This is a genomic window from Erwinia sp. JUb26 (assembly GCF_003751505.1).
Taxonomy (GTDB): domain Bacteria; phylum Pseudomonadota; class Gammaproteobacteria; order Enterobacterales; family Enterobacteriaceae; genus Erwinia.
This window is the reverse complement of sequence record NZ_RJVB01000001.1, coordinates 668582-783343: the sequence shown is the minus strand read 5'-3', so window position 1 is coordinate 783343 and position 114762 is coordinate 668582. Positions and strand designations below refer to the sequence as shown.

The 114762-nt window shown below is 57.2% G+C and carries 112 protein-coding genes and 1 riboswitch (1 of these 113 running past the window's edge); of the genes, 47 read left to right on the top strand and 65 right to left on the bottom strand.

Annotated elements, in window-relative coordinates:
• The first annotated feature begins 10 nt into the window (after positions 1-10).
• The gene (locus EC836_RS03720; RefSeq protein ID WP_123330216.1) at positions 11-1015 is read left to right on the top strand and encodes a Gfo/Idh/MocA family oxidoreductase; all 1005 of its coding nucleotides are present in this window, start codon (positions 11-13) and stop codon (positions 1013-1015) included.
• A gap of 176 nt (positions 1016-1191) precedes the next feature.
• Here the strand turns inward: EC836_RS03720 and EC836_RS03715 are convergent, their stop codons facing one another.
• The gene (locus EC836_RS03715) at positions 1192-2226 is read right to left on the bottom strand and encodes a Gfo/Idh/MocA family protein (protein WP_123330214.1); all 1035 of its coding nucleotides are present in this window, start codon (positions 2224-2226) and stop codon (positions 1192-1194) included.
• 208 nt (positions 2227-2434) lie between these two features.
• A complete protein-coding gene (locus tag EC836_RS03710; RefSeq protein ID WP_123330212.1) occupies positions 2435-3349 on the bottom strand; it encodes a bestrophin family protein in 915 nt (304 codons plus the stop codon).
• Between the two features lie 127 nt (positions 3350-3476).
• On the opposite strand from EC836_RS03710, the gene EC836_RS03705 reads away from it, so the two are divergent.
• Positions 3477-4814: an LLM class flavin-dependent oxidoreductase gene (locus tag EC836_RS03705; protein WP_123330210.1), complete on the top strand. Its 1338-nt coding sequence runs from the start codon at positions 3477-3479 to the stop codon at positions 4812-4814.
• Here EC836_RS03705 and EC836_RS03700 read toward each other — a convergent pair.
• Positions 4802-5737 carry a LysR family transcriptional regulator gene (locus tag EC836_RS03700; RefSeq protein WP_123330771.1) on the bottom strand — a complete coding sequence of 312 codons (936 nt, stop codon included), beginning with the start codon at positions 5735-5737 and terminating at the stop codon, positions 4802-4804. The genes EC836_RS03705 and EC836_RS03700 overlap by 13 nt on opposite strands.
• Positions 5738-5819: 82 nt before the next feature.
• On the opposite strand from EC836_RS03700, the gene EC836_RS03695 reads away from it, so the two are divergent.
• The 3 genes from EC836_RS03695 (at position 5820) to EC836_RS03685 (ending at position 10394) form a co-directional block, all read left to right on the top strand.
• Entirely contained in the window at positions 5820-6299 is a 480-nt protein-coding gene (locus EC836_RS03695) for a GNAT family N-acetyltransferase (RefSeq protein ID WP_123330208.1), read from the top strand.
• A 480-nt stretch (positions 6300-6779) separates the two neighbouring features.
• Positions 6780-9179, top strand: coding sequence for a TonB-dependent receptor domain-containing protein (locus EC836_RS03690; RefSeq protein WP_123330206.1), 2400 nt, complete (start codon positions 6780-6782; stop codon positions 9177-9179).
• 315 nt (positions 9180-9494) lie between these two features.
• Positions 9495-10394, top strand: a complete 900-nt coding sequence (locus EC836_RS03685) for a tetratricopeptide repeat protein (protein WP_123330203.1) — start codon at positions 9495-9497, stop codon at positions 10392-10394.
• A gap of 105 nt (positions 10395-10499) precedes the next feature.
• Here the strand turns inward: EC836_RS03685 and EC836_RS03680 are convergent, their stop codons facing one another.
• Positions 10500-10796, bottom strand: coding sequence for a SelT/SelW/SelH family protein (locus tag EC836_RS03680; RefSeq protein WP_105595663.1), 297 nt, complete (start codon positions 10794-10796; stop codon positions 10500-10502).
• 163 nt (positions 10797-10959) lie between these two features.
• On the opposite strand from EC836_RS03680, the gene EC836_RS03675 reads away from it, so the two are divergent.
• On the top strand, positions 10960-11529 hold the full coding sequence (locus EC836_RS03675; protein ID WP_123330201.1) for a hypothetical protein: 570 nt from the start codon (positions 10960-10962) through the stop codon (positions 11527-11529).
• 36 nt (positions 11530-11565) lie between these two features.
• Here EC836_RS03675 and EC836_RS03670 read toward each other — a convergent pair whose 3' ends face one another.
• From EC836_RS03670 to map, 5 genes are all read right to left on the bottom strand, one after another.
• On the bottom strand, positions 11566-12099 hold the full coding sequence (locus tag EC836_RS03670; RefSeq protein ID WP_123330199.1) for a hypothetical protein: 534 nt from the start codon (positions 12097-12099) through the stop codon (positions 11566-11568).
• A gap of 169 nt (positions 12100-12268) precedes the next feature.
• Entirely contained in the window at positions 12269-12751 is a 483-nt protein-coding gene (locus EC836_RS03660) for a type VI secretion system tube protein TssD (protein ID WP_123330195.1), read from the bottom strand.
• Positions 12752-12976: 225 nt separating this feature from the next.
• Positions 12977-13669 carry a hypothetical protein gene (locus EC836_RS03655; protein ID WP_199735000.1) on the bottom strand — a complete coding sequence of 231 codons (693 nt, stop codon included), beginning with the start codon at positions 13667-13669 and terminating at the stop codon, positions 12977-12979.
• A gap of 295 nt (positions 13670-13964) precedes the next feature.
• A complete protein-coding gene (locus tag EC836_RS03650) occupies positions 13965-14360 on the bottom strand; it encodes a cupin domain-containing protein (protein ID WP_370346519.1) in 396 nt (131 codons plus the stop codon).
• Positions 14361-14491: 131 nt separating this feature from the next.
• A complete protein-coding gene (map, locus tag EC836_RS03645; protein ID WP_123330191.1) occupies positions 14492-15280 on the bottom strand; it encodes a type I methionyl aminopeptidase in 789 nt (262 codons plus the stop codon).
• Positions 15281-15485: 205 nt separating this feature from the next.
• Between map and EC836_RS03640 the strand changes: the two genes are divergently transcribed.
• Complete coding sequence (locus EC836_RS03640) at positions 15486-16070, top strand: flavin reductase family protein (RefSeq protein WP_123330189.1); 585 nt, start codon at positions 15486-15488, stop codon at positions 16068-16070.
• 98 nt (positions 16071-16168) lie between these two features.
• Here the strand turns inward: EC836_RS03640 and EC836_RS03635 are convergent, their stop codons facing one another.
• Positions 16169-16939 carry a YdcF family protein gene (locus tag EC836_RS03635; protein WP_123330187.1) on the bottom strand — a complete coding sequence of 257 codons (771 nt, stop codon included), beginning with the start codon at positions 16937-16939 and terminating at the stop codon, positions 16169-16171.
• Between the two features lie 229 nt (positions 16940-17168).
• On the opposite strand from EC836_RS03635, the gene EC836_RS03630 reads away from it, so the two are divergent.
• Positions 17169-17861 (top strand): hypothetical protein, encoded by a 693-nt coding sequence (locus EC836_RS03630; RefSeq protein ID WP_123330185.1) that lies wholly within the window; start codon positions 17169-17171, stop codon positions 17859-17861.
• Between the two features lie 246 nt (positions 17862-18107).
• Here the strand turns inward: EC836_RS03630 and EC836_RS03620 are convergent, their stop codons facing one another.
• Complete coding sequence (locus tag EC836_RS03620; RefSeq protein WP_123330182.1) at positions 18108-19088, bottom strand: LacI family DNA-binding transcriptional regulator; 981 nt, start codon at positions 19086-19088, stop codon at positions 18108-18110.
• Between the two features lie 380 nt (positions 19089-19468).
• Here EC836_RS03620 and oxlT point away from each other — a divergent pair, with 380 nt between their 5' ends.
• Positions 19469-20731 (top strand): oxalate/formate MFS antiporter, encoded by a 1263-nt coding sequence (gene oxlT, locus EC836_RS03615; protein ID WP_123330180.1) that lies wholly within the window; start codon positions 19469-19471, stop codon positions 20729-20731.
• A gap of 38 nt (positions 20732-20769) precedes the next feature.
• On the top strand, positions 20770-21468 hold the full coding sequence (locus EC836_RS03610; protein WP_123330178.1) for a GntR family transcriptional regulator: 699 nt from the start codon (positions 20770-20772) through the stop codon (positions 21466-21468).
• A gap of 29 nt (positions 21469-21497) precedes the next feature.
• Here EC836_RS03610 and EC836_RS03605 read toward each other — a convergent pair whose 3' ends face one another.
• The 11 genes from EC836_RS03605 to EC836_RS03550 all read right to left on the bottom strand — a co-directional run bounded on the left by EC836_RS03605 (position 21498) and on the right by EC836_RS03550 (position 33024).
• Complete coding sequence (locus EC836_RS03605) at positions 21498-22655, bottom strand: Gfo/Idh/MocA family protein (RefSeq protein WP_123330176.1); 1158 nt, start codon at positions 22653-22655, stop codon at positions 21498-21500.
• On the bottom strand, positions 22648-23721 hold the full coding sequence (locus EC836_RS03600) for a sugar phosphate isomerase/epimerase (RefSeq protein WP_123330174.1): 1074 nt from the start codon (positions 23719-23721) through the stop codon (positions 22648-22650). Before EC836_RS03600 ends, EC836_RS03605 begins: the two co-directional genes overlap by 8 nt.
• 26 nt (positions 23722-23747) lie before the next feature.
• Positions 23748-24989: an MFS transporter gene (locus EC836_RS03595; RefSeq protein WP_123330172.1), complete on the bottom strand. Its 1242-nt coding sequence runs from the start codon at positions 24987-24989 to the stop codon at positions 23748-23750.
• Between the two features lie 231 nt (positions 24990-25220).
• Positions 25221-25700 (bottom strand): type VI secretion system tube protein TssD, encoded by a 480-nt coding sequence (locus EC836_RS03590; RefSeq protein WP_123330170.1) that lies wholly within the window; start codon positions 25698-25700, stop codon positions 25221-25223.
• Between the two features lie 237 nt (positions 25701-25937).
• Positions 25938-26633 (bottom strand): hypothetical protein, encoded by a 696-nt coding sequence (locus tag EC836_RS03580; RefSeq protein WP_123330166.1) that lies wholly within the window; start codon positions 26631-26633, stop codon positions 25938-25940.
• A gap of 174 nt (positions 26634-26807) precedes the next feature.
• Positions 26808-27770: a GlxA family transcriptional regulator gene (locus EC836_RS03575; protein WP_123330164.1), complete on the bottom strand. Its 963-nt coding sequence runs from the start codon at positions 27768-27770 to the stop codon at positions 26808-26810.
• A 42-nt stretch (positions 27771-27812) separates the two neighbouring features.
• Complete coding sequence (locus tag EC836_RS03570) at positions 27813-28589, bottom strand: MBL fold metallo-hydrolase (protein ID WP_123330162.1); 777 nt, start codon at positions 28587-28589, stop codon at positions 27813-27815.
• A gap of 158 nt (positions 28590-28747) precedes the next feature.
• Positions 28748-29056: a hypothetical protein gene (locus EC836_RS03565; RefSeq protein WP_123330160.1), complete on the bottom strand. Its 309-nt coding sequence runs from the start codon at positions 29054-29056 to the stop codon at positions 28748-28750.
• A 110-nt stretch (positions 29057-29166) separates the two neighbouring features.
• Positions 29167-30078: a myo-inosose-2 dehydratase gene (gene iolE, locus EC836_RS03560; RefSeq protein WP_123330767.1), complete on the bottom strand. Its 912-nt coding sequence runs from the start codon at positions 30076-30078 to the stop codon at positions 29167-29169.
• A 29-nt stretch (positions 30079-30107) separates the two neighbouring features.
• Complete coding sequence (gene iolD / locus EC836_RS03555) at positions 30108-31952, bottom strand: 3D-(3,5/4)-trihydroxycyclohexane-1,2-dione acylhydrolase (decyclizing) (RefSeq protein ID WP_123330158.1); 1845 nt, start codon at positions 31950-31952, stop codon at positions 30108-30110.
• A 133-nt stretch (positions 31953-32085) separates the two neighbouring features.
• The gene (locus tag EC836_RS03550; RefSeq protein ID WP_123330765.1) at positions 32086-33024 is read right to left on the bottom strand and encodes a MurR/RpiR family transcriptional regulator; all 939 of its coding nucleotides are present in this window, start codon (positions 33022-33024) and stop codon (positions 32086-32088) included.
• 376 nt (positions 33025-33400) lie between these two features.
• On the opposite strand from EC836_RS03550, the gene EC836_RS03545 reads away from it, so the two are divergent.
• The 6 genes from EC836_RS03545 (at position 33401) to EC836_RS24565 (ending at position 40207) form a co-directional block, all read left to right on the top strand.
• A complete protein-coding gene (locus tag EC836_RS03545) occupies positions 33401-34834 on the top strand; it encodes an NAD-dependent succinate-semialdehyde dehydrogenase (RefSeq protein WP_123330156.1) in 1434 nt (477 codons plus the stop codon).
• Between the two features lie 10 nt (positions 34835-34844).
• The gene (locus EC836_RS03540) at positions 34845-35657 is read left to right on the top strand and encodes an HpcH/HpaI aldolase/citrate lyase family protein (RefSeq protein ID WP_123330154.1); all 813 of its coding nucleotides are present in this window, start codon (positions 34845-34847) and stop codon (positions 35655-35657) included.
• 1 nt (position 35658) lies between these two features.
• On the top strand, positions 35659-36639 hold the full coding sequence (locus tag EC836_RS03535; RefSeq protein ID WP_123330152.1) for a hydroxyacid dehydrogenase: 981 nt from the start codon (positions 35659-35661) through the stop codon (positions 36637-36639).
• 44 nt (positions 36640-36683) lie between these two features.
• Entirely contained in the window at positions 36684-37679 is a 996-nt protein-coding gene (gene iolG, locus EC836_RS03530) for an inositol 2-dehydrogenase (RefSeq protein WP_123330150.1), read from the top strand.
• A gap of 22 nt (positions 37680-37701) precedes the next feature.
• Positions 37702-38820, top strand: coding sequence for a Gfo/Idh/MocA family protein (locus EC836_RS03525; RefSeq protein WP_123330148.1), 1119 nt, complete (start codon positions 37702-37704; stop codon positions 38818-38820).
• A gap of 1156 nt (positions 38821-39976) precedes the next feature.
• Positions 39977-40207, top strand: a complete 231-nt coding sequence (locus tag EC836_RS24565; protein ID WP_148050353.1) for a hypothetical protein — start codon at positions 39977-39979, stop codon at positions 40205-40207.
• A 69-nt stretch (positions 40208-40276) separates the two neighbouring features.
• Here the strand turns inward: EC836_RS24565 and EC836_RS03520 are convergent, their stop codons facing one another.
• Positions 40277-40486 (bottom strand): hypothetical protein, encoded by a 210-nt coding sequence (locus EC836_RS03520; RefSeq protein WP_123330147.1) that lies wholly within the window; start codon positions 40484-40486, stop codon positions 40277-40279.
• 266 nt (positions 40487-40752) lie between these two features.
• On the opposite strand from EC836_RS03520, the gene EC836_RS03515 reads away from it, so the two are divergent.
• From EC836_RS03515 to EC836_RS03505, 3 genes are all read left to right on the top strand, one after another.
• Complete coding sequence (locus tag EC836_RS03515) at positions 40753-41946, top strand: GTP-binding protein (protein ID WP_123330145.1); 1194 nt, start codon at positions 40753-40755, stop codon at positions 41944-41946.
• Positions 41947-42017: 71 nt separating this feature from the next.
• Positions 42018-42395 (top strand): TraR/DksA C4-type zinc finger protein, encoded by a 378-nt coding sequence (locus tag EC836_RS03510; protein ID WP_123330763.1) that lies wholly within the window; start codon positions 42018-42020, stop codon positions 42393-42395.
• Between the two features lie 236 nt (positions 42396-42631).
• Positions 42632-42844 carry a glycine zipper 2TM domain-containing protein gene (locus EC836_RS03505; protein ID WP_105595629.1) on the top strand — a complete coding sequence of 71 codons (213 nt, stop codon included), beginning with the start codon at positions 42632-42634 and terminating at the stop codon, positions 42842-42844.
• Between the two features lie 97 nt (positions 42845-42941).
• Here EC836_RS03505 and EC836_RS03500 read toward each other — a convergent pair whose 3' ends face one another.
• The 12 genes from EC836_RS03500 to EC836_RS03445 form a co-directional block, all read right to left on the bottom strand.
• Positions 42942-44441, bottom strand: a complete 1500-nt coding sequence (locus EC836_RS03500; protein ID WP_123330143.1) for a helix-hairpin-helix domain-containing protein — start codon at positions 44439-44441, stop codon at positions 42942-42944.
• A 30-nt stretch (positions 44442-44471) separates the two neighbouring features.
• A complete protein-coding gene (locus EC836_RS03495; RefSeq protein WP_370346500.1) occupies positions 44472-46214 on the bottom strand; it encodes a PP2C family serine/threonine-protein phosphatase in 1743 nt (580 codons plus the stop codon).
• Complete coding sequence (locus tag EC836_RS03490; protein WP_123330141.1) at positions 46211-47257, bottom strand: TerY-C metal binding domain-containing protein; 1047 nt, start codon at positions 47255-47257, stop codon at positions 46211-46213. The genes EC836_RS03495 and EC836_RS03490 overlap by 4 nt, the downstream gene beginning before the upstream one ends.
• Before the next feature lie 93 nt (positions 47258-47350).
• Complete coding sequence (locus EC836_RS03485) at positions 47351-47989, bottom strand: VWA domain-containing protein (RefSeq protein WP_123330139.1); 639 nt, start codon at positions 47987-47989, stop codon at positions 47351-47353.
• On the bottom strand, positions 47986-48630 hold the full coding sequence (locus tag EC836_RS03480; protein WP_123330137.1) for a TerD family protein: 645 nt from the start codon (positions 48628-48630) through the stop codon (positions 47986-47988). The genes EC836_RS03485 and EC836_RS03480 overlap by 4 nt, the downstream gene beginning before the upstream one ends.
• A gap of 9 nt (positions 48631-48639) precedes the next feature.
• The gene (locus EC836_RS03475) at positions 48640-49278 is read right to left on the bottom strand and encodes a VWA domain-containing protein (RefSeq protein ID WP_123330135.1); all 639 of its coding nucleotides are present in this window, start codon (positions 49276-49278) and stop codon (positions 48640-48642) included.
• A gap of 262 nt (positions 49279-49540) precedes the next feature.
• Positions 49541-50014: a tellurium resistance protein TerW gene (locus tag EC836_RS03470; RefSeq protein ID WP_123330133.1), complete on the bottom strand. Its 474-nt coding sequence runs from the start codon at positions 50012-50014 to the stop codon at positions 49541-49543.
• 93 nt (positions 50015-50107) lie between these two features.
• Positions 50108-51064, bottom strand: coding sequence for an HpcH/HpaI aldolase/citrate lyase family protein (locus tag EC836_RS03465; RefSeq protein ID WP_123330131.1), 957 nt, complete (start codon positions 51062-51064; stop codon positions 50108-50110).
• Positions 51064-52137 carry a cysteine protease StiP family protein gene (locus EC836_RS03460; RefSeq protein ID WP_123330129.1) on the bottom strand — a complete coding sequence of 358 codons (1074 nt, stop codon included), beginning with the start codon at positions 52135-52137 and terminating at the stop codon, positions 51064-51066. Before EC836_RS03460 ends, EC836_RS03465 begins: the two co-directional genes overlap by 1 nt.
• On the bottom strand, positions 52130-52912 hold the full coding sequence (locus tag EC836_RS03455; protein ID WP_123330127.1) for a hypothetical protein: 783 nt from the start codon (positions 52910-52912) through the stop codon (positions 52130-52132). Before EC836_RS03455 ends, EC836_RS03460 begins: the two co-directional genes overlap by 8 nt.
• Positions 52905-54044, bottom strand: a complete 1140-nt coding sequence (locus EC836_RS03450; RefSeq protein ID WP_123330126.1) for a phosphoribosyltransferase domain-containing protein — start codon at positions 54042-54044, stop codon at positions 52905-52907. The genes EC836_RS03455 and EC836_RS03450 overlap by 8 nt, the downstream gene beginning before the upstream one ends.
• Positions 54045-54054: 10 nt before the next feature.
• Positions 54055-55110: an ATP-grasp domain-containing protein gene (locus tag EC836_RS03445; protein WP_123330124.1), complete on the bottom strand. Its 1056-nt coding sequence runs from the start codon at positions 55108-55110 to the stop codon at positions 54055-54057.
• A gap of 327 nt (positions 55111-55437) precedes the next feature.
• Between EC836_RS03445 and EC836_RS03440 the strand changes: the two genes are divergently transcribed.
• The 7 genes from EC836_RS03440 (at position 55438) to EC836_RS03410 (ending at position 61441) form a co-directional block, all read left to right on the top strand.
• Complete coding sequence (locus tag EC836_RS03440; protein ID WP_123330122.1) at positions 55438-56019, top strand: TerD family protein; 582 nt, start codon at positions 55438-55440, stop codon at positions 56017-56019.
• Positions 56019-57197 carry a TerD family protein gene (locus EC836_RS03435; protein ID WP_123330120.1) on the top strand — a complete coding sequence of 393 codons (1179 nt, stop codon included), beginning with the start codon at positions 56019-56021 and terminating at the stop codon, positions 57195-57197. Before EC836_RS03440 ends, EC836_RS03435 begins: the two co-directional genes overlap by 1 nt.
• A gap of 22 nt (positions 57198-57219) precedes the next feature.
• Entirely contained in the window at positions 57220-57675 is a 456-nt protein-coding gene (locus EC836_RS03430) for a tellurite resistance TerB family protein (RefSeq protein WP_123330118.1), read from the top strand.
• 23 nt (positions 57676-57698) lie between these two features.
• On the top strand, positions 57699-58736 hold the full coding sequence (locus tag EC836_RS03425) for a TerC/Alx family metal homeostasis membrane protein (protein ID WP_123330116.1): 1038 nt from the start codon (positions 57699-57701) through the stop codon (positions 58734-58736).
• A gap of 58 nt (positions 58737-58794) precedes the next feature.
• Positions 58795-59373 carry a tellurium resistance membrane protein TerD gene (gene terD / locus EC836_RS03420; RefSeq protein ID WP_123330114.1) on the top strand — a complete coding sequence of 193 codons (579 nt, stop codon included), beginning with the start codon at positions 58795-58797 and terminating at the stop codon, positions 59371-59373.
• 72 nt (positions 59374-59445) lie between these two features.
• Positions 59446-60021 (top strand): TerD family protein, encoded by a 576-nt coding sequence (locus tag EC836_RS03415; protein ID WP_123330113.1) that lies wholly within the window; start codon positions 59446-59448, stop codon positions 60019-60021.
• Positions 60022-60109: 88 nt separating this feature from the next.
• Complete coding sequence (locus EC836_RS03410) at positions 60110-61441, top strand: VWA domain-containing protein (protein WP_123330111.1); 1332 nt, start codon at positions 60110-60112, stop codon at positions 61439-61441.
• 35 nt (positions 61442-61476) lie between these two features.
• On the opposite strand, the gene EC836_RS03405 is transcribed toward EC836_RS03410, so the two are convergent.
• Entirely contained in the window at positions 61477-62493 is a 1017-nt protein-coding gene (locus EC836_RS03405) for a lipoate--protein ligase A (RefSeq protein WP_123330759.1), read from the bottom strand.
• A 268-nt stretch (positions 62494-62761) separates the two neighbouring features.
• Positions 62762-62861: riboswitch (guanidine-I (ykkC/yxkD leader) on the top strand.
• 57 nt (positions 62862-62918) lie between these two features.
• Between EC836_RS03405 and EC836_RS03400 the strand changes: the two genes are divergently transcribed.
• The 10 genes from EC836_RS03400 to EC836_RS03360 all read left to right on the top strand — a co-directional run bounded on the left by EC836_RS03400 (position 62919) and on the right by EC836_RS03360 (position 71900).
• Positions 62919-63977 carry a putative urea ABC transporter substrate-binding protein gene (locus tag EC836_RS03400; protein WP_123330110.1) on the top strand — a complete coding sequence of 353 codons (1059 nt, stop codon included), beginning with the start codon at positions 62919-62921 and terminating at the stop codon, positions 63975-63977.
• A 24-nt stretch (positions 63978-64001) separates the two neighbouring features.
• Complete coding sequence (locus tag EC836_RS03395) at positions 64002-64817, top strand: ABC transporter permease (RefSeq protein ID WP_123330108.1); 816 nt, start codon at positions 64002-64004, stop codon at positions 64815-64817.
• Complete coding sequence (locus tag EC836_RS03390; protein ID WP_123330106.1) at positions 64814-65602, top strand: ABC transporter ATP-binding protein; 789 nt, start codon at positions 64814-64816, stop codon at positions 65600-65602. The genes EC836_RS03395 and EC836_RS03390 overlap by 4 nt, the downstream gene beginning before the upstream one ends.
• Positions 65599-66342, top strand: coding sequence for an urea amidolyase associated protein UAAP1 (locus EC836_RS03385; protein WP_123330104.1), 744 nt, complete (start codon positions 65599-65601; stop codon positions 66340-66342). The genes EC836_RS03390 and EC836_RS03385 overlap by 4 nt, the downstream gene beginning before the upstream one ends.
• Positions 66339-66974: an urea amidolyase associated protein UAAP2 gene (locus tag EC836_RS03380; RefSeq protein WP_123330102.1), complete on the top strand. Its 636-nt coding sequence runs from the start codon at positions 66339-66341 to the stop codon at positions 66972-66974. The genes EC836_RS03385 and EC836_RS03380 overlap by 4 nt, the downstream gene beginning before the upstream one ends.
• On the top strand, positions 66965-67129 hold the full coding sequence (locus EC836_RS24710; protein ID WP_158612768.1) for a hypothetical protein: 165 nt from the start codon (positions 66965-66967) through the stop codon (positions 67127-67129). Before EC836_RS03380 ends, EC836_RS24710 begins: the two co-directional genes overlap by 10 nt.
• A gap of 77 nt (positions 67130-67206) precedes the next feature.
• Entirely contained in the window at positions 67207-70806 is a 3600-nt protein-coding gene (uca, locus tag EC836_RS03375; protein WP_123330100.1) for an urea carboxylase, read from the top strand.
• 162 nt (positions 70807-70968) lie between these two features.
• Entirely contained in the window at positions 70969-71199 is a 231-nt protein-coding gene (locus EC836_RS03370) for a DUF1272 domain-containing protein (protein ID WP_123330098.1), read from the top strand.
• 71 nt (positions 71200-71270) lie between these two features.
• On the top strand, positions 71271-71588 hold the full coding sequence (locus tag EC836_RS03365; RefSeq protein WP_123330097.1) for a type II toxin-antitoxin system RelE/ParE family toxin: 318 nt from the start codon (positions 71271-71273) through the stop codon (positions 71586-71588).
• A 3-nt stretch (positions 71589-71591) separates the two neighbouring features.
• Positions 71592-71900, top strand: coding sequence for an addiction module antidote protein (locus EC836_RS03360; protein ID WP_123330094.1), 309 nt, complete (start codon positions 71592-71594; stop codon positions 71898-71900).
• A 100-nt stretch (positions 71901-72000) separates the two neighbouring features.
• On the opposite strand, the gene EC836_RS03355 is transcribed toward EC836_RS03360, so the two are convergent.
• The 6 genes from EC836_RS03355 to EC836_RS03330 form a co-directional block, all read right to left on the bottom strand.
• On the bottom strand, positions 72001-72360 hold the full coding sequence (locus EC836_RS03355) for an MmcQ/YjbR family DNA-binding protein (RefSeq protein WP_123330758.1): 360 nt from the start codon (positions 72358-72360) through the stop codon (positions 72001-72003).
• Between the two features lie 2 nt (positions 72361-72362).
• Positions 72363-72869 (bottom strand): thioredoxin family protein, encoded by a 507-nt coding sequence (locus EC836_RS03350; RefSeq protein ID WP_158612767.1) that lies wholly within the window; start codon positions 72867-72869, stop codon positions 72363-72365.
• Positions 72870-72971: 102 nt separating this feature from the next.
• A complete protein-coding gene (locus tag EC836_RS03345) occupies positions 72972-73892 on the bottom strand; it encodes a ketopantoate reductase family protein (RefSeq protein ID WP_123330090.1) in 921 nt (306 codons plus the stop codon).
• Between the two features lie 138 nt (positions 73893-74030).
• A complete protein-coding gene (locus tag EC836_RS03340) occupies positions 74031-75500 on the bottom strand; it encodes an aspartate aminotransferase family protein (RefSeq protein ID WP_123330088.1) in 1470 nt (489 codons plus the stop codon).
• 14 nt (positions 75501-75514) lie between these two features.
• Positions 75515-76900 carry a diaminobutyrate--2-oxoglutarate transaminase gene (locus EC836_RS03335; protein WP_123330086.1) on the bottom strand — a complete coding sequence of 462 codons (1386 nt, stop codon included), beginning with the start codon at positions 76898-76900 and terminating at the stop codon, positions 75515-75517.
• Positions 76901-77259: 359 nt separating this feature from the next.
• Complete coding sequence (locus tag EC836_RS03330) at positions 77260-77859, bottom strand: helix-turn-helix transcriptional regulator (RefSeq protein ID WP_123330084.1); 600 nt, start codon at positions 77857-77859, stop codon at positions 77260-77262.
• Positions 77860-78157: 298 nt separating this feature from the next.
• Between EC836_RS03330 and EC836_RS03325 the strand changes: the two genes are divergently transcribed.
• From EC836_RS03325 to EC836_RS03310, 4 genes are all read left to right on the top strand, one after another.
• Entirely contained in the window at positions 78158-78808 is a 651-nt protein-coding gene (locus tag EC836_RS03325) for an amino acid ABC transporter permease (RefSeq protein WP_123330082.1), read from the top strand.
• 1 nt (position 78809) lies between these two features.
• Positions 78810-79577: an amino acid ABC transporter ATP-binding protein gene (locus EC836_RS03320; protein WP_123330080.1), complete on the top strand. Its 768-nt coding sequence runs from the start codon at positions 78810-78812 to the stop codon at positions 79575-79577.
• Between the two features lie 26 nt (positions 79578-79603).
• On the top strand, positions 79604-80398 hold the full coding sequence (locus EC836_RS03315) for an ABC transporter substrate-binding protein (protein ID WP_233599096.1): 795 nt from the start codon (positions 79604-79606) through the stop codon (positions 80396-80398).
• Between the two features lie 86 nt (positions 80399-80484).
• Positions 80485-81615 (top strand): tetratricopeptide repeat protein, encoded by a 1131-nt coding sequence (locus tag EC836_RS03310; protein ID WP_123330078.1) that lies wholly within the window; start codon positions 80485-80487, stop codon positions 81613-81615.
• 153 nt (positions 81616-81768) lie between these two features.
• Here EC836_RS03310 and EC836_RS03305 read toward each other — a convergent pair whose 3' ends face one another.
• From EC836_RS03305 to EC836_RS03285, 5 genes are all read right to left on the bottom strand, one after another.
• Positions 81769-82224 (bottom strand): acyltransferase, encoded by a 456-nt coding sequence (locus EC836_RS03305; RefSeq protein WP_123330754.1) that lies wholly within the window; start codon positions 82222-82224, stop codon positions 81769-81771.
• A gap of 74 nt (positions 82225-82298) precedes the next feature.
• On the bottom strand, positions 82299-84284 hold the full coding sequence (fhuB, locus tag EC836_RS03300) for a Fe(3+)-hydroxamate ABC transporter permease FhuB (RefSeq protein WP_123330076.1): 1986 nt from the start codon (positions 84282-84284) through the stop codon (positions 82299-82301).
• Positions 84278-85201: a Fe(3+)-hydroxamate ABC transporter substrate-binding protein FhuD gene (gene fhuD, locus EC836_RS03295; RefSeq protein ID WP_123330074.1), complete on the bottom strand. Its 924-nt coding sequence runs from the start codon at positions 85199-85201 to the stop codon at positions 84278-84280. The genes fhuB and fhuD overlap by 7 nt, the downstream gene beginning before the upstream one ends.
• Entirely contained in the window at positions 85191-87380 is a 2190-nt protein-coding gene (fhuE, locus tag EC836_RS03290; protein WP_123330071.1) for a ferric-rhodotorulic acid/ferric-coprogen receptor FhuE, read from the bottom strand. The genes fhuD and fhuE overlap by 11 nt, the downstream gene beginning before the upstream one ends.
• 155 nt (positions 87381-87535) lie before the next feature.
• Positions 87536-88723 (bottom strand): MFS transporter, encoded by a 1188-nt coding sequence (locus EC836_RS03285; protein WP_123330069.1) that lies wholly within the window; start codon positions 88721-88723, stop codon positions 87536-87538.
• Between the two features lie 102 nt (positions 88724-88825).
• Here EC836_RS03285 and EC836_RS03280 point away from each other — a divergent pair, with 102 nt between their 5' ends.
• Positions 88826-89749, top strand: a complete 924-nt coding sequence (locus EC836_RS03280; RefSeq protein ID WP_123330068.1) for a LysR family transcriptional regulator — start codon at positions 88826-88828, stop codon at positions 89747-89749.
• 42 nt (positions 89750-89791) lie between these two features.
• Here the strand turns inward: EC836_RS03280 and EC836_RS03275 are convergent, their stop codons facing one another.
• From EC836_RS03275 to EC836_RS03235, 9 genes are all read right to left on the bottom strand, one after another.
• The gene (locus tag EC836_RS03275) at positions 89792-89935 is read right to left on the bottom strand and encodes a hypothetical protein (protein ID WP_255416832.1); all 144 of its coding nucleotides are present in this window, start codon (positions 89933-89935) and stop codon (positions 89792-89794) included.
• 115 nt (positions 89936-90050) lie between these two features.
• Complete coding sequence (locus tag EC836_RS03270) at positions 90051-92459, bottom strand: membrane-bound PQQ-dependent dehydrogenase, glucose/quinate/shikimate family (RefSeq protein WP_123330064.1); 2409 nt, start codon at positions 92457-92459, stop codon at positions 90051-90053.
• Between the two features lie 535 nt (positions 92460-92994).
• Positions 92995-94053, bottom strand: a complete 1059-nt coding sequence (locus EC836_RS03265; protein ID WP_123330062.1) for a LacI family DNA-binding transcriptional regulator — start codon at positions 94051-94053, stop codon at positions 92995-92997.
• Between the two features lie 86 nt (positions 94054-94139).
• Positions 94140-94907 carry an Rpn family recombination-promoting nuclease/putative transposase gene (locus EC836_RS03260; protein WP_123330060.1) on the bottom strand — a complete coding sequence of 256 codons (768 nt, stop codon included), beginning with the start codon at positions 94905-94907 and terminating at the stop codon, positions 94140-94142.
• Positions 94908-95039: 132 nt separating this feature from the next.
• Positions 95040-96014 (bottom strand): tyrosine-type recombinase/integrase, encoded by a 975-nt coding sequence (locus EC836_RS03255; RefSeq protein WP_233599129.1) that lies wholly within the window; start codon positions 96012-96014, stop codon positions 95040-95042.
• A gap of 59 nt (positions 96015-96073) precedes the next feature.
• Complete coding sequence (locus tag EC836_RS03250; RefSeq protein WP_199734999.1) at positions 96074-96670, bottom strand: cytochrome b; 597 nt, start codon at positions 96668-96670, stop codon at positions 96074-96076.
• A gap of 439 nt (positions 96671-97109) precedes the next feature.
• Entirely contained in the window at positions 97110-97946 is an 837-nt protein-coding gene (locus EC836_RS03245) for a helix-turn-helix transcriptional regulator (protein WP_123330056.1), read from the bottom strand.
• A gap of 88 nt (positions 97947-98034) precedes the next feature.
• The gene (locus EC836_RS03240) at positions 98035-98907 is read right to left on the bottom strand and encodes an MBL fold metallo-hydrolase (RefSeq protein WP_123330054.1); all 873 of its coding nucleotides are present in this window, start codon (positions 98905-98907) and stop codon (positions 98035-98037) included.
• Between the two features lie 96 nt (positions 98908-99003).
• Positions 99004-99900, bottom strand: a complete 897-nt coding sequence (locus EC836_RS03235) for a LysR family transcriptional regulator (RefSeq protein WP_123330051.1) — start codon at positions 99898-99900, stop codon at positions 99004-99006.
• 109 nt (positions 99901-100009) lie between these two features.
• Here EC836_RS03235 and EC836_RS03230 point away from each other — a divergent pair, with 109 nt between their 5' ends.
• On the top strand, positions 100010-101428 hold the full coding sequence (locus EC836_RS03230; RefSeq protein WP_123330049.1) for an aldehyde dehydrogenase family protein: 1419 nt from the start codon (positions 100010-100012) through the stop codon (positions 101426-101428).
• Positions 101429-101498: 70 nt separating this feature from the next.
• Here the strand turns inward: EC836_RS03230 and EC836_RS03225 are convergent, their stop codons facing one another.
• The 5 genes from EC836_RS03225 to EC836_RS03205 form a co-directional block, all read right to left on the bottom strand.
• Positions 101499-102689, bottom strand: coding sequence for a cytochrome c biogenesis protein DipZ (locus EC836_RS03225; protein ID WP_123330047.1), 1191 nt, complete (start codon positions 102687-102689; stop codon positions 101499-101501).
• A 148-nt stretch (positions 102690-102837) separates the two neighbouring features.
• Positions 102838-104148: an ATP-binding protein gene (locus EC836_RS03220; protein ID WP_123330045.1), complete on the bottom strand. Its 1311-nt coding sequence runs from the start codon at positions 104146-104148 to the stop codon at positions 102838-102840.
• Positions 104145-104885 carry a response regulator gene (locus EC836_RS03215; RefSeq protein WP_123330043.1) on the bottom strand — a complete coding sequence of 247 codons (741 nt, stop codon included), beginning with the start codon at positions 104883-104885 and terminating at the stop codon, positions 104145-104147. Before EC836_RS03215 ends, EC836_RS03220 begins: the two co-directional genes overlap by 4 nt.
• A 14-nt stretch (positions 104886-104899) precedes the next feature.
• Positions 104900-105892, bottom strand: a complete 993-nt coding sequence (locus tag EC836_RS03210) for an alpha/beta fold hydrolase (RefSeq protein ID WP_123330041.1) — start codon at positions 105890-105892, stop codon at positions 104900-104902.
• 277 nt (positions 105893-106169) lie between these two features.
• Entirely contained in the window at positions 106170-106526 is a 357-nt protein-coding gene (locus EC836_RS03205; RefSeq protein WP_123330039.1) for a cupin domain-containing protein, read from the bottom strand.
• 540 nt (positions 106527-107066) lie between these two features.
• Between EC836_RS03205 and EC836_RS03200 the strand changes: the two genes are divergently transcribed.
• Genes EC836_RS03200 through EC836_RS03180 form a run of 5 tightly spaced genes read left to right on the top strand, consistent with a single transcriptional unit; the run spans position 107067 to position 112295 of the window.
• Positions 107067-108212, top strand: coding sequence for a Gfo/Idh/MocA family protein (locus tag EC836_RS03200; protein ID WP_123330037.1), 1146 nt, complete (start codon positions 107067-107069; stop codon positions 108210-108212).
• Positions 108212-109102 carry a carbohydrate ABC transporter permease gene (locus EC836_RS03195; protein ID WP_123330035.1) on the top strand — a complete coding sequence of 297 codons (891 nt, stop codon included), beginning with the start codon at positions 108212-108214 and terminating at the stop codon, positions 109100-109102. Before EC836_RS03200 ends, EC836_RS03195 begins: the two co-directional genes overlap by 1 nt.
• On the top strand, positions 109099-109941 hold the full coding sequence (locus tag EC836_RS03190; RefSeq protein ID WP_233599092.1) for a carbohydrate ABC transporter permease: 843 nt from the start codon (positions 109099-109101) through the stop codon (positions 109939-109941). Before EC836_RS03195 ends, EC836_RS03190 begins: the two co-directional genes overlap by 4 nt.
• A gap of 24 nt (positions 109942-109965) precedes the next feature.
• The gene (locus tag EC836_RS03185) at positions 109966-111165 is read left to right on the top strand and encodes an ABC transporter substrate-binding protein (RefSeq protein WP_123330033.1); all 1200 of its coding nucleotides are present in this window, start codon (positions 109966-109968) and stop codon (positions 111163-111165) included.
• Between the two features lie 44 nt (positions 111166-111209).
• The gene (locus tag EC836_RS03180; protein ID WP_123330031.1) at positions 111210-112295 is read left to right on the top strand and encodes an ABC transporter ATP-binding protein; all 1086 of its coding nucleotides are present in this window, start codon (positions 111210-111212) and stop codon (positions 112293-112295) included.
• 1 nt (position 112296) lies between these two features.
• Here EC836_RS03180 and EC836_RS03175 read toward each other — a convergent pair whose 3' ends face one another.
• From EC836_RS03175 to EC836_RS03160, 4 genes are all read right to left on the bottom strand, one after another.
• The gene (locus EC836_RS03175) at positions 112297-113190 is read right to left on the bottom strand and encodes a dihydrodipicolinate synthase family protein (RefSeq protein WP_123330029.1); all 894 of its coding nucleotides are present in this window, start codon (positions 113188-113190) and stop codon (positions 112297-112299) included.
• Positions 113191-113309: 119 nt separating this feature from the next.
• Positions 113310-113954 (bottom strand): NrsF family protein, encoded by a 645-nt coding sequence (locus EC836_RS03170; protein WP_123330027.1) that lies wholly within the window; start codon positions 113952-113954, stop codon positions 113310-113312.
• Positions 113941-114498: a sigma-70 family RNA polymerase sigma factor gene (locus EC836_RS03165; RefSeq protein ID WP_123330025.1), complete on the bottom strand. Its 558-nt coding sequence runs from the start codon at positions 114496-114498 to the stop codon at positions 113941-113943. Before EC836_RS03165 ends, EC836_RS03170 begins: the two co-directional genes overlap by 14 nt.
• 11 nt (positions 114499-114509) lie before the next feature.
• Positions 114510-114762, bottom strand: the final stretch of a protein-coding gene (locus EC836_RS03160; RefSeq protein ID WP_123330024.1) for a protein-disulfide reductase DsbD. Its footprint extends 980 nt past the window's final position; 253 of the gene's 1233 nt are visible here — the last part of the coding sequence; its start codon lies off the right edge, out of view — the gene reads right to left on this strand; its stop codon occupies positions 114510-114512.

Genomic DNA, 114762 nt, shown 5'->3' with positions numbered 1-114762 from the left:
GCGTTGCGAAATGGTACAGAAACGTAAGTTTGCCCTGCTGGGCACCGGATTTATCGGCCAGGTACATGCTAAAAATCTGGCGGCCCATCCCGATATCGAGCTGGTGATGGTGGCCGATCAGGATCGCAGCCGCGCCGATGAGATTGCCAGCCGCTACGGTGCCCGCGTGGGCAGCGTGACGGAGGCGATTAACAGTGACGCTATCGATACCATTCTTATCGCGACGTCTACGCCATCTCACGCGGAGTTTCTGGCCGCGTCGGCGGCGGCGGGCAAAGCGGTGTACTGCGAAAAACCTATCGACCTGTCGCTGGAGAAAGCGCGTCGGGTGGTGGAGGAGGTGGCCCGGCATCCGGTGCCGGTGACCGTGGGCTTTAACCGCCGCTTCGATCCGAGCCACAATCAGCTGAAGCAGCATCTTCAGCAGGGGCTGATCGGCAAAGCGGAACTGATCCAGATGGTCTGCCGTGCGTCGGAGCTGCCGCCGCTGAGCTATCTGCAAACCTCTGGCGGCCAGATGCGCGATCAGGCCATTCACTTCTTCGATCTGCTGCGCTGGCTGACGGAGGACGAAGTGGAGACGATCGGGGCCATGGGCTCGGCGCTGGCGATGCCGGAAATCGCCAGCTTCGGCGACGTCGACACCTCGGTGCTGATGATGAAAATGGGCAGCGGTGCGCTGGCGCAGCTGGATAACACCCGCCGTACCGGCTACGGCTACGACGAGCGCATTACCGTGCTGGGTTCAAAAGGAATGTCCGACTCCGCCGCGCAGAGCCCGCAAGGGGCTACGCTGTACAGCACCGGCGGCATTAGCCGCCCACCGCTGTATGCCGACTGGTTCAACCGCGTGAAGGAAACGTATTATCTGCATCTGGATGCGTTTGTTCGTTCGCTGAACGGCGAAGCGGTTTCGGTGCCGGGTCTGCACGACGGGCTACAGGCACAGGCGATCGCCGAAGCGGCGGTGAAATCACTGGAAACCGGCACCTTCTGCAAGGTTGAGCAGTTGTAAAAAATAACATCAGCCGGTCGAACAAAGAGCCACTCCCTTGTAATATGCCAATGACGATCGCGGCAAAGGGCATGACATCAAAAAATACCTTTGCGCAGTGAATCGGCCATTACCGGCATTGAAAAAGCCGCCAGATACGAAGGCGGCTTTTATTCGATGTCTGTCAGATGCTCAAACTACTTCTCTTCGTTAAATACCTGACCGATCTGCCGACGCACTTCATCCATCGCCGCCAGCGTCTCAATCGAGGCTGAAAGCGGGCGAACCGGCGACTCGGTTTTACCCTGTCCAACGCACCATGCAAAGTGTACCGCTTCGTGGAACAGCTGATCGTAGCGGTTGCGTGGCTCATCAAAGTGCAGAACTTTTCCGCCCTGGCTTGATGTCAGGGTAAACGGTCCCGGCGCATAGAACGATGCGCCGCCGATTTCCAGCGTGGCATCGCGACCGGCGATCACCGCCGCGCACGGCGTGTTGCTGAACAGCGTGGTGTTCAGCACCGAATGCATGCCGTTGCGGTGAGTCAGCAGCATCGAAGCCTGACCGTTGACGCCGCCCGGGACCTGCTGCCCGGTCGCGTGGATGGAAACCGGCGCACCGGCCACCTTCACGCTGAAGCCGATCAGATAGCTGCCGAGATCCATCATCGGGCCGCCCGCCAGGTCGGCGTTGAAAATACGGTGATCGGGAGTGAAAAACTCGCCGTGGTCGGCCAGCAGGGTGTGCAGATCGCCCAGCGCACCGTCCTCCAGCAGCTGCGAGATGATGTCGTATTTCGGCAGGAAGTCGCACCACATCGCTTCCATACACAGCAGGCCTTTGGCTTTGGCCAACTCGGCCAGGCCGCGCGCCTGCTGGGCATTCAGCGCCAGCGGTTTCTCCATCAATACGTGCTTACCGGCGTTCAGCGCCTGCAGTCCGTCGGGATAGTGATGGTTGTGTGGCGTGGCGATGTACACCGCATCAATGTCCGTTGAGGCCAGCAGCTCGGCGGCACTGCCAAAAGCCTGAGGAATGCCCATTTTGCTGGCGAAGGCGCTGGCGCGATCCGGTGAGCGGGAGGCAATCGCCACCAGCTGCTGCGAGGTAAACTCCTTCAGCGCGCGGGCAAAACGCTCGGCAATCCAGCCCGGGCCGATAATACCCCAGCGCAGCGAGGGAACAGCGTGTGGGTCGAGCGTACGGGCCTTGGGTAATGAGGACGGAAACATGGCAGCTCCTGATTATTATGTGTAGGGCAACAAGCGGATGGGTTCGCCACGGGCGGCGATATTTCACTATAGACAGCGGAATTACGGGGTGAAACCGCTTTGATGATGGAAAACCATCAATCTGCTCACTGCGCCAGCAAATACGAATCTTTGAACAAAAACAGCGCATTGCGCGCCGTTTTTGCGGGTGAAAATCGTTTGCCGGGATTCAAATCAGATTAAAGCGGTCGTCCGGCTTCAGCGACGGCGGCAGTCGATCATTATTCATATCGCACAGGGTGCGTTCGATAGTGTTACAGATGGCGTTCAGCGGCAGATCGTTAGCATCGACGCCGAACGGATCTTCCAGCTCTTCCGCCAGCGACTCCAGTGACAGGAAGGTGTAGGAGATAAACATCGACACCACCGGTGTCATATAGTGCAGGTCGGTGACCAGCGCAAACGGCAGCAGGGTACAGAACAGATACACCGTGCGCTGCAGGATCAGGCTGTAGGCGAACGGTATCGGCGTGTTGCTGATACGCTCGCAGCCGCCGAGCACCTGCGACAGCGTATTCAGATTATGGTCGATGCCGTTATACAGCAGGTCGGATATCGCGCCGCGATCGCGCTGCTGCGCCAGCCACTCGCCCAGAGAGAGCAGCAGGCGGTTAGCGCGAAAAGGGCTGCCGAGTATCTCATCCTGCCGGTCGGCGGGGAGCAGTCGGCGGATATCGTCGCTGCTGTCGGTACCACGCAGCTGATGCTTCAGCGCCCAGCTAAAGGCCAGCAGTAGCGCGGTGAACTCGGCCACCGCCGCCGGATCGCGACGCAGTGCGCCTTTCGCCTGGCGCAGCAGCGAACGGCTGGTAATCAGCAGCGTTCCCCACAGCGTGCGCGCCTCAACGAATCGCGCATAGCTGGCGCTGTTGCGAAAACCGAGGAAGATGGCAATCGCCACGCCGAGCAGGCTGAACGGCGCGGTGGTCAGATGCACGCCCAGCGTTTCGTACCACTGCAGGCTAATCACCGCAATAATCGACATCAGCAGATTGAGGGCAAGGCGAAACAGAATTTTGGACAGCACCGCGCCTCGCCAGGAAAACAGACGGCGAAACCAGTGCTGATGGGGGCGAACGATCATGGCAGTATTTCCAGTGAGTTAGACACAAAGCGGCAATGCAAAGCCAATATTGATATTTAAATCTGCGGCAATTTTATGGAAATCTGAAGGCATATCTTATTACCACGGATTACCACGGAGTTAGCTTATGAGCCAGATTGCACGCCGGATTAAACTCGGTCTGATGTTACAGGGAGCAGGTGGTCATATGAACGCCTGGCGGCATCATAACGTGCCTGCAGATGCCAGCGTCAATGTTAACTGGTATCACCAGCTGGCGCATCAGGCAGAAGACGCCGGGCTGGATTTTTTATTCGTTGCCGACGGCCTGCATATTAATGAAAAGTCGCTGCCGCATTTCCTTAACCGCTTCGAACCGATAGCGCTGCTCTCCTCGCTGGCCTCGGTCACGCACCGTATTGGCCTGGCCGGGACCATTTCCACCTCGTACAGCGATCCGTTTACCGTGGCGCGCCAGGTGGCTTCGCTCGATCTGCTGAGCGGCGGCCGCGCGGGCTGGAACGTGGTGACCTCGCCGCTGGAAGGATCGGGGCGTAACTTTGGCCGCGCGCATCCGCAGCATTCAGAGCGCTATCGCATTGCCGAAGAATATTTACAGGTGGTGCAGGGGCTGTGGGACTCGTGGGAGGACGACGCCTTTATCCGCGACAAGCAGAGCGGCGTATTCTTTGACGCCTCGAAGCTGCACGCGCTGAATCACAAAGGCGAATACTTCTCGGTGGCCGGGCCGCTGAATATTCAGCGTTCGCGGCAGGGCCAGCCGGTAATCTTCCAGGCCGGTGCCTCCGATACCGGTATTGCGCTGGCGGCCAAAACCGCCGATGCGGTGTTCACCAACGCCCGTACGCTGGAAGAAGCCGAAAGCTACGCGCACAAACTGGACGCGGAAGCCCGCGCGCAGCAGAAACCGACGCCGGGCATTTTCCCCGGCATCACGCCGATTGTCGGCAAAACGGAGGCCGAAGCGGAAGAAAAATATCGCTATCTGCTGTCGCTGCTGTCGCTGGACGATGCGCTCAGCTATCTGGGACGCTTCTTCGACCATCATGACTTCAGCCAGTACGATCCCGACGGCCCGTTCCCGGAACTGGGCACGCTGGGGGAAAACACCTTCCGTTCAACCACCGATCAAATCAAGCGGCTGGCGAAAGAGGAACAGCTGACGGTGCGCGAAGTGGCCTATCGCACCACGTTGCCGAAGGGCGAATTCTTCGGCACACCGGAGCAGGTGGCGGACACCTTTATTCGCTGGGTGGAGCAGGGCGGCGCCAGCGGCTTTATCATCTGCGGCCCGGTGCTGAACGAGGCGCTGGAGGATGTCACCCGCTACGTGCTGCCGATCCTTGCCGAGCGCGGCTACTGGCAGCCGGACGAACGCACCACGCTGCGCGAGCGCCTGGATCTGCCGGTGCGTGAAAACCGCTATGCGGATAAAACCGAGCAGCAGCTGACTCACGCGGGCTGATTTTTCAGCCCCTGTAAGAGTTCAAGCAGCCAGCGGCAGGCGTCGCGCTGGCTGTTTTTCTGCCAGCTGTAAATTTTGACCTTGTAGCGCGGAATCGTAAACGGCAGCGGATGGATCGCGTACTCCACGCTGTGTCGTAGGCGCTCTGCGGCATAGCGCGGAATCGTCATCAGCAGCGGGCTTTGCGCGATGATAAAGGGCGCGCCGAGCACCGACGGCATCCGTAGGGCAATGTGACGTTCCAGCCCCAGCAGCGCCAGTTCGCTGTCGATATAACCCGTTTCCTCATTCCACGGCGTGACGACCAGATGGCGGGCGGCAATATACTGCTGAAGATCGATTGTCCGGTCCGGCGGGAAAAAACGCGGCGAGGCAATCACCACGTACTCATCCTCCATCCAGTCCATTTCTTCAATGTCCGGCACGCGACGATCGTGGATCTCGCTGAACCCCAGCGCAAAGTCTACCCGTCCGGCCATCAGCTCGTGCAGCGCCACTTTCTGTTCACTGTGAATCAGCTGAAAGCGGATCCCCGGTGCCACCTGCTGAATCTTGGCCATTAGCGCGGGAAACAGGCTGAAGGTCGTGAAATCGGTGACCGCGAAGGTAAATTCGTGCTGGCTGGTGGTGGGATCGAACCTCGGCCGTTTTTGCACGCTCTGATTAAGCCGCGACAGGCTGTTATTGACCGACTCGGCCAGCGCGGTGGCAAACAGGGTGGGCTGCATCTCATGGCCGACGCGGTAGAACAGCTCATCGCCGAGATGGCGCCGCAGGCGACCGAGTGCGTGGCTGAGCGCCGAGTTACTTAGCGCCAGTTCCTCCGCCGCGCGGGCCACCGACTGATGCCGGTAAACGGCATCAAACACCAGCAGCAGATTAAGGTCGAGGCTACGCAAATTTGGATGCATAAAATTCACTATGTATTGATAACAATGCACTTCATTCATCCGAGGTTAACGGTTATTCTGCCCGCCATCAACTTAATGTAAGACAGGAATTTCCATGACAATTGTTATCCGCCGCGCGGAACGCCGCGATGCCGCACTGATCCTCGCAATGATTGCCGAGCTGGCTGAATATGAAAAAGCGCTGCATGAAGTGATTGCCACTCAACAGGATATTGAGCAGACGCTGTTTGCCGATGATAGCAAGTCGGAAGGGCTGATTTGTGAAATTGACGGCGTGCCGGCGGGCTATGCGGTGTACTTCACCAGCTACTCCACCTGGCTGGGGAAAAACGGCATATACCTGGAAGACCTGTATATTTCTCCGCGCTTTCGCGGCCAGAAGGCGGGAAAACAGCTGCTGCGCCACATTGCCAAACTGGCGGTAGAGCGGGGCTGCGGTCGCCTGGAGTGGAGCGTACTGGACTGGAATCAGCCCGCCATCGATTTCTATAAAAGCATCGGTGCAGCGCCGCAGGATGAATGGGTGCGCTACCGGATGGAAGGCGCGGTGCTGACGGATTTCGCTGCGTCCTGATTTCCTGTTAATCCTGCCCGATCGGCTGGTTGGCTGCTTCACCGTTTGTAACCAGCCAGCCAACACGCCCATAAATCAGTCTGTCAGCCACTGGCTTAATCAGCCGTCAGTAACCTTAAGCTCACACAGGCGCTCAGGCCGCAGGAACGCTGTCTGGTGAGTTCTGAACGCGGATAAAAAACTGCCCAAGAAAAGTTACGCCTTATTATATCGATAAATCAACGTGTTATTGATAGTTTTCGATCCGTATTAGCGGCTGTCCAGCACACTTCAATGACAATGCAACGTTTTCTCAGCGAAAAAGTTCCGCAGCAATTTGTAAATAATTATTAATTTGAGATTGATAATGGTTATCATTTATATATGATGTCGCAAAATATAAAGATTCACCTGCAATACCCTTTTAATTACGTTATACACCCGTTTGTACAGGAAGCTGATGCCGGGCAAATACCTATAAAATAGATCAGGGTATTTGACATGCTCAAATTTTCATCCCGCAGGGGATTACTGCAGACGTCTCTCGTCATGGGAACGTTTTTTACCGCTGCCGTTAACGCCGCAGAAGCGCCTGCTGCGCAAAACGACGTGGCTACCAGTGCTAACACCAGCCAGAAACAGAATCTGGTCAAACCGGTTAAAAACAGCGAACCGGTGATGACCGTCACTGCCCCGGATGTTAAGAAAGTTGCCGGAACGAAAACGACGATTACTGCCGATGAACTGCAGAAGCGTGGCAGCAATGACTTCGGATCGGTGATGCGTAACCAGCTGGCGATCGGCGCCACCGGTTCCAGCGGCGGTTCTTCCGACGGCAAAAGCGGCTTCGACCGCGGCGGCTACACCGGCTACAACATCCGCGGGCTGGAAAGCAACCGCGTAGCGCTGGACGTTGACGGCATTCCACAGCCGGATGCCACCGGCCGCAGCTACGCCAGCCGTGCGGGGGTTAACACCTTCGGGATTGGCCGCGACTACATCGACCCGTACGTCTACGGACAGATCGATATCGTTGCCGGTGCTACCGAAACCTCCTACGCCAACAACGCCATGGGCGGTTCCGTCTCCTTCCTGCCGAAATCTGCCGATGATTATCTGCAGCCGGGCAAAGATACTTATTTCGGCTATCAGAGTGACTACGATTCTTCCAGCCGCAGCTGGCACAACGGCATTACCGCTGCCGCCGGCGATCAGACCCTGCGTGGCCTGATTGCCTACAGCCGCCGCGACGGTCAGCAGACGCGCAACAACAGCGATGTTCATGATGCCTACCCGGCAAACTGGCACTCCGATGCGGTCTTAACATCCGGCATCTGGCAGCCGAACGACGAGCATAAATTTACCGGCGTGCTGGATTTCTACAGCAAGGTTAAGCACACCAACTACGACAGCTGGAACAGCAGCGGTTCTGCGATCCTCGGTCCGGCCAACCAGCAGAGCAACACCCGCCGCCTGGGCGCGTCGGTGAAAGATGAGTGGACGCCATCGAGCCAGTGGGTCGACAGTCTGACGACCAAAGCCTTCTGGCAGCAGACCGAGGCTCATGACAATACGCTGATGCCGGATGAAATGACCGGCAACATGCAGCGCGTCTACTCCGACTACAATGTGAAAACCTACGGTCTGGAAACGCAGCTGGCGAAAACCCTGGGCCGCCACAATCTGAGTGCCGGTCTGAACGGCCGCATCAGCGATGCCGAACGCCCGTTCAGCCAGTCTCCGACACCGGGTCCATTCAGCGTGGTGATGAAGCCGCAGGGCGACAGCCGCACCACGGTGCTGGGTGGATTCGTAGAGGACGATATCCAGTTTGACCTTAGCGGCCATAACTTCTCGGTGGTGCCCGGTGTACGCGTTACCCATCAGGAAACTAAACCGCAGAACCTGGATAATCTGACTGCTAACAGCACTGCGCTAAATGGCGCCTCGGTTGAAACGTTGTACGGAAAAACGAATAAAGATACTCAGGTACTGCCGTCAATCAGCTTCAACTACGATCTGACGCCAACGCTGATGACCTATATTCAGTACAAGCGCGGTGCGCAGTTCCCGAACGCCAGCCAGCTTTATGGCTCATGGAACCTGGGCTCCAGCTATGCCGGTCCTGCACAGTATGCGCTGATTGGTAATACCGATCTGGATACGGAAACCAGCAACAACTTCGAATGGGGCGTGAAGGGTGAAGCGGTTGAAGGCGTCACGCTGAATACCTCGCTGTACTACAACAGCTATAAGAACTTTATTGCCTATTCCCGCTACCGTCGTGCGGCGAACCCGGACAAGTTCGTTAACGTACCGTCTAACATCTACACCACCTATCAGGCTGAGAACCGCGATAAAGCCTATATCTGGGGCGGTGAAATCAGCACTAAATTTAACTTCGGCACCTGGTTTGAAGAGGTTAACGGCCTGAGCGCTAATCTGGGTCTGGCGTACCGCAAAGGCCAGTCGAAGTCGAGCTACAGCGGCGACAAGTACATCGACATGGAAAGCGTTGCACCAATGAAAGCGATCGTTGGCGTAGCGTGGGACGATCCGGCGCAGCGCTACGGTGCCGCAGTGACCGCCACCTTTGTTAAGGGCAAGCAGGCTGAAGCCACCAACCGCGAAAGTTACACCAACGTGGGTACGCCAATCACCGATTCCACCGCAGAATATATGCGCGTACCGGGCTACGGCATGGTGGATATGACCGCATGGCTGCGCGTGAGCAAAAACGTTAAGCTGAGCGGGGGCGTATATAACCTGACCGATCGCAAATACTGGGATTACCTCAGCAGCCGCGAGCTGACGGAAAATACCGCGCAGGACGGCTATGATAATGCGCTGGCCGTGATGCCGGGCCGCAGCTTCCAGCTGGGCGTAAACGTCGACTTCTAATCGCTGTTATTGCCGACTTAAACTCAACCCCGCATTTATATGCGGGGTTTCTTTTTGTGGGGCAAAAAATAGCAATAGTTAATTGCGTGTCGTAATAAGAGTTATTACTGAGAGTTTCACCTGAACTTGACTTGTTATTATATTAAGAACGTTCTTATTTCTATCTTTTATCGACAGACTTTGACTGTGCGGATAATCTTAATTTTTTAATAATCCTGTACAAGACGGTATCCAGAGGGTAGTTTTTCACTTCTCACGGAGACGCTGACCTTCATGGTCAATTCATCATCAGTCTCTGTCAACAAGGACTGAAATATGAAGCCCCGCTCAAAAATCACCCTCGCTATCTCTGCCGTTATTATTATTTCCGCCGCCTCAGTGCTTACCTACAAAATCAAAGCAGACAATAAGCAGCGCTATATTGTTCAGCAGGCTGAATCCGGCGTGGTGAAATATCAGCTGGCGCTGGGGGAACGGTATTTAAACGATCGTGATATGCCGCAGTCAGCGTACTGGTTGATCAAGGCGGCAAAGCAGGGAAGTCATGAGGCGATAGATCAGCTGGGCATTATTGCCTATTACCTGAAGAGCAAAGCTACTTCTTCAACTGAGGATAAACAGCTTTTTACTGACGTGGAGCAGACGATCAACGCCAGTCGTCGGCCGCAAACGGTGTTCGATGTTTATCAGCAGCGGGCCGAAGAAGGCGATATGGAAGCGGTGCTCTCTCTCGGGCTTATGTATAAGCGCGGTAATGGCGCACCGGAAGACTATGCTTTGGCGCGAAAGTATTTCGAACGCTATGCGGCAGCGGGTAACACTTCTAACCCCGGCAACGGTGAATATTACCTGGCTTCGATGTATCTGGCAGGGAACGGTATGGCTGTTGATGGCGCAAAGGCGCTGGCTTTACTGCAAAAATCCTGCGATTTAAAATTCAAACTCTCCTGCTATGAACTCGGTGACCTCTATTATCAGGGAGGGGAGTCCTGGGCAAAAGATTATAAAAAAGCGACGGCGCTGCTGGATGTCTACGCTGAGGGAAATAGCCCTGATTCCCGCGCCATGACTTACATTCAAAGTTTATTTACGATGTATCGCGAAGGAGGATATGGCATTAATCCGAACCCGCAGCGAATTCAAGCGATTAAAACTCAGCTGTGCCGCTCCGACGATCTCTATGGAGATGATTGTGAAGGGATAGCGCAGCAGTGAAAAAGCAGTAGCAGTAGCAGTAGCCGTAGCCAGATTAGTGAGGTGCTCGTGCATGGCAAGAAAAGCCGGGCACGCAATACCCGGCCGAAGCAGCAAACTCAGGCTTTACTCCGCAGGTTTCGCATGCTGATCGATATGGCCAAGATCGCGCTCCGGGAAGCAAATGGCACGCAGTCGACGCTTAATCTCGGCGGCATCCGGGAAACCGTTATCGGTTTTACGGTTCCAGATCACCTCATCGTTGACGGTAATCTCGTAGATCCCGCCGGTGCCGGGCACCAGAGTCACGGAGGCGAGATCGGTGCTGAAGGTATGCAGCAGTTCCTGGGCCATCCAGCTGGCGCGCAGCATCCAGTTGCACTGGGAACAGTATTGAATTTTAACAGCGGGCAGGGTGCTCATGGTCGCGGGCCTTCCAGTCGGTAAGTGAAATGGTGACGTAGTTACCGGCCTGATTTTATCCTGAACCCGGCTATTTGTCCTGATGATTAGTAATTCAGACGGCTCTTACAGGGACGGGCTGTACTTTTGTTTAATATCAGGAAAACCGCTCAGGGAAAGAAAAATGAAGGTATTTAATCAATCACTGTTATTAATCTCCTGTCTGGCGCTGGCATCCTGCTCCACGATGCATAAATACGCCGTCGGTCGCTATTACGAGATATATCGTGCAAACGACCTGCACGCCTGTGAATTTAAAACTAAATTTAACGCCTGCGCTGAACCTTACACTTTTGATGTCAAAATTTCGGATGACAATAACCGCATCGCACTGGCTGAATATTTTAGCCCATCGCAAAATTCCAGCTACTTTGGTTTTATTCGGGATGACTATGCAAGGCAGACACAGCCCATCCGCGATTTTGTGACCTGGTCAAAAGCGAACAGGGTGGGCGGGAAACGCGTGACGGTTGAACGCAAGGCGGGAAATGCCGTTGGCTATCTGTTTGAACACAGCGATGTGGTTTACGTATTCGATTACCTTCATTCCCGTGAAGATGTGCCGATGCTGCTGCTGAATATCGAGGGCAGAGGGCGCTACTTTGGCTTTACCACCGAACAGGCGGAAAAACTGCTGCAGGTCATGGATGCCTGGTATGCCGGGAGCTTCACCGGTGAAAGGCTCACCGGTTAAAAGCACACTTGTTAAAACCGGCGGCGCCGGGCAGGGTTAAAACTTCTGGAATCGGAAGCTGCCGTCGTCGCAGTTCTTCAGTTGCAAATCGGTGACCGGCTTCCTGTCGTAGTATCCTTTTGCGGTTTTATACACCTCATAAACAAACACTTCGCCGGTTTTATACGAGCCGGTGACGTAGTAATACGAACTCAGGTTCGGCTTAAAAGAAACCGTATGGAAACCGCCGTTATCGGCGATCATCCTGATGGCGATATTGCCTTTGGCGCTCACCCAGAATTCGCGCCGCATTACTGACGTTTCCGGGATCTCCGGGAAGCCAAGCAGTTTGTTATTCAATTTAGTCTGAAAGCCGATCGCGTTATTGGTGTAGCCGTTGTCGGGGGAGTCAAGATTAATGCATTCTGCGGTATTGGGATATACGCGCATGTAGTCGAGATTTCGGTTATCGAAACTGATGCCAACACGGTCACCGGATTCCACATCCTGCAGTTTGTGGCTGTAGGTTGCTACGGAGCATCCGGTTAATGTTGAGAGAAACATCCCGGCCAGTAAGGTTTTTTTAATCATAACTATTCCGCTGTCATAGTAAGCTTGGTGAGAATAATAACGGTGAGGATGTTGTTAATTGCCGTTATTAATCTCTTTCTCATCAGAAATTTATCGGATAGTTTGACAGCGGAGAGGAAGTGTAAAAATAAGATATCTCTGATTACGGTGATGATTATTCTTCTTGCTATCAGGCACCACAACAGCGTTCATTCCATGAATCTCGATAGATAATATTGCCGTCAGTATACTTCCAGGTAATCGCCTCATATCGTAACTCGAGGGTTTCCAGGTGAGTACTACTCATCACGTTAGGGGCAAGGTACGGTGCAACCGTGGTGAACTTTACGTTTTCAAGTATAATATTGAAATACTCTGCTTCAGTGCCTGATTCCAGAATGCGATACATCTTGATAGTCGCTTTCTTCATGGTCCTTCCCTCACACACCGCGCGATAAAGGAGTGGCGTAGTCTGGTCGAATTCTTTTACTATTGTGATAGGGCTATGAACACGTGTTCCAGTAAGTTTTCCAAAGCTTGAATCTACAGGGATGGTGACTCCGTGGGAGAATGATTTCAGTTCAATAGATCCTAATCTCAATGGCATCATGCAACTACCAGTAATGGGTGAGTCGTTTTCATCATCGAGCCATAAATGTGCGGGGGTAGACATGTAATTTCCTTATTAGTGATATAAACGTTTTAGTCGTACAGTTTTCTAGTTATCAAAGGCAAAAAACCATAAAGATAAAAAATAGAGGGACAGGCCATAAGGGACCATCGGGAAATAGTTTCAAAAAAATAACAGCAAAAATGAAAGTTAGTACAGCAGGGCCATAGTATGAAACTGAGGATCTTAATGTTCGCCTGAGAATTCTTTTGATAAAGTTCATTATGATTACCGAATCATACGAGTGATAATTTCTGCGATATCACGATCCGATGCCGATTGTGCTTTAAACACCCCAACTCGATCAAACAGAGGTTCTATCAGGAAATACATCATTTCTAACTCTTGAGTGTACAGTGCGGAGTAGTAAGCGGGATAAGTAAAATGAAGACGTTGCGCACTATCTGCTGCTTTTTGTACGGTGCCATATAAACTGAATCCGACTAAAACCTTCGTCGTCCTTGCCCCAATTAAAGCACTCATATCAAGGCTAAGATTCATGCCGATGGCAACAGATGATGCAACTGCTAAAGCAAAACCTGCTTTTGTCAGGGAACTGGCTGCAATGTGGACATTCACAGAAATTAGTATTTTCTTGATATGTTCAAGTTGTTCTGATGTTTTGTGTTTTAATATTTCCTGGAAATAAATCTCAAGCATGTTACTCACAATGTTAACATGCTGTAAAAGATGATAAACTCCTTTGGAAAATCGAATGTCTTCCCTTTTTTGTTGCCTGCAAACGTTCTGATATTCATCAGTAAAGCAGGATGTGTAATATAATGCCCGTTGTAAGCCAGCGCCAGTCGATTCAATCTGATTTGATACCGCCATCTTAAGGCTGGTAACTGCACGATCAAGATTTAGTGCAAGAATTTTGTTAGCCTGCAAATAACTGACGATTTCATCGTTTCCGTACATCATCGCTCCCTGCTAATCAGCGTCAATAAATATTATCGTTTCCCAAATTATATAGTAGCTGTAGTTGATATAGCCTTAAGCTACCAGCCTTTTAAGCAACCGAAACGCAAAGGTGCTAAGGCCGTTTATTTAAACAGTTGAAGGGATGGTTGTTTTGGGCAATAAATGCGCAGTTGTGAGAAAAATGTGTCGGCACAGCGTACTGATGTCGACAACGTCTTCGCCAGTTGCTGCCCGTAAGGCCAGGATTGCTCAGTTGCAGGAATTGCGCCCGAAGCCAGGCGCTCTGGATAAATCAGGGGTACTGCTCGTCGCTAACGTGCTCCAGCCAGTCAACCACTTTACCGTTTTCGGCCTCGGCGATGGCGATATGGGTCATCGCGCTGTCCGCCGACGCGCCGTGCCAGTGCTTAACGCCGGGACGGATCCAGACGATATCGCCGGACGCGATCGGCTGCGCTTCTTTATCCCACTCCTGCACCCAGCCCTGACCGGAGGTGACAATCAACGTCTGGCCAAGCGGATGGGTATGCCATGCGGTGCGCGCACCGGCGCTGAATGCAACGGTTGCACCACCGACGCGGGCGGGATCGGTCGCCTGGAAAGGGGCGTTGATGGTGACCGCGCCGGTGAAATAGTCGGCGGGTCCGGCAACCGGGGCTTTGCTGCCGCTTTTAAAAACATCAATCATGTCGTTTCCTCTGCATAAAATGAAAATCGGGCGCCCGCGAACGGATACCCGACAATCATAGGCCATTTAACCGCAGAGATTGAGGCGGCCACTCACATAGCAGTAATGAGCAAAATTCATTAATAAGCGGCTTAAATCACTTCGTAATCGCCGGTGCCGTCCGGCCACGGGGTCAGTAAATCAAACCCGGTCTCTGTGACCGCCACGGTGTGCTCCCACTGTGCCGACAGCGAGCGGTCCTTGGTCACCACCGTCCACTCATCGGCCAGCACGCTGACCGCCGCTTTCCCGGCGTTAATCATCGGTTCGATGGTAAAAATCATTCCCGCCTTCAGTTCCGGCCCCTGGCCCGCGATGCCGTAGTGCAGGATCTGCGGGTCATCGTGATAAATCTGCCCAATGCCGTGGCCACAGTATTCGCGCACTACGCTGAAGCCCGCGCCTTCGGCCACTTTCTGAATCGCCGCGCCGATGTCGCCAAGGGTACTGCCAGGGCGCACGGTACGGATCCCGGCAACCATCGACTGATAGGTGACTTCCACCAGGCGTTTAGCGCGAATCGACGGGGTGCCAACGTAGTACATGCGGCTGGTATCGCCGTACCAGCCGTCGCAGATCAGCGCCACGTCAATATTGACGATATCGCCATCGCGCAGCGCTTTTTTCGAATTCGGAATGCCATGGCACACCACGTGATTCACCGAGGTACAGGTGGTTTTGGTGTAGCCGTGATAGCCAATATTGGCCGGGACGCATTTCAGCGTATTCACGATATAGTCGTGGCAGATATCATCGATTTGCTCGGTGGTAATACCGGGCTTCACATGTTCACCGATCATCGCCAGCACTTTGGCCGCGAGGTTTCCGGCGATCCGCGCCTTCTCAATGCCCTCGGCCGAGTGAATTTTAATATTTCGCATAACGGTTCCTGAATTTAAGTATCTGATAGCTATTCTAGTTTCCGATTAGCGATGAAACAATCACTGACGTAATGAATCCCGTTTTTCTGCTTATTCTTTCTCAGTTATCCCGCCGTGCTGCCCGTTAAACGTCAGCGCGACAGGCAGCGGGCTGATGGTCTATTCTGCTGTTTACTGCGTAACAACCCGATCGCCGAGAGGATCCATGAACGAATTTATTACCCCCGTTGCGCTGGAAAAAGCGTATCGACTGATCAATCACGGCCCGACGGTGCTGGTTTCCGCGCGCCATGATGGCGTGGAAGATGTGATGGCCGCCGCCTGGGCCACCGGGCTGGATTTCTCCCCGGCCAAAATCCTGGTGGTGCTGGATAAAATTGCCAAAACCCGCCAACTGGTTGAGGGGAGTGGAACCTTCGTCATTCAGGTGCCGACGGTGGCGCAGATAACGCTGACCCACGCCGTTGGCACCCGCAGCCTGTTTAACGAGCCCGATAAACTGGCGAACTGCGGCGTTGAGCTGTTCGCGTTTGATGGCTTCGACCTGCCGTTTGTGACGGGCTGCTCGGCGTGGCTGGCCTGCCGGTTGATTAACGAACCGCATAACCAGCAGGCGCACGATCTGTTTATCGGTGAAGTGGTCGGGGCATGGGCCGACAGCCGGGTATTCAGCGAGGGCCACTGGCATTTCGACCGCGCCGACCCATCTTTGCGCAGCCTGCACTATGTCGCGGGCGGCCAGTTTTACGCCACCGGTGAATCCCTGAACGTGCTGGATGGCGGCGAATAAAATTGACTGATGGATTATGTATCGGATGACTGGCGTGCCGTAGAGCAATTCGGCACACCGGTTTTAGTTTCAGGAAGTCCTCTGCGGAGCATTCGCCCTCAGACGCGGCTCAGTTCGCCCAGCGTCGTCTGCGTCATGCGCTGCCACGCATCCACCACGCCCTGTGGAATCACTACGTGGCCGATAAACCCGGCGCCTTTCGGCCCATAGCCGCTGGCATCATCCTGCAGGCGGCGCATCTCGCCCAGCGCCATTGAGATAAAGCGCTCAATATCCCAGATCCCCGCGCTCTGCGCGCCGGTAATCACCGTGCTGCCCGCCACGGAGACAAGGCGGGGTACAAACACCGGCCAGTTAACAAAATCAGCGGTCATCGCTTTTTGCCGCCAGCTGAACTCAAAGGTTTCGCGGGTGCGGCGCTGCATCAGCGGGTCCTGCGACAAAATGATGCTTTCCGCCTTCAGTCCCAGCCCGGCAATCAAATCGCGGGTAAAATCCGCGTTCTGCCCGCAGTTTGCCGAACGATTCTCAACGTAAAGCTGCGAGGCGGGAATAGCGAAGAAGTCAGTCGCCAGCGCGAAGAAAATATCCGCTTCGCTTTGCTGCCTGAAGGTAGCGTTGCGGGTTAACACGTTCTCAGCCAGAGCCTGCTTCAGCAAGATTGTGGAGTGCCCCACGCCGCCGGTCAACAGCAGCGGAATGCCGGTGGCAGCCGCCAGCTGCATCACACCCAGGATCGCCGGCACCACCGCGTGCCCGGCCAGCACAATCAAATCGGCGTCAACGCGGCCCGCCGTCGGCAGTTCGTCCCACGAAAGCCACTCGCTGATAAGGTTGATATCGCTGAGGGTGCTGTTATCGGTCTGCATGCTGGATTCCTGAAAAGTTGCAAGGCGAAGGGTGATGATCGGATCAGAACGTCACATTGTATTCCGCATTCTGCCTTGCCAGCAAACGCCACAGGACGCAAAGCGATCGCTGCTACTGTAAACGGCACATTGGATATCCAGCGACTTTCAACAGAAACGCAATATCTCAATTTACCCAGAAAGCATACTCTTAATGTCAGGGATAAATGAAAATCATTATGGAGAGGTTATGTACAACAACGATGAAGTCATCAGTTACCTTCAGGCCAATAAAATTCTCGCAGTAAAGCTCGATCGTGCCGTTTCAGCGGTCGGACAGCAGGTCAAAAATCAAGTTGAAATTTTAGGCAAGGGTGCAACCCGCCTTCTCTATTACACATCCTGTTTCACCGATGAGTATAACGATGTTTGCCAGCAGCAGAAGATGGAGGACCTGCGCTTCAGGGATGGCGTTGTTCGCATTATTCAGCATGGGGACGTTGTCTGTGAAATGATTAGATTGTATTTTGATGAAATATTTAAATATAAAACCAATGATCAACTAGAATATCTCAAAAAGGCACTTATGGCTGTCAATGTCCATATCGCGGCCAGTACTCTTACAGGAGCAGGATACGCTTTAGCTGTTGCTAACGCTGTTCGTTTTGGACTGAATATAAATTTGCAACTCAGCTCTCTTACGGGGCGAACGGCGGGAACTGTTGCCGGGATAGTGGCTACATATGGTCTGGTGCAGAAAGCTGCTGACAGTGCACGGCGTCTCAGTTTTCAATATCCAGCTTATTACTTTTCACTGTACATGCAACAACTGGAAATGATGTATTTTTTGATAGAACCGATTTTCGAGCGGGCGGGAGCACTTCAAGGAAGTGGGATATCTGATTCTGCTATAGCAAACATCATTACGCGGATGATTCGATAAGCATGATTAAATACCTGAAGAGATTTCTACTGTGGCAATTAAAATTTTTTTCATCACTGTATGGCCCAGTGATTCTCACGATTATTTTCGCGCTGCTTCAGGGCTATTTATTCCCTGGCAGTCCTGTCTGGCCGATCGGGGTATTTGCCATCATTATGATTGTTATATTCGCACGTTACTGCAAATGGTAGCGTCAATAAGATCGGCATCGAAGCCGGAGTTTTAACCTTTCCGGCCCGAATTTTCTTAACTTGAAAGCCGCTGAACAAACCGCCACGCCAGCCGCGATCTTTCCGGTGGCCCGGACGGGTCGTTAATCTTATTCAGCAGCAGCGTCACCGCCTGGCGACCAATCTGATGCGAGGGCTGTTCGATGGTGGAAAGCTGCGGCGAGGTCATCTCACCCAGTTCGGTGCCGTCAAAGCCAATTACCGCAATATCCTGCGGGATGCGCAGACCGGCTTCATCAATAGCGCGAATCGCCCCGGCGGCCAGCGTATCGGAAATCGCGAATACCGCATCGGGCCTCACCGGCTGGGCCAGAAGATTCTGCATCGCAGCTTTACCGGCGTTAAAGCTTAATTCCGCGGCGTACTCTACCGGGAAACCGTCGAGCTGATGTTCCTGCAGCCCGTCGCGATAGCCCTGTTCGCGCTGGCGGGCGTATTTATAGGTCAGATCGTGATTGATCATTGCCACGCTCTGGCGGCCACTGTCGATAAACTGAGCGACCACAAAGCGCGATGCCTGATAGTCGTCGATGCCCACGCTGGAAACCGACGAGTCTTCATCATATTCCGCGCACTGCACCCAGGGCGCATCGGCAATCAGCGTGCTGAGCTGCGGCAGGGCGGAGATGGCATCCATGGTGATCACCCCGTCAACCATCTTGCCGGAAAGCAGCTGCAGGCTGGACTGCGAACGCGTGACGTCTGAACCGGAGTTGCACAGCAGAATGCGATAGCCGTTGCTTTCCGCCTCGGCCTCTATGCCTTTCACCACGTCGGCGCAAAACGGATTGCTGATATTAGACACCATCACCAGCAGCATATTGCTGCGGGCGGTGCGCAGCTGGCGGGCGAGCAGGTTAGGCTGGTAGTTGCTCTCTTTGATCGCGTGAAGCACGCGCTCGCGATTCTGCGGTTTAACCGTGCCCTGGTTGTTGAGCACGCGGGAAACGGTGGCTACGGATACACCGGCAAGGCGCGCAATTTTCTGAATCGACATCCCATCACTGTCCACGCTAAACGTTATTCCGCACAGATTAACACAGTTTCAACAGGCTGTGCCGGGGCGGCATAAACCACCGTGCCGGGTAAATCAGCGAAACTGTTTCCTTCGCACCATCATTGCGCACCAAATTTTTGCACTGCATCACACTTATCCCGCTATGAAATCTCTTTCTTACTGATTTTAATCACTTTTTAAATCTGGCACGCTTCATGCTTTATCGCTCTGTATACACAGTGGTGTATCCCGATGAAGACATCGGGGATTGGGCACCAACAGGTATCGATTGGGATGTGTGCGAAGTAAAACATGAGCGCCCGCGAAAAAAGTGGCCAGACCACGGCGGGATAACAGAGCGTAATTTTGGAGAGAGATCAATGACCTCGATAAGCGAACCGGTGGTAATAGCGAAACACAGTAAGTGGGTTCAGCTCCTGCTTGGACTACTCTGTATGGCGGCGATATCCAGCCCGCAGTACGTCTGGACGCTGTTGACTAAGCCGATGATCGCCAAACTCGGCGTCGGGCTGGCCGAAGTACAGGTGACGTTCTCACTGCTGATTATTCTGCAAACCTTTTTCTCACCGTTCCAGGGAAGGTTGGTTGAACGCTTTGGCCCCCGCCTGCTGATCTCCATCGGTACGCTGATGGCCGGTTTCAGCTGGGTGATCGCCGCCAGGGTGGACAGCCTGGCCTCGCTGTATCTGGTGTATGGCTGCCTCGGCGGGCTGGGCACCGGCATTGTTTATATCGGCGTGGTGGGGCTGGTGATGAAGTGGTTCCCACAGCAGCGCGGTTTTGCCGCCGGAACCGTGGCGGCGGGTTACGGCATGGGGGCGATTTTCACCACCTTCCCGATTTCCATTTCACTCGGTAGCTACGGGCTGGAACAGACGATGACCCTGTTTGGCCTGATCTTCGCCGCTGTCGGTTTCCTCGCCAGTCAGGGGCTGCGGCTGCCTGAAAACAGCGTAATGGCGCCGGTCAGTAAAACCCCATCGCCTGTGCAGGGCCAGCGCCAGTTCAAATCCGGTGAAATGCTGCGCCAGCCGCTGTTCTGGCTGATGTTTATGATGATGACCATGATGTCGACCTCAGGGCTGATGGTCACCTCGCAGATGGCGATTTTTGCCGAGGACTTCGGCATCAGCAAGGCGGTGATTTTTGGGATGGCCGCGCTGCCGCTGGCGCTGACCATCGACCGCTTCACTAACGGCCTGACGCGCCCGCTTTTCGGCTTTATCTCCGACCGCTACGGCCGCGAAAACACCATGTTTATTGCCTTCGCGCTGGAAGGCGTGGCGATGACGCTGTGGCTGGCCTGCCGCGAAGATCCGCTGCTGTTCGTGCTGCTTTCCGGCGTGGTGTTCTTCGGCTGGGGTGAAATCTTCTCGCTGTTCCCGTCCACGCTGACCGACACCTTCGGCAGTGAGAACGCTTCAGCGAACTACGGCTGGCTGTATATTTCGCAGGGCATCGGCTCAATCTTTGGCGGCCCGCTGGCTGCGCTGATGTATCAGCACACCCATAACTGGCATCTGGTATTTGGCTGCGCGATTACCTTCGACTTTATCACCGCCGCCCTGGCGTTGTGGGTACTGAAACCGTGGCGCGCACGCTTTATGCGCGCGCAGAAATAATCTCCCACATTTCTCAACGGGTAAGGAACATCGGTAAAATGGCATCAGAACTGACCAGGCTTCTTCCGCATTCTGTCCGGGTTTATCGTCAGCTCAGGCAGGAGATTTATGAGTTTATTCTGATGCCGGGTGACCGGTTCACCGAAGTGGATATCGCCAGCCGCCTGGGGTGTTCCCGCACGCCGGTGCGCGAGGCGCTGCTGACCCTGCAGAACGACGATCTGATCCGGCGCTGCTTCCGTAACGGCTGGGAGGTTTGCCCGATTGATTTTGACGTTTACGAAGATCTCTATGCCACCCGCATCCTGATTGAGATGGATACGGTGGCGCGCCTGTGCAGCTCCGATTCGGTGAAAATTGACCGCAGCGTGCTGGCCAGGCTCAGGGCGCTGTGGATCATTCCGCCAGAACAGCAGGAGCAGGCCGGGGAGAAAATTGCCACCATGGATGAACAGTTCCATATTGCGCTGACCGAGGCCGTGGGCAACCGCGAGCTGACGGCCATCCTGAGCAATATCACCGACCGGATACGCATCATGCGGCGGCTGGATTTTGAATATGACGTGCGCATTGCACAAACCTACTCAGAGCACGCGGAACTGCTGGAGGCGATAGAAAACCGGGAGAAGGAGCGGGCGAAAGGCCTGATGCGCGAACATATTGAGGATGCGCACACCGGCGCCTGCGCCATTACCCTCCGACGCTTACAAAAGGTCAGGGCAAGAAACCTGCCCTGACCTCAGCTAATGAACGGCGGGGCGGGCGTTTACGCCAGCGTTGCCACCTCAACCCAGCGCTGCTGCTGATGGCTCTGCAGCATCGCTTCCACGATCAGCAGCACGCTGGCCCCTTCATGGAAGGTGGCGAAGTCGGCCGCATCTAAGCCAGGGCGTTTACCCTGTTGAATAAAGCGGTAATAGTTCAGCATCATATTCTTAAACGCGTCCGGCCAGCCTTCAATATGGCCTCCGGGGAAGTGTACGGCGGCGGCCACGTCGCGGTTTACCAGCGAAGGATCGTCACTCAGCATCTGGTTCGGGCGGTCGCGATGCCCCAGCCACAGCTGCTGCGGTACTTCCTGATCCCAGGCTATCGACATCTCGCTGGCGTTCACCTCAAACGCCAGCCGGTTTTTGCGCCCGGCGCTGACCTGTGAAACCGTCAGGCTGCCCCGGCTGCCGTCGTCGAAGCGCAGCAGAATCGACGCAAAATCTTCGGTATCCACGGACACCTCATCGAATTCGCCGTTCTCTTCGGCTGCGGCAAAGGTCGTCGCGGCCCCGCGCGCCACCCGACGAACCGGATGAACGATAGAAAAGTCGGCCATCACCGCGCTGATGCGCCGCCCGGTCACGAACTGCAGCGTATCGCACCAGTGGGAGCCGATATCCGCCACCGCTCGTGATGCGCCGCCCTGGGTTGCCGACACGCGCCAGTTGAAATCGCTGTCGTACAGCATCCAGTCCTGCAGGTAGCTGCCGTGTACGGCAAATACCTTGCCGGCCTGCTGCTGACGGATCAGGCTGGCGGCCTGCTGCACCATAGCGAACTGGCGATAGACAAAGCTCACCCCGTGCACCACGCCGGACGCCTCCGCCAGTTTCACTAACTCGCGCGCCTCCTCGCCGGTCATGCACAGCGGCTTTTCGGAAAACAGATGCTTACCCGCCGCCAGCACCTGACGATTGATCGCCGCGTGCAGATGATTGGGGGTGCAGTTATGCACCACCTGAAGCCCGTCGTGGCGCAACAGTTCCGCCACATCGGCATAGGCGTGGGGCACGTTAAGCTGCCGCGCCTTCTCCTGCGCTTTGTCCAGCGAGCTGTCGCAGATGGCCACCACCTCCACAAATCCCAGGCGGCGGATGGCTTCAAGATGCGCCGGGCCGATAAAGCCCGAGCCGATAATCGCCGCCTTAATCATTTTTTGACTCCGGATTTAGCCCCAGCATGGTGCGGATGCTGTCGTCCTCGCTGCCGGTGGCGGCGAAGTCATCAAACGCCCGCGCGGACACCGGAATAATATGTTCGGCGATAAACTTCGCGCCTTCCCGCGCGCCGCTTTCCGCCTCCTTCAGGCAGCATTCCCATTCCAGGACCGCCCAGCCGTCATAGTCGTACTGCGCCAGCCGGCTGAAAATGCCTTTGAAATCGATCTGACCGTCGCCCGGCGAGCGGAAGCGTCCTGGCCGTTCGCTCCACGGCTGATAGCCGCCGTAAACCCCGCTGCGCCCGGAAGGTGTGAACTCGGCATCCTTCACGTGGAACGCTTTAATGCGCGTGTGGTAGAGGTCGATAAAGGTCAGGTAGTCCATCTGCTGCAGCAGCATATGGCTGGGATCGAACAGAATATTGCAGCGAGGATGATGGTCGACCGCCGCGAGGAAGCGGTCGAAGGTAACCCCGTCGTGCAAATCCTCCGACGGATGCAGCTCGTAGCATACGTCGACGCCGTGGCGATCGAAGCAGTCGAGAATCGGCTTCCAGCGGGCGGCCAGCTCATTAAAGGCGGCATCGATCAACGCCTCTTTGCGCGGCGGCCACGGATAAAAGTACGGCCAGGCCAGCGCGCCGGAGAAGGTGGCATGGGATTTTAGCCCCAGCTTTTCCGAGGCGGCTGCCGCCTGCTGGATCTTCTCCGCCGCCCACCGCTGACGCGCTGCTGGATCGTCACGAAGCGCCGCCGGGGCGAAGTCACGAAACGCCAGTTCGTAGGCGGGATGCACCGCCAGTAGCTGCCCTTCAAGGTGGGTGGACAGTTCGCTAATCACCAGCCCGTAGCGCGCCAGCAGCGCGGTGATGTCATCACAGTAGGCCTGGCTGCTGGCGGCCTTTTCCACATCAAATATCGTTGGATGATTACAGGGGATCTGCAACGCCCGGAAACCCAGCCCCGACGCCCATCTGGCGAGGTTTTCCAGGGTATTAAACGGTGGCATATCACCGATGAACTGGGACAAAAACAGGCCAGGCCCTTTTAACGTTTTCATTGCTTACTCCTGAAGTTGATCAAAAACTATTCCTGCTCTTTGTACTTGAAGGTGAAGAGGAATATGACCGCGATAACCGCGGCGGCAACCGCCGGGATCAGCCAGAACGTGGTCCAGTTTTCCGGCTGATGTACGCCGCCGTGGTTGATTAACTGGTTGTACAGCGCGCCGGAAATCTGCGACCCCAGCAGCATGCCGATGCCGTAGGTGAACATCACGATCAGGCTCTGCGCCTGGCCTTTTACCTGGCTACCGGCGATGCGGTCGGTGTAGATAAAGCCGATAACAAAGAAGAAGTCGTAACACACGCCGTGCAGCAGGATGCCGATATACAGCAGCCAGCGGGTCTCTTCATTGACGCCGAAGGCAAACAGCGCGTAGCGCACGAACCAGCCCGCCATGCCGATCAGCAGCATGTACTTCACGCCCAGCCGACGGAACAGCAGCGGGATAATCAGCATAAAGAAGATTTCGGACATCTGGCCGAACGACATCGCGGTACTGACGTCCGCAATACCCACGTCGGAGAGGAACGACGCGGTAAAGGCGTAATAGGTGCCCAACGGGATAGAGATCAGCGTGGCGCAGATGGCGAAGATCAGGAAGTGGCTTTTCTTCAGCAGCGCGAACGCGTCGGCGCACAGCAGATCGCGCAGGGCAAACGGCTGACCTTTGGCCGGAGCAGGGGTGTGCGGCAGCGTCAGGCTGTAGGCGGCGAGCACCGCAGAGAAGACGGCGGCGAGGCGGAAGATATCGGTGCTGGCGGCAATGCCGCTGACGCCGATACAGATCCCGGCCACGATCCAGCCGATGGTGCCGAACACCCGCACCACCGGGAAGCTTTTCTCGCTGTTGCTCAGGCTGTGGAAGGCGATGTTGTTGGTCAGCGCCAGGGTCGGCATATAGCACAGCGTGTAGGCAAACAGCAGGGCGATCAGCAGCGAGCCGTTCTCGGCCAGCAGCGCCTGCGGGACGAACCACAGAATGACCGCACCGGCCAGGTGCAGCAGCGCCACCACCTTCTGCGACGGGAAGAAGCGGTCAACCACCATCCCCAGTACAAACGGTGAGAGGATCGAGGCTATCGGCCCGGCGGAGAAGGCATCGCCGATGATGCTGCCGAGATTATGCTGGGTCATCACCAGGCCGAGCGTGACCGACCAGGTTCCCCAGATGAAGAACTGTAAAAACATCATTAATGACAGCCGTGGAACCAGCATCACATGCTGCTGCCGCGAACCGTTTCCAGCGGTAAGTGAAGAAACCATCGTCAGACCCCTTCCTGAAAAGTAATCGATTACATTGTTATGTCATATGAATGTAATCGATTACTTTTCAGGTTTCCTGGATCTTTTATCGATCTGCGAGGTGGCTCACAAGCTTATTTTTTACTGAAGGCTCGTGCGTTACGACTCAGTCTTACAGCCTTGGAAAGTACGCCGATTTTTTCTCTCCCCGTTAGTGCCAGAGGATGCAGTTGCCTCCTCTTATGAGCTTAATCAGGCACAACAACGATCGTTCCACGAATCGCGATAGATGATATTTCCTTCCGTATACTTCCAGGCGATCGCCTCGTAACGCAATTCTAGCGTTTCAAGGTGAGTGCTACTCATACCGTTAGGAGCCAGATAGGGTGCAACTGTTGTGAATTTGACGTTTTCCAGAATGATATTGAAATATTCGGCCTCGACGCCTGATTCAAGAATGCGATACATCTTGATTGTACCCTTCTTCATGGTTCGGCCTTCGCAGACAGCGCGGTACAGGAGAGGTGTTGTCTGATCAAATTCTTTCACTATCGTAATAGGGCGGTGAACGCGCGTACCTGTAAGTTTCCCCCAGCTTGGATCAACGGGAATAGTGACACCGTGGGAAAATGATTTTAACTCGATTGAGCCCAGACGCAGTGGCATTAGACAACTGCCAATGATCGGGGAACCATTTTCATCCTCAAGCCATAAGTGTGCGGGAGTGGACATATAATTTCCTTATCAGTGAGTATTAAATATTGGGATTGTCGGTGCATCACCATTTAACATAACAACCAAAAATTATCATTACTGCTATGAAGAAAATACCGATTGGCCAGACTGGACTACTGGGGAAGAAATGCGCCTGAACCAGGGCGAAAATAATGGTTAACACGGTTGGGCCGTAGACCGAAAAGAAGAAACGTCCCTGCCACCGTAAAAAACGCTTGATATATATCATCATGGCTATTGAATCATCCTGCTGATGATCCCCACAATATCACTATTTGATGATGCCCATTGTGCTTCAATAGCGCCCGCCTTTTGGAATACCGGCTCAATGAGAAAGTAGAGCATCTCCAGCCCTTGTGCATAGAGCGCAGAATAATAGGCGGGAAATTGAATATGCAGGCGATGAGCACTGTCCGCAGACTTCTGCACAATGCCATAAACCCCTAGGGATGCAACACCACGTGAGGCCCATGTACCTGCAAGAGCGCTTATCTCGAGGCTGAGATTTAACCCAATGCGAACGCTGCTGGCGACCGCTAATGTAAAGCCAGCACTAGTGAGAGAACTGGCAGCGATATGGACATTCACGGCCATCAGCCACTGTTTGATGTACTCTAACTGCTCAGATGTTTTGTATTTGAAAATTTCTTCGAAGTAGATCTGAAGCATGTCATAGAGCACATCGTCGTGGCGTATTATCTTGTAAACGGCATTTCTGAAACGGATATCTTCGGTCTTTTGTCTCTGGCAAACGTCATTATATTCATCGGTGAAACAGGATGTGTAATACAGCAGGCGGCTCGCACCTTTTCCTAATATATCAACTTGTTTTCTGACCTGCTGACCGACGGCGGAAACAGCATGATCGAGTTTTAGTGCAAGAATCTTATTGGCCTGTAAATAACTGATGACTTCATTGTTACCGTACATAATCGCTCCTTGCGTATTTTCGTTAAAATCAGTTATTGCTTCTTTCCACGGTAGGGGTCGTGAAAGAGATTGGTACCGTACCAATTATATGAAACAACGTCAGTAGCGATTTTAGTGAGTTTCATCAATAGCTCTCCATCTGAGCGGCAGTGGAATACCGCCGTACCACGCCCGCTAATGCTCAGACTTCCCGCCCTGGAAGGTACGCCGCCATTCGCTGGGGCTGACGGTATAGCGCTGCTTAAAGCTTTGGCGGAAGGAAATCACCGACTGGTAACCGCTGAGGGCGGCGACGGCTTCAATGGAATGTTCGGTCAGCTCCAGCAGCTGCTGGCTGTTCTGCAGGCGCTCGGCGTTCAGCCATTCGCCTACCGACATGCCGGTGGCGCGCAGAAAATGGCGGGTAAAGGTTCGGCGGCTCATCATCACCCGTTCCGCCAGCGAATCAAGATCGTGCTGGCGTTCGAGGTGGTCGCGCAGATAGCCGAGCAGGGCGTTGATGCGCTCATCCTGGGTGGTTTGTGGGATTGGGTGAGAAATATACTGCGCCTGGCCACCGTCGCGGTGCGGCGGGATCACCATCCTCCGCGCGACCCGGTTGGCAACGGCACTTCCGTAGAACTGCCGCAGCAGATACAGGCAGCAGTCCATTCCGGCGGCGGTCCCGGCAGAGGTGATCAGCCGCTGCTGGTCAACGTAGAGCGCGTTAGTATCCAGCTGCACCTGCGGGAAGCGCGCGCTGAAGTCCTGCTCAAACTCCCAGTGGGTTGAGGCCCGCTTTCCGTCAAGCAGACCGGCGTAGGCCAGTACATAGGTGCCGAGGCACAGACCCACCACGCGGGCACCGCGCTTCCACGCCTCATTTAATGCCTGGCATAATACCGCAGAGGGCCGTTCGCCGGGATGCGGCCAGTAGGGCACAACGATCAAATCGGCCTGCGCCAGCGCTTCCAGCCCGTGCGGGGTTTCAATGCTCATTCCCATCAGCGATTTCAGCGTGCCGGGCTGCTCGGCGCACAGCGTCAGTTCAAACAATGGACGATCCGCCAGCACCGGGCCAAAAATCGTGCAGGGCACCGAGAAATGGAACGGGCTGAATCCTGGCGTCACCAGCACGGCGACCGACGGTAACGACATGTTTCTCTCCTGATGACGGCGCAAGGACGGCTATCTTACCACTCAGTACGCCCGGCTTTCGCCATCTTCCGCAACCCACAGGCGATGGGCGAAGCCGTGGCGCTCTGCATAATCGCGCAGCTGTTGGCGGCCGAGCAGGCAGTGGTTAATTGCCTCCATATGGCTGGCAATGATATGACTTTCCGGCAGCAGACGGTGAACGCGCAGCGTATCTTCCTCGCCCATGATAATCGCGCCAAAGCAGTCAATCTGGGCACTGCCGGCATTCAGCACCACCACGTCGGGTTTGAAGGTTGCCAGCGCCTGCTCAACGGCCGGTACCCAGACGGTGTCGCCGGCGATATACAGCGTCGGCTCATAAGGGTGCTGGAACACCAGCCCGCAGGCCTTACCCAGCCGTTTTGCCAGCGGCGGCAGCGCATAGGCGGCGTTGCTGCCGTGCTGGCCATCGGTTTTCCACAGGGTGATGCCGTCAATCTCGTTACGGTCATCCAGCACCGTCACCGTGCTGAAACCCTGCGCGCTGATTTGCCCGGCATCCTGCGGATTCTGGCTGTAAAGAGGGATATCACTTGCAATCAGACGCTGCGCCGCCTCATCCCAATGGTCCTCGTGAGTGTGGGTAACGATAACCGCATCTGCTTTAAGGATCTCCGCAACCGGCAGCGGCAGCTCGACCAGCGGGTTGCGCAGATGGCTGCGGGCGGTGCCGGGGAAGCCGGGCAGCGCGTCTTTATCCGCCAGCATCGGGTCGATCAGAAAGGTTTTACCGGCATAGTCCAGTTTAAGCGTAGCGTTGCGGATCTGGGTGAGTTTCATCAATGGCTCTCCATCTGAGCGGCAGCGGAATACCGCCGTACCGCGCCAGTATAGAGAGGAGGGAAAACCGCAATAAGTAGCCTGATGGACAATAAGCGATGGGATTGGGACAACTTTGTTCCGGGCCGCATCGACCCGACTGAAACCCTGTCACTAATTCAGGCAGAGCGACGAACGGCGGGCGCGCGCAGCTGGGCCACAATGCAGGCGCAGTTCTCGTACAGCGTGCGGATCCGGCGCTCCAGAACCTCCGGCGGATGGGTTTCCACTTCCGCATACATACTGAGAATTTCGCTTTTGCAGTGCGAGCGGCAACTGCGTTTTTTCTGCCGGGCGTCCAGCCAGCGCAGCAGCATCAGCCTTTTCTCCGCATCGCGATGCAGCATGCTGCCTCTGATGCTGCGGATGGCCTGCAAAAAATCCTGATAGAAGTCGGTGATATCCTGCATTTTGTCGATATTCATCATCTTTGCATCATCCTGCCCGGTTAAGCGGCAGCCGGATAATCCCCGGCTGCCGGGTCGTCAGTCAGCGGCACAGGCCGCCGGAGATGGATTCATGATTGCTCTGCTGTCGTTCAGCGCTGCGCGGCACGATCGATGGCGTATCCGGCTTTGGTCAGCGAGGATGTCAGGCTGGCGTAGCCAATCCGCGCATATTCCAGCGGCGGGGCCAGCGCCGGATCCTGCTCGGCCTCCACCACAAACCAACCCTGATAGCCGATGCCGGCCAGCCTTGAGATCACCGCATCGAAATCAATGCTGCCGTCGCCCGGTACGGTGTAAACGCCTTTCAGCACCGCATCGAGAAACGAGTCGCGCTGCCAGTCCAGCCCGGCGCGCACGTCCGCACGGATGTCTTTGGTATGCACGTGGTTGATGCGCTTGCCGTGCTTGCTCAGGACGCTAAGCGGATCGACCCCGGCAAACACCAGGTGCCCGGTGTCAAACAGCAGCCCCACCTGCGGGCCGGTAGCCGCCATCAGCAGATCGATATCGCGCTCGTCCTCAATCACCGTCCCCATATGATGATGGAAGGCCAGCGGTACGCCAAAATCACGGCACCAGCTGGCAAACAGGTTAAGCTTCGCGCCGTACTCGTGGATCTGTTCCTCCGTCAGCCTGCGGCGCTGGCCCAGCGGCACCTGCTGCTGGTTTTGAATGGTGCCTGCGGTTTCGCCGTACACCAGGCAGGCCGCACCGCACTCCTTAAACAGCTGCATCTGCGGCGTGGCTTTGGCGATTTCACTCTCCAGATCGTTATCCAGCAGGGTGCCGGAGTACCAGCCGGAGACCAGCTGTAGCTGATACTCCGCCAGCTGCGGCTGCAGTTCAGCGGCGGTGCGCGGGAATTTACCGCCGGTTTCTACGCCGGAAAAACCCGCCAGCCGGCTTTCGGCCAGGCAGACGGAAAGCGGCGTGTCGCCGCCGAGCTGCGGCAGGTCGTCGTTGGACCAGGCGATAGGGGCAATACCCAGTTTTGCGTGCAACGTCATGTTCTGATTCCTCTGGCTGAAAGTTAAATACCTGTACGCTGTTTTTTACGGCCTGCAATGTGCTCCGCTCGCGCCTGATTCACGCTCTCGCGCTGGCTGACTTCCGGCACGCCCACGTCCCACCAGGCATCGCCCGGCGTCCATTCGTGCGGATGCGTATCGATGCAGATCACCGTGGTGCGGTCGTTGCCCTTCGCCCAGTCCACGGCGTCGGCCAGTTCATCCAGGCTGCCGACCTTGCGTGCCAGCGCGCCCATCGACTGCGCGTTGGCCACGAAATCGACGTGGAACGGCTCGGTCACCCGGCAGTCCTTCAGCAGATTGTTGAACGACGCGCCGCCCTTGGCGTTTTGCAGGCGGTTAATCACCGCGTAGCCGCCGTTGTCGCACACCAGCAGGATCAGTTTGTGGCCGGAAAGCACGCTGGAATAGATGTCCGAGTTCATCATCATGTAGGTGCCGTCGCCAATCAGCACAAACACGTCGCGATCCTGTTCCATCATCGCCACGCCCCAGCCCGCAGAAATTTCATAGCCCATGCAGGAGAAGCCGAACTCGCAGTCGAAGGTGCCGGGATTTTTTACCTTCCAGCCCTTCACCAGCTCACCCGGCAGGCCGCCCGCCGCGCTGATCGCGTAGTCTTCGGCAGCGGCGCGTTCATTGACCACGCCAACCACCTGCGCGTAGGTCGGTACGCCGGTGGTCACGGTGCGCCGCTGGCGATCGGCGATCAGCCGATCCCACGCGGCGAAGGCGGTTTTGCCACTGTCCAGCCAGTCCGCGTCCGCAGCATAGCTGCCGAGTGCGGCGTTAAGTTCGCGGATCCCTTCGCGGGCATCGGCGACCAGCGGCAGCGAGAAGTGCTTGTGGGCATCAAAGCGCGCGGCGTTAATGGCAATAAAGCGCGCCTCGGGTGAAAACACCGTCCAGGAGCCGGTGACAAAGTCCATCAGTCGGGTGCCGATGGCGATAATCACATCGGCTTTTGCCGCCAGCGCGTTGGCGGAGGTCGAACCCAGAATACCGACCGGGCCGATATGCAGTGGATGATCGTGGGTCAGCGTGCCTTTCCCGGCGATGGTTTCCACCACCGGAATACCGCGCTGGCGAGCGAACGCTTCCAACTCGGCCTCTGCACGCGAGTAGCGCACGCCGCCCCCGGCGATAATCAGCGGGTGCCGGGCGGAAGCCAGCAGCGTGGCCGCCTGCTTCAGCAACTGCTGGTCCGGGCGCGGGCGAGGGATAGTGTGAACGCGGCGGGCGAAAAACGCCTCCGGATAGTCAAAGGCCATCTCCTGCACGTCCTGGCACAGACCGATAAAGGCCGGACCGCAGTCCGCCGGATCCAGCATGGTTGCCACCGCCTGCGGCAGTGAAGAGAGGATCTGCTCCGGCCACGTGATGCGATCCCAGTAGCGGGTGACCGCCTTAAAGGCGTCGTTGACCGTCTGGCTGGGGTCGCTGAAGTGCTCCACCTGCTGCATGACCGGATCCGGCACGCGGCGGGCAAACGAATCGCCGCAGATCATCAGCATCGGCAGACGGCTGACGTGAGCCACGCCTGCGGCAGTCAGCAGGTTAGTGGTGCCGGGGCCGATAGAGGCGGTGACCACCATGATCTGCTGGCGCAGGCGCGCTTTGGCAAAACCGACGGCGGCGAAGGCCATTGACTGCTCATTCTGGCCGCGCCAGGTCGGCAGCACGTCCTGCACGCTTTCCAGCGCTTCACCGATGCAAGTGACGTTGCCGTGGCCGAAGATGCCGAACACGCCGGGGAAAAGCGGCACGTCTTCACCGTCTACGTGGATAAACTGATTGCTCAGGTAACGGACCACCGCCTGTGCAGTGGTGCAACGATAGGTCGACATAGTTTCTACCTGTTGTAGGGCCCGTAATCAGGCTGGTTATAGAATTAAATTTGCTAAAAATGAAAATAAGCAATTTTAGTTGCAAATCCGGACGTAACTCTCCCCAGAGGGAGAGCGTTAAACCGGACTGCGGCTATTTATGACCGCTTTTCTTCCCCTCTTCGCGGATCTGCGTGCGCTCGGTCAGCGTGGCAATACGCGGCTGCTCCTCTTCGGGATGCAGTTCGGCGGCCAGCGCCAGCGCGATGCACTGTACCAGGCACACCGGCGCGGCCAGCGAACGGGAAAAGCTGTATTCCTCTTCCGGGATGGTAAACAGCACTCGCGCATCTTTTGCCAGCGGCGACAGGACGCTGTCGGTGATGGCGATCAGCGGCACTTTTTTCTGGGCGGCGATCTCGGCGATATTAACCACTTCCTGTGCGTAATGGCGGAAGGAGACGGCAACCAGCAGGTCGCGCGGGGTCATATTCATCGCCATATGCGGGGCCAGCCCGCCGGACATATCCAGCAGAACCACTTTGCGGTTCAGCATCGTCAGCAGGTAGCGCAGCAAAATGGCCACCGGCTCGGAACGCAGCTGCCCGGCGATAAAAATGGTGTCGGCGCGGCCCATCAGCTGGGCGCTGTAGTCAAGATCGGCGGCGGTCACGCTTTCCAGCATGCCCTGCAGCGTGGCGATGTCACGCACCACCAGATCCTGCAGAAACCCGAGATTCCCCTGCTGCTGGTTCTTCTGCAGGTCGTTTTCCAGCGCCACGATGCGTTCGTTATAACCTGGGGCGGTAGTCGCCAGCCGGGTCTGAAACACCGCCTGCATCTGCTTAAAGCCGCTGTAGCCAAAGTGCTGGGCAAAGCGCACCAGCGTGGAAGGGTGCAGGGCGCAGCGGGCGGCAATCGCATTGATTGACTCCAGCGCCACGGCGTTGGGGTTTTGCGTAATAAATCGCGCCACCTGCTGGAAACGATCCGACAGCTGCGAATAGCGTGCGGTAATGTCGTTCACCACCTGCTCATAGTTCTTATGCGGCGGTGGGAGATCTTTCTTGTCTGTCTCTTTGCGGCTGGCCATCGGCATCTGTCCTTGCGTTTAATTCTGACTGCAGGCTATCGCAACTAAAATTGCATTACAATTTTCATTGCAATTGAAATTTCTAAAAGCGTGATCTGCTTCAGAAGTTCTGCATTTCATTCCCGACGTAAAACCCTGGAATCTCTCTCTCAAAAACGGTTTTACTAACTATTAAATTATTAAAAATCATACGGTTGGTATGTTTCTTCTGATGTAAAAACCGGTGGCTTTAAGGCTGAAACCGGCCATGCAATTTTTATTGCATTTATTTCTTACTTGCAATTAAGTTAATAACCGGTGGCGGAGAGAGGTCAGCTAGCTTCCGCCGAATTAACATCCCGCTCCCGCGTTGAGCGGCAGGAAAACAGGACCAGTTATGTATAACGACTACGGGCAGTTTATTAACGGCGGCTGGCGTCAGGGCAGCAGTGGCGAAACCATCGTGGTCACCGATCCGGGCCGCGATGAGCAGCTGGGCGAGATCGTTGCTGCCTCCCGCGAGGATACGCTGGAAGCGATAGCCAGCGCGGAAGCGGCGCTGGCACAGTGGCAGGCGCGGGCAGCGTGGGAGCGCGCCGATACGCTGCACCGCGTTGCAGCGGAAATGGAACTGGCCCGCGAGCAGGCGGCACGCACCATCTCTTTGGAGAGCGGCAAGCCGCTGGCGCAGGCCAGCCGCGAATGGACGCTGGCTATCGATCAGTTCACCTGGTACGCCGAAGAGGCGCGCCGCGTGTACGGTCGCATCGTCGAAAGCCGCGTGCCGGGCGGGCGCTGTGAGGTCTCTCATCAGGCCGTCGGCGTGGTGGCGGCCTTTACCGCGTGGAACTTCCCGGTGGTGCTGATTGCCCGCAAGCTGGCTCCGGCGCTGGCGGCGGGCTGCACCGTGGTGCTGCGCCCCTCCAGCGAAGTGCCCGGATCGGCCATGGTCATCATGACCTGCCTGCAAAAGGCCGGGCTGCCGGCGGGCGTGGTCAATATGGTGGTCGGGCCAACGGCGAATACCTATCAGCCGCTGATTGAATCGCCGGTGGTACGCAAAGTGACGCTGACCGGCTCCACGGCCATTGGTCAGCAGATGATCCGCGATTCGGCCGCCACCCTCAAACGGGTGAGCATGGAGCTGGGCGGCAACGCGCCGATGATCGTCTTTGAGGATGCGGATATCGAAAAAGCGCTGGACCTGGCGGTGCCAACCAAGTTCGCCAACTGCGGCCAGGTGTGCGTCACCGCCGATCGCTTCTATGTTCATGAGTCGGTAGCGCAGGCCTTTATCGATGGATTCGCTCGTCGTGCAGCGGCCATTCGGGTCGGTTACGGGCTGGATGAAGGCAGTGAAATGGGGCCGCTGATTAACCTGCGGCGGCTGAAGGCGATTGAAGGCATCGTCGAGGATGCGCGGCAGAAAGGCGCTCGCGTAATCACCGGCGGGCAGCGCATTGCCGATAAACCGGGTTTCTGGTTTGCGCCCACCGTACTGGCCGATGTGCCGGACGATGCGCTGGCGCTGGCCGAGGAGAACTTCGGCCCGATCGCCGCCATCACCACCTTTACTGACGAAGCCGAGGTTATCGCCCGGGTGAACCGCAGCGAGCTGGCGCTCTCCGCCTATGCCTTTACCCGCGATGCAGCGCGAATTCGCCGCGTCTCGCAGCAGTTGCAGGCGGGCATGGTCGGCATCAACAGCTTTGCGCTGGCCTCGGCCGACGTGCCGTTTGGCGGTATTAAGGCCAGCGGCATGGGCAGCGAAGGCGGTGCCGAAGGTATTTACGAATATATGAATGTCAAACTGACGCAGGTGGTCCTGTAAGGAAACCGCAATGATCAACAGCAACGTGAAGCGTTTATGGGCAGAAGGGCACAGCGTGCTGAACGGCTGGCTGTCGGTTGCCAGCCCGTTTACCGCTGAGATTATGGCGGCGCAGGGCTACGACGCGCTGACCATCGACATCCAGCACGGCCTGGTGGGTTTTGACACGGCCACCACCATGCTGCAGGCGATGCGCGCCAGCGGCGTGACCCCGATGGTGCGCGTGCCCTGGCTGTCGCCGGGCGACATTATGAAGGCGCTGGACGCCGGGGCGTACGGCATTATCTGCCCGATGATCAACAACGGCGAGGAAGCCCGGCAGCTGGTGTCCTGCGTACGCTACCCGCCGCTCGGCTCCCGCAGTTTCGGCCCGACGCGCGTCACCTTCGCCGCGGGGCAGGATTACGGCCAGCACGCGGACAGCGAAGTGGTGTGTTTTGCGATGATTGAAACCGCCGAAGCGGTGGAAAAAATCGAAGAGATCGTACGCACCCCGGGGCTGGATGGGATTTACATCGGCCCGGCAGATTTGACCCTGGCGCTGACCGGCCGCCGCTACCGTACCGGTTTTGACCGCGAAGAGCCGGAGATTATCGACGCCATCCGCCATATCCTCGATCGGGCGCACGCCGCCGGGATCCGCGCGGGTCTGCACAACGGCAGCCCGGAGTACGCCGCACGGGCGGTGGAGTGGGGCTTCGACCTGGTCACCGTTTCTAACGATGTGCAGCTGCTGCGCGGTGCGGCGGCGGCCAGCGCCACGCGTTTCCGTCAGCTGACCGGCGCTGCGCCGCAGGCTAACGGCCAGCAGGGAGGATACTAAGATGCCGCACGTACTGATTGCCGGAAGTATTCATCAGGCCGGGCTGACGATTCTGCAAAACGCCCCGGGTTTTACCTATGAGCTGGTGAAAGAGGTGAGTACCGCCAGCTATGCGCCGTTGATCGAACATGCCGATGCGCTGCTGCTGCGCACCCAGCCGCTGACCGCCACCGAGATCGCTCAGGCTCCCCGGCTGAAGGTGGTGTCCCGCCACGGCGTGGGCTATGACGCGGTTGACGTGGCGGCGCTGAACCAGCGCGGCATTCCGCTGACCATCGTTGGCGATGTGAACTCGCTGTCCGTGGCGGAACACACCTTCGCACTGCTGATGGCGGTAGCGAAACAGGTGCGGGTTTACGATGAAAACCTGCGCAGCGGTAACTGGAACTGCCGCAACAGCTTCTCGGCGATGGAGCTGTCGGGGCGCACGCTGTTCGTGCTGGGCTTTGGCCGCATCGGGCGCGAAGTGGCGAGAATGGCGCGCTGCTTCAATATGTTCGTGGTGGCCTACGATCCTTACGTCGCCGATGAAATCTTCCATGCCCTCGGCGTGGAGCGGATTACTGAACTGGAGGCCGGGCTAAAAATCGCCGATGCGCTGACCGTGCATCTGCCGCTCAGCGACAGTAAGCCGCTGATTGGCCGCCGCGAACTGGCGCTGCTTAAGCCGCAGGCGATTGTCATCAACACGGCACGCGGCGGGATTGTTGATGAACAGGCGCTGATCGACGCGCTGAAGAACGACCGCCTGGGCGGCGCGGGGCTGGATGTTTTCAGTCAGGAACCACCGCCGCGCGACTCGGCGCTGCTGCACGCCTCTTATCGCCTGATCCTCAGCCCGCACTCCGCAGGGCTGACCGAAGAGGCGGCGATGCGCATGTCGGTTTCCGCCGTGAATAATATTATTCATTATTTCACCGGCGAACTGGACGAAAAATTAATTGTTAATTGCCGACAGATAAATAACGCGCACGCTATATAACGGCTGGCGAATAATAACTTACCCGTCCTCTACAGGAACTGACTATGTTGAAAATAGCCGTGCTCGGTGCTGGTCGCATCGGGAAAATCCACGCCGCAAATATCGCGAATCACCCGCAGGCATCGCTGGCGGCGGTGGCGGATCCTTTTATTAACAGCGCCAACGCGCTGGCGGAGTTATACGGTGCAAAAGCCGTATCCGATCCGCTGGAATTAATTAATGACGATGATATCGATGCGGTCATTATTGCCACGCCCACCGATACCCACGTTGATTTGATGCTGGCCGCCGCGCGGCAGGGAAAAAAAGTCCTGTGCGAAAAACCGGTCGATCTGGATTTAACGCGTGCCGCCGACGCCTGCCGTCAGCTTGAGGAAATTAACGCGCCGGTCATGGTGGCCTTTAACCGCCGCTTCGACCCCAGCGCCAGCGAGCTGCAGCAGGCCATTGCCAACGGGGAAATTGGTGAACTGCATCAGGTGGTGATTACCAGCCGGGATCCGGATTTTGCCCCCATGGACTACCTGCGCCATTCCGGCGGGATTTTCCGCGATATGGTGATCCACGACTTCGATATGGCCCGCTGGCTGCTGGGGGAGGAGCCGGTGGAAGTGTACGCCAGCGCCAGCCGCCTGCTGAAGCCGGAACTGGCGGAGTTTGACGATTACGACACGGTGATGGTGCAGCTGATCGCAGCATCGGGCAGGCAGTGCCACATCAACTGCAGCCGCCGCGCGGTGTATGGCTACGATCAGCGGCTGGAGGCGTTCGGCTCCGGCGGGATGCTGCTGAACAATAACCAACGGGCAAACAGCGTGCGCCGCTATACGGCCGCCGCCACGGAAGTACAGGCCCCGCTGGAAGCCTTCTTCCTTGAGCGCTATGAGCAGGCCTACCGGCTGGAGATGGATGCGTTTATCCAGGCCGCGCTGGGCAAATGCGCCATTCCCGTGACCCCCTTTGATGGCCTGATGGCGCTGAAGCTGGCCGAATGTGCCGCGCGCTCTGCCGCCAGCGGCAGGCCTGTGACTGTTGATTAATCCCTGAGGGAGAATGAGAAAAATGAAAAATATTGGCATTGGTATTATCGGCACCGGATTTATGGGGTTATCACATGCACTGGCCTATCGCGCCGCAGCGGGCATTTTCCCCGCTGATGCGGTTCCGGAACTGATTGCGGTGGCCGACGTGGACGGTGCCGCGGCGGAACGCGCGGCAAAACGCTTCGGTTTTCGCCGCCATACCGACGACTGGCAGTCGCTGATTAACGACCCGGAGATTGACGTGGTCTCCATTACCACGCCGAATCGCTTCCATCTGGAGCAGGCGCTGGCGGCGATTAAAGCCGGCAAGCACGTACACTGCGAAAAGCCGATTGCGCCGACCAGCGAAGAGGCGCGGATCATGACCGAGGCCGCCGAGGCGCAGGGTGTGATCACCCAGGTGGGCTTTAACTACCTGAAGAACCCGCTGATTAAGCTGGCGCGGGAGATGATCGACAATGGCGATCTGGGCGATATCGTCAGTTTCCGCGGGATCCACGCCGAAGACTTTATGTCTTCACCGCTGACGCCGTGGTCATGGCGGCTGGATCCGGCCGGCGGTGCGGGTGCGGTGGCCGATCTGGGCAGCCATATTGTGGCGATGGCGCGCTTCCTGCTTGGCCCGGTAGTGGCGGTGCAGGCGGATCTGGAGACGGTGATTAAGCAGCGGCCGGTGACTGCCGGTGCGCACGAGCAGCGCGCGGTTGAGGTCGATGATATTGCCCGCCTCACCGTGGAGTTTGCGCGCGGCTGTAAGGGCAGCATAGAGGCCAGTTGGGTGGCGATGGGGCGTAATATGCAGCTGGGTTTTGAGGTTTACGGCACGCGGGGGGCGCTGCATTTCACCCAGGAGCGCTTTAACGAGCTGCACTATTATCGTCACGATGCTGCCGGTGGGGTACGAGGTTTCCAGAAGATTGAGGCCGGTCCGCAGCAGCAGCCTTACGGCGCGTTTTGCCCGGCGCCGGGGCATCAGTTGGGCTTTAACGATCTGAAGACCATTGAGATTGCGGAGTTTCTGCGTGCGGTCTCCGGTGGGGAGTTCAGCGGGCCGGGGTTCCGGGATGCGATGGAGATCCAGCAGGTGATAGATGCGGCGATTCGCTCTTCGCGGGAGCAGCGGTGGGTGGCGGTTTGATTTTGATTTAGGGCTGAAGGTATGGCTGGACGCTGGACGTTTGGCGATCGGCCTGACCGGCTGTGTCCTCGAACGGGCCGGTCCTCGCGCCGCTTCGCGGTTCCTTCACTACGTTCGTCAGCCTTCAGGACCAGTACAGACGGGGCGTCCTGCCCCGGCTGTACTTTTTGTCCGCGTCCCTGCGGCCAAATCCTGGCTTCCTTTCTCTGTTCAGCGCTGCGGATTGCCCGTTCGAGGACACAGCCGCTCGGCCTGATGGCTCGGCGTGGTCTGCGGGAAGGGCTGGGATGCTGGTAGCCTGTCAGCCGAATTCGTATGGGGGAGTCCTGGCTTCCTTTCTGTTTTAATTGCAGTGGATTGCCCGCTCGGGGGCACTGCCAGCCTGCTCTGTGACTTCTGCGTTGCCTGCAAGAAGCGATTGCCACTCAGGCAGCGAGATGGCTTCCGTTTTTCCGCGATCGCAATTTGATTGTCTGCTCTTTAAACAGGCTGCATGCGGAATCACACTTTGTTAGTAGATTTGGCTTTTGTCCAAATCTGAAAGCGATGAAATTATAAATTGGGATAGCCTCTGCTGCAGCGTAAGGGCATCCGCAGCGCTGAGGTGGAGCCATTGAGCCAGGAGACGACAACAGGGATGCTGGCGCCAGGCCGGGTTTGAACAGGGACGTTCAATCCTGGCCGATCCGTTCGGCGCAATGGCGTAACCGAGGGTACCGCAACGCGGCGCGAGGACCGCCCTGGAGCAGCAGTAGAGGCTGTCCCTCAACACTCATTCTCCAGCGATACCGTTCTGATGATTCAAAGGACGTTGTTTCATCCCTGTTTCTTCCCATTAGTCGAGGTGCCTTCCAGTTTTAGGCTGGCACTCTGCGCGATGAAGATTTAACCTCGTATTTTATGGTGTTAATCAGGAGGAGTCATGCGCCAGAGGACGATCGTATGCCCGATTATTGATAACGTAGGTGAGTAGGGGAACTGGATCTGAACGAAGCCACGCGTGTGACTTTTAGACAGAAAGGGCTGATTTAAATAGCGAGTCTGGGATCGGTACCGCGCTATAATTTGCGCACTGGGCTGCTGAAGAAAACGCCGCGGCCATTGATACCGAAAGGGTTACATGCATACAAAACGGTGACACGGAGGAGAGCCTGTTATGTCATATTACATTAAGCCCAAATGGGGTGCGCGACTTGCCCCGATCGAGGGTCAGAAGACCGTGTTTCAGGCTTTAATTTGTGCTGAACTTGAAATGTGCTCTGGCAATGCCCAGGAGCGTATTGCTGAGTATAAAGCCAGCCTGACTAAAAGCGCGAAACAATCATCTGCGAGTTTATTGCGACAAAAGCTTAAAGGTTGTCTTGTGCGGGAACGGCAGGAAATGTAGCCGTTTTTAGCGGGTACAAAGGCCCATCAGCGGGCCTTTGTTGTTTCTTAATTCGTCGAACCCGTCAATTTAGGCGGGCATACGCTCAAGGAAGAAGTCGCGTCCCTTTTTAACCATCCGCATGCCTTCACGACCGGAAGAACTGGCGATACGAAAAAATTCATCGCTGCTGATATCCCAGGCCAGGCGAACGCGCTCGCCGCCGGACTTAATGAAATTTTTAGCTTCATCCACGTTTAATGCATTGGTTTCACTGATGAGGGAGGGATTACGACTCATATATCTTCCTTAGTGACGTACGTAATGTCGCTCTGTATGGCGTGAACGACATCTGATGTAGCTTCAGGGTAACGTTTGCGTGGCGAAAACTGTCAAATCCCTGAAACATTTCCTTCATCTTACTCAGAAAATTTATTGCCTCAACTGACGATAACCTGATGTAACTAAGATTATTCTTAGCCTCTGTTTAATAGGGGCTGGTAATAAGAGTAGCTCGATGAATTGTTATATTATAACATATCGTAAATTTCATCGTGGAACGTATCATGCAGCGCATCCCTCTGACCATTCTCAACGGTTTCCTGGGCGCAGGGAAAACCACCTTACTGAAAAGTTTACTGATGCAGGCGCAGAATCAGCAGCTGAACGTCAGCGTGATCGTCAACGATATGAGCGAGCTGGACGTCGACGGCGTGCTGATTGCCAATACCGAACTGGTGGGGCAGCAGCGGCAAAACTTTATCTCAATTGCTGCCGACAGCATCAGTAGCCCGACCGGAGTGAACAGGCTTGCGGAGGCTCTCGAACAGCTGGCGGTTCATCAGCCCGATATGATCCTGCTGGAAACGTCCGGCAGCAGCCATCCGCTGCCGCTGATTAAACTGCTGCGCGATCATCCCCTGATACAGCTACGGGGCTTTCTGTCGCTAATTGATGCGGTGATGCTGCAAAGCGACTATGACGGCGGTGAACAGCTAATCCCACGCTGGCAGCGCAATCTGCAACAGCAACGTGGCGGGGTCGAAAATTTGCTGGCCGGACAAATCCTGTTTTGCAGCCATCTGATGCTGACTAAAGTCGATCGCCTGAACGCCGATACCGTACTGGATATTGCTCACGCCGTGCATCCCATCAATCCGGCAGTAGCGGTAATGGCGCTGCCGTGGGGAAATCTGCCGATTAACGAGCTGCTGGCGTACCCCGATTACAATTTCCACCGCGTGGCGAAACTGGTGGAAGAACTGGAGGCTGAGCTGGAGCAGTTCAGCGATACCGGCGCACCTTACGATATCGAATCGCGGGTGATTACGGATGACCGACCGTTCCATCCGCAGCGACTGTGGGACACTTATCAGCAGTTTCTTGGTGCCGGTATCCATCGCAGCAAGGGCTTTTTCTGGTTGCCGGGCCGTGACGATCTGGCGCTGCTGTGGAATCAGGCGGCGGGAAGCATCAGTCTGGAATTTATCAGCTACTGGAAAGCGGGCGTGCTGGGGCATGAAAACAGCCTGCTGAATAACGAAGAACGGCGCATCCTGCAACAACAGCTGGATGCCATGCCGGGGCGTTTTGGCGATCGCCGCTGTAGCCTGACGGTCATCGGCCTTGCCGAACAGCTCGACCCGTTTGTTTCGGCGCTACGGCGCTGTTTCCTCAGCGAAGAGGAAATTGACTGGTGGCAGCAGGGCGGCATCTTTGCCGATCCCTGGCCGAAAAGCGTTGCCAGACTGAAGTCGTGAATCTGAACTGACGATTAACCATGGAGGCCCGCGTGCCACAGAGCAGTAAAGAAGAGCAGAAGCTGCTGGCAATGTCGCCTGCAGACTATATGAATCCACAGCAGCTGGCATTTTTTCAGCTGCGTTTACAGCAGGATAAGCAGGAACTGCTGGCGCATATCGACCAGCTGAAAGCCGGTTTACAGTGGGGGGATAATCAGGGAGATGAGGCCGATAAGGCGCTGCGCGAAGAAGAGCTGAGGCTGCTGCTGCGCCAGATCGATCGCGAAAGCCGCCTGCTGCCGAAAATTGATGCCGCACTGCTGCGCATCAGAAAGGGGGAGTACGGCTACTGTCTGGAATCCGGCGATCCTATTGGCCTGCCGCGCCTGCTGCTGCGGCCAACCGCCGAACTGAGCATCGACGTTAAAATGACTCACGAAATGAAAGAAGCCGCGTGGCGAAAATAGCCCATGCAGATCTTTTGCACTGGGCGGGCTACCAGACAGCCAGGCATTCTCCTAAACGGATAACTCAAGCGTTCATGCCGCTGAGAAATAGGAATTTTTACCTGTTGTAGTCGGCGGACAAGCAGTAAATTTCAGCCATCGGCAGCGCGGGATAATACCGCAAACGTTGCCGGACAAAAAACAATCATAAACAACGTTTCTACCTGCCATTATTGCTGATGGTAATGAGGTTAATCATGCTTTTAAAACGCAGCTTTTCTGTAGCAGTCGTGGTACTGCTGACGCTTTCGATTACTGCCTGTGGACATATGTCTAACCGTGGCAGAAATACGGCGATTGGTGCAGGTATTGGTGCGATTGGCGGTGCGGTTCTGACCGGAGGAAGTTCTCTGGGCACCGTCGGCGGCGCGGCAGTCGGGGGCATTATTGGCCACCAGATTAGCCGCTGATTGATTGGGTGAAATGCGATGCGCTGCGGGTGCCCACCCGCAGTCATCACGCCGCCGGATCCGCAGGCAAACCCGCGGATCCGGCCGCTGAACGGTGTTAATTCGTCACCAGCTGTACAACTACCAGCCTGCCACCTTCCTCCGTCGACAGCACAAACTGCGTGCCGTCCTCCAGCGCCAGCTTATCGCCGATGGCGATCGCCTTTTTATCCGGCAGCGACATCAGCCCCGTAATGCCTTCATTCACCAGCCACCAGCGATCGTTATGGAACACAAAATAGCCCACGCGCTTTTTCTGCGCGTCGGTGGTGCGTTCATTGGGGGCGATCAGGCGGTTAACGTGCCAGGCATACAGTGACTGCCCGCTCCACACCATCAGCCGGTGATCGTCCGGGCGGTAGCTGCCCGCTTTGCGTGAGGAATAGAGGTTGAGGATCGGCAATTTGCCTTTGTACGGCGTGCTGCAGTACGGACAAACCGGTTTCGTTTTACCGGAGAAAACGTACCACTCCTGCTCGCAGTCCTTGTTCTGGCAGGGCTGGATCAGATCCACCGTTTTCACCAGCGCCGTTTCCCATTCATCGGCGGTGGGCCGTTTAGCCGGGTCGTGCAGCCCGTCAATAAACGCCTTGTCAAACAGCGGCGTCAGGTACGGCCCCATAATGGTGTAGGGGATCTTTTGCGGATCGGCCCACGGCAGGGATGCCGGACTGGCCTGGCCGACCTTCACCGCATTGCTGCGGTCAGTCGGGTGCTCAATAAACAACGCACGTTCTCCCATCGCCAGCGACTCATCGCGCATTTCATCATCCATATCGTGGATTTTGCCGCCGCGCAGCGGATGGCGATAGAAAAGATACATATAGATCAGTACCGCCAGCGCGTGGCGGTCGGTGCTGATGCTGGGCAGAATACGCTGCGGGTCATCCTTCGGCAGGTGGCTGGTGCGCACCACCTCGGGGGCGATAAAATCCGGCGTGCCGACCACGTCCGGCGGATATTTCCCTGGTACCACCAGGCCATCGATATCAATCACGCAGGCGTGGCCCTGTTCCGGATCGATCAGCACGTTCTTATAACTGAGATCGCTGTGGCACAGCCCGGCAGCATGCATCCGGCGCACCGCGCGCGTTAGCAGCAGGCAGACCTTCAGGTAGCTCAGGGTATTGCCGCGCTCGCGGGGATCGAGGAATTTATTCTGGTTGCTGGCGCTGGCAAACCATTTTCCCTCTTTCTCCCGGCCTTTGATGTTAAGAAAGTCGTTATTTTTCGAGCCGTACTTAAAGAAGAAGTGCGGCTGATAGCAGGGGACTACAATCCCGGTTTTCCCTTCATGCTGAACGACGCTGGTTGGCCAGCAGAATACGCTGCGCCAGTAGTCGCCGCCGGACTGTTCAAAAATATTTTTCCGGTAGCGCCCGGTGATCATGTCGATGCGCTCTTTGGCCTGGGCGTTCTGCGGCTGCTTATAAAACGCCACCACGTAAGACTTATCCGGCGAGAAATAGACATCTTTCATTGAGCCGGAACCGATGATCTCATCAACGTACTGGATGGTTTCACCATCCGTGGTGGTGCAGGTAATAATATTTGCCATAGTCATTTACCCGAAATCAGGTTCAGCCGTTTACCAGGATGCGACAATTGTCCGGTCATCGTGGTTGCCGGGGGAGAAGAAGTTCAGCCAGTCGGCCAGCCTTTCCGCCGCGTGCGGCTCGTCGGCCAGGCACGGGGCGATCTCTGTTACCAGGGCATCCCATTTATCCGCGTTGCGCAGGCCGTTATCGGTTTCAAACCACGGGTCGGAAACCCCGTCGGTGACCAGCAGCAGGTGCGAAATCTCCGGCCATTTGCCGATGCTGATGCGCTTGCTGAATTCCGGGTCGGCGACGGCTTCGGCATCCAGGAAGCGGGTTTGTCCGGCATATTCGCCGCTGTCCGGGGTGCCCAACACGCGCACTTTTCCTGCCGGGCCGTAGGCGGCAATCGCGCCGTCGCCCATCCAGAACGCGGCGGCAAACAGCTCATCGCCGCAGCGCAGGGACACGGTGGCCAGCAGGGTGGTGGAATAGGATTTCACGCTCTCAGCGAGCTGGCTGGCTTCGCCGGTGATGGCGTTTACCGCGGCAATCGATGCCTGATGGAACTGGCGAATGAAGGTGGCCCCGACCGCCTGCCGATCCTCGCTGCTCCAGTTCTGCACCTGCTGCCCCAATAACTGCCCCCGTTCGCCGCTCAGCAGCGCGACGAGGTGGTCAGCCACGCAGCGGGTGGCAATCTGCGATCCCCGCCGCGAGTTTTTTGCGCTGCCCGCGCCGTCGGCGACCAGCATGATGCTCCAGCCGCTTTCATTGCAGTGGTGAATGGCAAAATCATCATCGCGGAACGATCCGACGTGTTCGTGAGATCGCCCACGGCGGCTGGCGGCGGCAATGCGAGTTCCCGGCTCCACGATCTGCCGGTGGTCGATATTCGGTTTGAAGTAGCGATCGTCCGCCGGAGGTTCAACAATCTTCCACAGGCTGCGTGGGTCGGGATTGATGATAAACAGCTGTTCCTGCGGGTACGGCGGGCGATCCCGCCAGCGCCAGTGAACCAGCAGGGTGATATCGCCGCTGGTGGTCGGCGTTCCCGACAGCACGCCGCTGGTTTTGTCGAAGTAAAGTCCGAAGGCGTCGGGGAAAGTGACGTCTTCCACGCTGACCGGCTCGCCGTTATCCAGCCGTACCTCAACCCGCGCGCTGAACGGCGTGCCGACGCGGGCGTTGGGCAGGCTGATTTTTGCGCGCGGCAGCGGCGGAACCGGTGCGGGCGGCGCTGTGACCGCCGCGACGGGCACCTGGCCGGGGCGCAGAGGCAGCGGAGCGTTTGGAAGAGGGCTGGCAGATTGTGCAACAACGCTATTCTGGGACAGTTCAGGCGTTTGCGACTGCGCGGCATCACCAGTGGTAATCATATTGTCAGCGCCGGTGATGCCGTCATCGTAGGCTGATTTATCCGATGTTTCGATCTCACTCTCCGGTTTTGTCGCCGCTTTACCGTTAACCAGCTCGGCGAAATAAAACGCCAGCGGCAGCCAGGTTAGCGCGTGTGGAGCGGGCGGTGGCATGGCCGGGTTGATAGATTGATTCAACACCGGAGCAGACAATACATTCGCCGCCGTATCAACGTTCGCTACCTGGGTGTTGTCTTCCCTGCCGGAGTCGGTGGGCGTCAGCTTTAGCGAGACCCGCTTAATCAGCATATTCAGCAGAAACGAAATATCGTTATCGGCCAGCAGGGCATCCCGCACTCCCACATCGTCCTGCGCCGCGTGCCCGTCCAGCAGCACCGCCAGCAGCCGCTGACGAAGTTCCGTGTTATCCATCATCCTCGTCCCCGATTAACGTCGAAATCCTGTTCGCCGCCTTCATCGCTGAAGGACAGCCCTTTCTCACACCACGGGCAGGTCACATCGTCCGGCCCGTTGATGCACAGCAGTCCGCCGCAGGCACAGAGGGCAAATGCGCTACCGTTGCCGCAGTGCGGGCAGCCGGGCACGCCGTGCAGCTCGGCGGTATTGACCTGAAGCGCCGACGCGGAGGCATCGCTCCACGCAAAATAGTCTTCATCGATCGGGTAGCAGCCCGCCAGATTAAAACCGTTGATATTCAGTTTGAAATCCAGCGAGGAGAGGTTAACCGCCGGGCGCTCGTACTTCATCAGATACGGACGGCGCGAGCGCGAGCAGCGGCCGGTAAGGATCACGCAGGTTTCATCGCTGGCGCGGGCCACCTCGTCTTTTGCCAACCGGACGATGGAGCCGGTCGTGGGCAGCGGCGGCGCGGCGGTGGCAGATTCGCCGACGCTGCGGCTGTGGGCGGAAACCGAGGCGGTGATCCACTTGATAAACTGGGTAAAATCGCTCTCTTTCGCGTCGTTAAACAGCAGCACGTTGTCGGTCAGCTGGCGTAGGATATTCAGATCGGCACCCGAGCCAATGCCGATGGCGATCAGGTTCACGCGGCTGGCATACTGCTCTTTCCAGCGGCGGATTTCGGCAGAGACATCGTCGGTGGGGCGGCCATCGGTCAGTAGATAAACCACCGGTTTCCAGTCGCCTTTGCGCTCGGCGGTGGTTTTACGCACCTGCAAATCGATCTGACGGGTCAGCTCGCGCAGCGCCGCGCCCAGGCTGGTGCCGCCGCCGATGGGCAGACGCGGCGGATAAAACGACGCCGACTCGACCAGCGGCACGATAGTTTTCGCCACCCCGGCGAAGGCAATCACCGACACCCAGGCGGTTTCCAGCGCGTGGGGATCTTTCTTCAGGTCGTTAACGATGGTTTGCAGACCCTGGTTCATTTTTTGCAGATTTTCCCCGACCATCGATTCCGAACAGTCGAGGATAAAGAATATGGGCAGTCTTCTCATGCTGACATTCCCCAGAAAGGGCAGATACGCCGCAGCGGCAGGCCGGGCGGCAAAAAGCGGGCAACGACGAAAGTGCGTACGCTGCCCGACGGTTTACAGCACCAGCTGAATTTCCGGCGGTGGCGGCGGCAGGCTGTCCTGGGTAGCGTTGATCCCGGCGCTGCTGCTGCCGGACGCAACGCTGGCCGATACCCACTTGAAGAAGCCGGAGAAGGCCGTGGAGTCCAGCGTTTCCAGCGCCACCACCTGGGAGGTGAGCTGCTTGAGCGGTTCGTGCTTCGCTTTGCTACCCACCGCACAGGCGATAATCGCCCCGAACGACCGTTTTTTTATCTCGGGGATCGCTTCGCTGTAGGCCAGGCTGTCCGACGGCGTACCGTCGGTCATCAGGAACACCAGCGGACGCCAGTCGCCTTTCCGGTCGCCGTCCGAGCGCTGAATATCGCGGTCGACGCAGTGCATCAGGCACTCCAACGCCGCGCCGGTAAAGGTGCCTCCGGCGCTCGGCACCACGATATCGGTAAACTGAAAGGCTTCCAGCGCGGTCAGCGGAGTATGCTCGCGTGCTTCATTATCGAAGGTGATAATCGAAATATGCACGCTTTCCAGCGCGTAGGGATCCTGGCGCAGCGCGCTGAGCATCGCCTGGATGCCAACGTTAACCGCGTGAATGGATTCACCGCGCATCGACCCGGAGGTATCAATCAGCAGATAGACCGGTAATCTTCTCATCGCATGTAGTTCTTCAGATGCGACACGAAAGTGTCGGACTCGGAAGGCTCACCGATGGCGTTCAGCTTCCAGCCGGTGCTCTCACGCACCAGTTCGGCAAACAGCATCGAACGCTGATTGCTGAAAGCGCTGCCGCCGGAGAGATCGAAGCGGGCCATTTCCACATTGCGGGCATCGACCGCGCGGATAAAGGCGTTCTGTACCTTGCCAAAGTGCTGCTGCAGCTGCACGCCGTTATAAATCTGCACGATAAAGACGATCTTCTCGTAGCGGGCATCCAGCGTATTGAGCTTAACGATGATTTGCTCATCATCACCGTCGCCTTCGCCGGTGCGGTTGTCACCGGTCAGCCAGATCTGGCCGGATTTATGGCGCAGGCTGTTAAAGAAAATGATGTCGCCATCGACCAGGGTCGGCTTACCGTTTTCCGTTTTACCTAAGTCGGCCACTTTGCCTGCGGCATCGCAGAGAAACGCCACCACGTCGAGGTCATACTCCGGTTCTTTCTTACCGAATAAACCACCCAGCAGGCCTTTTTTCTCTTCGTTAATGTCCCAGCCCAGCCCGATGGTCACGGATGACAGATCGTGCTCGTTTTTACGCAGGCTGACGCCTTGTCCTTTTTTTAAGCTGACTGACATAATCTCTCCTTATAAAACGACGTTAACTTCCGGCGGCGGCGGGGGCAGGTCGTCGAGCCCGATCACCTCTTTTTTGCCGGATTCCACCTTCTGGCTGCCGACGGAAATACTGGCGGAAACCCATTTAAAGAAGGCTTTGATTGAAGAGGAATCGGCGGTATCCAGCTGCAGCACGATCTCGGTGATCTCCTGCAGGACTTTGGTTTCGGCCGCGTGGCCTGCGGCACAGGCAACGACCACGCCGGTGCGCGCCGCCTTGAACTCGTTCACGCCTTTGCGCCAGTCGTCGGTCGGCGCTCCGTCGGTCATGATAAACACCAGCGGTCGCCAGTCGCCCTTGGTTTCGGCGGTGGTTTTCTGCACCTCTTCACCGATGCGGGTAGCAACCAGCGACAGCGCATCACCCAGTGCGGTGGTGCCGCTGGCGGTCAGTTCAGGCAGGTTGAAGCTAATCAGATCGGTCAGCGGTACGGCCTGACGGGCTGTGGAGTCGAAGGTAATCACGGAAACCCAGGCGGTTTCCAGCGCGTAGGGATCCTGCCTCAGGGTGGAAAGCAGCATCTGCACGCCGTTTTTCACCGCTTCGATTGGCTCTCCGGTCATCGACCCGGACGTATCAAGTAAAAGGTAAACCGGCAGTCTTCTCATCGGGCTATCCTGCTGTTGAGATGGAGGTGGGTTTTGCAGCTAAATTTTATCCGGTTGTTATCTCAGTAGAAACGGTAATGTGTCAAGTCTGGTTAACCGGTCCGGGGAAGCATACTGCGGCGGCCAGCTGGCGGTTTAACGCCGGGAGCCGCGGCGGTCAGGGCTGGCAGGATGCGTTTTATACGGCAAAAGCAGCAGGGCTATCTGAAAGACGACGTGGGATTGAAGCGAGGTAGGGCCGAGGGGAAAAGCAGCGTCAGGTTCAGCTGCTCTTTTTTTGCGCCATGGCGTTGCGAATGAGCTCATCAATACCGTGCGCCACGGCCATATCCACCGCCTCGCTGCGGGTGATCTCCTGTAATCTGGAGAGGCGATCGATTTTGCGCAGCAGCGACATGCGCAGCGAAAGCGACACCGCTTTTTTCTTATCCTTATCGAGAAACACCCGGCTGACGGCCTCAGTCGGTTTCATCTCGGCGTTTTCCGTCAGCGCCTCGTTCATCCGGCGCAGGGCTTTTTTATCCAACTGACCGGCAGCAGTAAGCTGATAGGAATGACTGGCCTTACTGTATTTGATTTCCGCGGCGTAAGACTCGCGCAGCTCTTTCAGCGCGCGGGTTAGTGTCGGTTCAGAACAGTCCAACGCGGTAATAATGCTCTCGGCAGAAACGGGTTTACCCGGGCCGAGAAGGGTCGCCAGTTTATAAATTCGGGCCTGTCGGGTACTGAGATGCATAATAATTCGCTGCCTGGATTTATCATTACAGTTCAATGGCCTGTCAGCATAGCACGTGAAGACTTTTGCTGGCAGGATCGTCTGAGGGTTCGCTCAGCTTTTGGTCAGCGCGGTCATCAACCTTATCGTATCCGGGGTTTTCTCGCTGATGATGCCGTACACCTGAGCGCGGGCCAGGATCGTCGAGGCCCAGCGGCGATGGGTGGCCGGTTCGCACATCGCGCCCTGCGATTTAAACACCGCCTGGCTGGAGTTGAGGATGCGCAGGGCATCAGCATGATCGCTGGCCGACACCATCAGCGCCGCTTCGATGATGCCAATCTGGCTGGGGTGAATGGCAGTTTTACCCACCAGACCGTGCAGCATATCGAGGGCCAGCTCGCGATCCATGATTTGGCGATCGTCGATGTGTTCGCACACCGGCGCGGTCAGGGCAAAATCCCTGGTGGCGAACACCGCAACCAGCATTTTAATCACGTAGCCCATAGGGCTGTCGTACAGGGTGAATTCCCGCGAGCGGCGTAGCGAGACCACGTTCATCAAGTCGTTGCCGCCGATGCGCAGGGCGATAATGCGCTGACGGCAGGGGTGATTGGCCAGCGCCGCAGCCAGCTCACGCATCTGCACCACGTCGAACACCTCTTCGGTTTCCAGCGTCGGCATCATGCACAGGTGCGTGTCTTTCAGCATTGTCCACCAGACCGGCAGGCAGTGGCGGGTAAATTTGGGCAGCACCAGACCATCCACTCCGCTCAGATCCCAGTCGGCGGCCAGTTCGGCGCCCATGGTGATATCGCGCGGGCGAACAAAGACCAGTGGCCAGTTTTCGTTACCCTGTAACTTTTTTGCTTCTGCCAGGCGCGCCAGCACCTGCCGCAGATTACGGCGGGCAACGGGGATATCGGCATCGCTGACCGCATCTTCCAGACAGATAACCAGCGAGCGCAGGCCATCAATCTTGTTATTCAGCACGGTTTCAGTAATGTCCGTGCGGGTGGCGGGCATATACAGCGTTGCGCCCAGACGCCAGGGGGAAAGCCGTTCGTTCATCAGAGTACCTTCTTGATAATGGTCACCGCCCGGTACTGGCCAATGGCCTCGCCCACGGCGTTGACCGCGATACCTTTTTCACGCGCCAGGTGCAGCAGCAGGGCCACATCGGCATCCTTTTCAGACCGGACCAGCACGTGATCCGGCACGCGGCGCAGTACGGCGCGGGTCGCTTCGGCAATGCCAGGTTTGATGCGGTTAATGCTGTCGATATCATACTGCTGCGCCAGCTGCTTAATCACCGCTTCACTCTGCTGCCGCAGCCCGTCATTTTGCTGCGGATCCCACTCGCAGGCCTTAACCTCTCCCAGCCGGCGACGGTGGGCGGCGACCGTATCTACCAGGTGACGGCTGCATTCAAAGCGTTCGAGATGATGGCAAATCACGCAGCCGTGGAATCCTTCGGTGCGCAAGATAGAACGGGAAATCATGCCGGAAACCGGTGCGCCCATGATGCCAAACGGGATCAGCCAGTCATCGTCGCTGGCCGACAGCCACGATCGTCCGCAGGGATCGGCCAGCACCACCAGGCGAGGATAAACCGGATAGCCCGGGCGATCCTTCAGGGAGCGGATCAGCTCGCCGGTGATGGCACCTTTACCGGTCCAGCCGTCAACGAAAACAAGGCCTTCCGTGCCGTGCCGCTGTTCTATCCAGTCCAGCGCGGCGCTGTCTATGCCGCGATCGCGAATAATGCTGATACCGTAATGATAAGACTCTTTTCCGCAGTCGCGCAGCGCCTGCTGCAGCATCACGCCCAGCGGCACACCGGCACGCACCAGGCTTGCCAGCACCACCGGCGTATCGGGAAAGCGCTCAATCAGCGCCTGCGCCAGCATTGCCACCTCTTTTGCCAGCCGCTCCGCACCGTGCTCAAGCGCGCGGGCAAACAGATCCAGATGCCATTCGGTTGGCTCCGGCTCCTGGCTCAGCATTTCGGAATAGTGCTTCGCGCCTGACTGGATCAACGCTTCTTTGCGATCTACCGGGGTCATTTCCATTTCAACCGGCGTCAGCAGAAAGTGAACGTCCTGCGGGTGATAGGATCCTGAAAACGGCACAAAATCAGTCATGGTCCGGCTCCCTGAACAGCGCCTGGTTTATATGGTCGGCAAACTGGCTCTGGCGCGGCAGGCCGTACCAGCTGCACAGCTTCATAAAGCGGTGATCGCTGAGGCTGTCGCCGAGGCCAATCACCGGAAACACGCCGCGCTCGGCGCGCAGGCGCTCCAGCAGGAAGCTGACCGCCAGTCCCTTTTCCACCACCACCGGCAGCCACGCGACGTTGTTGCTGTTGCGATGGATATACCAGCCCGCGGTGGGGAACCGCTGTTCGATCTCGTCGGCGATGGCGTAAAGTTCGTCCAGTTTCGTGCTGTCGCGATGCTTCATCACCAGATAGATCGGCGTCTGCTCATATTCATAATTAATACGCGCCCAGCCGTTGATATTACGTTCCGCCATCAGTTCGGTGATTTGCTGCTGCATGGCAAGCAGCTGCGCCGCGTAGGGGGCGAGTTTTGCCAGCATCAGCGCCTGCCATTCGGCATCCGCTTCGCCCTCGGGATTGAGGATCACCGCACCGTGGGTGGCCACCGCCCAGGAGCGGAAGGGGATTTCGACCCGCGCGATCTCCTCTGTACCGCGCGCGGTCACCGGGATGAGATCGCCGTGCTCCAGCATCCAGTCAACCAGCATGGCCTGTTCTTCGGTCATAAAGCTGCGCGGCTGCAGGCTGCGGTCCAGCGCGCCGGTGCGGAACGGCTCCAGCGCCAGCTCGTCCACCATCTTGCGGCGGGTCTGGAACAGGGTGTCGTCGAGATCGGAAAAAATTACCGGCTTATTCATAGCTCAGCACCTCAACCTTTGGAGCTACTTTCGACAGCGCCGCAATCAGGATCGGGTCGAGGCTGTCCGCTGGCGTTTCGCTGCACAGCAGGATGCGGTCAAACTGCTGATGGGCCACGTTGTAAACATAGTTCGGAATCCCCAGTCCGTAATTATCGCTGAACGCAATCGCCGACTGAATGGCAAATCCGGTGGCAATCGGGGAACGGGTGGTGGAGCTGTACTTCACCTCGGCTCCCTGCTGCTCAAGGCGTTCCGCCAGCAGGAACGGCTCCCAGATGAATTCGCTGGTGCCGAGCACGAGGATCTTTTCGCCCGGAGCCACGGCGATATCGTTGCCGAGATCGCCCGCCGGCGCGGCCATCCCCAGGCGGCCCCAGTTTTGCCGCCCGGTCACCGGCACGCTGCCGCGCGCGGTCACGTTCACCGCCGGCATCACCGGTACCGGCGCCTCCGGATTTTTCTCCCAGTGCCAGTCGCCGCGCACCAGCGCCACGGTGGTCACCGGCAGCGGGCAAGCTTTGGCAATCGCGTCGCCGCTCCAGTCGGTGAGCGTGACGGTAATCACCCGTTCAATGGCGGTCAGGCCGCCTTCGGCTCTCAGCGCGGCCAGCAGGTTGATAAAGGTGTTGCCGGTGGTGGCTTCATCATCGATCAACACCAGCGTACGCGCGTTCTGCACCCGGCGGCGTAGTTCGGCGTCATCGGGCAGATAGAGCAGGTGGTCGGTGGCGTGGCTATGATCCTCTTTAAACTTACACAGCAGCTCGCCGCTGACCGGATGGCGAGTGGAGCTGAGATAGACCGACTCCGACGCGCGATTGCGCATCTCATCAAATACGCCCGCGCCCAGGCCCACGGCGGTTTCTGCCATGCCGATAAACAGCACCGGACCGTCGGGAATGACCGGGAACTGCGTGGCCAACTGGCGGTAAACGCCGCGCATGGTGGCCGGACTAACGGGAATGTGCCGGCCCAGCACTTTACTGACAAACAGGAAGGCCCGTTTCGGATTGCGGCGTTCGGCCACGTCGAAAAGGTCGTCCAGCGGAAGGGCGCTGCCTTCCGGCGTGACGCTCAGCGTGCCGCAGGTTAACGTTTTGCGCCACGGCGGCGAGGGGATTGTGGTCATCTTCGTTTCCTTACGGGATCAGGTTGGTCAGCGTTTCATAACGCACGACATCGGTAATGGATCGCACGGTGGCGGGCGCAAAATCACGACTGGCGCTGTCGCGAACCTGTTCTGCGGTCATCAGGCCAAGGCGGCGCAGGGCGAACAGGCCGGGCAGATTCACACCGCTGAAGCGGGTGTAGCCGATGCCGCCGGAAGGGCGCATGTTGATCTCCAGCAGCAGCGGTTTGCCATTCGCATCATGGCGGGTCTGCACGTTCACCAACCCGTCAGCCTGCATCGCTTCGGCGCAGGCGCGGCCAAGCTCGTAAGCTTCACCGCTGTTCTCCAGATGCTGCAGCGCGCCGTCTTTGCGCCGTGCTACGGCCGCCAGCACCGCACCTTTTTCAACCAGCATATCCACGGAATATTCCGGGCCGGGCAGCCAGGGCATCAGCACCAGCGGTTCAACCACTTCGGCGGCTTCCAGCGCCTGTAAATAGAAGTGCGGATGAACCCGGCGGCTGTCGGGATGAGTAAATGCGGCCATTGGCGCGGCAGATTCATCAAAACGCCAGAATCCCATGCCATAAATACCGGTAACCGGCTTCACGCACAGCGGCGCATCGCCAAAAGGCGAATCCAGCAGCAGCTGACGCAGCTGTTCGGTGGATTCAACGCGAACGGAGGGCACGACCGGCAGCCCACGCTGCGCCATCGCTTCGGCAAAGCTGACCTTGTCGTCGGCGAGATCCAGCATCTCAAGGTGGGTGGCGCCGGTGGTGAGGCTGGCACCGCTGGCTTCAATCTGCTCGCGATGGGATTCGAACCAGCGCGCGTTGCGCCCGGTGTGAATCGCCCGAATGCGGTGCTGAGCGACCTGCGCCAGAATAAACGCCAGCCGCTGCTCGTCTTCGGCGGGCTCAATCAGCGCGTAGTCGGCCTGGGAAAGGATTTCATTACGCTGATGGCGGTGAGAGGCAAAAACGGTAATCGGCTGCTGCGATGCTTCAGCCCCCGCGGTGATGCCCTGAATAATATCGCGCTGTGAGGACAGACCTTCCATCAGCCAAATGTTCATTGTCATTCTATAGTTATCCGGTAGGGGCGAAGTTGCACAGCAAATAAGCATCGAGTGTAGGGAGCCAGGAGAATGTTGTCAATCATATTATGATTAACGTAAAGACGTACCGCTTTCATCTAAAGAAATGTAAATTTCGCGGTGAATTGTTTATTTTGCACAGAAATAAACTCGAATTTAATTTAATAAAATCATGTAGATAAATCTTTTACCTTTTGCAAATTAAAAAAGTGTCTTGTGCATGAACTTCATCATGATATGATTTTCTACCTCAAGGATTGTGACGTAAAAGTCAGTCGCCTTTTTCATTACTCATCTTAAGGAATTATGACCATGGTTTCATTAAGCAAGAACCAGACTGTATCACTCAGCAAGCAGTCTTCCGCGATCGATAAACTGCATTTCGGCCTGGGCTGGGATCCGGTAAAGAAGAAAGGCCTGTTTGGTAAGATCTTTGGCGGCGATGGTGACATCGACCTCGATGCAGGCTGCGTATTGCTGGATAAATCAGGTAGCGAAATCGACACCATCTGGTTCCGTAAGCTCAAGTCCGACTGCGGTTCAGTGGTTCACAGCGGCGACAACCTGACCGGAGAAGGCGACGGCGATGATGAAATCATTAACGTTGAACTGTCGCGTCTGCCTGCCGACGTGGAGTATCTGGCCTTTACCGTCAACAGCTTCCGCGGCCAGTCGTTTAACGATGTGGAAAACGCCTTCTGTCGCGTGGTGGATCAGGCTGGTAAAGAGCTGGCCCGCTATCAGCTGACCGAGCAGGGCGCACATACCGGCATCGTTATCGCCTCTCTGCACCGCAATCATGGCCTTTGGGACTTCACTGCCCACGGTAAAGCGTGCAGTGGCCGTACCATCGACGCGATGCACACCGATATCGTTGCCACGGTGGTGCGCTAATGAATATGACCCCGGGGGGCAATGCCCCCGTACCCGTTCAGACCCTGACCGTTCGTGTGTTATCCGGCGCTGCGGTTGATGCCTCCGCCTTCCGTCTGTTTGAAAACGGTAAGGTGCAGGGCGATGCCGATATGGTGTTTTACGGTCAGACGCAGAACAACGATGGCACTATCAGCCTGAACGCGCAGGGCAATAACACGGCGTTCACCGTCGATCTCAGCCGGCTGCACGCCGCGGTGCAGAAAGTGGCGTTTACCGTCACCTGCGACGGCGCGCAAACCGTGGCCGGCCTGCAGCGCCTGGCGATTCAGGTGGAATCCGCGGGCGAAGTGCTGCTGAACGGGACCGTTGATATCAGCGGACGCAAGGAAGCCGCCCTGATCCTCGGCGAATTTTATCGCCGCAACGCGGAGTGGAAATTCCGCTTCATCGCTCAGGGCTTTAACGGCGGGCTGAAGCCGCTGGCCGAACACTTTGGCGTGGATGTGGCGGATACCCCGGCGCCGGCACCTGCGGCCGCTCCGGCTCCGACGGCTGCCCCGACGCCAGCACCCGCGCCGGCCAGTAAGATCAGCCTGAGCAAGGTGACGCTGACCAAAGAGAAACCGGCAATCAGCCTGACCAAGCGCGATAACTTCGGTGAGATCCGCATCAACCTGAACTGGCATCGCGCCCCGGCTTCATCGGGCGGGCTGAAAGGGTTCTTCGGCGGTAATAAAGGCATCGATCTGGATATCGGCGCGTTTGTGGAGCTGAACGACGGCAGCAAGGGCGTGATTCAGGCGCTGGGCAACACGTTTGGTTCATTCAACGACAAGCCTTACGTTCATCTGAAGGGCGATGACCGCACCGGCTCGGTCAGCGACGGCGAATGGATGTATATCAACGGCCGCGAGTGGAAACAGATCCGCGAAGTGCTGATCTACGCCTTTATCTACGAAGGCGTACCGAGCTGGGATAAAACCGACGGCGTCGTGACGCTGCATATCCCGGACCAGCCGCCGATTGAAACACGTCTGACCGAAGGGCAGGACCGTCGCAATATGTGTGCGATTGCCCGGCTGGTGAACGAAAACGGCAATATCAAAGTCGAACGTATTAACCAGTTCTTTAAAGGCCATTCCGACATGGATGAAGCCTTTGGCTGGGGATTTCGCTGGAAAGCGGGTTCTAAATAATTATTCACAGAGGAAAGTAGATATGGGTTTCTTTGACAAGGTAAAAGGCGCATTCAACACCAGCCGCGACGAGCTGACCAGGCAGGTGAGCCGTTTCAAGAACAAAAAATTCATGCAGGGCACCGTGGCCGTTTGTGCGCGTATTGCGGTCGCCAGCGACGGCGTTAGCGCGGAAGAGAAGCAGAAGATGATTGGCTTCCTGCGCGCGTCCGATGAGCTCAAGGTGTTCGATACCACCGAAGTTATCGAATTCTTTAACAAACTGGTGACCAGCTTCGATTTCGATATTGAAATCGGTAAAGGTGAAACCATGAAGTACATCCTGGCCCTCAAAGACCAGCCGGAAGCGGCTCAGCTGGCCCTGCGCGTTGGTATCGCAGTCGCCAAAAGCGACGGTAACTTTGACCCGGATGAGCAGCGCGCCGTTCGCGAAATTGCTATCGCGCTCGGTTTTGAACCGGCTGAATTCGGCCTTTGATGTCACACCTTTAAGGGTTAACTATGGTATCCACGCATATCGGCTTTCCGACTGAGACAGTCATTGTTTTTGTAGTACTGGCTGTCGGAGCCATTCTTATTGACCTGTTCATGCATCGCGATGACAAGCCAATATCGCTGAAAAGTGCAGCGCTGTGGTCTCTGTTTTGGGTCGCGGTTGCCCTGGGCTTTGCCGGCTTCCTGTACATTCACCACGGCGCAGAAGTGGCCAGCCTGTTTGTTACCGGTTATGCGCTGGAGAAAGTGCTGTCGGTAGATAACCTGTTCGTGATGATGGCGATTTTCTCGTGGTTTGCCGTACCGGACCGCTACCGTCACCGCGTGCTGTACTGGGGGATCATCGGTGCCATCGTCTTCAGGGGTATCTTTGTGGCGATTGGTACCGGGCTGCTCAGCCTCGGGCCATACGTTGAGGTTGTCTTCGCGATTATCGTGGCCTGGACGGCGGTGATGATGCTGAAAAGCGGCGACGACAGCGAAGAAATCGAAGACTACTCGCAGCATCTGGCCTACCGGATGGTGAAACGCTTCTTCCCAATCTGGCCGAAAATCAGAGGCAACGCCTTTGTGCTGAGCCAGAAGGAAGTGGACGCCGAGCTGGCGAAACCGGAAAACAAAGACGTGACCATTGGTCGCGGTGCGAAAGCCTGGCGCTATGCGACGCCGCTGTTCCTTTGCGTGGCGGTGGTTGAGCTGTCCGACGTGATGTTCGCCTTCGACTCCGTACCGGCGATCATTGCCGTCAGCCGTGAGCCGCTGATTGTGTACAGTGCCATGATGTTCGCTATCCTTGGCCTGCGTACTTTGTACTTTGTTCTGGAAGCGTTAAAACAGTATCTGGTACATCTGGAGAAGGCCGTTATCGTTCTGCTGTTCTTCATCGCGGCGAAACTGGGTCTTAATGCCACCGACCATATCTGGCATCATGGCTATAGCATTTCGGCGACGACCAGCCTGTTTGTGGTTCTGGGCGTACTGGCGGTGGGGATTATCCTCAGCGTGATGTTCCCGGGCAAACCCGATGCTGAGGAAGAAAAGTAAGGGCGGTAGTCCCTGCTTCTGAAAACGAATTCGAAAATCTAATTATGAGGAAAATATAATGAGCGTTTCTTTATCCAAAGGCGGCAACGTATCTCTGAGCAAAGCAGCACCAACCATGAAAAATGTTCTGGTCGGTCTGGGTTGGGATGCACGTTCTACCGATGGTCAGGACTTTGACCTGGATGCGTCAGCGTTTCTGCTGTCCGCCAGCGGCAAGGTTCGTGGCGATGCTGACTTCATTTTCTACAATAATCTGACGTCTTCCGACGGTTCCGTCAGCCACACCGGCGACAACCGCACCGGCGAAGGCGACGGTGATGACGAATCACTGAAAATTAAACTGGACCTGATCCCGGGCGACGTCGACAAAATCGTTTTCGTGGTCACCATCCACGATGCACAGGCCCGTCGTCAGAGCTTTGGTCAGGTTTCCGGTGCGTTTATCCGCCTGGTGAACGACGACAACCAGACTGAAGTGGCGCGTTACGATCTGACCGAAGATGCTTCCACGGAAACCGCGATGCTTTTCGGCGAGCTGTATCGCCACGGTGCTGAGTGGAAATTCCGCGCGGTTGGTCAGGGTTATGCCGGTGGTCTGGCATCCGTCTGCGCGCAGTACGGTATCAACGCATCCTGATAGCTTCACTCTTTGTTCCAACCGGGCAGTAAGACGCTGCCCGAACCACCCATTATCAGCAGGAGCATTAAAATGGCAGTTTCTCTCGTAAAAGGCGGCAACGTATCTCTCACCAAAGAAGCACCAACCATGAACATCGCCATGGCCGGTCTGGGCTGGGATGCTCGCGTAACCGACGGCCAGGACTTTGACCTGGATGCTTCAGTCTTTATGGTTGGTGAAGATGGCAAAGTGCTGAACGACAGCGGCTTTATCTTCTTCAACAACAAGCTGAGCAGCTGTGGCTCCGTTGAGCACCAGGGCGACAACCGCACCGGTGCGGGTGATGGTGACGATGAGCAGGTCAAAATTGAACTGAGCAAAATCCCGGCCGATGTGAAAAAACTGGTCTTCGCGGTTACCATCTATGATGCGGAAGCGCGTAAGCAGAACTTCGGCATGGTCAGCAACAGCTTTATGCGTATCTACAACAACGACAACGGCACTGAAATCGCCCGTTTCGACCTGTCTGAAGATGCCTCTACCGAAACCGCGATGGTCTTCGGTGAGCTGTACCGCCACGGTGCAGAGTGGAAGTTTAAAGCGGTAGGCCAGGGCTTTGCCGGTGGCCTGTCCGCGCTGGCTTCCCAGCACGGCGTTAACGTCTGATAATCAGATAATACGAAAACCCGGCTTGTCCGGGTTTTTTTTCGCCTTTATGCGCCGATATGCGCCTTAGTTAACAAAGGATCTGTTTATGCTGCTTCAGTCTGGCCAGAACCTGGTCGTCAACGCGACACGGCTTACTCTGAACCTGCACTACCCCACGATACCGGGTTTTCGCGGTGAGCCGGATACCTCTGTTTTTCTGCTGAACGCCGCCGGTAAGGTTGGCGGTGACAGCGACTTTATCTTCTACAATCAGCCCGCGACGCCCAATCGCAGCGTGGTGCTTAACGTGGCCGCGCAGGGTAGTACGGTCACTATCGATCTGGCGTTAATCCCTGAGTCAGTCAGCAAAATTGCCGTAACGCTGGTCATTGACGGCGAGGATTCGATTGCCGGACTGCGCGGCCTGGCGCTGGATGCGCCGGGCATCGCGCGCTTCGAACCGGAAACCCATGGCCGCAGTGAAAAAGCCCTGATCGTCGCCGAGATCTATCGCCACGGCGGCAACTGGAAACTGCGTGCGCTGGGCCAGGGTTTTAACGGCGGCCTGGAACCGCTGGCGCTGAACTACGGAGTGGATATCGCCAGCCCGCCTGCGGATGCGCCCTTAGCCGCACCTGCGGCCTCTTCCGGTGCGGAGAGATCGCCTGCCGCAGCTCCAACTTCCGTGACGCCGTCACGCAATGCAGCCTCCGCCGCGGCACCCACCGTTAGCCTGGAGAAAAAGCTGGAGGCGAAAGCTCCCCGGCTGGTTAGCCTGGCAAAAAATGCCACCGTCAGCCTCAGCAAGCACCGCCTGAACGATATCAAAGCGCGGGTGGCCTTCGTGCTGGATGCCTCCGGTTCGATGACCAAACAGTTTAAGCAGGGCAACGTGCAGGCGGTACTGGACCGCATTGCGGTGCTGGCGGTGCAGTTTGACGATGACGGTTCAATGGATGTCTGGGGTTTTGCCGAACGCCATGCCAAATACCCGGACGTGACGCTGGATAACCTCGACGGCTATATCGATGCCATTCGCACCGGCGGTAAACGCGGCTGGCTGGAACTGCTGCCGGGGCTCGGCGGCACCAATAATGAACCGCCGGTGATGGAGGAGGTCGTCGATACCTTCAGGCACAGCGATCTGCCGGTGTACGTGGTGTTTATCACCGATGGCGGCATCAGCAAAACGCGACAGATCAAGGAAGCCATTCGCCGCTCGGCAAATTATCCAATCTTCTGGAAGTTTGTTGGCCTGGGCGGCAGCAACTACGGCATTCTGGAGAATCTGGACGACTTCAGCGATCGGCGGATCGATAACAGCAACTTCTTTGCGATTGACGACTTCGCCAAAATGTCATCTGAACGGCTTTACGACCTGCTGCTGGAAGAGTTCCGCCAGTGGTACGACGCCGCAAAAGCGGACAGGGTGTTTTGATTTTTGCCTGCCGCGAATGCGGCAGGCGGTACCACTCAGCGCAGACTCTCTTCCAGCCACGCCGCCAGCTGCTGCAGCTCTTCACGCTGCTGCGGAAACTCCACGATCAGTTCTTCTGCCAGGTGCGAAACGCTCTGCGGCTGATATCTTTCGCCCTGAAGCTTTTCCTGCAGCGCTTCCAGCGGTGCCGGGTTCAGGCTGTCGGTATAAATCCGGCAGCGCTGAATAACGCCGCGCTCAACGTCCACGTGGATCTCCACGCCGCCCCAGCTGAAGCGGGTATCCAGCTGATGGGCGAAATCCGGGGCCTGGCCGAAGTTCCATTCCCAGCTGCTCTGGCGGGCAAAGGTTTCCGCAAAACCGGGCAGGTCGGGGAACGCCTCCGGAGAAATTAACTCAGGCTCGCAGCGCTCACCGTAGTACTCAAAGAAAGATTTCGTGACGGCGTCACAAATTCGTTCGTAGCTGATATCCGGCTGAAGCTCCTGCAGATTGGCTACGCGGGAGCGCACCGACGTGATGCCCTTAGCCTGAAGCTTCTTCTCATCGGGGTTGAGATAGTCGGCCAGTCGGGAAAGATCGGCATTCATCAGCAGGGTGCCGTGATGGAAGCCGCGGTCGCGAGTTTCACGATAGGCCGAGCCGGACACTTTGCGCATGCCGTCGGCGGTGCTGACGACCAGATCGTTACGGCCGGAGGCTTCCGCCGTCATGCCCAGTGCCTCCAGCGCATGCAGGATAATCCCTGTCGACACGCTTTTATCGTATTCCGGCTTACCGGCCATAAAGGTAAAGCAGCAGTTGCCGAGGTCATGAAACACCGCGCCGCCGCCGCTGCTGCGGCGCGCCAGGCGAATGCCGTCCTCTTCCATCCGCCGGGTGTTGCACTCTTTCCACGCATTCTGCGCCCGGCCAATCACCACCGTTTCCGCGTTGCGCCACAGGAACAGCACCCGCTGGGTGGCGGGCATCTGGCGGAAAATGCACTCTTCTACCGCAAGGTTAAACCACGGATCCCAGGATTCAGATAACAGTAAACGCAGTGAGGACATCAGTAACTCCATTTCCATATTAAGGCCGCCGGACAGTACGCGGCGGCGGGAGTGCGGCGCAGAGATCATACTCTGGCGACGACCGGCGTGTCACCTCCGTCTACATGGCGTGGTGCACCTTGGTGATGCAGCCTGCCTGTTAATGAGGCATCGCGAAGCAAAGGTTGCACGTAGTTCATCTTAACTCATTGTTATTCAACATCATTAAATTCTGGCATAGCTTTTGCTTCTCTTTCTCTAAGCAGCAGCGTTACACAGATAACTGACTTAAATAGCAGGCTAGGGTTCCGGTCCATTTCGATGGATGTCTGGTCCGAGAGCTGGCGACCTCGGTTGAGGTTACACGGCGGGACAAAAGCCCGGGAGACAGCAACACCGCAGGTGTAGCGCTGCCCCGTATTTTTCCGCCGACACCGAGGTCCGATATGAAACTATCCCGTTTGCTGGGCGCCTGTCTCCTTACCGCTACCGCGCTTCTCAGCCTGCCAACGCAGGCCGCCGCCAAGAAAGAATTCAACGTTTGCTGGACCATCTACGCAGGCTGGATGCCCTGGGGGCAGATTTCCAGCTCAGGTATCATCGATAAGTGGGCCGCGAAGTACGGCATTAAAATCCACGTCACCCAGCTCAATGACTACATCGAATCGATCAACCAGTACACCGCCGGGCAGTTTGACGGCTGCACCATGACCAATATGGATGCGCTGACGATTCCTGCCGCCGGCGGCGTGGACAGCACCGCGCTGATCCTCGGCAGCTATTCCGAAGGCAACGACGGGGTGGTGCTGAAGGGCAAAGGCAAAACCCTCAGCGATCTGAAAGGGATGAAGGTCTATCTGCCCGAACTGTCCGTTTCCCATTACCTGTTGGTGCGCGGCCTGGAAAAAGCCGGGCTGCAGGAGAAAGACGTCACCGTCGTGAACACCTCCGATGCCGATATCGTTTCCGCCTTCGCCACATCAGGCGTGCAGGCCGCCGTGGCCTGGAACCCGCAGCTCTCGGTGATCAAAGCGACTCCGGACACCACCGAAGTGTTCGGCTCACAGCAGGTTCCCGGTGAACTGATCGACATGATGGTGGTTAACACCGCCGTGCTGAAGGACAACCCGGCGCTGGGCAAGGCGCTGACCGGCGCCTGGTTTGAAATGATGTCGCTGATGAAGGCCGGCGACAGCAAAGCGCTGACCGAGATGGCGACCGCCTCCGGCACCGATCTCGCCGGGTATCAGGCACAGCTGAAAACCACCCATCTGTTTTATACCCCGGCCGACAACCTGAAGTTTATTACCGGCAGCGAGCTGGCAAAAACCATGCAGCGCGTGGCGCAGTTCTCGTTTGATAAGGGACTGCTGGGCGACGGGGCGCAGAGCGCGGACTTTATCGGCATGCAGTTCCCCGGCGGCGTGACGCAGGGCGACAGCGGCAACCTGAAACTGCGCTTCGACGACAGCTATCTGCAGATGGCCGCAGACGGCAAGCTGTAACCGATGGCGCAAGGAGTTAACGCGATGCGGCAAATTAACCGCCACCCGACGGCAGGCGCACGCCTGATGCTGATACTGCTGCCTTTTGTGCTGGTGATCGCCGCCTGGCTGATCGGCTCGGCCATCCGGCTGGAGGCCAACCCGCAGGACAAGCTGCTGCCGGGCTTGGGGCAGATGTTCGACGCCGTGCACCGGATGGCCTTCGTGGCAGACAAACGCAGCGGCGATTATCTGTTCTGGACCGACACACTGGTCAGCCTGGCGCGCCTGCTGGCCGGGCTGGGCATCGCCGCACTGCTGGGGCTGTGCTTCGGCATTGCCTCCGGGGTTTTCCCCATGCTGCGTGCGCCGCTCTCCACTTTTATGACGGTGATTTCAATGGTGCCGCCGCTGGCGATACTGCCGGTGCTGTTTATCGTTTTCGGCCTGGACGAACTGTCGAAGGTCATGCTGATAGTGATTGGCGTTACGCCGATGCTGGCGCGGGATCTGGAGCAGCGGGCGCGGGAGATCCCGGTGGAGATCCTGATTAAGGCGCAAACGCTGGGGGCCAGCAGCTGGACCCTGGTTCTGCGAGTGGTGCTGCCGCAGCTGCTTTCCCGGTTGCTGGTATCGCTGAGATTGATGCTGGGCGCGGCATGGCTGTTCCTGATCTCCGCCGAGGCGATTTCAGCCACCGCCGGGCTGGGCTACCGCATCTTCCTGGTGCGTCGCTATATGGCGATGGACGTGATCCTGCCTTACGTGGTTTGGATCACTCTGCTGGCCTGGCTGATGGATCTCGGCCTGCGCTATCTGAACCGCAGATGGTTCCCCTGGTCGACAGGAGCACAGTCATGAGTTTTATCGTCATCGATAACATCTGGCAGGAATACGGGCGCCACGTGGTGCTGGAGCGCCTCAATCTGCAGATTGCCGAAGGGGAGTTCTGCACCATGGTGGGGGCTTCCGGCTGCGGGAAATCGACCTTCCTGCGCCTGCTGCTTGGCCAGGAAAAACCGAGCCGTGGACAGATCCTGCTGGCCGGAGAGCCGCTCAAACCGGAGCCGGATATCACCCGGGGCGTGGTTTTTCAACGTTATTCCGTTTTTCCCCATCTCAGCGTGCTGGATAATGTGACCATCGGGCTGGAGCTGCCGCGTTCGCGCTGGAGCGGCCGTCTGTTCGGTCAGCAAAAGCGGCAGGCGAGGGAGCAGGCCGCCGCGCTGCTGGTGCGGGTCGGGCTTGGCCATGCGCTGAACAAGTATCCCGCCCAGCTGTCGGGCGGCATGCAGCAGCGTCTGGCGATTGCCCAGGCCTTCATTATGCAGCCGCGCGTGCTGCTGCTCGACGAGCCTTTTGGCGCACTTGACCCCGGCATCCGAAAAGATATGCACCAGCTGCTGCTGGAGCTGTGGCAGGAAACCCGCCTGACGGTGTTTATGGTCACCCACGATCTGAGCGAAGGCTTCCATCTGGGCACCCGACTGCTGGTATTTGACAAAGTGCGTATCGATCCCCACGAACCGGAAGCGTACGGCGCCCGGATCACCTATGACATTCCGCTGAACGAGCAGCGCCAGCCGCCACGCGACATCGTGACGACCGCCGCGCCGGGTTCAGCCGTAAAGGAGCTTTCCCTGTGAATACGACTCAACACCATCATGCCGAAACCGAGAGCGAAGTGCTGCCCGGCGGTGGACACACCTCATTTATTCTGCGTCGCGGGCAGGTGCTGCGCATCACCGATACCACCGGCGGTGCCAACGTCAGCCTGATGATGCTGAACGCCGCAGAAAAAAGCGACCGCCTGAATCTGCCGGATACCCTGAAAGCGCAGCACACGGCGAAGCTGACCACCGGCCACTGCCTGTATTCCGATATGGGTCGGGTGCTGGCGGCCATCGTTGCCGATACCTGCGGCTGGCACGACAGCTTCGGCGGCGTACTTAATGCCGCTGAAACGCGGGGAAAATACGGCCAGGGCCGCTATCAGGAGCTGAGAAACGGCTTCTACCGCAACGGCACCGACAACCTGCTGGTTGAGATGGGCAAGTGGGATCTGAACCTGCAGGATTTGCAGATGACCCTGAACCTGTTTAGCAAAGTCACGGTGGATGCCGAAGGCCATTTCCATTTTGTACGCGACTATTCCCGCCCCGGCAGCTATATCGAACTTTACGCCCCGATCGACGTGCTGGTGATCCTGACCGCGCTGCAGCATCCGATGGATCCCGCCACCGAATACGCGCCGCGCCCGGTCAGTCTGAACTGGCGGGAGGTGGAAAACCCCGCCGCGCTGCTGGCCTGCACCGAAATCCGCGCCGAGAACGCCCGCGCGCTGACCAATACCACGCAGTTTTGCCGCCATGGAGCCTCATTATGAATCCCGTTGCCAGCACCCGAGATAGCCGCGATGCGGTGTACCGCCACACCATCCCGGCGGGCGAACCGTTCCTGTTTGAAGTACGTCAGGGGCAGACGGTGCGCCTGCACGATCTGGAGGGCAACCAGGCGGTGGATACGCTGTTCTACAGCGCCCGCAACCCGCGTGAGCGCTACGATGCCCAGCGCACGCTGCGTCGCCAGAATAACGTCTACCTCACTACCGGCAGCGTCCTTTACTCCAACCTCGGCAACCCGCTGCTGACCCTCGTCGCCGATACCTGTGGTCGCCACGATACGCTGGGCGGCGCGTGCTCACAGGAGAGCAACACCGTGCGCTATGCGCTGGATAAGCGCCATATGCACAGCTGCCGCGACAATTTTCTCTGCGCCAGCCTGCATGATGGCCGCCTGCAAAAGCGCGACCTTGTCGCCAATATCAACTTCTTTATGAACGTACCGGTGACCCCAGAAGGCGGACTGACCTTTGCCGACGGCATTTCGGCTGCCGGGAAATACGTTGAACTGCGCGCGGAATGCGATGTGATCGTGCTGATCTCCAACTGCCCGCAGCTGAACAACCCGTGTAATGGCTGGAACCCGACCGCGGCCGAGGTGCTGATATGGAATTAATTCGCCAACATATTCGGCTGATGATGCCGCCACGTTTCTGGCGGCGAGCGGGGCGGTTATGCCTGCGGCTGCTGGAAGCCCGCACCGCAAACTATGCGGTGCTGTCCGATCCGGCGGGGCACCTGAGCGGGCGTGCATCGTCCCGCTCCCGTTAAGGCGATTTTTCTCCGGTGGACGACCTCAGGAGATCGGATTGATGGCGGGACGGCCCGCCCGAGTGTGAGTCTCAACCATGTTTACTAAAGTCCTTATTGCCAACCGCGCCACCCTGGCCTGCCGCATTCTGCGCACCCTGCGAGCCATGAACGTCAGCGGCGTCGCGGTCTTTTCCGAAGCGGATGCCGGCAGTCTGCATATCAGCCAGGCCGATGAGGCCATCAGTCTTGGCGACGGTCCTGCGGCGCAAACCTATCTGGTGGTGGATAAAATTATCGCCGCCGCGCGTGAAAGCGGTGCACAGGCCATCCACCCCGGCTACGGTTTCCTGTCGGAAAATGCGGCATTCGCCGACGCCTGTGAAGCTGCGGGCATTGCCTTTATCGGTCCGACCCCGCAGCAGCTGCGGCTGTTTGGCCTGAAACATACCGCCCGCGATCTGGCGCGCGGCCACGGCGTACCGCTTCTGGAGGGCAGCGACCTGCTGGACAGCGTAGATGACGCACTGCACACCGCAGAAACGGTTGGTTATCCGGTGATGTTAAAAAGCACCGCGGGCGGCGGTGGTATCGGCATGCGCGTTTGCCGCGATGCCGCAGAGCTGTCCGATGCCTTTGCCACCGTAAAGCGGCTGGGCGAAAACAACTTCAGCGACGGCGGCGTATTCATTGAAAAATACATCACCCACGCGCGCCATCTGGAAGTTCAGGTGTTTGGCGACGGCGCGGGCGAAGCCATTGCCCTTGGCGTGCGCGACTGCTCGATTCAGCGCCGCAATCAGAAAGTGATTGAGGAAACTCCAGCGCCCAATCTGCCGGAGGGCATGGCGGAGGCGCTGTGCAGCGCGGCACTCAAGCTGGCCAAAGCGGTTAACTACCGCAGCGCGGGCACCGTTGAATTTGTTTACGACAGCGAAGCGCAGCAGTTTTACTTCCTTGAGGTGAATACCCGCCTACAGGTGGAGCACGGCGTGACCGAGCAGGTGTGGGGCGTGGATCTGGTTCGCTGGATGATTGCGCTGGCCGCCGGAGAGCTGCCGCCGCTGGCGGAACTGGCCGCCGCATTAAAGCCGCAGGGGCATTCCATTCAGGCGCGACTGTATGCGGAAGATCCCGCCCGCCAGTTCCAGCCGTCGCCGGGGCTGCTGACCGAGGTTCACTTCCCGAAAGCGGACGGTCAGCACCTGCGCATCGACAGCTGGGTAGAGGCGGGTTGTGAGATCCCGCCGTTCTTTGACCCGCTGCTGGCAAAAATTATCACCTGGGCGGAGAGCCGCGAACGGGCCACCGCCGCGCTGAGCGACGCGCTGGGCGAGACGCGTCTGTACGGCGTAGAAACCAACCGGCAGTACCTGCAGCAGATCCTGGCCGATCGGCCTTTTGCCAGCGGCCAGCCCTGGACCCGCTGCCTCGAACAGCTGGTGTACCGGGCGGCGACGGTTGAGGTACTGCAGCCAGGGACGCAGACGACGGTGCAGGATTATCCCGGCAGGCTGGGTTACTGGGCGGTCGGCGTGCCGCCATCGGGCCCGATGGACGATCGCGCGCTGCGGCTGGGCAACCGCCTGCTGAACAATTCTCCGACCGAGGCGGCGCTGGAAATCACCCTCAGCGGTCCGACGCTGCGCTTTAATACCGACGCCGTTATCGCCATTACCGGTGCGGAAATCGCCATCGACCTGGATGATGTTCCGCAGCCGATGAATACCGTGCTGGCGGTGGCCGCCGGTTCCGTGCTCAGGCTGGGCGAAATTGCCAACGCCGGTGCCCGCAGCTATCTCTGCCTGCGCGGCGGGATTGTCGTGCCGGAATATCTGGGCAGCAAAAGCACATTTACCCTCGGCCAGTTTGGCGGCCACGCCGGTCGCGCTTTACGCACCGGCGATGTGCTGCATCTTGCTGCTGTTGAGCACGGCGTGGTCGGGGCCACGCTGCCGGCGGGACTGTGCCCGTCGCTGCCTGAAGTACGCACGCTGAGGGTGATTTACGGCCCGCACGGCGCACCCGAGTATTTCACCGCCGACTGGATCGACGTGTTCTTCGCCACCGAGTGGCAGGTCCACTTTAACTCCAGCCGCACCGGCGTGCGCCTGATTGGCCCGAAACCGGAGTGGGTGCGGGAAAGCGGCGGCGAGGCGGGGCTGCATCCGTCGAATATTCACGATAACCCGTACGCGGTTGGCGCGGTGGATTTTACCGGCGACATGCCGGTGATCCTCGGCCCGGATGGCCCGAGCCTGGGGGGATTTGTCTGCCCGGTCACCGTCATTGAGGCCGACCTCTGGCAGCTCGGCCAGCTGAAGGCGGGCGACCGGCTGCGCTTTGTGCCGGTCGATATCGGCACAGCGCGACGACTGGTGGCTGAACGTCAGAGCGAACTGGCTACGCTTCAGCCTCAGACGAGCCGCTGGCAGCCTGCGTCAATCGCCTCTCCGATAGTACTGGACTGCGGTAGCGACGATCGCCGTCTGGTCGCCCGCCTCTCCGGCGATACTCATCTGCTGCTGGAAATCGGCGCGGCGGAGCTGGATCTGGTGCTGCGCTTCCGGGCGCACGCCCTGATGCAGGCGCTGGAGGCGCTACGGCATCCGGCGATGATTGACCTGACGCCCGGCATTCGTTCGCTGCAAGTTCACTATCGCCCGGAAGAACTATCGCTCGAGGCGCTGCTGGCGCTGATTGCACCGCTGTGGGATGCGGTTTGCCAGCAGCAGGATCTGCGCGTGCCCTCGCGTGAGGTCTGGCTGCCGCTCTCCTGGGACGATCCGGCATGCCAGCAGGCGATTGATAAATATATGACCACGGTGCGCCGTGACGCGCCCTGGTGCCCCAGCAACCTGGAGTTTATCCGCCGGATTAACGATCTGCCGGATATCGATGCGGTGTTCCGCACGGTCTTTGAAGCCAGCTATCTGGTGATGGGGCTGGGCGACGTCTATCTGGGCGCACCGGTGGCGACGCCGCTCGATCCGCGTCATCGACTGGTGACCACCAAGTACAACCCGGCGCGCACCTGGACCGCCGAGAACTCAGTCGGTATCGGTGGGGCCTATCTGTGCGTTTACGGGATGGAAGGGCCGGGAGGCTACCAGTTCGTTGGCCGCACCCTGCAAATGTGGAACCGCTATCGCCAGGTCGCAGACTTTAACGGCAAACCCTGGCTGCTGCGCTTCTTCGACCGCATCCGCTTCTTCCCGGTGAGTGCCGACGAGCTGACAACCATTCGCCGCGACTTCCCGCTGGGGCGCTATCCGCTGAAGATTGAGCACAGCGAACTGGCGCTGGCCGACTATCAGGCATTCCTGGCGGAGGAGAGCCAGACGATTACCGCCTTCCGCGACCATCAGCAGTCGGCCTTTAATGCCGAGCGCCAGCGCTGGATCGCCTCGGGCCAGGCGCATTTTGACAGTCAGGAAGAAGCGGCGGTAGAGGAGGAATATCAACCGCTGGCGGCGGGGTATCACGCGGTGGAAAGCGGCATTGCCGGTAATCTGTGGCAGGTCAGTGTGAATGTCGGTGACAGTGTCACCAGGGGCCAGCCGCTGGTGATTCTGGAGTCGATGAAAATGGAGATCCCGCTGCTGGCTCCCTGCAACGGCGTTGTGCGAGAGGTGCGTGCCGCGCCGGGTTCCGCCGTCAGGGCCGGGCAGTGCGTGGTGGTGATAAAGCAGGACTGACCGCGCACAGATCCTGGTACAGGTGCCGTTCTGCGTGGTGCGGGTATTCACGCAGGAACGGCGATCCTGTCCCATTCTGTCCGTTTGCTGTCCGAAAACGGTATTCCGCCGACGGCAAACGGACGGTATGCTGAGTAAAAAACGTCGACGAGGATGGGGTAAATGCTGGAACTACGACCGGGATGTGAATACTGCGATATCAACCTGCCGCCGGAGTCGCTGGACGCGGTGATTTGCTCTTTTGAGTGCACCTTCTGCCGCGACTGCGCCGAGAAGCACCTGCACGGGAAATGCCCGAACTGCGGCGGCGAGCTGGTGCGCCGACCCATCCGCCCGGCGATCAAGCTGGAGAAGTTCCCGGCCTCGACGGTCAGGGTGCTGAGGGAAGGGTAAAGCGAGCGTCATCACGCTTTCAAAAAAGATCTGATGTACATTATCGTAGCTTAAAAGATACGATGTGCTTTATGAGGACGATAAAGCACTATCTGACGCCGGACGGCAGGGACCTGTTCACAGAATTCTTTCGCACAATGCGGGATTCGATCGCCAAAGCCAAAATAGCCTCCAGGATTAACCGGATGGCTGGCGGTAATTTTGGCGATCATAAACCGTGCCGTGAAGGTGTTTGGGAACTCAGGGTCAGTCAGGGTGCAGGCTATCGCGTTTATTACAGTCTGGTCGATGGAGAGGTCGTATTACTTCTTCTCGCCGGAGATAAGCGTACGCAGGATGCCGATATCGATGAGGCAATATGTTGCCTGAAAGACTATGTGATGAGGTGACAAATGGCTAAAGCCCGCTTACATGATGATGCAATGATAGAGATGCTGCGTGAAGATCCTGCTTTCGCCCGGGCCTATCTGCATCAGGCCTTCCTGGATATTGATGAAGAGGGTGGTCAGGAAGCATTTCTTCTGGCATTACGGCATGTTGTTGAGGCGCGTGGTGGTATGGCTACTGTTGCGCAAAAAGCAGGTGTGTCGCGCGAAACGCTTTACCGCACGCTGTCGCCAGCCGGTAATCCCACGCTAAAAACGTTACGTAATATTGTTAAAGCCGCCGGTATGCCGTTTTCATCACTGATTGCTGCTTAGTCGACAAGCCGGTATTTCAACATCTCATTCGATGTATAAAAACGCCCGATGAGCCGTCGGGCGTTTTTTATTCGGGCAATAAGCCCATTACGCAAAAGCGTTAAAAACGCGGATGCTTATATTTCGGCACGCCGTTGAGCACCAGCCGCCAGGAATCGTTCACCAGCTGTTCGACCAGACCGTCGGTGATCTTCTCTCCAGGATGAACAGAAATCCAGTGGCGTTTATTCATATGATAGCCGGGGTGAATCGAATCATAGATCGCCCGGTGCAGCTCGCCCTGTTCCTGCTGGCACTTCAGGGTGATAATTTTCTCTCCGCGCAGTTCGGTCAGCAGCAGAAACATTTTATCCGCCACCTTGAACACCTGATGCTCCGGGCCGAAGGGGTAGCTGCACTCGGAGCCTGGAAGCAGTTCAGCGGCGAAAATAGCCGCCGCGTGGATTTGTCCACCGTTCATCATTACGCCTTCTTGTGCTGAGTAGCGGCCACGATATCCGCTACGGTATCCGCCAGGCGCTCGCCCTGCTTATAAGAAATGAGCGTCTGTTCATCACCGTTGAGTACCGACTGCGGTCGCTCAATAAAGGTGCCAATCGGCTGCAAATCGGCATCCAGGATCGCTGCAAACGGGATCTTCACTTTTTCCACGCCAAACTGCTGCTGAAACAGCGCCGTCGCCTGGTCGCGGGTAATGATGCTCATTTTCATATTCGGTGCCAGACGGCACAGCGACTGGAAAGCCGGCACGTTGCGCAGGCAGTCCGGGCACCACATTTCTGCCGCAACCAGCAGCGTGTAGCTGCCGTCCAGCCGTTCAATGTCGGCTTTCAGTTCCGCCGTCAGAAAACCGGCGCGTTCGGTTTTTGCCTGCTCGCGCAGCAGATGCTGGATCTGCTCATCGTTGCCCTGACTGACAAACTGCGGATAGTCGACGCCAAGATCGATTAGTGTGTTGAAATCTGTCACCTGCTGCTCCCAAAGTTTAATGAATTATCTATCAACGTGCTGGATAAAGCTGGCCAGTCAGCCTTGTGAAGGGGGATGCCGCTTTGACGTTGCCGTCTGTAATCATGCCTGCCGATGCAGCAGGTAAACCTGCAAATTGACCCACACCGCATTCAGCAGCGGCGTTGCCAGCTGATGGCGCCGGGCGCGCTGAACCAGATCGCCAATAATCTGGTCGGCTTCAATATCATATCCCTGCATCAGATCGCGATACATCGACGATGTCAGCGGGGTATCCGGATTACTGAGCCAGGTTAAAATACCGTCCGCCTGCGCCTTGCGATGCTGATAGCCTTCCGCAATCAGGGTTGAGATCACCTCATCAAACAGGCCGCTTAACATTGCCTGACCGCCGTCAGAGGCGAGCACCTGGCGGGTATCACCGCGCGCCAGGCAGGTTACCGCACCCAGCGTACTCAGCAGCAGCCATTTTTCCCACAGCTCGCAGGCAATATCGTCGCTGAGGAAGGCGTCGAACCCGCAGCCGCGCAGGGTTGAGTCCAGCCGCCGTAGCGACTCGCCGTTATCGCCGTTCAGCGCACCGTAGTAGAGCTGATGCAGCGGGGAGAGCTGGACGATTTCGCCCTCGGGCCCGAGCGTGGCGTGGATTTTACACAGGCCGCCGATAACGTGACGCTCACCAAAGCGCTGGCGCAGCAAGTCGATATGGCGCATACCGTTGAGGATAGGGAGGATCAGCGTATCCGGGCCGACGGCCGGCGCAATATCTTCCATCGCCTGGCTAAGTCCAAAGCCCTTCACCGTCAGCACGATAAGATCGTAAGAGGTACTGATTTCACCGGCGGTGATGGTGGCAGGCTTCAGCGTTTCTCGTCCCTGCGGGGTTTCAAGGATCAATCCGTCTTTTAGCAGTTGCTGACGGCGACGCTCGCGCAGCAGGAATGTCACGTCACGTCCGGCCTGCGCCAGTCGGGCACCAAAGTAGCCGCCGGTCGCACCCGCGCCAACAATCAAAATACGCATAATCCACTCCATCGTTGCGAAACAGAAAGGTCAAAATCCGTGGACGGTATGCTATCAATCTCCCGGCGCGATGAGCAACAAAAAAGCCGGTGACATTGCTGTCACCGGCTTTCGATTAAGTCCCTGAGCGGGTAGAGGTTACACCGCGATCTGCCCGGCGGTTTTTTCTACCAGCGCCAGCAGCACCTTGATGTCTTCCAGGGTGACCGTCGGATTAAGCAACGTCAGCTTCAGGCAGGTTACGCCGTCTGCTTCGGTTACGCCGACGTTGGCACGGCCAGACTCCAGCAGCACATCGCCGATTTTCTGGTTGAACAGCGCCAGAGCCGCATCGCCCGCGTCGGAAAGCGCCTGCGTGCGGTAGCGGAACAACACGCTGGCCAGCTGCGGCTGCATCACCAGCTCCAGCGCCGGCTGCTCGCTGACGTACTGAGCCACTTCCTGCGCCAGCGTCACGCCGTGATCGATGATCTCCGCGTACTGTTTCTGGCCTAACGCTTCCAGACCCATCCACAGCTTCAGTGCATCGAAGCGGCGGGTGGTTTGCAGCGATTTAGACACCAGGTTCGGTACGCCCTGAGCCTCATCGAACTCGGAGTTCAGATAGGCCGCCTGATAGCGCATCAGCTCGTAGTGGCGCGCTTCCTTCAGCAGGAACGCGCCGCAGCTGATGGTCTGGAAGAACTGCTTGTGGAAGTCCAGGGTAATGGAATCCACCAGCTCCAGGCCGTCCAGGTAGTCGCGATACTTCTCGGACAGCAGCAGCGCGCCGCCCCATGCCGCATCAACGTGAACCCAAATCTGCCGCTCGGCGGCCAGTTCGGCAATCGCCCGCAGCGGATCGATAGCGCCCGCGTCGGTGGTACCGGCGGTCGCCACGATAGCCAGAATCTGCTCGCCGTTGGCCTCCGCCTGCGCCAGTTTCTCCTGCAGATCGGTAAGATCCATACGGGAGAAGCGATCGGTTTTCACCAGCGTGACCGACTGATAGCCCAGGCCCAGCAGCGCCATGTTCTTCTGTACGGAGAAGTGCGCATGCTCGGAGCAGAGAACACGAATTTTCTTCAGGTTGCCAACCAGGCCATCCTGCTGAACAGAGTGTCCCTGGCGGGCAAAGAAGGCATCACGTGCCAGCATCAGGCCCATCAGATTGCTCTGGGTACCGCCGCTGGTGAATACCCCGGCATCGCCGGGCTGATAGCCAACCTGGGTACGCAGCCATTCAATCAGCTTGATCTCAATGATGGTCGCTGACGGGCTTTGATCCCATGAGTCCATGCTCTGGTTCGTGGCGTTGATCAGCACTTCCGCCGCCTGGCTTACCACCAGGCTAGGGCAGTGCAGGTGCGCCACGCACTGCGGATGGTGGACCGCAAGGCTGTCTTTCAGGAAGTATTCAACCGCACGCTCAATCGCGGCCTGATTACCCAGCCCCTGCGGATTGAAATCAAGCGTAATACGCTCGCGCAGTTCGGCAACGGTTTTACCCTGATACATCTCGGGCTGCTGTAGCCACTGGGCTACCGCTTCGCTACTCTGGGCAATCGCCTGACGATAGGCTTCAGTGCTTTGCGCTGAACCTGCCAGAATCGGGTTTAACCTGGACATCGAATTCACTCCACTCAGACCGGTTTTACGCCGCTGGCAAGCAGGGCGTTTTCAAATTTATCCAGGAAAATTTCCAGTTCACGATCGGTAATCAGCAGAGAAGGCAGCAGGCGCAGCACGCAGCCGTCGCGTCCACCGCGTTCCAGGATCAGACCGTTTTCGAAGCATTTTTTCTGCAGCAGCGCGGACAGCGCGCCGTCAGCCGGGTAGCAACCCATGTGATCCTGCGCTTCGTTTGGCTTGACGATCTCAATACCGATCATCATGCCCAGGCCGCGCACGTGGCCAAGCACCGGGTAACGCTGTTGCAGTTCAGCCAGCTTGCCTTTCAGCCATTCGCCCTGCGCCGCTACTTTACCGGCAACGTTGTTTTCTTTCAGGTGCTTCAGCGTGGTCAGGCCGGTAGCCATCGCCAGCTGGTTACCACGGAAAGTTCCGGTGTGGTGGCCAGGAGACCAGGCATCGAACTCTTTCTTAATGCCCAGCACGGCCAGCGGCAGACCGCCACCAACGGCTTTCGACATCACAATGATGTCTGGCTCAATTCCGGCGTGTTCGAAGGCAAACAGCTTACCGGTACGGGCAAAGCCCGCCTGCACTTCATCAATGATCAGCAGGATGCCGTGCTCGCGGGTCACCTTACGGATGCGCTGCAGCCACTCGGCAGGCGCCGGGTTCACGCCGCCTTCGCCCTGAACGGCTTCCAGAATCACCGCAGCAGGTTTACGCACGCCGCTTTCAACGTCGTTGATCAGGTTGTCAAAGTAGTAGGTCAGTGCCTTAACGCCGGCCTCACCACCGATACCCAGCGGGCAGCGGTATTCGTGCGGATACGGCATAAACTGCACTTCCGGCATCATGCCGTTGACCGCTTCTTTTGGTGACAGGTTGCCGGTTACCGCCAGCGCACCGTGGGTCATACCGTGGTAGCCGCCGGAGAAGCTGATCACGCCGGAACGACCGGTCACTTTTTTCGCCAGCTTCAGCGCGGCTTCAACGGCGTCGGCGCCGGAAGGACCGGTGAACTGCAGGCAGTACTCTTTACCCTGGCCTGGCAGTAAAGAGAGCAGATATTCTGAGAAGCTGTCTTTCAACGGCGTCGTCAGATCGAGTGTATGTAACGGCAAGCCGCTGGTAATGACATTTTGGATGCTTTGCAGGATATCAGGATGGTTGTGGCCCAGAGCCAGCGTTCCCGCACCGGCCAGGCAGTCAAGATATTGATTATTCTCAACATCGGTAATCCACACGCCTTCTGCTTTTGCGATAGCAAACGGCAGCTTACGTGGATAACTCCTAACATTTGACTCAAATTCAGCCTGGCGCGCCAAATAGGTTTCATTGTTTCCTTTTAATGAATCTGCACCGAAATTATCAATACGGACTTTATCCGTCATCATATCTCTCCTACAACCGTGAGTTTCAGAACGTCACAGTTGAATAAATGAATGAAAAGTTAACTGCTGTGAAAAAACGCGGCCAATATAGGCCATTTTAAGTCGCTACTCAATGATTAATTTTAATTAGTTGCGCTTATGATTTTGTCATAGGAATCAATACGTTGTTGATTTGCTGAACAATCGTCTTTGCGCTAATTCATTTCAGTCGCGTTATGCATAAATTTTCGCATTATGGGGATTTATGGCAATAAGAGGAGGGAGTTCGGCGTCGAAAAAAAGCGCAAAAAGAGTAAATAATGAACAATATCAAGGCGAATCGCTCAGTTAATCAGCAAATAAAGCACGGGGATAACGCGGATTTAAAGATGATGATGTTGCTGGATTTGCATAATCCACAGCACTTTCGCTGCCTCTGAGCCGTGATTAAACACGCTATGGCTTAAATGACTCTTAAACTGGAAACTATCGCCTGGCAGTAGTGTGACGCTGTCACCAGATACTGTCAGTAACAATTCACCTTCCAGCAGCAGACCCGCTTTTTCCCCGTTCCCCATCAGCATTTCCCGCGGGCCGGAGCCGGGGGGGATAGCGATCAGCATAAACTGTAAATCGTGTTCGCCGTTCGGTGACAGCAGCTCTTTAGCCACGCCGCTTTCACCGACGTGGAAATGCGGGCGATCCTGCCGCCGCCGCACAAAGTGTTCCGGCCCGGCGGCGGGCTGTTCGTCGGTATCCAGCAGGGCAGTCAACGGCACCCTCAGGGCAATGCGCAGCTGCTCCAGCATCCGCACCGTAGGATTGGTCTGGTTGCGCTCAATCTGGCTGATGGCTCCGGCGGAAACCCCGGCCAGCGCGGCCAGTTCGTTGATGGTCAGGCCGTGCTGCTTACGCATCTGCCGCACCCGCAGCCCGATATTTGCCTCAAGGGATAACGCGGATGACTGAATTTGTTTACTCATTTGATCGTATCCCGTAGCGCAGGAGAATGACGAATAATATTCACTATAATGAATTAACGTCAGGCTTTGTCAATCCTGAATCTCTCTGCTTACCTCCAAATTCACAGGCTAAATAACCCATTTTAATCATTTATTTAGATGAGGTTGTTGTGATTATTTGCGCTGATTTCAGCGCAATAAGTATTCCCTATGTCCAAACCTCTGCCGTGCGTTGACATCTTTTTTAGTGAAGCAGATATTCATTATGTTGAATATTTGTTGGCTATTTAATCGATTTAACTATCGCCGGGGAGAAAGAATGGACTGGAGCAGCGTACATAATTATCTGCCCTTTTTGCTGAAGGGCGCAGAAATGACCCTCACGATTACCGTGCTGGCGCTGATCATCAGCACGCCGCTGGGCCTGCTGTGGGCGGCCGGGAAGATGAGCGGGCTGCGTATTATCGTCTGGCCGGTGTCGATCATTATTAACATCACCCGCGGCCTGCCGATGATTGTGGTGCTGTTTTATATCTACTTCGTGTTTCCCGATATCGGCATCACCCTGACGGCGTTTCAGGCCAGCGTGATCGGCATCGCCTTCTGTTTTTCCTCCTACATTGCCGAAATTTTCCGCGCCGGGATCGAATCCGTCGATCGCGGCCAGCTGGAGGCCGCGCGCTCGATGGGTATGGGTTTCGGCAAAGCGATGGTGCGCGTGGTGCTGCCGCAGGCGTTCCACGTCGCGCTGCCGCCGTACAGCAATACGCTGGTGATGATGCTGAAGGATTCCGCACTGGCGTCTACTATCGCCGTCACCGAGATGACCCGCCAGGGGCAGCTGATGGCGTCATCCACTTTTGATAACACCACTATTTATACGCTGGTCGCCATCCTGTACCTGGCGATGTGTCTGCCGCTGATGGCGCTGACCAAACGCCTGGAAACCCGCCGTCTGAAAGGGGCCTGAAATGATCGAAATTAACGATGTGCATAAACGCTTTGGCCCGGTTGAAGTGCTGAAAGGCGTCAGTTTCAACGTCAAACAGGGGGAGGTGGTGTGCCTGATCGGCCCGTCCGGTTCGGGGAAATCTACCATTCTGCGCTGCATCAACGGGCTGGAAAGCTACCAGGGAGGCGAGATCCGCGTGCTGGGTCAGCGCGTAGACAATCAGCAGCGATCGATTAACGACCTGCGCCGCCAGGTGGGCATGGTGTTTCAGCGCTTCAATCTGTTCCCGCATCGTTCGGTGCTGGAAAACGTGATGGAAGGGCCGATCCACGTTAATGGTGAAGCGCGTGCCGTCGCCGAGAAGCGCGCGAAGTCGCTGCTTGATCTGGTCGGGCTGGGCGAAAAAGTCAACGCCTGGCCGCAGCAACTATCGGGCGGGCAGCAGCAGCGCGTGGCCATCGCCCGTACGCTGGCGCTGCAGCCCAAGGCGATTCTGTTTGATGAACCGACCTCCGCGCTGGATCCGGAGCTGGTGGGCGAAGTCCTGCAGGTGATGCGCAACCTGGCGCAGGAGGGGATGACGATGATCGTCGTCACCCACGAAATGCAGTTTGCCAGCGAAGTGGCCGACCGCGTGTGCTTCCTGCACAGCGGCAACATCGTTGAGCAGGGAACCACCGACCGGGTGCTGGGAAACCCGCAGGAGCCGAGGACCCGGGATTTCCTGCGGCGCGTACTGCGGGAACCCACCGTTCATCACTGCGAACACTGCCGAAAAATTGCCTGACCTCTACTCTCAATGGGACGATAAAAATGAAAATGATCTCCAACGTTAAGCGTTCACGTCTGTCTTCTTTGCTGCTGGCCGGTGCGCTGTGCTGCGGCACTTTTTCCAGCGTGGCGCAGGCCGAAACGCTGAAGCTGCTGGCCGGGTCAACGCCCGCCAGCCGCCCGACCTGTTTTATGGATCTGGAGACGGGGAAATTTCAGGGGTTTATGCCGGAGGTGGCGGAAGAAGTGGCGAAGCGCGCCGGGTTCGAGGTGGGTTTTAACGCCATTCCGTTCTCTGCGCTGCTGCAGTCACTGCTGTCTGACAAAATCGATATGATCGTTGCGGGCATGTCGCCGACCGACCAGCGTAAAACCAAAGTCGACTTCTCGGTAGGGATCACCGGCATCGGTGAAGGCATTTACGCCCGTGATGACAATAAAAAGGTCTATCGCACCCCGGCCGATTTTAAAGGTGAAACCATCGGCATCATGGCCGGTACCGATTACGGCCGCCGTATTGCCGAAATGAACATCGCTAAAGAGGTGAAGTTCTATGAAAATGCGGCTGACCTGGCGCGCGACGTCTCGCTTGGCCGGGTCAGCATCGGTATGAACGACTACCCGATCCTGAAAGGCCAGGCCAGCATCGGCAATCTGAAGGGCATGCACGTAGTGGAAACCTATCAGGCCACGAAAGTCTCGCCGGTAGCGTTTGCCGTGCGCAAGGGTAACGGTCCGCTGCTGGAGAAAATCAACGCCGCGCTTACCGGTATGAAACAGGACGGAACGCTGGAAAAAATCCTCAATAAGTGGGGGATTCAGTATATCCCAGCCTGATTGGCAGGCGGCAGGGAATCTCCCTGTCGCCTCTGGTCGTTGGCAACGGGCAGGGTTAAGATATAAAGAAAATTTCAGGATCCGCCATGTCCCGCCCCGAACTGCCAGACAGCCTTAAATTTGCCGAACATTACACCCATCCTGATTTTCCAGTCTATAAGGCAACTTCGCTGAGTGCCGATGCCGATTACAGCGAAGCGATCGCCTTTTTCGTCAACGGCATTGATGATGACCCGCACTGCCAGAACAATCTGGCGATATTTTTCGCCCTCGGCATTCACTATGAGCAGGATCTGGAAAAAGCCCGCACGCTGCTTATCTCGGCTATCGCACTCAACCTGCCTGAAGCGTGCTTTAATCTGGGCCTGCTGGAGCACTATCGCCTGATCTCGCGCAGTCCATCGACGCTACACCGTTTCACCAGCGCGCTGTCTCTGGGCATTAAAGAGGCCAGTTATTATCTTGGCCTGAATGAAGAACGAAATATCAGTCGTGCGGATTTCGATGGCAATGCCATGGATCGCTCGGAGGCATTCGGCGATGCGCGGGTCAGATCGTTGCGATACCACGCCGTTGCTGCGGAGGTTGGGCACGTTCTGGCGCTGACCCGCATGGGGGAAATTCATCATCGTGAGATGGAAGTGAGAGACGATGCGCTGGCGATGAAGTATTACTCGCAGGCGGCGCAGCAGAACCATCTTCCCGCTATGTTTGCGGCGGCAGAATTGTTGGTCAGCGGCTACAGCCCGAGGCTCAGCGCATCTGAAACGGATAAATCTGCCTTTTACATTCATAACGATTGGAACCGGGAGCGAATCAACACGCTGCAGGCGATGATTATTGAACAGACCCGCGATCGAAACGCAGCCATCACGCTGCTGGGGCGAGCCTGGAAGATACACCGGGCCACAGAAGCACTGGAAATGATGGGCGATATCCGCAAAGAAGAAAAAGACTATCGCGCTGCGGGATCGTATTACCTGACGGCGATGCACAAAGGCAATATTCCCTGCCTGGCAAAGTGCGGTGAAATGTTTTTACTTTGCGAAGAGATACGCAGTAAAACGCTCGCCAGGGATCTGTTTAAACAGTTCAAGGCTCGCATGGCCGAGTCACGTATTCTCAACACAAAGATGCTGGAGCTGACTGAAATGATAAACAGCTATAGGGAAGAGCTGAAGCCGACGCCGAAGAAGAAAAAAAGGGGTCGAGGATGATAGCGGTAAGACGCAGGGTTGAAGAAAAACAAGCTCAATCAGGCTACTGATGAGAATAATATGGCCACTATCCTGACTGGTAAGTTATCGATAATAACTGCCCGGCATATTCAGCCAGGGCGGTATCTGACGACCGCCCTTAGCGATAACTTTTTACGCTAGTTTTCGGATCAAACGCGCCGGATTGCCGGCATAAATGCCTTTTACCGTCACCGGCCGAATCACCACGCTCCCGGCACCGATTACCGCACCGCTGCAAATTGAGGTCGTCAGCACGGTGGCACCGCTGCCAATCGTGACGTTGTCACCGATTATTATCTTAATCCAGCTGGTGGCGTCCGGATCCGGCGCGCCGCTGCGGAACAGATCGTTAGCGAAGGTGACGTTATGGCCGATAAAGCAGTTTTCACCGACGGTGACGTTTTCGCAGAGAAAGCTGTGTGACTGGACGCGGCTACCACGACCAATCACGCAGCCTTTCTGGATCTCAACAAACGGTCCGACAAAAACATCATCACCCAGCTGACACTGGTAAATGTTTGACGGGGTGATGATTTTGACGTTGTCCCCGGCGGTGACGTCACGAATGCTGCACTCAATGGTTTTCATCTGCATTTCATCCTTAAACTGCGTTGATATGATAGTGGTTGAGAAGCCGATACTAACATCATCAGAATGCGCCGTCAGGCACGGCCCTGACCCTGCTGGCGCAGCAGATAAATAAACCAGGGCGCGCCGATAAAGGTGGTCAGCAGCCCTGCCGGGATCTGGTTAGGGAACATCACGATGCGGCCGCACCAGTCGGCGATCAGCATCAGCAGCGCCCCGATAATCGCGGCCATCGCCAGCTGCGGCATCGCCCGGCGGAATCCCATAATGCGCGCCATATGCGGTGACATCAGGCCGATAAAACTGAGCGGCCCGACCGTCAGCGTGGCACCGGCGGTTAGCACCGACGCCAACAGCAGGATCGTCATGCGCGACCGCGCCAGCGGCACACCCAGCGACCTGACCGTGTCGTTGCCCAATGGCAGCATCGCCAGCCAGCGGCGGCAGAGCGGCATCATGGCCAGCAGCAGTTGAGCCAGCAGCATACTGGAAGCCGCCTGCACTGGCTCCACGCCGTAGGTTGAACCAGAAATCCAGTTCAGCAGGTTGCCCAGGCGCGGATCGCCGCTGGCGAGCAGCAGAGAAATGATAGCCGAAAACAGCGTACCCAGCCCCACGCCTGCCAGCAGCAGACGCTGCGAGGAGAAGTGCTGCCGCCCGGCGACCAGCAGGATCGCCGCCAGGGTCAGCGCCGCGCCGCCGCTACCGGCATACAGCAGGGTGGCAAAACCGGCGGCGGGCAGGAAGAACATGACCGCAATCACCGCAGAGGCGGCCCCGGCGCTGATCCCCAGTACTTCCGGACTGCCCATCACGTTGGCGGTCAGCTTCTGGATTAGCGTTCCGGCGATGGCCAGCATGATTCCGGCGCTTAAGGCCGCGATCGTGCGCGGCCAGCGCCACGGCAGAACGCGCCACAGATTATCACCCGCCCAGCTCAGCCCGTGGCTGTTGCGGCCAACCATCAGCACAATAAACAATGCCAGCAGCAGCACTCCGGCAGCACAGGCTACCCACAGCCAGGGGCGCGCACGTTCGGCGCCCGGTGCCGAATCAGCCGCGGCAGGCGGTACGGAATGCCGCAGGCGCGGCAGCAGCCACAGCAGGATCGGCGCACCGATCAGTGCGGTTGCCGCACCGGTCGGCACCTCCTGCCAGACCTGCGCCAGCAGCACCATTGACTGATCGGACAGCCACAGCAGCAGCGCCCCGACAAGCGGTGCCAGCAGCAGGCGGGGGATCAGGCGACGTGCGCCCAGCAGTCTGGCCAATAGCGGAGCAAACAGCCCGATAAAGCCAACAACGCCAACGGCATTCACCAGCAGGGCGCTGAGCACAATCGCCAGCCCGAGCGCCATCAGTCGTGCGAGGTTGAGCCCCAGGCCAAGATTGCGTGAGACGTCATCATCCACGCCCAGCAGCGTCAGCGGCCGCACCAGTAGCAGCGCCATTGCCAGCGCGATGAACAGGCGGGGAGCCAGTGAAATAACCTGCTGCCAGTCGGTCTGATTGAGCGCACCGCTGCTCCATAAAAACAGGCTTTGCAGATCCTGATAGTGGAACAGCGCCAACAGACTGTTTATCGCGCTGCAGTACAGGCTGAGCACCAGTCCGGCAAGGATCAGAGTCACCGGTGACAGCCGTTTCCCCCAGGCCGTGCCGAATACCGCAGCGCCGATGACCAGCGCACCGAGCAGGGCGGCCACCGGCTGCATCGCCGCGCCGCCGGGCAGCATTCCCAGGCTGCAAAGCGTGATCCCCAGCTGCGCACCGCTGGCCACCCCCAGCGTAGCGGGTTCGGCCAGCGGATTACGCAGCACCTGCTGGAACAGAACACCGGCCAGCGCCAGCCCGGCGCCGACCAGCAGTGAAACCGCTATGCGCGGCAGGGTGGTGTAATAAAAAACGACCTGGCGGATATCGGTGCGGTCTGGATGAAACGCGGCATCAAACCATAACTGCCGGGGCAGTACCTGCTGGGCGTTGTACAGGCTGAGCAGCAGAGCCCCGAGGGCGGCCAGCATCAGTAGCACGAGGGAGCGGTACGGAGTTCTTACCATTGTTGTTCCTGTTGCTGCAGCATCCGGCAGAAGCGCAGAGCGGAAAGGGTGGCGCCGAAGATCCACAGAGCGGGCACGGTACGCAGCATGTTATCCCTGACGAACGGGATCGCCTGCCACAGCGGCGTGGCGGCCACCCGAGTTCTCGCCTGTTCATCGCGATGGTCCAGGCAGACGGCGCGCAGCGGCGGCAGGGTCGCCAGGCGCTCAAGGCCGACCATCGCCGTTCCCCAGCCGTTGTCATCGCCCTGCCAGGCGTTTTCAATGCCCAGGCGGGCCATCACGTTACCAAACAGGCTGTTTTTTCCGAGGATCATCACGTGGCGGTCGTCGACCAGGGTAAACACCAGCAGCGGCTGTCTGCGGAAGCCCGCAAGCTGGCCGCGTGCGTCCTCTAACTGGCGATCGAACCAGGCTAAATGATCGCGCCCAGCCTGAGACTTTTCCAGCCGGTCGGCCAGCTTCAGCAGACCGTCACTGACGGTGCGCAGCGGCTCGCCCCGTTCGCTGGTAAAGCTGAACTCCATCGACGGTGCGATGGTATTCAGCTGTGACGAACGCGGCCCGTAGCCTTCGGAAAACAGCAGCAGATCCGGCCTCAGCTCGGCGATGTATTCCAGGTTGGGTTCGGAACGGCGGCCAATATCCAGTACCGCCGGTGGAATAGCCGGTTCAGCCACCCAGATGCTGTAATCGTGCGTATCGGCGGCACCCAGCGGCGTAACGCCGAGGGCAAACAGCATCTCCAGCGGCAGCCACTCCAGCGCAATAATACGCTGCGGCACGGCGGCTCGTGCCGATGCCAGGGGAAAGAGCGGTAAAAGAGCCAGCGCCGTCAGCAGACGACGGCGCGGCAAATCAACACGAAGCGCGGTCCTCCCGGCGAACCGCCGGGAAGTGTCAACATCAGAAGGCATAGGAAACGCTGACCGAGTAGTTGCGCGGCGCGCCGTACACGGCGTAGTCGCTCAGCCAGGAGTAGTAGCTGCGGTCAAACAGGTTATTGACGTTGGCCTGCACGGCCACCTGCTTGTTAACCTGGTAGCGAGCAAACAGGTTCGCCAGCGGATAGCTGCTCTGGTAAACGCGGGTGGTTTCGCCGTCCGGTCCTGTCGCATCCTGGAAGGTGCGGCTCTGCCAGTTGACGCCGCCGCCCACGGTCAGCTCGCGCAGCATCGGCAGCTGGTAGCGGGTGAACAGTTTGAAGGAGGTCTGCGGCATATTGCTGTTGAAGCGGCCTTCCGTATCTTTTGCCACATAGCGCGTGGCGCCGAAGGTCATTTGCAGATTGTCGGTAACCGCACCGTTGATCTCAAACTCGGCACCCTTGCTGACCGCGCCTTTGGTCGAGTAGTAGGCCTGCTCGCTGGATCCGTTAACGAAGTTGTCGCCGTCGGCCTGCGCGGCGTTTTCCTGCTCGATGCGGAACACGGCGAAGGTGGCGGTCAGACGTCCGTTGTACCAGTCGGATTTCAGGCCGGTTTCATAGTTTTTACCGGTGACCGGTGACAGGTACTTACCGTCGCGATCGCGGTAGGTTTGCGGCTGGAAGATCGAGGTATAGCTGGCGTAAGCGGACCAGGTATCGTTGATGTCATAGACCAGGCCACCGTACGGCGTAATGTTGTTTTTGCTGACGTCGCCGCTGCTGCCTATGGTGCTCCACTCGGTATAGCGTGCACCCAGAATCAGCGCCAGCGGATCGGCCAGCGAGAAGCGCGCGGCGGTATAGGCGGATTTCTGCCGCACGACGTCATCGGCATTCAGATACCAGTCGCCCCATTCCGGCTCCTGTGCGCTGCCGTCCCAGCTATTGAAATCGCCCATCTGGTCATAATCCAGCGCGCCGTCGGCGCTGTATGTGGCGTTGTGCTGACGGCTGTAGCTGACGCCTGCAACCAGCTCATGCTGGCGACCGGCCAGTTCAAACGGGCCGCTGGCGTAGGTATCCACTGATTCCAGCTTGCGCTTGCCGCGGTCCTGGCTGCCAAAGCCAGAGACACCCTGGCCGGTGGTGGCGTCCGGAAACTCCATCACGTAAAGCAGCTTATCGTTAAAGGTTTCTTCCGCGTGGGTGGCATTGACGCGGAACGACCAGCCGTTGTCAAAGTTGTGGCTGACGTTGGCAAAGATTTTGCGGGAATCCGTACTGTAGCGCGTCCAGTCAGCCGCCGGGTTGGTACTGCGGTTAAAGCGGGTGCGTGAACCGTCGCTGTACCAGGTCGGCAGGCCGCCCCAGGTTGGGTTTCCGGTATTACTCTGCTGGTAGTCGTAACCGAGAGACAGGGTGGTATTGTCGGTCAGGTCGGCATCAATCACGCCGTAGAGGAATTTTTTGGTTTTGTGGTAGCGGTCCAGCCAGCTGTCCTGATCCTGATAGCCGGCCACAATTCGGCCGCGCACCGTACCCGCCTCGTTAAGCGGGGAGGAGACATCGGCCACATAGCGCTGTTTATCCCAGCTGCCGTAACTGGCGGTGAGATTGCCGGTGACCTCTTTGCTGTCCGCATGCTTACGCACCATGTTCACCGACGCACCCGGGCTGCCCGCGCCCGTCATCAGGCCGGTCGCGCCGCGCACGATTTCAATGCGGTCATAGATCGCGGTGTCTTCGGCGGCGTCGCCATAGTTCCAGGTATCGCTGACCGAGGTGGGAATATCGTCATAGGTGTAGCTGCTGATCTGGAAGCCACGGGCGAAGTAGGCCGAGCGCTCGCTGTCGATCAGCTCGGTCGCTACGCCGGTGGCGTTATCCAGCACGTCGCCCACCGACTGCAGGTCCTGATCCTGAAAACGCTGTTTTGTCACCACGCTCAGCGACTGCGGCACGTCACGCGGGGCCAGCAGCATTTTGGTTCCGGCATGGGTGGTTTTCACCTGATAGTCCTGCGCCTCGCTGGCATCACCGTCGTCCGCGGTCGCCGTTACCACCAGGTCCTGCTGCGCTTTATCCTTTTGCGACGGGGGCGTTGTATCAGCTGCCTGCGCCGGGTGGGACAGCGTATGAATCGCCAGCGCCAGGAGTGAAACGGTAAAAGTATGTTTAACAACCGATGCGCGCTTAGCGGCACCGTTTTCCCTGCCAACAAAAGACATAAAAGCATTCCTCATGCGGAATAGTGGTTTAAATGATTATGATAATCATTTTTCTTTACCAGCTCATTGTAAAGATTTCATTGTCTTGTGTAAAAAAATATATAGCCCGCGTTATCAATACGTTGAGCTGATGCGGTGGGAAAGAGCTACTCGTTTTAGCAACGATCTCGCTGGCGAAGTTTCTTTTGCAAAACAGCAAGGTAAAGCGGGATGATCGCAGCCGCCGCAGCGGCAAAAAGCAGGAGTCTGTTGACACTGCCTGCTGCCATGTCATTTTCGCCAAGCAGCAGGGGGCACAGAAAGAACGCGACGGTAGTCAAAAGATGCATTAAGGACGTTTGCAGAGACACAAACCCTGCACGCTGCCGATCGTCGGGGAAAGCCATCGTGACCACGGATGAGATTACCAGGCGGCTGTAGGAGGTCCCCAGAAAAAGGATCATAAACAACACCGGACCCGCATAACCCGTGGCAGGCAGAACAAGGCTGAGCACAAACAGCAACGTTGAGGCGATGGCCAGCCGCGGTATGGAGCAGAACGTCAACAGCCGCCCGGTCATTTTCGTCGCCAGATAGCCTGCAACGCCTCCGACAATAAATATCAGCGGAAGCAGATCTGATGGTAATCCCAGACGCTGGGTCAGCAGCGGCACCAGTACAGGAACGATCAGCATCGGGCTGAACTGTACCAGAGCATTCGCAGAGGCAAACAGCAGCGTTTCCGCTTTTAACATCGGCCGCTGCACGGTCTGTTCAGATGAGTTGTCAGCCGGAACGGCGAGCAGTATCAGGGGAACTGAAAGCAGGCACAGCAAAGCGATAGCATATAGCGCCAGCTGCCAGCCGTAATGAGTACACAGAAAAAGGATGCCCGGCATGCCGGCGATGCTCACCGCCGAGAAGGCCGCGATGACCGTGGCGAACATTCTTCCTCGCAGGTTTACCGGCGTTTGATTAATCAGCAGACCGATCGCTGCAGCCATTGTCGTACCGCCGATCGCGCCAGCGCAGAATCGTAAGATCAGCAGCGTCTCAAAATGGGTGGTTAGCGTCGTGAACCCAGTTAACATTCCCAACAGCGCCATATTGATGATTAAAAAGCGTTTTTTATTTATCCTTCCCAGCCAGAAAAAAGCAGAAAATCCGGAGATCACCGCACCCAACGTGTACAGACCCGAAACGTAGCCGGACCAGGAGACGGGTACGGTAAAATCTACCGCCATAAAAGCAAAGAGCGGATTAAACGCCATATATTCAAGTGCGTTGGCAAACTGGACAAATGAAATGACTAATGCCAGACGTTTAGTGTGGCGCCAGGGTGCGTTGTGTTGAAAAGTCGACATTTTTCTACCTTAAAACTGATGAAGTACACAGCTTAATCGCTATCAATTATGAGTATTAGCTGGTAAAAAAGGGTTTTATTATTATCATTTTCGGGATAATTCATGCGAAGTAATCTGGACTTCACCTCGTTGAGAATTTTTGTTGCGGTGATTGAACAGGGCAGCTTTGTTGGCGCATCAAAAGCGCTGAATGTGCCAACATCTAATGTCAGCCGCTCCGTCACTCAGCTGGAAGAACGTCTGAATATTCAACTCATTGAACGCACCACTCGCCACAGTAAACTGACGCCTTCCGGGCAGTTGCTCTACACGCGGGTGAAACCGCTACTGGCGTCGCTGGAACAAACCGAAGCCGAATTAACCTCCGGCCAGGTCCAGCTGAAAGGCCCCCTGCGGCTGTGTATTCCCAATGAGATTGGGCCGATTTTGTTCGGCACGCCTCTTGCCCAATTCGCCTGCCGCTACCCGGATATTGAGCTCAGCTGCACGACCAATTTGTCCGGTCTGGAGTCGCTAAAAGAGGATCTGGACCTGGCGATTATTATTACGCGCGGACAGATGGCGGACTGCGATTATGTTGCCCGCCACCTGCTGGATATTCCCTGTGCCGTTGTGGCGTCCCCGGACCTTATTTCACGCTGTGGCATGCCGACAGACATCAGGCAGCTTGAGCACTTACCCTGTATTACCACAGTGAATGCCCTTAACGGCGCGGCCTGGCAGTTTGTTAACCGGAAAGGGGGCTTCGATACCGTGTCGGTAAACGGACGCTATCGCGTGAACAGCGGAGAGATGGCCGGCAGAGCGGCCGTTGCGGGCGTCGGGTTCGCGATTTTATCCACTCAGGCATGCCACCAGGAGATCGCTGCCGGGCGGTTAATCGAGGTGAATTTCGATCGGCCCGCCGCGCCGCTACAGCTTTATGCCCTTTATTCCAACCGTCGCTATTTACCGGTCAGAACGCGTACGCTGATTGAATTTATTCAGCAGGGGCTTTCCTTCCCAGCGCAACCGCGCTCATTGTAACCGGCGCGGTCAGGACGGGGCATAAATCTGCCGTACGGTAACCTAAGCGGACAGGGTCGCCAGACGCGCCGCGAAGCCCATAAACAGGAGCGCAATAATGCCGTTTCCGGCACGCGACACATTTTTACGCTGGCGGAAAAACGTCGACATCGCCGCACCGCCAAATATCAGCAGAGAAAGGTAGATAAAGCTGAAGGCTTCCAGTTCGCATTAACGCCCGGAGGATAAGACGTGCGTAAGTGATCGGGGGGATGGGGGTAAAAAAGCAGGAGATAATTCTCCTGCTTTGGGCTAACCGCACTTATTTTTTAGCGGGTTCCTGCGGTAACGCGTAGGCAATCACATAGTCGCCGCGATCCTTATTGGTACCGGTTCGCGTTGCGCCCCCGGCCACGACCACCACATACTGGCGACCATCTTTACCCATATAGGTCATCGGCGCACCCTGACCGCCTACCGGCAGTCGTCCACGCCACAGCTCATCGCCAGTGTCGCTGTCCAGCGCACGCAGGTAGTAATCGAGGCTACCGTGGAAGAAGGTTAAACCACCTTTGGTCACCATCGGACCGCCCATCGTCGGCATGCCTACCGGAATTTGCAGATGAGGGACCAGGCCTTCTTCAGGCAGGAAGCCATTACGGATGCGCGCATCCTGCAGCGTTCCCATCGGCACCTGCCAGCGGGTTTCACCGGTCAGGATATTGATTGCCGTCATTGAACCAAACGGTGGCTTAAAGCAGGGAACACCGAGCGGCGAGACGAACATTGAACGCTCAACGCCCCAAGGAGTCCCCAGCTGCTGGGAATATTCACCTTCACTTGATGGCGCAAGGCCGACCTTCGCCGCATTTTCCCGGGTCAGGAAGCGTGCCCACATCGCCATGCGGATATCGTTAACATAAAGCGTGCCCGTGGACGTATCCAGCGCGCCGCCGCCCCAGTTCGTGCCACCGTAATAGCCCGGCCAGATCAGCGTTTTCTTTTTATCCGACAGCGGGGTGAATTCGCCTTCCCAGCGCATTTGTTTAAACTGAATGCGGCAGTAGAGCTGGTCGAAGATCGTGGCTCCCCACATGTCCGTCTCGGTTAATGGCGAAACGCCCACCGACAGTGAAGAGTACGGCTGAGTTGGCCATGGCTTCATGCCCGGCATGGCATCGGTGGAGACTTTACGCTGTTCAACCGGGTACACCGGCTTGCCATCACGGCGGTCGAGGACAAAAATCTGCCCGCGCTTGGTCATCTGGATCAGCACCGGCTGGGTTGAACCGTCCGCACGCGGCATATCATAGAGAATAGGCTGAGTGGAGACATCATAGTCAAACATGTCACGGTTGGCGGTGCGGAAATGCCATTTATCAATACCGGTTTTGGCATCGATGGCCACGATGGAGTCGTTATACTCATCGGCGTAGTCGTGGCGGTTTCCGTTCCAGAAGTCAGGCGTCTGGTTGCCGGTTGGGATGTAGATTAACCCCAGTTTGGCATCGTAGGCCGCTGTACCCCAGAAGTTTGGCGATTCCGGCGGATAAACTTCGCCATCAGGTAACGGCGTGCCGCGTTTCGGGTTTGCTGGATCCCAGGCCCAGGTAATCGCGCCAGTGCGAACGTTATAGGCGCGCACCACGCCCGAAGGTTGCCCCACGCTGTCATTATCGCCGATCAGTCCACCAACGACGACCAGGTCACCGGCAACGGTTGGTGCCGCAGTCGGGAAGTAGACACCCGGCGCGCGCGGGCCGAGGCCTTTCAGCAGGTCAACACTGCCGTTGTCGCCAAAGCCCGGACACATCTGGCCTGTTTTAGCATCGAGCGTAAACAGTCTGGCATCGATGCTGGTCAGGACAATACGTGCCTGGCACAGCTCTGTCGGGTTCGCGGTTGGCGTTTCGGTATACGCTACGCCACGGCACCGCTGCCAGCCTTTACCACCATCACCTTCACCGGCACCCGGCTTCAGTTTAGGATCGAAGCGCCAGCGTTCCTTGCCCGACTGCGGATCGAGCGCGATGACTTTGCTGAAGGGAGTACAGAGATAAACGGTGTCATCCACTTTTAACGGCGTAACCTGATATTCGGCACCGTTAATCGCCAGATCGCCAGTGCGATAGGTCCAGGCAACCTCCAGATCTTTTACGTTCTGCTTATTAATTTGCGTGAAGGGGGCAAAGCGATGCCCGCTGGAATTACGCGCCCATGAACGCCAGTCGTCGCCGTCTTCCTTGCCCGCGTCCGGATTGACCACCGGCGCGACCGGTTTTCCTTTTGCACTGACTTCTGGATGAGGCTGAAACATACCGGCGAAAACGGCAATCACGCCCACGCTGAATACGGCGGTCAGCGTCAACGCCAGCTTAGGTCGGATGCTGCGAGCCCCCTGGCGGGTCTTCAGCATGGAGGAGAACGCACTCACGATCGCGGTAACGATTAAGAAGGCAATCGTGCGCGGTACTAACTGCCAGAAGTCTAAGCCAACTTCATAGAATGCCCAAACAGTCGTAACAACTAACAAAATTATTGCCATCAACAGCGCGGCGATACGCTGCCTGATCATCATCCAACCCGTCAACGCCAGCCCTGCACCGGCAAAGACATAAAACCATGAACCACCTAACGAAATGAGATATACACCACCAGCGGCAAGAAGCACGCCAAGTAGCGCAAATACCCCTCCAATTAAATAGAGTAGATAAAAACCTGCTTTGTTCATTTAAAAACCTATGTAATTAATACCCGTTAAAAATTAAATACAAATAAACGCCCTGAAATGCATGGAGCGAATGTCAGGATTGCGGCGATGAAAATCGCTGAGACCCAATACCGCAGGGAGCATCCCTGAAAGATAGCGAACCAGCCGATCGTGTCATCTTGAGGGTCAGAGTTTGTGAGGCATCTTCCTGATGGGGTATATCCCTGTTTATTTGAAACTATCTTTGAAAGATAACCAAACTGCACACTGTTAAATTTCGAGGGCTTTATAAATCAATTGTCATAGCTATGTTAAGTAATTCGTCCGGGAGTTTTGCATTGCGTCACAAATTAATCATCTTGAACAGATCTGTTCAGCGAATAAATATAAATTCTCTGTATAAAATGATAGTAAATAGTCTTAAATATTTTGTGGTTTTAAAACAGGCTTCTGTATATTCAGCGCTCAAAAATATCGTTTAAAAACCATACGGAATACGTCGTCCTGACATGATGACTTCTGGCTGAAGGCCCGATTTTTATCTCGGGCCATCATTTCAACTGCGAAGATAGGGGCGGGAATGATGATTGGTTGGGCAGAATAATCGAAACTCAACGGGGCCACTATTCGGCGAAATATCACCCAGCCCGCAGCCATTCAGGGCATGACGTATCGCGGTAATAATCTGCGTATCCGGATCCTGATCGATGATTAAATCCATAGCACCTTCTTTCAGACAGCTAATATGACAATCATACATTTCATGCCCAACCCAGGTGACGCTGGATACACGATCAAATTCCTTCAGGGCTTTTAATATGCCATCCGAACCGTCGCCGCTGTTATAAATTCCGACCAGTTCACCTTTTTTAAGCTCATTGACGACAATCTCATAACAGGCCTGACTGCTGTTATCGGTGATAATCTCTACTTCTTCAAAGCTGCTTGCTGTAAGCATTTGTTGGCTAAACCCGTCACTGCGTTCAGAATGTGTACCAAAATGCTTATTACACAAGAGTTTCAAAACTCTGCCCGGGCGCGGACTTAATCGCTGAATAAACCAGCCGGCAGTTTTCCCCGCCTGGTAATTATCGATCCCGGAATATAAGCTGGTGGTTAATTCCGGGAACTCGCTCATTAAGGTGATCACCACCGTTCCCTGGTCGATCATCGCATTCAAATGGCTACGAATGAGCGGGGTATCTCGGGCAACCACAATAATAGCATTTCGTTTGTGTCGAGAATGGATTAATGCATCAATCACTTTTTCTTCCGCATCGGGCAACGAGATACGATGAATTCGCACGCGCTTATCAATAAAATGCAGAATACGATTTATTTCTTCCAGATAGCGTTTAACGATCGGGGTTGAGACATGGGAGATAAGCACATCAATATGTATAAGCTGGTGTTCTACATCCGGTAGTATTCTCTTCACGTCTAACTGTTTAGCGGCATTTACCACCCGTCGGCGTGATGATTCAGAAACGCTGCCGATTTCGTTCAGCACTCTGTTCACCGTTGATTCGCTAACGCCAGCTAATCTGGCGATATCAGAAAAATTTGCCTTTTTTCTGTTTGAAGATGCTTTTGTTTCTTTATTGTTCGTTGCCAAAACTGTTCAGCCCTGAGTGAAATCATCTACAGAATACAAACTTGCGGGCTACAGTATATAACTGCCGTCATCAGACGGCAGCAAAATCAGTGAGGTAATTCAAGATCGTCTGGCATCAGCCCGGTGACGGCAAGAATCGAGTCTGCATCCATACCGCGATCGAGAAGTGAGCGGGCAATGGACAGGGCGGCTTCACGCCTGCCTTTGATCATTCCCTGTTCTTCACCAAGCAGAAGACCTTTCTTAATGCCTTTCTTAATACCTTTCTTAACACCGATCTGTTCAAGCTGCTGAGCAATCGTCATCAGTTCGTCCTTATGCTGAGGCATCCGTAATGCCAGTGTCCGTACAAAAGCAGGCGCATCCGGGGATTCCCCTGCCTGCACCAGGTAGTTTATCAGCGAAACTAACTGCTGTCCTGTGAGATAGCCTGCAATTAAAACGGTGCAAAGTCGATCGAGCAACTTTGTCAGGTCGCGCTGATGGATATGCTTTTGCAGCAGCGTCAACGCCGCCATGCTGCGGTGATGCATAATGTCCTTATCGGGAATGATGGTGACATCAATCAGGGGAAAATGTTCGCGATACAGTTTTTCAGCCAGAACGGGATCGTAGAATTCCTGCAGCCAGTTGGTTGAGTACGGATAGGGGCTTCGCCTGCCGTTATAAAACAGGAATGGAATCACCAGCGGAAGATGGCTGCGGCCAGCATCCAGGTGGCGCTGCATCGCCGCGACGGCATACCGCATCAGCCGGAATGCCATATGCAGCGCGATAAAGTCTCGCGCCGTATCCGGATGGTTAAGAAACGTTTTAAATACCGCATCATGCGGAACGGATGTCGTCCGTGTCATCGTCCTGCTCGCTAGTTGCTGAAAGTAAAACTCTACATCAGCCCCAGCCATGTTTCCGATTGACGAGTAAATTTCTGGACGCGCCTTCAGAAATTATTTTGAGTGTGCAACATCGCTAATACTGGCGCAGCTTTAATTAAATCCGTTCTCCATAAAATCAACCATTGCGCCCTTGTGTGCATCAACATTACGGATATAGCGCATCAGCGTTTCCGGTTTTTTCCATGTGCCTTCCTGCATAATCTGCGGAACGGAATAGCCCTGCCGGGCCATATCCTGGGCTGCACCAACGCGGGCGCTGTGCCCGCTCCATCCCTGGTATCGCCCCTTGTTACTTTTCGCGGCAATCGCCGGACCCACTTCACGCCACGCCAGCTGGAAAATTTTCTCCAGCGCCGGGAGCGTTAACGGGCTGGCGCTGTTGACTCTGGGCGTATTAGAACGATGAACCGGGCAAAAAAGATACGCGTCCGGCTCGGCGGCCAGGCCGGAAATCATCAGCCATTCGCTCAGGCGCTGCGAGGAATGGCTGCTCAGCGCTTTGATTAATCCGCCGGTCTGCACGATAGTTTTGGTCCACGCAACGTCCAGAATTATTCGGCCATCCTCCGTCCGGCTGATATCGCCCACCCGCAGGCGGGCAAGTTCGCTGACGCGCAGCAGGGTATTGTAGGCCAGATGCAGAAAAGCCAGGTCTCTGACCTGCTGCAGTCTGTCCGATCCTGCCCAGCGCGTATCCAGCCGGGAAAGATCGCTCAACCGAAAAGGCACGGCCTGGCCGGTACGCTCGCCGCTGACGACCGCGCTGCGGTTAATTTTTTTTAGGGTGCGAAACACCAGCGGCGAAGTGCCGGGCGAGACCAGTCCGGCATTACGATGGAGCATAGCGATCAGCGCGGTATGGCTGGCAATAGTTGAAGAAGCCCGGCCACTGGCCTGTAGCCAGGAAAGATAGTCACGCAGATCGGCAGGAGAGAGCGGGAAAAACGTTCGGCCATTTTCTTCCGCCCAGCGATAGCAAATGCGCATCACGCTGAACAACTGACGCCAGGTATTGGGCGAGAAGGCATCTTTGTCCTCGACGAATTCTTCAAGCGTTGCTCGCATCGCATCGTCAGTTGTTGAAGAAAGAAAAAAGGACTGATTCCGGATGGTTTTGGTCATTTTTACTCTCTGCCTCCCCGTGATGACTTACGCCCGGCCATCCGGCCAAGTATGCCGTCACGCAGGACGAACCGGTGGTATAACGCCGCCAGAATATGCACGGCCATGATGCCGCAGAGCACCCATGCCAGCAAGGCGTGCAGCGCATTGGCAGGTGCGGTCATCCAGCCAACTTCCGTGCCGGTTTCCGGAATGAGCGGCAGTCCCCAGGGGCTCCATCCCTCGCCGCTGCCGTATACGCGCAGAAGAGCAATCGCGGGGATGATAAACATCAGGGCATACAGCATCAGGTGAGCGGCGTGGGCGGCAGTGCCCATCCATCCCGATGAACGGGGCGGGCGGCGGTGCCGGTTGGTGAAGCCCCATACGGCACGCACGACAACGAGCGCGATGGTCAGCAGGCCAACCGTGCCATGATCGGGGCCGAACCGCGCGATGTTTTCGACCGTTTCTGAAGGGTTGAACGCTTTCCAGCTTAACGCCATGATCAACTGCCAGAGGAGTAGGTAAGCCATTCCCCAGTGCAGGATGCGGGTGACCAGACCGTAACGTTCCGGCGCGTCCATCCACTGGCGGCCGGTACGGTTGGAGCCTTTCATGCTGCACCTTCAGGTGTCGCGGGGAGAAAAGAGGGCGGGTATTGGGTGAAATTCGTCATAGTTGCTGAATATATCGCCTGTAATTACCATCGATCGCGCTACGTGAATTCTGCCAAACCGGCAGGGGGATTATGCTCAATTTTTCGCGTAGCGACGCCATTTTTCGCTGCAAAGTTGCCCGCCAGGTACTCGGGAAAAAACGGGCACCTGCCGCCGGGCGGCAACGTGCGGATCCGCAGCGGATCCTATGATAGCGGAATTTCGATCCGGGATCCTGACTTTATATAATGCTTATTATATAAAGTTAGAAATTGAGTGAAATCGGGATGATTTAAATAAACCAATATTTTCAGTTGGTTGCTTCAAGATTACTGTATGAGCATCAATCGACTACAGAGCGATACGATCGAAAAACCGCAGGTAAAAATTGATGTTGAAACTAACGAAATCCCGAGGGTTCAACCCCATAACGTTCGCTGAACTGCCTGCTGAAGCTGGCGACGGAGCTGTATCCAACGCGGCCCGCCACCGTTTTTACCGGAAGATCGGAGGACATCAACAGGCGAAGCGCTTCCGCCACGCGGGCCTCGGTAATAATCGCGCGCAGGCTGGTGGATTCGGCGGCCAGTCGGCGGCGCAGCGTGGCTCCGCTGAAGCCAAGCTGCTGTTCTATTTCAGCGGCGTGCCATAAATGGGCAGGGTTCTTTGAAACCATGCGGCGGATCCTCATTGCCAGACCAGGATCCCGCGGACGCATTAAACCGTGACAGCCCAGGGCATACAGTTTCAGCACCACTTCCACCATGGCATGAAGTGAAAGCGGACGTATACCGGCCGTCATCGCCTGTATCCAACGGTTCAGCGGTGAAAGCAGTTCACTGAGGGAAACGGCGGCCACCTGACCAATCTCCTTAGCGGTGGGAACGGCCAGCAGCAGTCGCGCGGCTTCCAGCTGCTCCTCCGCCAGCGACAGACTCAGCGCGACGAATTCACCGCTGACTTTACAGGGCGCATATTCGATATCCAGGCTTCGGGCATTCGGTACCACCAGCATTTCACCAGGATTGACCGTTACCCAGTCACCGTTTTCCCGATAGCTGAAGGTGCCCTGAAGTGGGAAAGAGAAGGTGGCAACTTCGGCCTCGAAGCGTTTAACCTGGTGGGTCTTTACCGCCCGCAGGCAAACGCAGGGTAAAGGAGATTGGGAACGCGCAAGCTGAAGCAGCTGCTGGAGCAGATGCTGCACCTCAACGTCATGTGTTTTAGAAACCAGCATAGGACCGTCGGATGGGGAGTGGACTTTTTACTATATGCCGCTCGGGCCTGTATGCTCAAGCGGCCTGTGCTTTCGTCGCGTTTTAATCTCAGACCACCGGGGACCAGAGGTCATAGTCCAGTGCAAACGTTGCACCGTCACGTTTGACTTTACCGCTGGTGGGCAGATTAAAATGCATCCCGCTGACCGCAAGATTATCGCTCGCTGCCCGGTCGAGCAGCTGATGGCGCACCGCTGATGCGGCCGCCGGATCGCTGTCAAAGGCGATAGTGACTTCCGGCTGGGCAATTTGAATATGAGGAAAATGCACGATATCACCCCAAATCAGCAGTGATTCGCGTTCATCTCCCAGTAAATAACCGCTGTGACCCGGCGTGTGGCCAAACAGCGGAACCGCCTGAATACCAGGCAGAATCGCTTCCTGACGGAACGGTACCAGCCGATCGTCATAGGCGTTGAAGGCGTTTCTGGCCAGGTCGATAAACGGACGCTGGGCGTTCGGCACGCTGGCATAACGGTTTTCATCCCGCCAGAACGCCAGCTCTTTCTCATGCACAAACAGCTGCTGCACGTTGCGGAATAGCGGCGTTTGTAGCGGACCGGCCAGGCCACCGATATGGTCAGGATGGGCGTGAGTTAGCAGAACGGTATCGATCTGCAGCGGATCGATACCCGCGGCGGCCAGCGCCACCGGCAGCCGACCGCCCCAGCCGTTAACGCCACCGGCACCGCTGTCGATCAGAATAGTGCGATCCGGCGTCTGAATAACGTAGACATTGATATTAATGCGCGGAAGGGTTGACGCACCGCGCCGTTCCAGCAGCGCTTCCGCCCGCGAGCCGTCAATACCCGAAAGCAGTTCAAACGACACGTCCAGATACCCATCGCTGAGCATAGTAACCAGCATACCGCCGATTTTTTTGCGGTTAATGGCCGGTGCCTGCCAGGTAAGCTGAGTCATCATTTTCTCCGTTAGTCGATTTCATTCAGTCAAATCATGATGTTGAGCATACCAAGCGCGGCTAACGCGTTTTGCTCACTCTGGCTCGTTAAACGCTCAATCCACCTCGTTCACCTCACGGATAAGCTCAATCAGCGTTCGCAGAGCGGTCGGAATATGACGCCTTCCGGCGTAGTACAGCGACAGACCGGGCATCGGTTGGAGCCAAGGAGCAAGTACGCTAACCAGCGAGCCGTTGCTCAGCTCGTTTTCGACATACCAGCGTGGGATCTGCGCGATACCCATATGATGACGCACGGCGGAAAGCATCAGCTGAGGGGAATCGAGGATCAGCGGGCCGGGGACATGCAGCGTAAATTCTTCTCCCTGCCGGACAAACAGCCAGCCAGATGGCAGCCCGCCGGGTAGACGCCCGCGAATACAGTGATGATGCATCAGATCCTCCGGCGTTTGCGGTGGGGCGTGGCGCTGGAAGTAAGCCGCTGAGGCCACCACTGCCAGCGGGATCTCACGGGAAATCGGTACCCGGATCATATCCTGCGGCACGCTGTGGCTAACTCTTATCCCGGCGTCAAAACCCTCGCCGATGATATCCACCATGCGGCCATCGGTGACGATATCCAGCGTCATTGCCGGATAGCGTTGTAAGTAACGATGCAGGATCGGAGTAAAAATCATGAGTGCCGCACCCAACGCACAGTTAATGCGTAAGGAACCCGACGGTGAGGCGTTTTGGCCTCCGGCTTCCTCCATTGCCAGCTGGATCTCGGCCACGGCGGGGCCAATACGCTCAATAAACTGTTTTCCTGCTTCCGTCAGTGACACGCTGCGGGTCGTTCGGTGAAACAGCCTGACGCCCAGCCGTGCTTCCAGACTGGCGACGGCGTTGCTCACCGCCGTGGTTGACATCGACAGCTCCAGTGCTGCGGCGCGAAATCCCCGCCGTCTGGCCACGGCCAGTACCACGTTCAGTTCCGTCACATCTCTGGACATTGTTTTGATTTCCGGGATTCTTCATGTTGGATTGACGATATTATCAAAACAATCCGTCGCCGATACACTCCATTCTTACTCCCCAATAAGACAGAACAGGAGCCATGACATGTGGTATATCGACAAAGCCTATATCGACGGTAAATTTGTTACGGTCAGCGGCAGCAAGGAAATTGACAGTATTAATCCGGCAAACGAGGAGGTGATTGGCCGTGTGCGTCTGGCGGATCGTGATGATGCCCGACGGGCTATTGATGCCGCCGTAAAGGCACAAAGCGGTTTACGGGAAGCAACCCGGAAGGATCGTGTTGAGATGCTGATGGCGCTTAAATCGGCCGTTTTACGTCGGGCGGCAGACCTTGAGCAGGCCACCATTGAGGAATACGGCGGTCCGCTTTCCCGCTCGCGCTGGGTCAGTCAGTATGCGGCGCAGTGTTTTTCCGATGCCGCGAATATCTTACAGAGCTACCGCTTCACGCAGAAAATCGGTGCAGCCACGGTGGTCATGGAGCCGGTTGGCGTGTCGGCACTGATCGCGCCGTGGAACAGCGTCACGGGTTCGGTATGCAGCAAGCTGGCCTTTTCACTGGCCGCGGGCTGTGCCTCGGTGATCAAGCCCAGTGAACTCAGCGCGCTCCAGAGCCGGGTGCTGGCAGAAGCCCTGCACGATGCCGGGCTGCCCGCCGGGGTGTTTAACATTCTGCTGGGGAATGGAGACGACGTTGGCGATGAGATCTGCCGGCATCCGCACGTTGCCAGAATCTCGTTTACCGGCTCCACCGCAACGGGAAAAAGCATCGCCCGCACGGCAATGGAAACGCTGAAACGCATTAATCTTGGACTGACGGGTAAATCCGCCTCGATTCTGTTAGAGGATGCCGACCTCGACATCACCATTCCGCTGGCGATCGGCGCGGCATTCCTCAATAACGGACAGGCCTGCGTCGCAGGGACGCGGCTTCTGGTTCCGAATTCGCGTTTACATGACGTCATTCCTCGAATCCAACGCCATGTTTCCACATTGAAAATCGGTCTGCCTGACGATCCAACGACGGAGATCGGACCACTGGCAAGCCGCAATCAGTACGAGCGCATTCAGCACTACATTCGCCGGGGCGTTGAGCAGGGGGCGGTGATTATCGCCGGCGGTGAGGGGCGCCCGGAAGGGCTGGAAAAAGGCTACTTTGTCAGGCCGACGGTCTTTGCAAATGTGGACAACGAGATGGATATTGCCCGTGAGGAGATTTTTGGCCCGGTGCTTTCCGTCATCGGCTATAGCGATCAAGACGACGCTATCCGCATTGCCAACGACTCACCCTACGGGCTTCAGGCCTATCTGTTTACCTCCACTCCAGAAAAAGCATGGCGTATTGCTCCCCAACTTCAGGCGGGCAGCGTGCTGATCAACCGTATCGCACCTGAACTGCTGGCGCCGTTCGGTGGCGTTAAGCAGTCGGGTATCGGACGCGAATTTGGAATTTTTGGGCTCGAATCCTTCCTGGAGCCTAAATCTATCGTGACCGGCTAGCACACGAGAATACGCACGACCCGAGCCAGAGACCTCGCCCCGCTGATGTCTCTGGCCGGTTCAACTTGCCTTAGCTGCGCGCTTCCGCCAGCAGCTGCTGTATCACGCGCTCCTGCTGCGCGTAGTCACCTTCACCAAAGGCGGTATAGCGCAGCTGGCCTCTGGCATCGAAAATATAATGCGCGGGCCAGTACTGATTGCCGAAGCGGTTCCAGATAGCATAGTTGTTATCGGTGACCACGGCGTAGGGCAGCTTCCAGCGGGCAATAGCCCCGGCAACGGCCTGCGCATCGCGCTCCCACGGATACTCCGGAGTATGCACGCCCACGACCACCAGCCCCTGGCTCTGATATTTATTTGCCCAGTCACGCACGTGCGGCAGGGTGTGCTGGCAGTTAATGCAGTCAAAGGTCCAGAAATCAACCAGCACCACTTTCCCTTTGAGTGACTCAGGGCTGACCGGTTCACCGTTCAGCCAGCCGGTATCACCGGTCAGAGCGGGCATAGCACTGCTGGTTTGCGGGGCGACAACCGGCTGCAGTTTTACCGGCGGCTGCGGACGAGCAAAGTGCTCGCTCAGGCGCTGCTCCAGTCGCTGGGTAAATTCCGGCCCGCTTTGCAGATGACTCTGCGCACCGCTGGCAACCAGCGCCACCGACCCGAGCATCAGCCCGCCGGCCAGTTGACGCAGGCGGGTGGTGATGGCTAATCCCGGCCGCATCCGCGCCAGCAGTTCCCGGCCCGCAAACCACAGCAGTCCGAGCATCACGGCACATCCGCTGCCGTAGGCGGCCAGCAGCAGGGCGACGGAAACTGACGAAGCACCGCTAACCGACAGGCTGAGGATCGCGCCCAGTATGGGTCCGGCACAGGGTGCCCACAGCAGGCCAATTGCCATTCCGGCCAGTAACGCGGCGGCCAGTCCCTGCTGGCGATGGCTTTCATCATTGATGTGATTGCCGAGGGCAACCAGCGGCCGACTTATCCACTGGGCCACCCGTGAGGAGAGCAGCGTCAGAGCCACAAGGGTGAGAAAACAGAGCGCTATCCAGCGCCCGGCGGCGGTGACGCCTGCCACCCAGTGGCTGGTCACCGACACCAGCAGCGCCACGGCGGTAAACATCAGCACCATGCCGGCAAGCAGCGCGATAATTTTTCGTCTGCTGCCGCGGACGCTGGCAAACACCAGGGGGATAACGGGCAGGGTGCAGGGACTGAGCAGCGTCAGCATCCCGGCGATAAAAGCAATGAACGGCGTCATAGCGAAACTCCTCAAACAGCAATCGGTGGATTAAGATCTGCCTTCGCGGGCAGTGGGCCTATTTAACCGTCCGATTGTGTTGGGGGTGTTTTCCGATCTGCCCGTCTTTGTCAGCACGTTTTTCTACAGGCGATAAAGATACAGTTTGCTACAAACGCATCTCGCGCAGCACAACCGCTGCCTGCAGGCCTCCCTCAGGGCGATTGCTGAGCGTCAGCGTGCCGTTCATTTGCCCCACCAGCTGTGACGCAATCGCCAGCCCCAGCCCCGTGCCACCGGTGTGGCGGCTGCGGGAGTTTTCCAGCCGGTAGAAAGGCTCCAGCACCGCCTGAAGTTCGCGCTCGGGAATGCCCGGCCCGCTGTCGCACACGCTGAACTCCACGCGTTCTGAACCGGTGCGGGAGAGCACAATATCGGCACGATGGCCGAACTTAAGAGCATTATCGGTAAGGTTGGTGATAACCCGCCGCAATGCCTGCGGCCGCACGCTGAAGCGATCGTCACCGCCACACGGCGTAAAGCTCACCGGCAGCCCGATATCCTGATAATCACAGGCGAGGGTGTCGATGAAAGCATTCAGGCTGACGGTCTGCGGTTTCTCTTCCAGCCCTTCAGCGCTGCGGGCGTAAGCAATTCCTTCACGCACCAGTCGACTCATCTGATCCAGATCGCTGAGCAGTTTATCGCGCAGCTCCGGCTGTTCAGACATCTCCACGCGCAGCTTCATCCGGGTGATAGGTGTTTGCAGATCGTGTGAAATCGCCGCGAGGATCTGCGACTTCTCTTTCAGATGATCCTGTATACGCTGCTGCAGATCGTTAAACGCCCGCGCCGCCTGGCGAACCTCCTGCGGCCCGCTGTCAGGCACCGTCTGGATCGTCGGTGAGGCGGGTTTCAGGGTATCCACGGCGCGAATAAACTGGGTGAAAGGACGCGTGACCTGACGAACCGCCAGCCAGCCGCAGCCAAGCAGCAGCAGTAATTGTGCGATCAACACTATCGGTAACCAGGTCGCGATAGCGGGCATGTGCGGCCACAGATTAATGGTCAGCGGGCTGCCATCGTGTAGCGTAAGGTGAACCTGGATATGCTCGCGGCTGCCGGGAATGGAGACAAGGGTCATTGGCCAGGTATCACCCAGCGCGGCCTTCAGCGAGTTAACCGCATCGCGCGAACGCCGGCTGGTGGGGGGAATGCCGGTTTCACCCGGCGAGAGTTCATAGCTGTAGTTTCCTCTGGCCAGCCGGGTCAGCCACTGTGGGCGTTCGGCGGCAGGGAGCCTGTCGAGGATCGCCACGCTGGTGGCAACATCGTTTTCCAGATTTCTCAGCATCACGGTTCTGGCGCTGCTCATACGTTCAATCAGTAGGCTGGCCAGCGTCATGCCGTTGGCCAGCAGCAGGCCCAGCGAAACGATTAACAGCAGACGGGCCAGCAGCGTTCGCGGCCACAGCCTCATTCGAACGCCTCTTTGATAATGGCGGCCGCGGCCAGAACATAGCCTTCGCTGCGGACCGTTTTGATCAGCAGCGGTTCCCGCGCATCTTCCCGCAGCCGCTGACGCAGGCGACTAACCAGCAGATCGATTGAACGTTCAAACAGTTCCGCATCGCGCCCCTGGGTGAGGTTGAGCAGCCGATCGCGGGACAGCACCCGCTGAGGGTGATCGAGAAAAACCCGCAGCAGCCGGTATTCCGCGCCGCTCAACGCCACCACCGTGCCCTGCGTATCCAGCAGATGGCGGGCCGTCGTATCCAGCTGCCAGTCGCCAAAAGCAATGATCCGCCCGGCTTCCGTCACCTGCAGATTCGGCGGCAGGGCGCGCGTGCGGCGGAGGATCGCCTTGATCCTCGCCAGCAGCTCCCGGGCAACAAACGGCTTAACCAGATAGTCATCTGCACCCATTTCCAGCCCGAGAATACGGTCGGTGTCCTCCCCCCGGGCGGTGAGCATCAGTACCGGCATATTTTTCTGCGGGTCGCTGCGCAGCTGGCGGCACAGCGTCAGGCCGTCGTCACCCGGCATCATAATATCCAGTACCACCAGGTCAATATGCCGGTTCCCCAGTACCGACCGCATTTCGCGGCCGTTCGCCGCCCCGGTCGCGGCGTAGCCGGATTTAATCAGGTAGTCGACGATCAGCTCACGAATATCGCGGTCGTCATCCACCACCAGTATGTGATCGATATGGTCCAGGGGAGGCTCCTTGGTTACATGCCCGCGGCGTCAACGACGGCCTGAACAAAGCGTTCAGGATCTTCCTGCGGAGGATTGTGTCCGATATTACCGTTAAACGTCCGGTGTTCATATTTCCCGCTGAACTTAGCGCGATAGGCCGACGGGGCCGGATGCGGCGCGCCATTGTTGTCGCCTTCGATGGTGATGGTTGGCACGCCGATGGCTGGAAGGGCCGCCAGCTTCTGTTCATAGTCTGCGTATTGCTTTTCGCTCTTTTCCAGACCCAGCCGCCAGCGATAGTTGCTGAGGGTAATCGCCACGTGATCGGGGTTGTTCAGCGCGCGGGCGCTTTTCTCGAAGGTGGCATCGGTAAATTTCCAGCCGGGTGAAGCCTGCTGCCAGATCAGCCGGGCAAAGTCTTTGGTGTTTTCAGCATAGCCATTAGCGCCGCGCTCGGTGGCGAAATAAAACTGATACCACCACTGCAGCTCCGCCTGCGGCGGCAGCGGTTTGCGGCCCAGCGCCTGGCTGCCGATCAGATAGCCGCTGACCGAAACCAGAGACTTCACGCGTTCCGGCCACAGGGCCGCCACGATATCTGCGGTGCGTGCTCCCCAGTCGTAGCCGGCAAAAACGGCCTGTTTGACGTTTAACGCATTCATCAGGTCGACCACATCCTTCGCCATCGCTGCGGGTTCGCCATTACGCGGGGTTTTGTCCGACAGGAAGCGGGTGGTTCCGTAGCCGCGCAGCCAGGGAACAATCACCCGATAGCCTTTTGCGGCCAGTTCCGGCGCTACCCGCGCGTAGCTCTGAATATCGTAGGGCCAGCCGTGCAGCAATATAATCGCCTGACCATCGTGAGGGCCGATATCCACATAGCCGACGTTGAGTACGCCGGCATTAATCTGCTTAATCTGTTCAAATCCGGCGCTGTAGTCCTGAACCGGTTGCGTTGCGGATGCCTGACAGGCGACAACATTAGCCATAGCGGCCAGCAGTAATGACGTGATCCGTATTTTCATTTTATGCCTCAGGGGGTGTTTGCTTGGTTGAGGCTATGAAAACACGCTGATGTATGCGGAATATGTTCATCGAACGGGGTTGTGCCTCACTCTGTAACCCAGTTAGAGGCAGATACAGTGTGATACAACGTTCCCGGCAAGCACAGAGCACGGAGGCCGTGCGGCGCGGTGAAAGCCCTGTTCGGGGCAGGGGGCGCGGGGGGGAAAGCGGTAGTTCACGGTCAGCCGCTGTCGCCGACCGTTTCGCCTAGGGGATTGGGATCACGCTTGGGGCCGATCAGTTCGCGTCAAAAATCACATAAACTTTACGCATCTGGGTTTCCACCACCCAGGTTCCCTGCGTGTTGGCTTCGAAAAACAGCGTGTCGCCGCCCTTAAAGCTGACCGGCTCTTCGCCGTCGGTGGTGAAGGTGCCGCTGCCGCTGAGAATATGCATGACCTCCGCCTGCTTCACGCCGCGGCGATAGCTGCCCGCCGAGCATTCGAAAATGCCGGTATCGATATCGTCCTTGCCGGGGATTTTTTTCTCCAGCCCGAAGACCTTAATCGGCGGGCTGCCCGGCAGGCCTTCCACGCTACCGCAGGCTTCAAGGGATTCGATGGCGGCGGGCTGTTCAATTTTCTGTACTTTCATTTCAGGTGATTCCTTAAGAGGGATGCGTATGCGACGTCGTAAGGTAATGAAAAAACGCAGGTTAATTGCGTGATGACACCAAGATTAGCGAATTAATTAAGCAGATGGTCTGATTTATTGGCGGGCATTTAACATTTTTGCGCGAAAATCAGCGGCGTTGAGGCAGGATATTTTTGCTATGCCGGGCAATGAGCAGATGCATGGCTGAGAGAGAAAAATGTGTTGCACAGCCCGCCACCGGGCAAGGTTTATCGGGTAAAGTTGCCCCACACATGTCAATTAAAAATAACCTGCTCAGGTCAGCAAGCCAGATATTACGTCAGAAAGAAAAGTGCCGAAACAAACCACGCCGAGTTCTGTGTTAAGAAATTTTTAATTATCATCATTATTGATTATTTAGATATCTAACTTTATGAATTGTAATGTATTCGTTATATCTGTAATCCTGCATACGTTACCCATAATTATTATTATCTTTCAGATTAAAGGCTATTTACCCTCTGTCGTTGTTTAATTCAATCCATACGGCGAATGTAAAAAGTGAAAATTGCTATTATCGGTCTGGGGCTGCGTCTGGGTTATGTGGCACGGATATTTTCTGAACTGGTCCTCGATCTTGAGATCGTCGGCTACTCCGATCCTGAACCCGTAGGGCTGCCCTACACCCAGGAATACGGGGTGAATACCGGGAAAGCGTTCTCCGCGATCGATGAACTGCTTGCCGTGCCCAATCTGGATCTAGTGCTGATCGGTTCACCGAATCATCTGCATCTTGAACATATCGCCGCCGCGCTGGAAGCCGGGCACCGGGTGCTGTGTGAAAAACCGATCGTCGCCAGCGAAGAGCAGACCCTGGCGCTGGCGCGCCTGATCCATCGCTTTGGCGCAGACCGCATTCTGGTCGGGCTGGTGATGCGTTACACGCCGCTGTATGCCGACCTCAAAGCCCTGAAAACCAACGGTACGCTGGGCGAGATCTCAAGCATTGAAGCCTCTGAACACATTCCGCCTTATCACGGCGCGTTCTTTATGCGCGACTGGCGGCGCTACGAAAAATATTCCGGCGGCTTCCTGCTGGAGAAGTGCTGCCACGATCTGGATATCTACCAGGGGATAGTCGGCGCACGCGCCGGTCGCGTAGCCAGCTTCGGCGGCAGAAAGCTGTTCGTGCCAGAAAATGCGGCGCTGGAGCGGGAAGATATTCACCACAGCAAACCGGCTGGCTGGCAGGGCAGCACGGCGGTATTTGATAACGACGGCGATATCGTTGACTACCAGACGGCGATCATTGAATACCAGAACGGCGCGACCATGGCTTTTCACGCCAACCTCAACGTGCCGGATCTGTTCCGCCGCTTCTGCATCGTGGGCACTACGGCAACGGCAGAGGGCGACTTTATCCGTAACACCCTGCAGGTTCACCGCTCGCCGGACGGCGAAAAAATCGTCGATAACCATCACTATGCCCGCACCGAACTGGGCCATCACTACGGCGGCGACGAGCGGATGGTGAAGGACATTGTCGATCATCTGCTGCATAACCAGCCGCTTCCGGTCTCGGTGATCGATGCGCTGGAAGCAGGGCTGACGGCGATCAAAATTGATGAAGCGCGCCGCAGCGGCAGCCTGCTGGATCTGACCGAAAGCTGGCGGCGTTTTGACGCGGCGCTGAACGGCGAAGCCTGATGTCCCGCTCGTATCGCCGCGACAGGCGGCTGGCGCTGCTGCTGATGGCTCCGGCCGTGTTCTATCTGCTGGCTCTGGTGCTGTGGCCGCTGATTAACACCGTGATCCTGTCGTTTACCAATGCCTCGCTGCGGCAGAGCTATCGGTGGGTCGGCTGGCAGAACTATCAAACCCTGTTTAATGACGGTTTTTTCAGCGTGCTGCTGCGCACGCTGCTGTGGACGCTGTTTGCCGTGGCGATGAAGCTGCTGTTCGGCCTGACCGGCGCGCTGCTGCTGAACGCCTCGCTGGCGGGAAAGAAGCTGTTCCGGCTGCTGATTATTCCACCGTGGGTGATCCCGGTAGCCATCAGCATGTTTATCTGGGGCTGGCTGTACAACGGCCAGTTCGGCGCGATTTCCGGTCTGCTTCAGCGTAGCGGCCTGCTGGACGGGCCGTTTGAGTTTCTGGCTTTCCCCAACAGCGCCTTTTTTGCCTCGGCGATTGCCGACATCTGGGTGGGGATCCCGATGGTGGCGCTGTTTCTGCTGGCGGCGCTGCAGGGGATTTCGGGGGATCTGTACGAGGCGGCGTGGGTTGACGGTGCCGGGCGCGGCTATCGGCTGCGGCGCATCACGCTGCCGCTGGTATGGCCCGCAGTGGCCAGTATGGGCGTGCTCTCGGCGCTGTTTACCCTTAACGCCTTTGATGCCATCTGGATCCTGACGCGCGGCGGGCCGCTGGATGCCACCAACACGCTGATTATTGACGCTTACCGCACGGGGATTGGCAGCTTCCGCTTCGGGCTGGGTGCCGCCAAGAGCGTGATGATCGCCGTGGTGACGCTGCTGTTTGCCTTTGGCTATTTCGCGCTGCTGCGAACCCGGCAGCCAGGAGGACAACGCCCGTGATCAACCGCTATCGACTGCATGAGAAAATGGCGCTGTATGCGGCCATTTTCCTGTTCCTGCTGGTGCTGCTGTTTCCGTTTTATGAGGCGGTAAAAGCCGCATTCAGCCCGCTGTCTTCGCTGTTTCGTGCCCCCTGGCATCCGCTGCCGCAGCATTTTTCGCTGGAGGCCTGGCAGAGCATGTGGCAGCGGGTGCCGTATCTGCCGCGTTACATCTTTAACAGTGTACTGATCGCCGGCGTCTCCACGCTGCTGACGCTGGTGCTGTCGGTGCCCGCCGCCTACGCGCTGACCCGGCTGCCGGTACCCGGCGTGCGCTACTTCTGGGCGTTGTTTCTGGGGGTGAACGTCTTCTCCGGCGCGGTGCTGCTGATCCCGCTTTACCGCATGATGAAAGCCTGGGGAATGCTGAACAGCTATGCCGGAATGATCGTGCCCGGGACGGCGTTTTTAATCCCCACGGCGGCGTGGTTGCTGCGGACCTACCTTTCACAGGTCCCCCGCGATCTGGAAGATGCGGCGCGCTGCGACGGCGCAGGTCGGCTCTACATTCTGCGGCGGGTGGTCCTGCCGCTGATCAAACCCGGGCTGGTGGCGGTCGGGGTGATTACCTTTATCAACAGCTATGCCAATCAGTTTATCTTCGCGCTGACCTTTAACTCAAAGCGCGAATACATGCCCATCGCGGTCGGCATCTTCGACTTCTTTGGCCGTAATACCGTGCAGTGGAATGAATTAATGGCGGCCTGTCTGGTCGGCATCGTTCCCGCACTGCTGATTTTCGTCGTTCTACAGCGGTATTTAATCGATGGGTTAACCAAAGGTGCCGTTAAGCATTAATTTTATCTTTCATTCAGGGGAAATATGAACAAGTTAGCCATGGGGATTTTACTGGCGCTGGCGGCATCCGGTGCGCAGGCAGCTAATGAAAAAATCATTAATTTTATCCAGTGCGGCAGTAAAGCGTCGCCGGGGATTGAAGAGAATATCAGCGCGTTTAACCAGGCCAATCCCGGTTACAAAGTGGTGCTGGAGGTGGTGGGCTGGGATCAGTGCGAGCAGAAGGTGACCACGCTGGCCTCTGCCGGTAATGCCCCGGCGCTGGCGCAGGTGGGGTCGCGTACGCTGAGCCGCTTCTACCAGAACGATCTCATCGTGCCGGTACCGCTCAGCGCGGCTGAGAAGAGCAGCTACTATCCGGCAGTGCTGGATACCGTCCATTATGAAGGCGAGTATCTTGGCCTGCCGGTGGCGCTCTCCACCCGCGCGCTGTTCTGGAACAAAGCGCTGTTTAAGCAGGCCGGTCTGAACCCGGAGCAGCCGCCGAAGACCTGGCAGGAACTGCTGGACGATTCGCGCATTATCAAAGAGAAAACCGGCGCGGCGGGCTTCGGCCTGACCGGTAAAGCCTTCAGCAGCACCACGCACAGCTTCCTGCTGTGGCTGTACAGCAACGGCGGTGCGGTGCGGGACGGCGACAAAGTAGTGTTTAACTCACCGCAAGCGGTTGAAACGCTGGAGTGGTACCAGAAGATCCTGCCGTATGCCGAACCTGGTCCAGTGGCCTACGATGCCGAAGCGCTGCGTCCGCTGTTCCATCAGGGCAAAGTGGCGATGTTTATGTCCGGCTCGTGGGAGCGCGGTCAGTTCCCGGCGGGTCTGGAGTGGGGCGTTGCGCCGCTGCCTTACGGCCCACACGGTAAGCCGAGCAATCTGCTGGTTACCGACAGCCTGGCGATTTTCAAAGGCACCGGCGTGGAAGATAAAGCCATCGCCTTCGCGAAGTTTATTACTACCCCGGACCGTCAGCTGGCCTATGAGAAAGGCTACGGCTTTACCCCGGTGCGCCCGGACCATGGACCGAAACAGCTGGTGGCGGAAGATGCCAGCTGGAAGCCGTTTATCGACGGTGTGGCGCTGGGGAAAGCGGAACCGCTGTTCTACGATCCGGAGCAGTTCCAGCAGACGATCAACACTGCTATCCAGCAGGTATTACTGAATCAGGCCACGCCTGAACAGGCGGTGAAGACCGCCGCACAGGCGCTGGAACAGAACGGCAAATAAGTACCGGTGGCCCGCCTGCGCGCGGGCCATGACCTGAGGAAGCTATGCGTCAGTTACGTATTGAACATCTGGAAAAACGTCATCAGGGGCAGATTATCCTGCATGACATCAACTTGACCGTGCAGCAGGGCGAGTTTGTGGTGTTTGTCGGGCCGTCCGGCTGCGGGAAAACCACGCTGCTGCGCAGCCTGGCGGGGCTGGAGGAAATCCACGGCGGCCGCATTCTGCTGGACGATCGCGACGTCACCGAGGCATCGCCCATCGAGCGTGAAGTGGCGATGGTTTTTCAGTCCTACGCGCTGTATCCACATCTGACAGTCTTTGAAAACCTTGCCTTCCCGCTGCGGGTGGCGAAGCTGCCGGAATCGCAGATTGTCACTGCGGTTCACGCGGCGGCGGAGTCGTTACAGCTGACCGCACATCTGCAGCACAAGCCCGGCATGCTTTCCGGCGGGCAGAGACAGCGGGTGGCTATCGGCCGCGCGATTGTGCGGAAACCGGCAATTTTCCTGTTCGATGAGCCGCTGTCGAATCTTGATGCCGGGCTGCGGGGCAGCATGCGCCAGGAAATCTTACGCCTGCACCGCACGCTGGGCGTGACCACCCTGTACGTCACCCACGATCAGATTGAGGCAATGACCATGGCCGATCGCATCGTGGTATTGAACAAAGGCCATATTGAGCAGAGCGGCACTCCGGAAGAACTCTACTTCCAGCCGCGCAGCCTGTTTGTGGCAAAGTTTATCGGCCATCCGCAGATCAACACCTTTACCGCGCAGATTGAACATCAGGACGACGGGCTCGTCCGGCTGGCGCTCTCGTCACTGCCGGCTATCCCGCTGCTAACCTTGCCGTCGCCACCGGAGAGTGACAACGTCACGCTGGCGGTTCGTCCGGAGCATATGCAGCTCAGCCTGACGGCGACGGGTGCCGACGGGGAACTGCCGTTTGAGGTTAGTAATATGGAATGGCAGGGCAATCAGAGCATGCTGTACGGCGAAATCGGCGGGCAGCCCGCCTGCTGCGTCACGGCGGACTATATTGAGAAATCGCAGCTTTCCCGCTGCTACGTGCGCTTTCCGGCCGAGCGCATTCTGCTGTTTAACGCTGAGGGGAGCCGTGTGGAATAAACTATGCCAGTTCCAGCGAGGTGATGACCTGTTTAATCTCCGCCACGTCGGCAGTTCCCAATGGTTTGAGCGGGCGCGGCAGGCAGTCGATCTCGGTTAACCCCAGTAGCCCGGCCGCAGCGGCGATGACGCGAATACTGCCGCCGTGCCTGCGGAACAAATCCCACAGCGGGTTCAGTCGCTCGGTCAGCGCGGTGACCTGCGCTTTGTCGCCACGGGCGGCGGCGTCGGTAATCGCTTTTGCGGTGCGCGGGAACAGGCCGCCGCAGACCGAGTACCAGGCTTCGCAGCCCGCATTCAGCCCCAGCCCGGCAAACGCATCGCCGCTGATGCCAATGGTCACCCTTGCAGGCAACTGGCGGCGTAGATTAGCCACTCTTTCCCTGGCGGCTTCCGGCTGGTCAGGTACGCCCGGTATTTTAACGGATTTCACCCCCGGCAGCGCGGCGATACGGCCGTGTAGCGCGTCGGAGAATTCAAAGTGGCTGGTTCCGGGGTTGTCGTAAATACAGATCGGCAGTGAAACCCGCTGGCTGACCGTTTCGAACAGGCCAAACACGTCATCGTCGTTAAGCTTCTGGTACGAGATCGCCGGGAGCAGCAGGGCGCTGGCACCGGCCTGCTGGGCATCCTCCGCCAGCCGCAGAACTTCATCGGTGCCGACGGCACCAATACACACCATCATCGGGATCGTACCCAGCTCCTGCTTCGCCAGGGTGGCGACGCGTTTGCGCTGTTCGCGGGTCAGATAGGCGTAACTGCCCGTTGAACCCAGCACGCCCGCAGAATCAGCCTGCGCGGCGACAATCCGCTGAATGATGCTGACAAACCCTCTTTCATCGATGCCCGTAGCGGTAACGGGGGTCAGGGAGAAAGCGCTGAGACCGGTAAACATGGTGACTCCTGAGCGATTAGCGAAACGAATAAGCCATCTGAAGGGAATGGCACATTGTCATATGACAATGTGCCGTCACACACACAATAGAGCTTCTGCATTTCGCTGACAAGCGCCCGTTATCGGTCCAGCGCCACCCAGCGTTTCCCAACCAGAATCGTCAGGGCCACAATCGCCAGCACCGCCGCCAGGTGCATCACAAAATCCAGCACGTGAAGATGCACCGGATGGCAAAAAGCCAGCAGGCTGGCAGACAGGCTGGCAATCCCCACGCCCGCCATCGCCAGGCTGCGCACCGGATGCAGCGAGCGGCTGCGGCGCAGGCTGGCAATCATCAGCAGCATCATCGGCGTGCTGACCACCATCAGGAAAGTAAAGCAGCGCGTGCTGTCGTCGTCATGCTGGGATAGATGCAGCGGCACGTCGTGGCCCTGCATGTTTATGACGCTCAGCCCGAACCACATCAGCGCGATGGGCAGCAGCGCTTTCCAGCTGACAGAACGACGCCCGGCAATGCTCAGGGTAAAGGCGCTGCGTATCGCCAGCGTGCCGAGTAAAAAGGCCAGCGCCACCTGAACAATCGCCAGCTTCGCGCCCGGCTGCGACCAGTCGGTCAGCCCGCGCGGCACCAGAAAGCTGGCAGCGACGGCGCAAGGCAGGGCCACGGCCAGCCAGGCCAGCACCCGCAGACCGGTGGGCCGGATGCGTCTGACGGGCGCAATCTCCCGTCCGAGTTTTTCAATTAAGGCATTATGATCGGTCATGACTGGCTCCAAAACGACGCAGGTTTTTCAGCGCCCGGTGCAGCAGCGATTTCACCGCAGCCACCGTCAGATGGTTATGCGCGGCCGCTTCCGTCAGGCTCATTTCGCGCAGGTGGACGTGTTCAACAATTTCCCGCTGCCGGGTCGGCAGCTGATTCAGGTAACCTTCCAGCTCCTGCTGGCTTTCCGCACGCTGCGTATTCGGCTGGCTGGCCACTTCCGGCAGCGTCTCCTCCGGGATTTCCCACTGCTGGTAGCGACCGTGCCGCCGCAGGGCATCGATCGCGCGGGCGGAGATAATGGCCATCAGCCATGGCAGAAAAGGAAAGGCGGGATCGTAGGTATGGCGTACCCGGTGCACCGTCAGCAGCACATCCTGCACTACATCCTCGGTCAGCGCGCTGTCAGCGATCCGTCTTCGCACCTGCGAGCGGATCACCGGCACCAGCGCCTTCAGCAATCGGGTATAGGCAGGACGATCGCCTGCCTGTGCCTGTTCCATAAGCGCGGGCCAGCTATCGCGCGCGCTGTCGTTCATTTCCATCTTCCGCCTTGTTACGCTTTTTTACCGGCTGCCTGGTTCAGTGCATTCACCACAATGCCCGGCGTCAGCACCTGCGGCAGTACTTTTGGTGGGCCGCCGTCGGCGGGATACACCACGTACAGCGGCAGGCCGCCCTGACCAAACTCGTTCAGTGCATCGTCCACGTCCGGGTTAAATTTGGTGGAGTCCGCCACCATATAGCGCGTGCCTGTTTTGGCCAGCGCGTCTTTAACGGCCTGGGTGGAGAGCGAGGTTTTCTCGTTA

Coding starts and splice junctions, on each gene's coding strand:
- EC836_RS03370 (WP_123330098.1), top strand. CDS start 70,969: ATGCTGGAACTACGACCGGGATGTGAATACTGCGATATCAACCTGCCG.
- EC836_RS03210 (WP_123330041.1), bottom strand. CDS start 105,892: ATGAAAATACGGATCACGTCATTACTGCTGGCCGCTATGGCTAATGTT.
- EC836_RS03280 (WP_123330068.1), top strand. CDS start 88,826: ATGCGAAGTAATCTGGACTTCACCTCGTTGAGAATTTTTGTTGCGGTG.
- EC836_RS03695 (WP_123330208.1), top strand. CDS start 5,820: ATGACAATTGTTATCCGCCGCGCGGAACGCCGCGATGCCGCACTGATC.
- iolD (WP_123330158.1), bottom strand. CDS start 31,952: ATGTCGACCTATCGTTGCACCACTGCACAGGCGGTGGTCCGTTACCTG.
- EC836_RS03600 (WP_123330174.1), bottom strand. CDS start 23,721: ATGAAAACGTTAAAAGGGCCTGGCCTGTTTTTGTCCCAGTTCATCGGT.
- EC836_RS03445 (WP_123330124.1), bottom strand. CDS start 55,110: ATGACAATGAACATTTGGCTGATGGAAGGTCTGTCCTCACAGCGCGAT.
- EC836_RS03505 (WP_105595629.1), top strand. CDS start 42,632: ATGCTTTTAAAACGCAGCTTTTCTGTAGCAGTCGTGGTACTGCTGACG.
- EC836_RS03605 (WP_123330176.1), bottom strand. CDS start 22,655: ATGATTAAGGCGGCGATTATCGGCTCGGGCTTTATCGGCCCGGCGCAT.
- EC836_RS03320 (WP_123330080.1), top strand. CDS start 78,810: ATGATCGAAATTAACGATGTGCATAAACGCTTTGGCCCGGTTGAAGTG.
- EC836_RS03425 (WP_123330116.1), top strand. CDS start 57,699: ATGGTATCCACGCATATCGGCTTTCCGACTGAGACAGTCATTGTTTTT.
- EC836_RS03430 (WP_123330118.1), top strand. CDS start 57,220: ATGGGTTTCTTTGACAAGGTAAAAGGCGCATTCAACACCAGCCGCGAC.
- EC836_RS03460 (WP_123330129.1), bottom strand. CDS start 52,137: ATGACTGATTTTGTGCCGTTTTCAGGATCCTATCACCCGCAGGACGTT.
- EC836_RS03335 (WP_123330086.1), bottom strand. CDS start 76,900: ATGATGACGGATAAAGTCCGTATTGATAATTTCGGTGCAGATTCATTA.
- uca (WP_123330100.1), top strand. CDS start 67,207: ATGTTTACTAAAGTCCTTATTGCCAACCGCGCCACCCTGGCCTGCCGC.
- EC836_RS03170 (WP_123330027.1), bottom strand. CDS start 113,954: ATGACCGATCATAATGCCTTAATTGAAAAACTCGGACGGGAGATTGCG.
- EC836_RS03550 (WP_123330765.1), bottom strand. CDS start 33,024: ATGGCCAGCCGCAAAGAGACAGACAAGAAAGATCTCCCACCGCCGCAT.
- EC836_RS03540 (WP_123330154.1), top strand. CDS start 34,845: ATGATCAACAGCAACGTGAAGCGTTTATGGGCAGAAGGGCACAGCGTG.
- EC836_RS03225 (WP_123330047.1), bottom strand. CDS start 102,689: ATGACGCCGTTCATTGCTTTTATCGCCGGGATGCTGACGCTGCTCAGT.
- EC836_RS03480 (WP_123330137.1), bottom strand. CDS start 48,630: ATGTCAGTCAGCTTAAAAAAAGGACAAGGCGTCAGCCTGCGTAAAAAC.
- fhuE (WP_123330071.1), bottom strand. CDS start 87,380: ATGTCTTTTGTTGGCAGGGAAAACGGTGCCGCTAAGCGCGCATCGGTT.
- EC836_RS03490 (WP_123330141.1), bottom strand. CDS start 47,257: ATGAGAAGACTGCCCATATTCTTTATCCTCGACTGTTCGGAATCGATG.
- EC836_RS03455 (WP_123330127.1), bottom strand. CDS start 52,912: ATGAATAAGCCGGTAATTTTTTCCGATCTCGACGACACCCTGTTCCAG.
- EC836_RS03620 (WP_123330182.1), bottom strand. CDS start 19,088: ATGTCGATTCAGAAAATTGCGCGCCTTGCCGGTGTATCCGTAGCCACC.
- EC836_RS03580 (WP_123330166.1), bottom strand. CDS start 26,633: ATGTACGGTAACAATGAAGTCATCAGTTATTTACAGGCCAATAAGATT.
- EC836_RS03660 (WP_123330195.1), bottom strand. CDS start 12,751: ATGTCTACCCCCGCACATTTATGGCTCGATGATGAAAACGACTCACCC.
- EC836_RS03440 (WP_123330122.1), top strand. CDS start 55,438: ATGGTTTCATTAAGCAAGAACCAGACTGTATCACTCAGCAAGCAGTCT.
- EC836_RS03450 (WP_123330126.1), bottom strand. CDS start 54,044: ATGACCACAATCCCCTCGCCGCCGTGGCGCAAAACGTTAACCTGCGGC.
- EC836_RS24710 (WP_158612768.1), top strand. CDS start 66,965: ATGGAATTAATTCGCCAACATATTCGGCTGATGATGCCGCCACGTTTC.
- EC836_RS03255 (WP_233599129.1), bottom strand. CDS start 96,014: ATGCGAGCAACGCTTGAAGAATTCGTCGAGGACAAAGATGCCTTCTCG.
- EC836_RS03465 (WP_123330131.1), bottom strand. CDS start 51,064: ATGAACGAACGGCTTTCCCCCTGGCGTCTGGGCGCAACGCTGTATATG.
- EC836_RS03610 (WP_123330178.1), top strand. CDS start 20,770: ATGGCATCAGAACTGACCAGGCTTCTTCCGCATTCTGTCCGGGTTTAT.
- EC836_RS03195 (WP_123330035.1), top strand. CDS start 108,212: ATGTCCCGCTCGTATCGCCGCGACAGGCGGCTGGCGCTGCTGCTGATG.
- EC836_RS03330 (WP_123330084.1), bottom strand. CDS start 77,859: ATGAGTAAACAAATTCAGTCATCCGCGTTATCCCTTGAGGCAAATATC.
- EC836_RS03640 (WP_123330189.1), top strand. CDS start 15,486: ATGAACGAATTTATTACCCCCGTTGCGCTGGAAAAAGCGTATCGACTG.
- EC836_RS03395 (WP_123330108.1), top strand. CDS start 64,002: ATGCGGCAAATTAACCGCCACCCGACGGCAGGCGCACGCCTGATGCTG.
- EC836_RS03590 (WP_123330170.1), bottom strand. CDS start 25,700: ATGTCCACTCCCGCACACTTATGGCTTGAGGATGAAAATGGTTCCCCG.
- EC836_RS03365 (WP_123330097.1), top strand. CDS start 71,271: ATGAGGACGATAAAGCACTATCTGACGCCGGACGGCAGGGACCTGTTC.
- EC836_RS03165 (WP_123330025.1), bottom strand. CDS start 114,498: ATGGAAATGAACGACAGCGCGCGCGATAGCTGGCCCGCGCTTATGGAA.
- EC836_RS03315 (WP_233599096.1), top strand. CDS start 79,604: ATGAAAATGATCTCCAACGTTAAGCGTTCACGTCTGTCTTCTTTGCTG.
- EC836_RS03390 (WP_123330106.1), top strand. CDS start 64,814: ATGAGTTTTATCGTCATCGATAACATCTGGCAGGAATACGGGCGCCAC.
- EC836_RS03670 (WP_123330199.1), bottom strand. CDS start 12,099: ATGATTAAAAAAACCTTACTGGCCGGGATGTTTCTCTCAACATTAACC.
- EC836_RS03355 (WP_123330758.1), bottom strand. CDS start 72,360: ATGAACGGTGGACAAATCCACGCGGCGGCTATTTTCGCCGCTGAACTG.
- EC836_RS03635 (WP_123330187.1), bottom strand. CDS start 16,939: ATGCAGACCGATAACAGCACCCTCAGCGATATCAACCTTATCAGCGAG.
- EC836_RS03485 (WP_123330139.1), bottom strand. CDS start 47,989: ATGAGAAGATTACCGGTCTATCTGCTGATTGATACCTCCGGGTCGATG.
- terD (WP_123330114.1), top strand. CDS start 58,795: ATGAGCGTTTCTTTATCCAAAGGCGGCAACGTATCTCTGAGCAAAGCA.
- EC836_RS03285 (WP_123330069.1), bottom strand. CDS start 88,723: ATGTCGACTTTTCAACACAACGCACCCTGGCGCCACACTAAACGTCTG.
- EC836_RS03595 (WP_123330172.1), bottom strand. CDS start 24,989: ATGGTTTCTTCACTTACCGCTGGAAACGGTTCGCGGCAGCAGCATGTG.
- EC836_RS03520 (WP_123330147.1), bottom strand. CDS start 40,486: ATGAGTCGTAATCCCTCCCTCATCAGTGAAACCAATGCATTAAACGTG.
- EC836_RS03680 (WP_105595663.1), bottom strand. CDS start 10,796: ATGAGCACCCTGCCCGCTGTTAAAATTCAATACTGTTCCCAGTGCAAC.
- EC836_RS03630 (WP_123330185.1), top strand. CDS start 17,169: ATGTACAACAACGATGAAGTCATCAGTTACCTTCAGGCCAATAAAATT.
- EC836_RS03475 (WP_123330135.1), bottom strand. CDS start 49,278: ATGAGAAGACTGCCGGTTTACCTTTTACTTGATACGTCCGGGTCGATG.
- EC836_RS03410 (WP_123330111.1), top strand. CDS start 60,110: ATGCTGCTTCAGTCTGGCCAGAACCTGGTCGTCAACGCGACACGGCTT.
- EC836_RS03655 (WP_199735000.1), bottom strand. CDS start 13,669: ATGTACGGAAACGATGAAATCGTCAGTTATTTGCAGGCTAACAAAATT.
- map (WP_123330191.1), bottom strand. CDS start 15,280: ATGCGAAATATTAAAATTCACTCGGCCGAGGGCATTGAGAAGGCGCGG.
- EC836_RS03185 (WP_123330033.1), top strand. CDS start 109,966: ATGAACAAGTTAGCCATGGGGATTTTACTGGCGCTGGCGGCATCCGGT.
- EC836_RS03240 (WP_123330054.1), bottom strand. CDS start 98,907: ATGACTCAGCTTACCTGGCAGGCACCGGCCATTAACCGCAAAAAAATC.
- EC836_RS03650 (WP_370346519.1), bottom strand. CDS start 14,360: ATGATTGATGTTTTTAAAAGCGGCAGCAAAGCCCCGGTTGCCGGACCC.
- EC836_RS03180 (WP_123330031.1), top strand. CDS start 111,210: ATGCGTCAGTTACGTATTGAACATCTGGAAAAACGTCATCAGGGGCAG.
- EC836_RS03340 (WP_123330088.1), bottom strand. CDS start 75,500: ATGTCCAGGTTAAACCCGATTCTGGCAGGTTCAGCGCAAAGCACTGAA.
- EC836_RS03575 (WP_123330164.1), bottom strand. CDS start 27,770: ATGTCGTTACCGTCGGTCGCCGTGCTGGTGACGCCAGGATTCAGCCCG.
- EC836_RS03720 (WP_123330216.1), top strand. CDS start 11: ATGGTACAGAAACGTAAGTTTGCCCTGCTGGGCACCGGATTTATCGGC.
- EC836_RS03510 (WP_123330763.1), top strand. CDS start 42,018: ATGTCGCCTGCAGACTATATGAATCCACAGCAGCTGGCATTTTTTCAG.
- EC836_RS03270 (WP_123330064.1), bottom strand. CDS start 92,459: ATGAACAAAGCAGGTTTTTATCTACTCTATTTAATTGGAGGGGTATTT.
- EC836_RS03715 (WP_123330214.1), bottom strand. CDS start 2,226: ATGTTTCCGTCCTCATTACCCAAGGCCCGTACGCTCGACCCACACGCT.
- EC836_RS03175 (WP_123330029.1), bottom strand. CDS start 113,190: ATGTTTACCGGTCTCAGCGCTTTCTCCCTGACCCCCGTTACCGCTACG.
- EC836_RS03205 (WP_123330039.1), bottom strand. CDS start 106,526: ATGAAAGTACAGAAAATTGAACAGCCCGCCGCCATCGAATCCCTTGAA.
- EC836_RS03705 (WP_123330210.1), top strand. CDS start 3,477: ATGAGCCAGATTGCACGCCGGATTAAACTCGGTCTGATGTTACAGGGA.
- EC836_RS03230 (WP_123330049.1), top strand. CDS start 100,010: ATGTGGTATATCGACAAAGCCTATATCGACGGTAAATTTGTTACGGTC.
- EC836_RS03380 (WP_123330102.1), top strand. CDS start 66,339: ATGAATCCCGTTGCCAGCACCCGAGATAGCCGCGATGCGGTGTACCGC.
- EC836_RS03405 (WP_123330759.1), bottom strand. CDS start 62,493: ATGTCCTCACTGCGTTTACTGTTATCTGAATCCTGGGATCCGTGGTTT.
- EC836_RS03310 (WP_123330078.1), top strand. CDS start 80,485: ATGTCCCGCCCCGAACTGCCAGACAGCCTTAAATTTGCCGAACATTAC.
- EC836_RS03305 (WP_123330754.1), bottom strand. CDS start 82,224: ATGAAAACCATTGAGTGCAGCATTCGTGACGTCACCGCCGGGGACAAC.
- EC836_RS03220 (WP_123330045.1), bottom strand. CDS start 104,148: ATGAGGCTGTGGCCGCGAACGCTGCTGGCCCGTCTGCTGTTAATCGTT.
- EC836_RS03565 (WP_123330160.1), bottom strand. CDS start 29,056: ATGATGAATATCGACAAAATGCAGGATATCACCGACTTCTATCAGGAT.
- EC836_RS03525 (WP_123330148.1), top strand. CDS start 37,702: ATGAAAAATATTGGCATTGGTATTATCGGCACCGGATTTATGGGGTTA.
- EC836_RS03495 (WP_370346500.1), bottom strand. CDS start 46,214: ATGATGGATAACACGGAACTTCGTCAGCGGCTGCTGGCGGTGCTGCTG.
- EC836_RS03685 (WP_123330203.1), top strand. CDS start 9,495: ATGAAGCCCCGCTCAAAAATCACCCTCGCTATCTCTGCCGTTATTATT.
- fhuB (WP_123330076.1), bottom strand. CDS start 84,284: ATGGTAAGAACTCCGTACCGCTCCCTCGTGCTACTGATGCTGGCCGCC.
- EC836_RS03500 (WP_123330143.1), bottom strand. CDS start 44,441: ATGGCAAATATTATTACCTGCACCACCACGGATGGTGAAACCATCCAG.
- EC836_RS24565 (WP_148050353.1), top strand. CDS start 39,977: ATGTCATATTACATTAAGCCCAAATGGGGTGCGCGACTTGCCCCGATC.
- EC836_RS03690 (WP_123330206.1), top strand. CDS start 6,780: ATGCTCAAATTTTCATCCCGCAGGGGATTACTGCAGACGTCTCTCGTC.
- EC836_RS03470 (WP_123330133.1), bottom strand. CDS start 50,014: ATGCATCTCAGTACCCGACAGGCCCGAATTTATAAACTGGCGACCCTT.
- EC836_RS03360 (WP_123330094.1), top strand. CDS start 71,592: ATGGCTAAAGCCCGCTTACATGATGATGCAATGATAGAGATGCTGCGT.
- EC836_RS03435 (WP_123330120.1), top strand. CDS start 56,019: ATGAATATGACCCCGGGGGGCAATGCCCCCGTACCCGTTCAGACCCTG.
- EC836_RS03250 (WP_199734999.1), bottom strand. CDS start 96,670: ATGAAAGGCTCCAACCGTACCGGCCGCCAGTGGATGGACGCGCCGGAA.
- EC836_RS03400 (WP_123330110.1), top strand. CDS start 62,919: ATGAAACTATCCCGTTTGCTGGGCGCCTGTCTCCTTACCGCTACCGCG.
- oxlT (WP_123330180.1), top strand. CDS start 19,469: ATGACCTCGATAAGCGAACCGGTGGTAATAGCGAAACACAGTAAGTGG.
- EC836_RS03415 (WP_123330113.1), top strand. CDS start 59,446: ATGGCAGTTTCTCTCGTAAAAGGCGGCAACGTATCTCTCACCAAAGAA.
- EC836_RS03710 (WP_123330212.1), bottom strand. CDS start 3,349: ATGATCGTTCGCCCCCATCAGCACTGGTTTCGCCGTCTGTTTTCCTGG.
- EC836_RS03675 (WP_123330201.1), top strand. CDS start 10,960: ATGAAGGTATTTAATCAATCACTGTTATTAATCTCCTGTCTGGCGCTG.
- EC836_RS03545 (WP_123330156.1), top strand. CDS start 33,401: ATGTATAACGACTACGGGCAGTTTATTAACGGCGGCTGGCGTCAGGGC.
- EC836_RS03535 (WP_123330152.1), top strand. CDS start 35,659: ATGCCGCACGTACTGATTGCCGGAAGTATTCATCAGGCCGGGCTGACG.
- EC836_RS03570 (WP_123330162.1), bottom strand. CDS start 28,589: ATGAAACTCACCCAGATCCGCAACGCTACGCTTAAACTGGACTATGCC.
- EC836_RS03235 (WP_123330051.1), bottom strand. CDS start 99,900: ATGTCCAGAGATGTGACGGAACTGAACGTGGTACTGGCCGTGGCCAGA.
- EC836_RS03515 (WP_123330145.1), top strand. CDS start 40,753: ATGCAGCGCATCCCTCTGACCATTCTCAACGGTTTCCTGGGCGCAGGG.
- fhuD (WP_123330074.1), bottom strand. CDS start 85,201: ATGCCTTCTGATGTTGACACTTCCCGGCGGTTCGCCGGGAGGACCGCG.
- iolG (WP_123330150.1), top strand. CDS start 36,684: ATGTTGAAAATAGCCGTGCTCGGTGCTGGTCGCATCGGGAAAATCCAC.
- EC836_RS03345 (WP_123330090.1), bottom strand. CDS start 73,892: ATGCGTATTTTGATTGTTGGCGCGGGTGCGACCGGCGGCTACTTTGGT.
- EC836_RS03245 (WP_123330056.1), bottom strand. CDS start 97,946: ATGCTGGTTTCTAAAACACATGACGTTGAGGTGCAGCATCTGCTCCAG.
- EC836_RS03325 (WP_123330082.1), top strand. CDS start 78,158: ATGGACTGGAGCAGCGTACATAATTATCTGCCCTTTTTGCTGAAGGGC.
- EC836_RS03260 (WP_123330060.1), bottom strand. CDS start 94,907: ATGACACGGACGACATCCGTTCCGCATGATGCGGTATTTAAAACGTTT.